Source organism: Rhizobium lentis, from assembly GCF_014200175.1.
Taxonomy (GTDB): Bacteria; Pseudomonadota; Alphaproteobacteria; order Rhizobiales; family Rhizobiaceae; genus Rhizobium; species Rhizobium mulingense.
On sequence record NZ_JACHBD010000010.1, the window covers coordinates 1 to 115,343 of the forward strand.

Annotated in this window: 101 protein-coding genes, 1 tRNA gene and 1 pseudogene; 63 read left to right on the forward strand and 40 right to left on the reverse strand. The window is 59.3% G+C overall.

All coding sequences use genetic code 11. The features are described 5' to 3' along the window. Positions 1-341: 341 nt before the first annotated feature. Both GGI60_RS21965 and GGI60_RS21970 read left to right on the forward strand, forming a co-directional pair. Entirely contained in the window at positions 342-779 is a 438-nt protein-coding gene (locus GGI60_RS21965; protein ID WP_183918571.1) for a DUF4174 domain-containing protein, read from the forward strand. A 35-nt stretch (positions 780-814) separates the two neighbouring features. Then, entirely contained in the window at positions 815-982 is a 168-nt protein-coding gene (locus tag GGI60_RS21970; protein ID WP_183918572.1) for a hypothetical protein, read from the forward strand. Here the strand turns inward: GGI60_RS21970 and GGI60_RS21975 are convergent. Both GGI60_RS21975 and GGI60_RS21980 read right to left on the reverse strand, forming a co-directional pair. Further along, on the reverse strand, positions 979-1,860 hold the full coding sequence (locus GGI60_RS21975) for a LysR family transcriptional regulator (protein ID WP_183918573.1): 882 nt from the start codon (positions 1,858-1,860) through the stop codon (positions 979-981). The two genes, GGI60_RS21970 and GGI60_RS21975, sit on opposite strands and share 4 nt — an antisense overlap. Then, positions 1,857-2,171 carry a putative quinol monooxygenase gene (locus GGI60_RS21980; RefSeq protein WP_183918574.1) on the reverse strand — a complete coding sequence of 105 codons (315 nt, stop codon included), beginning with the start codon at positions 2,169-2,171 and terminating at the stop codon, positions 1,857-1,859. Before GGI60_RS21980 ends, GGI60_RS21975 begins: the two co-directional genes overlap by 4 nt. A gap of 173 nt (positions 2,172-2,344) precedes the next feature. On the opposite strand from GGI60_RS21980, the gene GGI60_RS21985 reads away from it, so the two are divergent. The 8 genes from GGI60_RS21985 to GGI60_RS22020 all read left to right on the forward strand — a co-directional run bounded on the left by GGI60_RS21985 (position 2,345) and on the right by GGI60_RS22020 (position 11,012). Then, entirely contained in the window at positions 2,345-3,841 is a 1,497-nt protein-coding gene (locus tag GGI60_RS21985) for a CoA-acylating methylmalonate-semialdehyde dehydrogenase (protein ID WP_183918575.1), read from the forward strand. A 230-nt stretch (positions 3,842-4,071) separates the two neighbouring features. After that, positions 4,072-4,554 carry an iron-responsive transcriptional regulator RirA gene (gene rirA / locus GGI60_RS21990; RefSeq protein ID WP_010060089.1) on the forward strand — a complete coding sequence of 161 codons (483 nt, stop codon included), beginning with the start codon at positions 4,072-4,074 and terminating at the stop codon, positions 4,552-4,554. A gap of 337 nt (positions 4,555-4,891) precedes the next feature. Beyond that, on the forward strand, positions 4,892-6,487 hold the full coding sequence (locus tag GGI60_RS21995; protein ID WP_183918576.1) for an ABC transporter substrate-binding protein: 1,596 nt from the start codon (positions 4,892-4,894) through the stop codon (positions 6,485-6,487). Positions 6,488-6,574: 87 nt separating this feature from the next. Next, entirely contained in the window at positions 6,575-7,579 is a 1,005-nt protein-coding gene (locus GGI60_RS22000; RefSeq protein ID WP_038686996.1) for an ABC transporter permease subunit, read from the forward strand. A 9-nt stretch (positions 7,580-7,588) separates the two neighbouring features. Further along, on the forward strand, positions 7,589-8,479 hold the full coding sequence (locus tag GGI60_RS22005) for an ABC transporter permease subunit (RefSeq protein WP_183918577.1): 891 nt from the start codon (positions 7,589-7,591) through the stop codon (positions 8,477-8,479). Further along, the gene (locus tag GGI60_RS22010) at positions 8,479-9,495 is read left to right on the forward strand and encodes an ABC transporter ATP-binding protein (RefSeq protein ID WP_038687001.1); all 1,017 of its coding nucleotides are present in this window, start codon (positions 8,479-8,481) and stop codon (positions 9,493-9,495) included. The genes GGI60_RS22005 and GGI60_RS22010 overlap by 1 nt, the downstream gene beginning before the upstream one ends. Next, positions 9,492-10,445, forward strand: coding sequence for a peptide ABC transporter ATP-binding protein (locus GGI60_RS22015; RefSeq protein ID WP_183739612.1), 954 nt, complete (start codon positions 9,492-9,494; stop codon positions 10,443-10,445). The genes GGI60_RS22010 and GGI60_RS22015 overlap by 4 nt, the downstream gene beginning before the upstream one ends. Before the next feature lie 27 nt (positions 10,446-10,472). Next, complete coding sequence (locus GGI60_RS22020; protein WP_183918578.1) at positions 10,473-11,012, forward strand: gluconokinase; 540 nt, start codon at positions 10,473-10,475, stop codon at positions 11,010-11,012. Here GGI60_RS22020 and GGI60_RS22025 read toward each other — a convergent pair. From GGI60_RS22025 to GGI60_RS22035, 3 genes are all read right to left on the reverse strand, one after another. After that, entirely contained in the window at positions 11,002-12,249 is a 1,248-nt protein-coding gene (locus GGI60_RS22025; RefSeq protein WP_183918579.1) for an FAD-binding oxidoreductase, read from the reverse strand. The two genes, GGI60_RS22020 and GGI60_RS22025, sit on opposite strands and share 11 nt — an antisense overlap. 71 nt (positions 12,250-12,320) lie before the next feature. Then, on the reverse strand, positions 12,321-12,824 hold the full coding sequence (locus GGI60_RS22030) for an isoprenylcysteine carboxyl methyltransferase family protein (protein ID WP_183918580.1): 504 nt from the start codon (positions 12,822-12,824) through the stop codon (positions 12,321-12,323). Continuing rightward, on the reverse strand, positions 12,821-13,873 hold the full coding sequence (locus GGI60_RS22035) for a 3-oxoacyl-[acyl-carrier-protein] synthase III C-terminal domain-containing protein (RefSeq protein WP_183918581.1): 1,053 nt from the start codon (positions 13,871-13,873) through the stop codon (positions 12,821-12,823). Before GGI60_RS22035 ends, GGI60_RS22030 begins: the two co-directional genes overlap by 4 nt. A gap of 168 nt (positions 13,874-14,041) precedes the next feature. On the opposite strand from GGI60_RS22035, the gene GGI60_RS22040 reads away from it, so the two are divergent. The 19 genes from GGI60_RS22040 to GGI60_RS22130 all read left to right on the forward strand — a co-directional run bounded on the left by GGI60_RS22040 (position 14,042) and on the right by GGI60_RS22130 (position 32,512). Next, positions 14,042-14,578, forward strand: a complete 537-nt coding sequence (locus tag GGI60_RS22040; RefSeq protein WP_183918582.1) for a tetratricopeptide repeat protein — start codon at positions 14,042-14,044, stop codon at positions 14,576-14,578. 44 nt (positions 14,579-14,622) lie between these two features. Continuing rightward, entirely contained in the window at positions 14,623-15,228 is a 606-nt protein-coding gene (locus GGI60_RS22045; protein WP_183918583.1) for an RNA polymerase sigma factor, read from the forward strand. Continuing rightward, positions 15,225-16,025: an anti-sigma factor gene (locus GGI60_RS22050; RefSeq protein ID WP_183918584.1), complete on the forward strand. Its 801-nt coding sequence runs from the start codon at positions 15,225-15,227 to the stop codon at positions 16,023-16,025. Before GGI60_RS22045 ends, GGI60_RS22050 begins: the two co-directional genes overlap by 4 nt. Positions 16,026-16,127: 102 nt before the next feature. Beyond that, entirely contained in the window at positions 16,128-16,865 is a 738-nt protein-coding gene (locus GGI60_RS22055; RefSeq protein ID WP_163877417.1) for a class I SAM-dependent methyltransferase, read from the forward strand. A gap of 37 nt (positions 16,866-16,902) precedes the next feature. Continuing rightward, a complete protein-coding gene (locus tag GGI60_RS22060) occupies positions 16,903-18,039 on the forward strand; it encodes an acyltransferase family protein (protein ID WP_183918585.1) in 1,137 nt (378 codons plus the stop codon). A gap of 743 nt (positions 18,040-18,782) precedes the next feature. Next, a complete protein-coding gene (locus GGI60_RS22065) occupies positions 18,783-19,847 on the forward strand; it encodes a Gfo/Idh/MocA family protein (RefSeq protein WP_183739584.1) in 1,065 nt (354 codons plus the stop codon). Beyond that, complete coding sequence (locus GGI60_RS22070; protein ID WP_183739581.1) at positions 19,844-20,329, forward strand: acyltransferase; 486 nt, start codon at positions 19,844-19,846, stop codon at positions 20,327-20,329. The genes GGI60_RS22065 and GGI60_RS22070 overlap by 4 nt, the downstream gene beginning before the upstream one ends. Positions 20,330-20,436: 107 nt before the next feature. Continuing rightward, positions 20,437-21,540, forward strand: a complete 1,104-nt coding sequence (locus GGI60_RS22075) for a DegT/DnrJ/EryC1/StrS aminotransferase family protein (protein WP_183739578.1) — start codon at positions 20,437-20,439, stop codon at positions 21,538-21,540. Then, entirely contained in the window at positions 21,537-23,132 is a 1,596-nt protein-coding gene (locus tag GGI60_RS22080) for a lipopolysaccharide biosynthesis protein (protein WP_183918586.1), read from the forward strand. The genes GGI60_RS22075 and GGI60_RS22080 overlap by 4 nt, the downstream gene beginning before the upstream one ends. Next, a complete protein-coding gene (gene hisH / locus GGI60_RS22085; protein WP_183739572.1) occupies positions 23,133-23,744 on the forward strand; it encodes an imidazole glycerol phosphate synthase subunit HisH in 612 nt (203 codons plus the stop codon). Next, a complete protein-coding gene (locus tag GGI60_RS22090; protein WP_225882572.1) occupies positions 23,744-24,499 on the forward strand; it encodes a HisA/HisF-related TIM barrel protein in 756 nt (251 codons plus the stop codon). Before hisH ends, GGI60_RS22090 begins: the two co-directional genes overlap by 1 nt. Next, entirely contained in the window at positions 24,492-25,652 is a 1,161-nt protein-coding gene (locus GGI60_RS22095; protein WP_183918587.1) for an N-acetyl sugar amidotransferase, read from the forward strand. Before GGI60_RS22090 ends, GGI60_RS22095 begins: the two co-directional genes overlap by 8 nt. Beyond that, positions 25,642-27,000: an oligosaccharide repeat unit polymerase gene (locus tag GGI60_RS22100; protein WP_183739563.1), complete on the forward strand. Its 1,359-nt coding sequence runs from the start codon at positions 25,642-25,644 to the stop codon at positions 26,998-27,000. The genes GGI60_RS22095 and GGI60_RS22100 overlap by 11 nt, the downstream gene beginning before the upstream one ends. Before the next feature lie 15 nt (positions 27,001-27,015). Beyond that, positions 27,016-28,107: a glycosyltransferase gene (locus tag GGI60_RS22105; protein ID WP_183739560.1), complete on the forward strand. Its 1,092-nt coding sequence runs from the start codon at positions 27,016-27,018 to the stop codon at positions 28,105-28,107. After that, on the forward strand, positions 28,104-28,697 hold the full coding sequence (locus GGI60_RS22110) for a DapH/DapD/GlmU-related protein (protein WP_183918588.1): 594 nt from the start codon (positions 28,104-28,106) through the stop codon (positions 28,695-28,697). The genes GGI60_RS22105 and GGI60_RS22110 overlap by 4 nt, the downstream gene beginning before the upstream one ends. Beyond that, entirely contained in the window at positions 28,694-29,548 is an 855-nt protein-coding gene (locus GGI60_RS22115; RefSeq protein WP_183739554.1) for a class I SAM-dependent methyltransferase, read from the forward strand. Before GGI60_RS22110 ends, GGI60_RS22115 begins: the two co-directional genes overlap by 4 nt. Before the next feature lie 9 nt (positions 29,549-29,557). After that, positions 29,558-30,508: an NAD-dependent epimerase/dehydratase family protein gene (locus GGI60_RS22120; protein WP_183739551.1), complete on the forward strand. Its 951-nt coding sequence runs from the start codon at positions 29,558-29,560 to the stop codon at positions 30,506-30,508. Then, positions 30,505-31,674 carry a glycosyltransferase gene (locus GGI60_RS22125; RefSeq protein WP_183918589.1) on the forward strand — a complete coding sequence of 390 codons (1,170 nt, stop codon included), beginning with the start codon at positions 30,505-30,507 and terminating at the stop codon, positions 31,672-31,674. The genes GGI60_RS22120 and GGI60_RS22125 overlap by 4 nt, the downstream gene beginning before the upstream one ends. Before the next feature lie 58 nt (positions 31,675-31,732). Beyond that, a complete protein-coding gene (locus GGI60_RS22130; protein WP_183739545.1) occupies positions 31,733-32,512 on the forward strand; it encodes a glycosyltransferase family 2 protein in 780 nt (259 codons plus the stop codon). A gap of 1 nt (position 32,513) precedes the next feature. Here the strand turns inward: GGI60_RS22130 and GGI60_RS22135 are convergent, their stop codons facing one another. Together GGI60_RS22135 and GGI60_RS22140 are read right to left on the reverse strand one after the other, a co-directional pair. Further along, positions 32,514-33,341, reverse strand: a complete 828-nt coding sequence (locus GGI60_RS22135; RefSeq protein ID WP_163877372.1) for a Wzz/FepE/Etk N-terminal domain-containing protein — start codon at positions 33,339-33,341, stop codon at positions 32,514-32,516. 377 nt (positions 33,342-33,718) lie between these two features. Further along, a complete protein-coding gene (locus tag GGI60_RS22140) occupies positions 33,719-35,713 on the reverse strand; it encodes a nucleoside-diphosphate sugar epimerase/dehydratase (protein ID WP_183918590.1) in 1,995 nt (664 codons plus the stop codon). A 332-nt stretch (positions 35,714-36,045) separates the two neighbouring features. Between GGI60_RS22140 and gmd the strand changes: the two genes are divergently transcribed. Beyond that, complete coding sequence (gene gmd, locus GGI60_RS22145) at positions 36,046-37,107, forward strand: GDP-mannose 4,6-dehydratase (RefSeq protein ID WP_183918591.1); 1,062 nt, start codon at positions 36,046-36,048, stop codon at positions 37,105-37,107. Further along, positions 37,108-38,061: a GDP-L-fucose synthase gene (locus GGI60_RS22150; RefSeq protein WP_312862815.1), complete on the forward strand. Its 954-nt coding sequence runs from the start codon at positions 37,108-37,110 to the stop codon at positions 38,059-38,061. 515 nt (positions 38,062-38,576) lie between these two features. On the opposite strand, the gene GGI60_RS22155 is transcribed toward GGI60_RS22150, so the two are convergent. From GGI60_RS22155 to GGI60_RS22185, 7 genes are all read right to left on the reverse strand, one after another. Next, positions 38,577-39,461: a LysR family transcriptional regulator gene (locus GGI60_RS22155; protein WP_246720462.1), complete on the reverse strand. Its 885-nt coding sequence runs from the start codon at positions 39,459-39,461 to the stop codon at positions 38,577-38,579. 6 nt (positions 39,462-39,467) lie between these two features. After that, on the reverse strand, positions 39,468-40,337 hold the full coding sequence (locus GGI60_RS22160; protein WP_183918592.1) for an alpha/beta fold hydrolase: 870 nt from the start codon (positions 40,335-40,337) through the stop codon (positions 39,468-39,470). Further along, positions 40,334-40,735: a hypothetical protein gene (locus GGI60_RS22165; RefSeq protein WP_246720463.1), complete on the reverse strand. Its 402-nt coding sequence runs from the start codon at positions 40,733-40,735 to the stop codon at positions 40,334-40,336. The genes GGI60_RS22160 and GGI60_RS22165 overlap by 4 nt, the downstream gene beginning before the upstream one ends. Beyond that, entirely contained in the window at positions 40,732-41,919 is a 1,188-nt protein-coding gene (locus GGI60_RS22170; protein ID WP_183918593.1) for a muconate/chloromuconate family cycloisomerase, read from the reverse strand. Before GGI60_RS22170 ends, GGI60_RS22165 begins: the two co-directional genes overlap by 4 nt. 73 nt (positions 41,920-41,992) lie before the next feature. Then, positions 41,993-42,862, reverse strand: a complete 870-nt coding sequence (locus tag GGI60_RS22175) for a dioxygenase (RefSeq protein WP_183918594.1) — start codon at positions 42,860-42,862, stop codon at positions 41,993-41,995. Positions 42,863-42,898: 36 nt separating this feature from the next. After that, complete coding sequence (locus GGI60_RS22180) at positions 42,899-43,423, reverse strand: flavin reductase family protein (RefSeq protein ID WP_183918595.1); 525 nt, start codon at positions 43,421-43,423, stop codon at positions 42,899-42,901. Next, a complete protein-coding gene (locus tag GGI60_RS22185) occupies positions 43,410-44,015 on the reverse strand; it encodes an FAD synthetase (protein ID WP_183918596.1) in 606 nt (201 codons plus the stop codon). Before GGI60_RS22185 ends, GGI60_RS22180 begins: the two co-directional genes overlap by 14 nt. A 228-nt stretch (positions 44,016-44,243) precedes the next feature. Here GGI60_RS22185 and GGI60_RS22190 point away from each other — a divergent pair, with 228 nt between their 5' ends. After that, a complete protein-coding gene (locus GGI60_RS22190) occupies positions 44,244-45,821 on the forward strand; it encodes a 4-hydroxyphenylacetate 3-hydroxylase N-terminal domain-containing protein (protein WP_183918597.1) in 1,578 nt (525 codons plus the stop codon). 842 nt (positions 45,822-46,663) lie between these two features. Here GGI60_RS22190 and GGI60_RS22195 read toward each other — a convergent pair. The 4 genes from GGI60_RS22195 to GGI60_RS22210 form a co-directional block, all read right to left on the reverse strand. Continuing rightward, on the reverse strand, positions 46,664-47,428 hold the full coding sequence (locus GGI60_RS22195; protein WP_183918598.1) for a DUF3800 domain-containing protein: 765 nt from the start codon (positions 47,426-47,428) through the stop codon (positions 46,664-46,666). Then, positions 47,425-48,819: a nucleotidyl transferase AbiEii/AbiGii toxin family protein gene (locus GGI60_RS22200; protein WP_183918599.1), complete on the reverse strand. Its 1,395-nt coding sequence runs from the start codon at positions 48,817-48,819 to the stop codon at positions 47,425-47,427. Before GGI60_RS22200 ends, GGI60_RS22195 begins: the two co-directional genes overlap by 4 nt. A gap of 483 nt (positions 48,820-49,302) precedes the next feature. Beyond that, positions 49,303-50,832 (reverse strand): zinc finger domain-containing protein, encoded by a 1,530-nt coding sequence (locus GGI60_RS22205; RefSeq protein ID WP_183918600.1) that lies wholly within the window; start codon positions 50,830-50,832, stop codon positions 49,303-49,305. A gap of 458 nt (positions 50,833-51,290) precedes the next feature. Then, a complete protein-coding gene (locus GGI60_RS22210) occupies positions 51,291-53,903 on the reverse strand; it encodes an AAA family ATPase (RefSeq protein WP_183918601.1) in 2,613 nt (870 codons plus the stop codon). A 765-nt stretch (positions 53,904-54,668) separates the two neighbouring features. On the opposite strand from GGI60_RS22210, the gene GGI60_RS22215 reads away from it, so the two are divergent. From GGI60_RS22215 to GGI60_RS22230, 4 genes are read left to right on the forward strand one after another with little or no spacing between them, the layout of a single operon-like run. After that, positions 54,669-56,120 (forward strand): methyl-accepting chemotaxis protein, encoded by a 1,452-nt coding sequence (locus tag GGI60_RS22215; RefSeq protein ID WP_183918602.1) that lies wholly within the window; start codon positions 54,669-54,671, stop codon positions 56,118-56,120. Beyond that, positions 56,117-57,070, forward strand: coding sequence for an OmpA family protein (locus GGI60_RS22220; RefSeq protein WP_183918603.1), 954 nt, complete (start codon positions 56,117-56,119; stop codon positions 57,068-57,070). Before GGI60_RS22215 ends, GGI60_RS22220 begins: the two co-directional genes overlap by 4 nt. Next, on the forward strand, positions 57,067-58,392 hold the full coding sequence (locus GGI60_RS22225) for an EH signature domain-containing protein (protein ID WP_183918604.1): 1,326 nt from the start codon (positions 57,067-57,069) through the stop codon (positions 58,390-58,392). The genes GGI60_RS22220 and GGI60_RS22225 overlap by 4 nt, the downstream gene beginning before the upstream one ends. Next, entirely contained in the window at positions 58,389-61,598 is a 3,210-nt protein-coding gene (locus tag GGI60_RS22230) for a DEAD/DEAH box helicase (protein ID WP_183918605.1), read from the forward strand. Before GGI60_RS22225 ends, GGI60_RS22230 begins: the two co-directional genes overlap by 4 nt. Positions 61,599-61,831: 233 nt before the next feature. Here GGI60_RS22230 and GGI60_RS22235 read toward each other — a convergent pair whose 3' ends face one another. From GGI60_RS22235 to GGI60_RS22255, 5 genes are all read right to left on the reverse strand, one after another. After that, complete coding sequence (locus tag GGI60_RS22235) at positions 61,832-63,037, reverse strand: GIY-YIG nuclease family protein (RefSeq protein ID WP_183918606.1); 1,206 nt, start codon at positions 63,035-63,037, stop codon at positions 61,832-61,834. Further along, on the reverse strand, positions 63,037-65,163 hold the full coding sequence (locus tag GGI60_RS22240) for a DEAD/DEAH box helicase (protein ID WP_183918607.1): 2,127 nt from the start codon (positions 65,161-65,163) through the stop codon (positions 63,037-63,039). Before GGI60_RS22240 ends, GGI60_RS22235 begins: the two co-directional genes overlap by 1 nt. Beyond that, positions 65,164-67,857: a DNA methyltransferase gene (locus tag GGI60_RS22245; protein ID WP_183918608.1), complete on the reverse strand. Its 2,694-nt coding sequence runs from the start codon at positions 67,855-67,857 to the stop codon at positions 65,164-65,166. A 39-nt stretch (positions 67,858-67,896) separates the two neighbouring features. Beyond that, the gene (locus GGI60_RS22250) at positions 67,897-68,883 is read right to left on the reverse strand and encodes a restriction endonuclease (protein ID WP_183918609.1); all 987 of its coding nucleotides are present in this window, start codon (positions 68,881-68,883) and stop codon (positions 67,897-67,899) included. A 114-nt stretch (positions 68,884-68,997) separates the two neighbouring features. Further along, positions 68,998-69,189, reverse strand: coding sequence for a hypothetical protein (locus GGI60_RS22255; protein WP_210314532.1), 192 nt, complete (start codon positions 69,187-69,189; stop codon positions 68,998-69,000). Positions 69,190-69,498: 309 nt separating this feature from the next. Between GGI60_RS22255 and GGI60_RS22260 the strand changes: the two genes are divergently transcribed. The 8 genes from GGI60_RS22260 (at position 69,499) to GGI60_RS22295 (ending at position 79,492) form a co-directional block, all read left to right on the forward strand. Beyond that, positions 69,499-70,677 (forward strand): hypothetical protein, encoded by a 1,179-nt coding sequence (locus GGI60_RS22260; protein WP_183918610.1) that lies wholly within the window; start codon positions 69,499-69,501, stop codon positions 70,675-70,677. A gap of 295 nt (positions 70,678-70,972) precedes the next feature. Further along, the gene (locus tag GGI60_RS22265) at positions 70,973-72,133 is read left to right on the forward strand and encodes a hypothetical protein (protein ID WP_409527277.1); all 1,161 of its coding nucleotides are present in this window, start codon (positions 70,973-70,975) and stop codon (positions 72,131-72,133) included. 126 nt (positions 72,134-72,259) lie between these two features. After that, on the forward strand, positions 72,260-72,598 hold the full coding sequence (locus GGI60_RS22270) for a hypothetical protein (protein WP_183918611.1): 339 nt from the start codon (positions 72,260-72,262) through the stop codon (positions 72,596-72,598). Further along, a complete protein-coding gene (locus GGI60_RS22275; protein WP_281414472.1) occupies positions 72,595-74,463 on the forward strand; it encodes an AAA family ATPase in 1,869 nt (622 codons plus the stop codon). Before GGI60_RS22270 ends, GGI60_RS22275 begins: the two co-directional genes overlap by 4 nt. Then, positions 74,460-75,275: an ATP-dependent Zn protease gene (locus GGI60_RS22280; protein ID WP_183918612.1), complete on the forward strand. Its 816-nt coding sequence runs from the start codon at positions 74,460-74,462 to the stop codon at positions 75,273-75,275. The genes GGI60_RS22275 and GGI60_RS22280 overlap by 4 nt, the downstream gene beginning before the upstream one ends. A 27-nt stretch (positions 75,276-75,302) precedes the next feature. Then, a complete protein-coding gene (locus GGI60_RS22285; RefSeq protein WP_183918613.1) occupies positions 75,303-76,229 on the forward strand; it encodes a DUF429 domain-containing protein in 927 nt (308 codons plus the stop codon). A gap of 400 nt (positions 76,230-76,629) precedes the next feature. Beyond that, complete coding sequence (locus GGI60_RS22290) at positions 76,630-76,941, forward strand: hypothetical protein (RefSeq protein WP_183918614.1); 312 nt, start codon at positions 76,630-76,632, stop codon at positions 76,939-76,941. Between the two features lie 220 nt (positions 76,942-77,161). Then, complete coding sequence (locus tag GGI60_RS22295) at positions 77,162-79,492, forward strand: hypothetical protein (RefSeq protein WP_183918615.1); 2,331 nt, start codon at positions 77,162-77,164, stop codon at positions 79,490-79,492. Between the two features lie 21 nt (positions 79,493-79,513). On the opposite strand, the gene GGI60_RS22300 is transcribed toward GGI60_RS22295, so the two are convergent. Together GGI60_RS22300 and GGI60_RS22305 are read right to left on the reverse strand one after the other, a co-directional pair. Further along, entirely contained in the window at positions 79,514-81,631 is a 2,118-nt protein-coding gene (locus GGI60_RS22300) for an integrase (RefSeq protein WP_312862816.1), read from the reverse strand. Positions 81,632-81,763: 132 nt separating this feature from the next. After that, positions 81,764-81,837 (reverse strand) — tRNA-Gln (locus tag GGI60_RS22305). Positions 81,838-82,081: 244 nt separating this feature from the next. On the opposite strand from GGI60_RS22305, the gene GGI60_RS22310 reads away from it, so the two are divergent. Genes GGI60_RS22310 through GGI60_RS22320 form a run of 3 tightly spaced genes read left to right on the forward strand, consistent with a single transcriptional unit; the run spans position 82,082 to position 84,779 of the window. Further along, positions 82,082-83,632 (forward strand): Ppx/GppA phosphatase family protein, encoded by a 1,551-nt coding sequence (locus GGI60_RS22310; protein ID WP_183918616.1) that lies wholly within the window; start codon positions 82,082-82,084, stop codon positions 83,630-83,632. 10 nt (positions 83,633-83,642) lie between these two features. Next, a complete protein-coding gene (locus GGI60_RS22315; RefSeq protein ID WP_183918617.1) occupies positions 83,643-84,362 on the forward strand; it encodes an RlmE family RNA methyltransferase in 720 nt (239 codons plus the stop codon). 33 nt (positions 84,363-84,395) lie between these two features. After that, a complete protein-coding gene (locus GGI60_RS22320; RefSeq protein WP_010048065.1) occupies positions 84,396-84,779 on the forward strand; it encodes a VOC family protein in 384 nt (127 codons plus the stop codon). 5 nt (positions 84,780-84,784) lie between these two features. Here the strand turns inward: GGI60_RS22320 and GGI60_RS22325 are convergent, their stop codons facing one another. Next, positions 84,785-86,209, reverse strand: coding sequence for an MFS transporter (locus GGI60_RS22325; RefSeq protein WP_183918619.1), 1,425 nt, complete (start codon positions 86,207-86,209; stop codon positions 84,785-84,787). 239 nt (positions 86,210-86,448) lie between these two features. Here GGI60_RS22325 and GGI60_RS22330 point away from each other — a divergent pair, with 239 nt between their 5' ends. The 5 genes from GGI60_RS22330 to GGI60_RS22350 all read left to right on the forward strand — a co-directional run bounded on the left by GGI60_RS22330 (position 86,449) and on the right by GGI60_RS22350 (position 91,150). After that, the gene (locus GGI60_RS22330; RefSeq protein ID WP_183918620.1) at positions 86,449-87,441 is read left to right on the forward strand and encodes an MBL fold metallo-hydrolase; all 993 of its coding nucleotides are present in this window, start codon (positions 86,449-86,451) and stop codon (positions 87,439-87,441) included. A gap of 210 nt (positions 87,442-87,651) precedes the next feature. Further along, positions 87,652-89,136 carry an IMP dehydrogenase gene (guaB, locus tag GGI60_RS22335; protein ID WP_096768730.1) on the forward strand — a complete coding sequence of 495 codons (1,485 nt, stop codon included), beginning with the start codon at positions 87,652-87,654 and terminating at the stop codon, positions 89,134-89,136. Between the two features lie 2 nt (positions 89,137-89,138). After that, positions 89,139-89,693 carry a hypothetical protein gene (locus GGI60_RS22340; RefSeq protein WP_183918621.1) on the forward strand — a complete coding sequence of 185 codons (555 nt, stop codon included), beginning with the start codon at positions 89,139-89,141 and terminating at the stop codon, positions 89,691-89,693. Between the two features lie 86 nt (positions 89,694-89,779). Continuing rightward, positions 89,780-90,196 (forward strand): MAPEG family protein, encoded by a 417-nt coding sequence (locus GGI60_RS22345; protein ID WP_183918622.1) that lies wholly within the window; start codon positions 89,780-89,782, stop codon positions 90,194-90,196. Positions 90,197-90,508: 312 nt separating this feature from the next. Continuing rightward, positions 90,509-91,150, forward strand: coding sequence for a TetR family transcriptional regulator (locus GGI60_RS22350; protein ID WP_183918623.1), 642 nt, complete (start codon positions 90,509-90,511; stop codon positions 91,148-91,150). Positions 91,151-91,156: 6 nt separating this feature from the next. On the opposite strand, the gene GGI60_RS22355 is transcribed toward GGI60_RS22350, so the two are convergent. Then, positions 91,157-92,113, reverse strand: a complete 957-nt coding sequence (locus GGI60_RS22355; RefSeq protein ID WP_210314533.1) for a LysR substrate-binding domain-containing protein — start codon at positions 92,111-92,113, stop codon at positions 91,157-91,159. A gap of 202 nt (positions 92,114-92,315) precedes the next feature. Here GGI60_RS22355 and GGI60_RS22360 point away from each other — a divergent pair, with 202 nt between their 5' ends. Beyond that, on the forward strand, positions 92,316-92,615 hold the full coding sequence (locus GGI60_RS22360) for a DUF1127 domain-containing protein (RefSeq protein WP_183918625.1): 300 nt from the start codon (positions 92,316-92,318) through the stop codon (positions 92,613-92,615). Between the two features lie 88 nt (positions 92,616-92,703). Here GGI60_RS22360 and GGI60_RS22365 read toward each other — a convergent pair whose 3' ends face one another. The 6 genes from GGI60_RS22365 to GGI60_RS22390 form a co-directional block, all read right to left on the reverse strand. Further along, positions 92,704-93,594, reverse strand: a complete 891-nt coding sequence (locus GGI60_RS22365; protein WP_183918626.1) for a DUF937 domain-containing protein — start codon at positions 93,592-93,594, stop codon at positions 92,704-92,706. A 150-nt stretch (positions 93,595-93,744) separates the two neighbouring features. Then, positions 93,745-95,118 (reverse strand): glutamate--cysteine ligase, encoded by a 1,374-nt coding sequence (locus tag GGI60_RS22370; RefSeq protein WP_183918627.1) that lies wholly within the window; start codon positions 95,116-95,118, stop codon positions 93,745-93,747. Between the two features lie 147 nt (positions 95,119-95,265). After that, positions 95,266-96,003, reverse strand: coding sequence for a 16S rRNA (uracil(1498)-N(3))-methyltransferase (locus GGI60_RS22375; RefSeq protein ID WP_183918628.1), 738 nt, complete (start codon positions 96,001-96,003; stop codon positions 95,266-95,268). A gap of 19 nt (positions 96,004-96,022) precedes the next feature. Continuing rightward, the gene (locus tag GGI60_RS22380) at positions 96,023-97,522 is read right to left on the reverse strand and encodes an inorganic phosphate transporter (RefSeq protein ID WP_183918629.1); all 1,500 of its coding nucleotides are present in this window, start codon (positions 97,520-97,522) and stop codon (positions 96,023-96,025) included. Between the two features lie 62 nt (positions 97,523-97,584). Next, entirely contained in the window at positions 97,585-98,094 is a 510-nt protein-coding gene (locus tag GGI60_RS22385) for an NUDIX hydrolase (protein WP_183918630.1), read from the reverse strand. A 353-nt stretch (positions 98,095-98,447) separates the two neighbouring features. After that, positions 98,448-99,347: a LysR family transcriptional regulator gene (locus GGI60_RS22390; RefSeq protein ID WP_183918631.1), complete on the reverse strand. Its 900-nt coding sequence runs from the start codon at positions 99,345-99,347 to the stop codon at positions 98,448-98,450. Between the two features lie 149 nt (positions 99,348-99,496). On the opposite strand from GGI60_RS22390, the gene GGI60_RS22395 reads away from it, so the two are divergent. From GGI60_RS22395 to GGI60_RS22410, 4 genes are all read left to right on the forward strand, one after another. After that, positions 99,497-100,936: an FAD-linked oxidase C-terminal domain-containing protein gene (locus GGI60_RS22395; RefSeq protein ID WP_183918632.1), complete on the forward strand. Its 1,440-nt coding sequence runs from the start codon at positions 99,497-99,499 to the stop codon at positions 100,934-100,936. Next, positions 100,933-102,138, forward strand: coding sequence for an FAD-binding protein (locus GGI60_RS22400; RefSeq protein WP_183918633.1), 1,206 nt, complete (start codon positions 100,933-100,935; stop codon positions 102,136-102,138). Before GGI60_RS22395 ends, GGI60_RS22400 begins: the two co-directional genes overlap by 4 nt. Before the next feature lie 133 nt (positions 102,139-102,271). Next, on the forward strand, positions 102,272-103,579 hold the full coding sequence (gene glcF / locus GGI60_RS22405; RefSeq protein ID WP_183918634.1) for a glycolate oxidase subunit GlcF: 1,308 nt from the start codon (positions 102,272-102,274) through the stop codon (positions 103,577-103,579). Positions 103,580-103,625: 46 nt separating this feature from the next. After that, on the forward strand, positions 103,626-104,066 hold the full coding sequence (locus GGI60_RS22410) for a hypothetical protein (RefSeq protein ID WP_183918635.1): 441 nt from the start codon (positions 103,626-103,628) through the stop codon (positions 104,064-104,066). A gap of 122 nt (positions 104,067-104,188) precedes the next feature. Here the strand turns inward: GGI60_RS22410 and GGI60_RS22415 are convergent, their stop codons facing one another. From GGI60_RS22415 to GGI60_RS22425, 3 genes and pseudogenes are all read right to left on the reverse strand, one after another. Beyond that, positions 104,189-104,863, reverse strand: coding sequence for an outer membrane protein (locus GGI60_RS22415; protein WP_183918636.1), 675 nt, complete (start codon positions 104,861-104,863; stop codon positions 104,189-104,191). Between the two features lie 122 nt (positions 104,864-104,985). Then, positions 104,986-105,671 (reverse strand): annotated as a pseudogene (locus tag GGI60_RS22420) (L,D-transpeptidase). 135 nt (positions 105,672-105,806) lie between these two features. Further along, entirely contained in the window at positions 105,807-106,553 is a 747-nt protein-coding gene (locus GGI60_RS22425) for a L,D-transpeptidase (RefSeq protein ID WP_183918637.1), read from the reverse strand. Positions 106,554-106,781: 228 nt separating this feature from the next. Here GGI60_RS22425 and GGI60_RS22430 point away from each other — a divergent pair, with 228 nt between their 5' ends. Both GGI60_RS22430 and GGI60_RS22435 read left to right on the forward strand, forming a co-directional pair. Continuing rightward, positions 106,782-107,411: a DNA-3-methyladenine glycosylase I gene (locus tag GGI60_RS22430; protein ID WP_183918638.1), complete on the forward strand. Its 630-nt coding sequence runs from the start codon at positions 106,782-106,784 to the stop codon at positions 107,409-107,411. After that, positions 107,408-107,914 (forward strand): hypothetical protein, encoded by a 507-nt coding sequence (locus GGI60_RS22435; RefSeq protein ID WP_183918639.1) that lies wholly within the window; start codon positions 107,408-107,410, stop codon positions 107,912-107,914. Before GGI60_RS22430 ends, GGI60_RS22435 begins: the two co-directional genes overlap by 4 nt. A gap of 28 nt (positions 107,915-107,942) precedes the next feature. Here the strand turns inward: GGI60_RS22435 and GGI60_RS22440 are convergent, their stop codons facing one another. Further along, complete coding sequence (locus GGI60_RS22440; RefSeq protein WP_183918640.1) at positions 107,943-108,647, reverse strand: HAD family hydrolase; 705 nt, start codon at positions 108,645-108,647, stop codon at positions 107,943-107,945. A 236-nt stretch (positions 108,648-108,883) separates the two neighbouring features. Between GGI60_RS22440 and GGI60_RS22445 the strand changes: the two genes are divergently transcribed. Further along, on the forward strand, positions 108,884-109,933 hold the full coding sequence (locus GGI60_RS22445; protein WP_183918641.1) for an aldo/keto reductase: 1,050 nt from the start codon (positions 108,884-108,886) through the stop codon (positions 109,931-109,933). 62 nt (positions 109,934-109,995) lie between these two features. Here GGI60_RS22445 and GGI60_RS22450 read toward each other — a convergent pair whose 3' ends face one another. The 3 genes from GGI60_RS22450 to GGI60_RS22460 form a co-directional block, all read right to left on the reverse strand. Next, positions 109,996-110,355: a DUF305 domain-containing protein gene (locus GGI60_RS22450; protein WP_183918642.1), complete on the reverse strand. Its 360-nt coding sequence runs from the start codon at positions 110,353-110,355 to the stop codon at positions 109,996-109,998. A 75-nt stretch (positions 110,356-110,430) separates the two neighbouring features. Then, a complete protein-coding gene (locus GGI60_RS22455; RefSeq protein ID WP_183918643.1) occupies positions 110,431-110,802 on the reverse strand; it encodes a hypothetical protein in 372 nt (123 codons plus the stop codon). Positions 110,803-110,859: 57 nt separating this feature from the next. After that, the gene (locus tag GGI60_RS22460; RefSeq protein WP_312862817.1) at positions 110,860-111,624 is read right to left on the reverse strand and encodes a hypothetical protein; all 765 of its coding nucleotides are present in this window, start codon (positions 111,622-111,624) and stop codon (positions 110,860-110,862) included. 128 nt (positions 111,625-111,752) lie between these two features. Between GGI60_RS22460 and hisS the strand changes: the two genes are divergently transcribed. The 3 genes from hisS to hisG all read left to right on the forward strand — a co-directional run bounded on the left by hisS (position 111,753) and on the right by hisG (position 115,264). Continuing rightward, positions 111,753-113,276 carry a histidine--tRNA ligase gene (gene hisS, locus GGI60_RS22465; protein WP_183918645.1) on the forward strand — a complete coding sequence of 508 codons (1,524 nt, stop codon included), beginning with the start codon at positions 111,753-111,755 and terminating at the stop codon, positions 113,274-113,276. Between the two features lie 174 nt (positions 113,277-113,450). Next, positions 113,451-114,572 carry an ATP phosphoribosyltransferase regulatory subunit gene (locus GGI60_RS22470; RefSeq protein ID WP_183918646.1) on the forward strand — a complete coding sequence of 374 codons (1,122 nt, stop codon included), beginning with the start codon at positions 113,451-113,453 and terminating at the stop codon, positions 114,570-114,572. Beyond that, the gene (hisG, locus tag GGI60_RS22475) at positions 114,569-115,264 is read left to right on the forward strand and encodes an ATP phosphoribosyltransferase (RefSeq protein ID WP_183918647.1); all 696 of its coding nucleotides are present in this window, start codon (positions 114,569-114,571) and stop codon (positions 115,262-115,264) included. The genes GGI60_RS22470 and hisG overlap by 4 nt, the downstream gene beginning before the upstream one ends. Positions 115,265-115,343 lie beyond the last annotated feature (79 nt).

A 115,343-nucleotide genomic window follows, 5' to 3' on the forward strand; every position in this document is an offset into this window, starting at 1 on the left:
CTGCGCTTCCGAAAACTTCGAGGCCTTCATCGAATTCTCCTCTTCTTCCCATCGGGGATCATAAGTGGAAAATTCCATTTCCAAATGGCATAAATTATTGGGGGCACGTCAAGCAGAAGATCATCTCGGAATGGCGCTAGCGTGTCGTCAATTTAAAACGTCTTAAGGCAAACAAAAGGCGCCCATCTAAAAGTCCAGCTTCCAGCCACTTATGAAGCCCGACGCGGTTCACACCCCACTCGACCTACCATCTTCCCACCACCGAAGTGAAACCGGTCCCTATCATTTCGATGGAACCCATGCCGTCGTGCGCCGTTCTCCAGGTTAACGGGAGAATATGCATGTCGAAAACCCTTCTCTACGGCGCGATCAAAATCGATGAGACCAACAGCGCCTATGCGCCAGTCGAAAGCCTGGCCGCCTTCCAGTGGAAGAACCGTGTCTTCATTCTTTTCGCCGACAAGGACAATGCCCGCGCGGCGCGCCAGGAAAACCAGCTGCTTTCTGATCGCGCGGCGCTCGATGAGCGCGATATAGTGATACTGAAGGTGTCGGCCGGCAAGGTCCGGCCGCTTTTCGGCGCTGCCGATGGCCTCGACGGCGAAGCAATCTGTCACGATCTCGATGGGCCGGAGGCGGGCGAATTCGCAGCCTTCCTTCTCGGCAAGGATGGAACCGTCAAATTGAAAGTCAGCGAGCCGATCACCAGCGGCGAGCTCTTCGCCATTATCGACAGCATGCCGATGCGCGCTGCCGAGACGCTGAAGCCGGACAAATAGCCCGACGAACATCGTAAACATGAAGGGAGGCGGTCATGTCCGTGCCCAACGAACCCATTCCCGATCAGCCGCCGATGCCGGCACCCGGCTGGAAGCCGGTGCCGCCGATCACCGAACCGGAGCCGGACCGGCTTCCGGATGAAGCGCCTGCTCCCAATCCGGACGAGAATGACGAGCCGGCCAAACACGCTTCCGGGAGTTAAAGGAAGATCTGCCGTTCGGCGCTGACGAGTTCCTGCAGGAAGTCGACGACACTGCGGACGCGCACGAGGTCGCGCGCCGTTTCGTGATAGGTGGTCCAATAGGCGCGGCGGATCGAAACCTCAGGCAGGATGCGCTGAAGTTCCGGATATTGCCGGGCGATATAATCGTGCAGGATTCCGATGCCGGCGCCTGATCGCACCGCCTCCGTCTGGCCGATCGCCGTCGAGATTTCGAAACCGGCGTCCCAGCTGCGCATCACCTCGCCGGAGAAATTCAGCGAGGCGGTGAAGAGGAGGTCTTCGACATAGCCGATGCGCGGATGGGCCTTCAGCGTCTCGACGTGGCCGGGCCTGCCGTGGCGGGCGAGATAGTCGCGCGAGGCATAGAGGCCGAGGGTATAATCCGTGAGCTTGGAGGAGACGAGGCGGCCCTGTTCGGGACGCTCCAGTGTGATTGCGATATCCGCCTCGCGCTGCGACAGCGAGAAGGAGCGCGGCACCGGCACCAGCTGGATTTTCAACGCCGGATGGCGCTCGATCAGCCTGCCCATGCGCGGTGCCAGAAAGGAGACACCGAACCCGTCGGGCGCGCCGACGCGCACCGTGCCGGCGATTGCCGTATCGGTGTGGCCGAGATTGGCCTGCACCGCCAGCATTTCGGTTTCCATGCGCTCGGCGGCGTGCAGGAAGACTCCGCCTTCGGCCGTCAGCTCGCAGCCATTCGTGCGGCGGATGAAAAGCCGCGTCTTCAACGCCTCTTCGAGCGACGTCAGCCGCCGTGAAAGCGTGGCGTGATTGAGCCCCAATCGCTTCGAAGCGGCCAGGATCTGCCCGGTGCGGGCGACGGCAAGGAAAATGCGGACATCGTCCCAGTTCATGGCTTGGCACGCATGAGAATCGGATCGACATCGATGAGCGTCAGCGATGTCACCATGCCCGCCGTTTCCCGTTTATATTTGAGGAAATGCAGTGTCCGCAGATGGGCCTCATAGGCTTCCTTGTCGGCGTAGACCTCGAGGATACGGATCAGGTTTGGATACTTCCGGAGGGAAACGGCGCTGAGCGAGAGAACGCCGTCTTCGAGAGCAAGCGACGCCTCGATTTCTTCTGTAAGCAGAGCGCGGTAGGCTTCCAGTTTGGCCGGATCGATCTCCAGCTCCGCCATTCTGACGATAGGTTCCCGGCTCATCGGCTCGACCTCTCCTTGGGTTTGACTTGTTCAGATGGGGTGCCAAGTTTGGAAATATCAGCACCCGATGCAACAATAGAGCTATAATATGCGCACAACGGTTGCTTATATCAGCGCATTGATTTGTGCAAATTGAAGTGCGATTGTAGGCCATCCAAACAGGAGGAACATCCATGCGTGAGATTGGACATTTCATCGGCGGCCAGCAGGTCGCCGGCACCAGCGGCCGTGTCAGCAACGTCTACAATCCGGCAACCGGCGAAGTGCAGGCGACCGTCGCGCTCGCAAGCGTCGAGGAATTGCGCGCGGCCGTCGAAAACGCCAAGGCTGCGCAGCCGAAATGGGCTGCCACCAACCCGCAGCGCCGCGCCCGCGTCTTCTTCAAATTCGTCGAACTCCTGAACAAGCACATGGACGAGCTTGCTGAAATGCTCTCCAAGGAGCACGGCAAGACGATCGAGGACGCCAAGGGCGACGTCATCCGCGGCCTCGAAGTCTGCGAATTCGTCTGCGGCATTCCGCATCTCGCCAAGGGCGAATTCACCGAAGGTGCCGGTCCGGCGATCGACATGTATTCGATCCGCCAACCGGTCGGCATCGGCGCCGGCATCACCCCCTTTAACTTCCCCGGCATGATCCCGATGTGGATGTTCGCACCCGCGATCGCCTGCGGCAACGCCTTCATCCTGAAGCCGTCCGAGCGTGATCCCTCCTTGCCGATCCGTCTTGCCGAACTGATGATCGAGGCTGGACTGCCGGCCGGCATCCTCAACGTCGTCAACGGCGACAAGGGCGCGGTCGATGCGATCCTCACCGATCCCGATATCGGCGCCGTTTCCTTCGTCGGCTCGACGCCGATCGCCCGCTACGTTTACGGCACGGCGGCAATGAACGGCAAGCGCGCCCAGTGCTTTGGCGGTGCCAAGAACCACATGATCATCATGCCGGACGCCGATATGGATCAGGCCGTCAACGCGCTGATGGGCGCGGGCTACGGTTCGGCCGGCGAGCGCTGCATGGCGATCTCGGTTGCCGTCCCGGTCGGCGAGGAAACCGCCAACCGCCTCGTCGAGAAGCTGACGCCGAAGATCGAATCGCTGCGCATCGGCCCCTACACCGACGACAAGGCCGACATGGGCCCGCTCGTCACCAAGGACGCCTATAACCGCGTCCGCGGCCTGATCGACCGCGGCGTCGAGGAAGGCGCCAAGCTCGTCGTCGATGGCCGCAATTTCAAGCTCCAGGGCTATGAAGACGGCTATTTCGTCGGCGGTTGCCTGTTCGATCACGTCACCCCCGAGATGGATATCTACAAGACTGAGATCTTCGGACCGGTTCTCTCCGTCGTTCGCGCCCAGAATTACGAAGAAGCCCTGTCGTTGCCGATGAAGCACGAATACGGCAACGGCGTCGCCATCTACACCCGTGACGGCGATGCCGCCCGCGATTTCGCCTCGCGAGTCAATATCGGCATGATCGGCATCAACGTTCCGATCCCGGTTCCGCTCGCCTACCACTCCTTCGGCGGCTGGAAGGCATCGAGCTTCGGCGACCTCAACCAGCACGGCACCGACTCGATCAAGTTCTGGACCAAGACCAAGACCGTCACCGCCCGCTGGCCCTCCGGCATCAAGAGCGGCGCCGAGTTCGTCATGCCGACGATGAAGTGATCTGACGATAGATCGATCTGCAATTCGGGGGCCTTTCGGCCCCCGTTTTATTAAAGTCTAGGAATCACGTCGCTGCCGCTCTGCTGGGCTGTAATCCCCAGCCGCAGCAGGCGGAATAGACGTCGCGGCAAATGGCCTCATAAGCTGAATGCGAATTTCATATTTTGGAATTGTTCAAAACTACCAAACCGCCTATATAGGTCTGAACAGGCACGAGTCAGGAGAATGGCATGCGGTTGACGAAGCAGACCAACTATGCGGTTCGCATGTTGATGTATTGTGCTGCCAACGACGGGCAGCTGAGCCGCATCCCGGAAATCGCCAAGGCTTACGGCGTTTCCGAGCTCTTTCTTTTCAAGATCCTCCAGCCGCTGAACAAGGCGGGACTGGTCGAGACGGTGCGCGGTCGCAATGGCGGCGTGCGGCTCGGCAAGCCGGCGGCCGACATCACCCTCTTCGACGTGGTGCGGGTCACGGAAGACAGTTTCGCCATGGCCGAATGCTTCGAGGATGACGGCATGGTCGAGTGCCCACTGGTCGACAGCTGCGGCCTGAATTCGGCGCTGCGCAAGGCGCTCAACGCGTTCTTTGCCGTGCTTTCGGACTACACCATCGACGATCTCGTCAAGGCCCGTCCGCAGATCAATTTCCTTCTTGGACTGACCGGAGAGCAGGGGTACCGCAAGCCCGCGATCGTCGTCCCGGCCGCCTGAATTCACAGCAGAACAGACTTGTAAAACCGCGGTTGCCCCGGCAGCCGCGGTTTTTGTTTGCGGCACTTTCACCAGGCTCGCGGATGCGGGAAATGGTCATAATGCGCAGCTAAGGAGGTGCAATATCCAAAATGCGACGAAATTCTGCCGGTTTTTATCCGAATATTTCGAAATGAGGCCGATTTTTGACCTAAAATTTCTAAAATTGTCCATCTGGAAAAATTTTCTCCGTAGCCCGTTGCTTTCAGTAGATAAATGTCGTTCCATCGACCGTCGATCGGGATGCCTAATCTGCGGTCTCCAGACATCAAAAAAGAACAACCGGGAAACAAATATTATGAAAAAGATCTCTGTCATGCTGGCAGCGACGGCCCTGATTTCGGTCATGGCGACGTCGGCCTGGTCCAAGACCCTTGTTTATTGCTCTGAGGGTTCGCCGGAAGGCTTCGACCCGAGCCTCTATACGGCAGGCACGACCTTCGACGCCTCGTCGCGCACGGTCTACAGCCGCCTCGTCGAATTCAAGCATGGCGGCACCGAGATCGAACCCGGTCTGGCCGACAGCTGGAGCGTTTCTGACGACGGCAAGGAATACACCTTCAAACTTCATCCCGGCGTCAAGTTCCAGACCACCGACTTCTTCACGCCGACGCGCGATTTCAACGCCGACGACGTCGTGTTCTCCTTCGAGCGCCAGCTGAAATCCGACAATCCCTGGAACAAATATGTCGAGGGCGGCTCCTACGAATATGCCGCCGGCATGGGCTTCCCCGAGCTGATCAAGTCGGTCGAGAAGGTCGATGACCTTACCGTCAAGTTCACGCTCAACCACCCGGAAGCGCCGTTCCTGGCCGACCTCGCGATGGATTTCGCTTCCATCATGTCCAAGGAATATGCCGACAAGCTTGCCGCCGACGGCAAGATGGCGCAGCTCAACCAGCAGCCGCTCGGTACCGGCCCCTACACCTTTGTCGCCTACCAGCCAGATGCCGTCATCCGTTACAAAGCGAACGAAACCTACTTCAAGGGCAAGGAAAAGATCGATGATCTGGTGTTCGCCATCACCTCCGACGCTGCGGTGCGCGCGCAGAAGCTGAAGGCCGGTGAGTGCCACCTGATCCCCTATCCGAATGCTGCCGACGTTCCCGAACTGAAGAAGGATGAGAACCTGACGGTTCTCGAGCAGCCCGGCCTGAACGTCAGCTACCTCGCCTACAACACGCAGATGGCGCCGTTCGACAAGCCCGAAGTCCGCCGTGCGCTCAACATGGCGATCAATAAGCAGGCGATCGTCGATGCCGTCTTCCAGGGTGCGGCGACCGTTGCCAAGAACCCGATCCCGCCGACAATGTGGTCCTATAACGACGCCGTTCAGGACGAGAAATACGACCCGGATGCCGCAAAGAAGGCGCTCGCCGATGCTGGCGTCAAGGACCTCAGCATGAAGGTCTGGGCGATGCCGGTTTCGCGTCCATACATGCTGAACGCACGCCGCGCCGCCGAGCTGATCCAGGCCGATTTCGCCAAGATCGGCGTCAAGGTCGAGATCGTCACCCATGAATGGGCCGAATATCTGAAGCTCTCCTCCGACGTGAAGCGTGACGGTGCCGTCATCCTCGGCTGGACCGGCGACAACGGCGATCCTGACAACTTCATGGATACGCTGCTCGGCTGCGATGCCGTCGGCGGCAACAACCGCGCCCAGTGGTGCAACAAGGAATATGACGACCTGATGACCAAGGCCAAGCTGACCGCCGATGTGGGCGAGCGCACCAAGGCCTACGAGCAGGCGCAGCTGATCTTCAAGAAGGAAGCCCCCTGGGCGACCCTCGACCATTCGCTCGTATTCGTTCCGATGAGCAAGAAGGTCTCGGGCTTCAAGATGGACCCGCTCGGCATTCATCGTTTCGATGGCGTCGACGTATCCGAATAACAAGAATAATGTAAGAATGCCCGGCAGAGCTGGGCGCAGCCGGCGGTCAGGGTCCTCCTGACCGCCGGAAACTATTGGACATCTGCCATGTTGCGTTTTTTCATCGGCCGCCTTGCGGTGCTGATCCCGACATTCCTCGGCGTTTCCCTGATTGCCTTCTCTTTCATCCGCCTGCTGCCCGGAGATCCCGTCATGCTGCTCTCGGGTGAACGCGTCATGGCGCCGGAGCGGCACGCCCAGATCATGCACGATCTCGGCTTCGACCGGCCCATGTATATGCAGTATTTCGATTATCTCGGAAAAGTGCTGCAGGGCGATCTCGGCACCTCGATCGTCACCAAGCGGCCCGTTCTCGGCGAATTCCTGACATTGTTTCCGGCAACGCTGGAACTGTCTTTCTGCGCCATCATCCTTGCCGTCTGTCTTGGGGTGCCCGCCGGCGTCTTTGCGGCCGTCAAGCGAGGCACGTGGTTCGATCAGAGCGTGATGGGTGTCGCCCTCGTCGGTTATTCCATGCCGATTTTCTGGTGGGGTCTGCTGCTCATCATCTTCTTCTCCGGCTATCTCGGCTGGACGCCGGTTTCCGGCCGGATCTCGCTGATGTATTTCTTCAAGCCGGTGACCGGCTTCATGCTGATCGACAGCCTGCTGTCAGGTCAGAAAGGGGCCTTTGCCTCGGCCGTCAGCTATCTCATCCTGCCGACCATCGTGCTGGCGACCATCCCGCTCGCCGTCATCGCCCGCCAGACGCGCTCGGCTATGCTCGAGGTCCTCGGCGAGGATTATGTCCGCACCGCACGCTCGAAAGGTTTGAAGCCGCTGCGCGTCGTCGGCGTGCATGCACTGCGCAATGCAATGATCCCCGTCATCACCACGATCGGCCTGCAGATCGGTGTCCTTCTTGCCGGCGCCATCCTCACCGAGACGATCTTCTCCTGGCCGGGCATCGGCAAATGGATGGTCGATTCGGTATTCAAGCGCGATTACGCGGTGGTGCAGGGCGGCCTTCTCCTGATCGCCGGCGTCATCATGCTGGTCAACCTGATTGTTGACGTCCTCTACGGCTTCATCAATCCGCGCATTCGTCACTAGGAGCGGTCCATGAGCACGGTCACCGTTAAAACCGGCCAGCCATCCGCTCTTGCGGAATTCTGGCACTATTTCTCCCGCAACAAGGGCGCCGTCATCGGCCTCTTTGTTTTTGTCGTCATTCTCGTCGTTGCGATCTTCGCACCGGTCTTTGCGCCACATGCGCCAAACGAGCAGAACCGCGAGGTGCTGCTCGCCGTGCCTTCCTGGATGGAGGGAGGCCACGCCTCCTTTCCGCTCGGAACGGATGCCGTCGGCCGCGATATCCTCTCGCGGCTGATCTACGGCGCGCGGTTCTCACTCTTCATCGGCGTCGTGGTCGTCACACTTTCGGTCATATGTGGTGTCCTGATCGGCCTCGTCGCCGGCTATTTCCGCGGCCGGATCGATACCGTCATCATGCGCCTGATGGACATCATCCTGGCCTTCCCGTCGCTGCTGCTCGCGCTCGTGCTGGTGGCGGTCCTCGGTCCTGGCCTGACCAACGCGATGATCGCGATTTCGCTGGTCAACCAGCCGCATTTCGTGCGGCTGACCCGCGCCTCTGTCATTTCGGAGCGTGAGAAGGAATATGTGATCGCCTCACGGGTCGCCGGTGCAGGCACCCTGCGGCTGATGTTCAAGACCATCCTGCCGAACTGTCTGGGGCCGTTGATCGTCCAGGCGACGCTCGCCTTCTCGGCGGCAATCCTCGATGCCGCCGCCCTCGGCTTTCTCGGCATGGGTGCCCAGCCGCCGACGCCCGAATGGGGCACGATGCTTGCTGAATCCCGTGAGTTCATCTCGCGCGCCTGGTGGGTCGTGACATTTCCGGGTCTTGCCATCCTCATCACCGTTCTTGCCATCAACCTGATGGGCGACGGCCTGCGCGATGCACTTGATCCCAAGCTGAAGAGGTCGTGATGCCGCTCCTCGAAATCGAAAATCTTACTGTCGAATTCCAGACGTCCTCCGGTCTTTTCCGCGCCGTCGATGGCGTATCGCTTGCCTGCGACAAGGGCGAGATCCTGTCGATCGTCGGTGAATCCGGCTCCGGCAAATCCGTTGCCATGCTGGCCCTGATGGGGCTTTTGCCCTGGACTGCCAAGATCACCGCCGACCGCATGCAGTTCGACGGCCAGGATCTGCGCGGCATCTCCGCCCGCCAGCGTCGAAGGATCGTCGGCAAGGACATGGCGATGATCTTCCAGGAGCCGATGTCGAGCCTCAATCCGTGTTTCACCGTCGGCTTCCAGCTCGGCGAGACCCTGCGCTTCCACATGGGCCTCAACCGGAAAGAGCGCCGCGAACGCTCGATCGAGCTCTTGAACCTCGTCGGAATTCCGGCGCCGGAAGACCGGCTCTCGAACTTCCCGCATCAGATGTCGGGTGGGATGAGCCAGCGCGTCATGATCGCCATGGCGCTCGCCTGCAATCCGAAGCTCCTGATCGCCGACGAGCCGACGACTGCGCTCGACGTGACGATCCAGGCGCAAATTCTCGATCTGCTTGTGCGCCTGCAGAAGGAGCACGGCATGGCGCTGGTGCTGATCACCCACGACATGGGTGTCGTTGCCGAAACCGCCGAGCGCGTGCAGGTGCAATATGCCGGCCAGAAGGTCGAGGAGCAGCCGGTGAGGGCGCTGTTTCGCGATCCGCACCACCCCTATACGGCAGCCCTGCTCGCCGCCCTTCCGGAACGCGCCAAAGTCGGCCAGCGTCTCCCCTCGATCGCCGGCGTCGTGCCCGGCCAGCATGGCCGCCCGACAGGCTGTCTGTTCGCGCCACGTTGCGGCTACGCCACGGTCGAATGCGATCGCGGCGTCGTACGCCAGGGGCCGGAGCTCGGGCTGGCTTTATGCAATTATCCATTGAAGGACGGCAAGCCGCTAGGGCATCCCGGCGTGATGCGCGTCGAAACTGCAGGAGACCTGGTATGACGGGCGCTGTTCTCGAGGGCAGGGATCTCGCCCGCTTCTACACCGTCAACCGCGGTCTCTTCAAAGCCGACGCCACCGTCAAGGCGTTGAACGGCGTCAGCTTCAGCCTTCATTCCGGCAAGACCCTTGCCGTCGTCGGCGAATCCGGTTGCGGCAAGTCGACGCTTGCCCGTCTGGTCACGATGATCGAGGATCCGACGGCCGGCGAATTGCTGATCGACGGCAAGCCGGCGCGAGTCGGCGACCGCAGCCTGCGCAGCCAGGTGCAGATCGTCTTCCAGAATCCCTACGGCTCGCTCAACCCGCGCCAGAAGGTGGGTGCAATTCTGGAAGAGCCGCTGAAGATCAATACCGATCTCGATGCCGGTGCCCGCCGCCGCAAGGTGGAGGAGATGATGGCCCGCGTCGGGCTGCGCCCGGAACATCATGGCCGCTACCCCCATATGTTCTCCGGCGGCCAGCGGCAGCGCATCGCCATTGCCCGCGCCCTGATGCTGCGGCCGAAGGTGCTGGTGCTCGATGAACCGGTTTCGGCGCTGGATCTGTCGATCCAGGCGCAGGTGCTGAACTTGCTTATGGATCTGCAGAAGGAGATGGGTCTTGCCTATCTCTTCATCTCGCATGGCCTCTCGGTCGTCCATCACATCGCCGACGAGGTGATGGTGATGTATCTCGGTCGCCCGATCGAAACCGGTCCTGCAGCCGAGGTCTTCGCCCGCCCGCGCCATCCCTATACGGCCGCCTTGCTGTCGGCGACCCCCATCGCCGATCCCGAGCGCGCCAAGAACCGCATCCGCCTGCAGGGCGAACTTCCATCGCCGCTGAAGCCGCCGTCCGGCTGTCACTTCAACCCGCGCTGCTGGAAGGCGCAGGACTATTGTCGCCAGGTTTCTCCCGAATTACGGGGAGAAGGCGCACAGCAATATGCCTGTCATTTCCCGCTCGACTGAGCGGGAGGCCGCCGTTTGAGAGGAAACATGCAGGACGACCCGATCAACAAACCTCATGCGATCATCGTCATGGGGGTCAGCGGCTGCGGCAAGTCCTCGGTTGGCGAAAAACTCGCCGAGGCCTTGCACCTGGCCTTCGTCGAAGGTGATGCGCTTCATCCCGCTTCCAATGTCGAGAAGATGTCGAAGGGCATTCCGCTGACCGATGAGGATCGGATGCCATGGCTCGACCTGATCGGCAAACGCATGCATGCCTCGCTGGAAAAAGGAGAAGGCATCATCGTCTCCTGTTCGGCGCTGAAGCGCATCTATCGTGAGAGGCTGAGGGCTGCTGCCGGCGGCAATCTGTTCTTCATCTACCTCGAAGGATCCAAGGCGCTGCTGACGAAGCGAATGGGTGAGCGCAAAGGACACTTCATGCCAGTCTCGCTGCTCGAAAGTCAGCTTGCGACACTCGAGGTGCCGACGGGCGAACAAGGCGTTGTCACCGTCGACATCGACGACACGGTCGACGGCATTGCGGCGACGGCCCTGCGGGGTCTCTCCACCCTCGGTGTTATGGTTTGAAGCGCTGCGGCGAGTAAGCCGAGATATCGATGAGCGGCGTTTCGCCGGTGATAAGTTCCGCGAGTACGCGGCCGGTCACCGGCCCGAGCGTCAGCCCGTGATGGGCGTGGCCGAAGGCGAACCACAGGCCCTGATGGCGAGGAGCCTTGCCGATGACAGGCAACATGTCTGATGTGCAGGGGCGCGCGCCCATCCACGGTTCGGGATCGAGCCTTTCTCCAAGCGGGAAGATCGTACGCGCCACGGCTTCCGCCCGGTCGAGCTGCACCGGCGTCTTCGGCGCGTCGAGCCTTGCAAACTCCGCCCCCGTCGTCAGGCGAATCCCGCGGTTCATCGGCGCCAGCAAATAACCGCGCTCGGCATCGAGGATCCAGTTGTTGAGCATGGCATTGCCCTTGGCGGCATAATGCATGTGATAGCCGCGCTTGATCCCGAGGGGAAAGGAATAACCGAGCCGGCGCGTCGCGACAGCTGCCCAAGGACCGAGCGCGAGGACCGCATCCTCCGCTTCGAGTGCGCCCTCGCTGGTCATGATCTTCCAGCCGGCGCCGAACTGGCCGAGCGAGGCGGCGTCGCCTGTGACGAAGCGGCCGCCGAGGCTTTCGAAATAGCGGCGATAGGCCAATGTCAGCGCATGCGGGTCGAGCACTGACCAGGGATCACGCCAACGGATACCGCCGGCGAAACGGACGGTCATATCGGGTTCCATGCGGGCGATGTCGGCCGGCGTCAGGCTGTCATAGGTCAAGCCGAATTCGGTCTGCCAAAGTGCGGCCTCTGCAAGGGCCTCGTCGCGCGCCGCTTCCGTCCGGAAAATCTTCATCCAGCCGTCCTTGCGGATTAGCGCCTGCGCCTGCGAGGCCTCGATCAGGTCCTTGTGCTCGGCAACCGAGTTTTCGATCAGCGGCGCATAAGCCCGGGTGATGACCGCGTGGCGCCGCGCATTCGAATTCCACCAGTAACGGGCGAGAAAGGCGAGCTGGCTCGGCAGCGCACTGAGATGATAATGGGCATCGATTTCGTTGTTGAGCGCATAACGCAGCAGCAGCCCGAATTGCTGGGGGAAGCCGTAAGGTGCCACCCCTTCGCGCTGGATCAGGCCAGCATTGCCGAAGGAGGTTTCGCTGCCCGGATCCTTGCGGTCGATCAGCGTCACCTGCCGGCCGCGTCGCTGCAGATGGATGGCAGTGGACACCCCGACGATGCCGGCGCCGAGCACGATTGCGTTTTTTGTCATTCCCCTGCATTCCGCTTGATTATCCGGTAAAATGCCCGGGCCGAACCCGGGGCGCAAACGAAAAATCGTGTTCATTTCAAAATCATTGCGCTTTCCAATGCGGCATTTTCGGCCTTTATCCGCACATGCAGGATGGCGGCATTGAAAAGCGAAAAGACGACCGCAAAGACCGGCAGGCCAAAGGCGAGAGGAAGGGTCGCGATCTCGCCGGCGACGATCGCATAGTTCGGATGCCGGAGAAAGCGGTAGGGGCCGGAGCGGATGAGTGGTGCCCCTGGCAGAATGATGATGCGAGTCGTCCAGCGGTCCTTCAGCGTCGCCAGCACCCAGAACCGCAGCGCCTGTAGCCCCATGAATATCGCCAACCAGAAGGGCTCGATCGGTCTGCCGGGCGCCAGCAGCCAGAGGCCGATGATCCAGACCGCGTGCAGCGCCACCATCAGTGGATAGTGTTCGGGCGCGACCTCTCTGGCACCCCTGGTACGAAGGGCGGCGGTGTTGCGCCGGGCAAGCACGAGCTCTCCCAGCCGCTGCAGCGTCACGAATGTCAGAAGTACGATCGACGGCCACATCATGCGGTCCTCCGAAGCGTCACGCAGCTCGCCGAGAAGCCCGGGCCCATTGCGATCATCGCCGAGCGCTCCGGCAACCCGGCGCGGATCGCCCGCTCCAGCACGAAGAGAACGGTCGGCGAAGACATGTTGCCGTATTCGGCAAGCACGGCTCGTTCGTGATCGAGTGTGCCGGATGTCAGTGAAAGCGCGCTCTCCATTGCGGCCAGCACCTTTGTGCCGCCGGGATGGCAGATGAAGCGGTCGATGTCTGCCAGTTCCAGACCGTTTCGCGCCAGAATGGCCGTCACCGCCGGGGCGAGCTCCCGTTCGGCGAAGGGCGGCAGCGATTGGGCCAGCACGATGCCGAAGCCGCCGTCGTCGATCTTCCATCCCATGATATCGAGCGTGTCGGGAAACAGGTGCTCGCCGGTCGATTCCACTTCCGCTAGGCCGCCTTCGCTCGCGCGGAGCACGCAGGCGGCCGCGCCGTCGCCGAACAGCGCCGTCGCGATGATGTTCGGCCGCGTCAGTTCGTCGAGCCGGAAGGCGAGCGTGCAAAGCTCGATCGAGACGAAAAGCACGACGGCGCCCGGCCGGCTGCGGGCTAGCCGTGCCGCGATCGCAAAACCCGAGACGCCGGCAGCGCAGCCAAGCCCGAAGACCGGCACACGCTCGATATCGGCTCTGAAACCCATCCTGCGGCTAAGCTGCGCATCGAGGCTCGGCGTCGTAAAGCCGGTGGAAGAAACGGTGACGACACAGTCGACATCGCCGGCCTCAAGCCCGGCCCGGCGAAGTGCCGAGGTGGCCGCCTCGACGAAAAGTCCGCCCGCCACCTCCGCATAGGCCAGCATCCGGTCCTGCCAGCCATGCGGCTCGTCGAACCAGGCAAGCGGCTGTGCCGCATGACGCTTGTAGATACCGGCGGTGTCGAAGACGCGGGCAAGATGATGGAAATCCTCGAAACGGCCGGCAAACAGCCGAGCCGAGACTTCGGCCGCCTGGTTTTGCAAGATGACATGTTCGGGCGTGGCGGTGGCGAGGCTGACGAGTCTCACGGTATCGGTCACGGAATTCTCCTTGTCTTCCCGGCACAACGCTGAGAACACCCGGTCCCGATGATTTATTCGGCGTCGATGGCTTCACGAAGCAGTGATGAAAAAAATGGAGGGGCCGGCGAATAAGACCCTGTGCAGCGGTGTTCACTCCTCGCAACGTCACTCTCGAGGAGTTCTCCCATGACGATCACGACAGTCCGCATCGCTTCCATCCTTCTCGGCGGCTGCCTTGCCGCTTCCCTCTTCTCCGGCCCCGTCTTTGCTGTCGGCAATGACAACCGCACGATGCCGACCTGCAAGAAGGGTGAGATCTACGACCAGAAGACCAAGAAATGCGTCAAGCAGCAGAGCGCCAATGTCTCGGACGAGAACCGTACCGACTATGCCTATTCGCTGGCCAAGGCCGGCCGCTATGAAGAGGCGCTTGCCATGCTCGATACTGTCAAGGACCAGAGCAGCGCAGAGGTGCTGAACTATCGCGGTTACGCCACCCGCAAACTCGGCCGCACCGACGAAGGCATCTCCTATTACCTGCAGTCGGTGAAGAAGGATCCGCAATACGCCAAGGTCCGCGAATATCTCGGCGAAGCCTATGTCATCAAGGGCCGGCTCGATCTCGCAAAAGAGCAGTTGAACACGATCAAGACGATCTGCGGCACGGCTTGCGAGGAATATCAGGATCTGAACGCGGCGATCCTCGACCCGTCGAAGATCTGAGCTTAGGTCACTGGCGGGAAATGGAGCCGGGAAAGGATATCCGAATGTCGGTCGCGGACGCTACATTTCCTGCCTATAGTCGCGCGAGAATGGAATCGCCGGTTTATCAGGCGGTTCCAAGGGATGCAGGATCGGCGGAGGCTGCCATCGCGAGCGAAGCGGATATCAGGAGCGGTCTGACGGAAAACCTGGCCAAGCTCTGGCGTTATGGTCTCGTCCTCTCGCACCAGCGTGATGTCGCCGACGACCTCGTACAGGCGACCTGCCTTCGCGCGCTCGAGCGCGCCGCTCAGTTCGTCCCCGGCACCCGTCTCGACCGCTGGCTGTTTTCGATTCTGCATTCGATCTGGCTGAACGAGATCCGCTCACGCCGGGTGCGCCAGGGCCAGGGTTTCGTCGATGCCGGCGAGGCGCTGACTTTCGACGGCGCGCACGACACTGAAACACATGTGATGGCGGGGCAGGTGCTGAAGCAGGTAAATGCGTTGCCCGAGGCGCAGCGCACGGCGGTTTTCCTCGCCTATGTGGAAGGACTTTCCTATCGAGAGGTTGCAGGGATATTGGATATCCCGATCGGAACCGTGATGAGCCGGCTGGCGGCCGCCCGCGCCAGGCTCTCCGGCGCCAGACCTGAAGGGGAACGGCCATGAGCACCAAACACACCATTCCCTCCGACGAGGATCTCACAGCCTTCATCGATGGCGAGCTGACAGCGCAAGAGACAGCCCGCATCGAGGCCATCGTCCAGGAAGATGAGAGCGTCGCCGAACGGCTGAATTTCCTGGCGCGCGCCAGCCTGCCGTTCGAGCAGGCTTTCGCCCCGCTCCTCTCCGAAGCCCCGCGGGAGAAACTGGAGGCGATGCTCGCCGCCATTCCTGCGCATGAGAACGCAAGATCTATCGCGGAGCCCGCGCCCACGCGCCGTCGCTTCCTCGGCGCTCTCGCCGCTTCGCTTGTCGCCGGCATCGCCATCGACCGCGCCGTTATCGGCATCGGCAGGGGTTTTTCGGCAAAGGACGAAAACAGCGAATGGCGCGCCGCGGTCGCCGACTATATTTCGCTCTATACCGCCGAAACGCTCGCCGGCCCCGTCCCCGGCAGGCAGGACCAGGCCGACCAGCTCGCCAGTCTCGACGAGAAGCTCGGTCTCTCACTCTCCCCGGAAGCCGTCTCGCTCCCGGGGGTCGATTTCAAACGCGCCCTGCTGCTGCAATATGACGGTAAGGCGCTCGCCCAGATCGCCTATCTCGACCCCGAGACCGGCCCGATGGCGCTCTGCATCGTGAAATCTGACGCAGGGCCGAAGGCGCCAGACCTTGAAAACCGCAATGGTATGAATGTCGTCTACTGGTCGAATGCGACGCATGCCTTCATGCTGATCGGACATGCTGCGGCGGACAGGATGACGGGGATTGCGGAAGGGGTGAGGGGGAGGGTAGCTGTCTGAGGCCCCCACAAACCAAGTAGTACTTTGTGCAGCGTTCTCCAACACGGTTGCGCACCTGTTTCGAGTATGCAAGCTTAACTCTATCTTATGCAGGGGACAAAGATGCGCACAGATGCCGGCCTGATGAATATGTATGACGACTATTATTCTGATGGGGTAGTAGCCGAGAAGCGGGCCATCGCTGCTCGTCAGTCAGTGGCTCATATACGGACCGTTGCTGGAAACCAAAAATTTGATTCGGTCATCGATATCGGCGCGGGAGAAGGAGCGGTGTTGGCCGAGCTCCATGCTTCCGGCTTTGCGAAAGATTTTTCAGCAGTCGAGATTTCTCCCTCCGGGGTTAGTGCTATAAAGGCCCGTTCGATCCCCGCTGTCCGTTCTGTCGATCAATTCGACGGATACAAAGTTCCTCATCCTGACCAGGCTTTCGATTTAGCCCTCGCCGTTCATGTTCTTGAACATGTCGAGCACGAGCGAATGTTTCTCCACGAGGCCAAACGTGTCAGCCGGAAACTTTATATAGAAGTGCCGCTCGAACTGACCAGCAACCTCGACAGGTCAATCCGCATGTCTGGTCCCTATGGGCATATTAACTTCTACACGCCCGGCTCTTTCGAGAACTTATTGAAAACCTCGGGTTTAAACATCGAGAAGATGATGATCTTCGCTCATGATATAGAGTATGAGCAATATCTTTCCGGACGGGCAAAGGGTTGGCTCAAATACCAGATCCGCCAGAACCTGCTTCGCTTTGCCCCCAAGGTGGCCGTTAGAAATATGGTGTATATGGCTGGTGCACTCTGCTCGTCTCGCCCAGGCTCTGCAATCGGTATCAACTGACAGGGCGGGCACTCGCAATGCGCAGGCAAATGTTCTGATGCTGCAGATCAATCAGACCTATAACGTCTCAACAGCGCCGCGTCTTGTGGAACTGGACGGGCTGAGGGGCGTTGCAGTCGGCATGGTGCTGATATGGCATTTCGTCGGCGCACCATTGACGTCACGGGATAATTTTTTATTCAAGGCTATACATGATGTGACCATCCTAGGACGCACCGGCGTCGACCTGTTTTTTGTCCTGTCCGGTTTTCTTATCATCGGTATCATTCTCGATCGGCAACAACCCGCATTTCGTTTTTTGAGGCATTTCTATCTGCGGCGTGTACTCCGCATTGTGCCATCTTATCTAGCGTTGGTCTTTTTATTCTGGAGCGCCGTATATGCAGGCGCTAGTAACGCCGTGTTCAACGCTGATACTCCGCTTTGGCGCCATTTGACGTTCACCCAGAACATCTGGATGGCGACCCATGAGCAATGGGGTCCAGGCGGCATATCTGTAACTTGGTCCGTCGCAATCGAAGAGCAGTTTTACCTCGTTTTCCCTTTTGTCATCCTGTTTCTTCCAAAGCGAATGTTGCTGCCAATGCTAGCGCTCGTGGCCGGCGCGTCGATCATTTACCGGTCAGTCGGTTATTTCGGGTACGGCAGTGTCTTTACGATGTATGTGCACACCTTTAGCCGCCTTGATGGACTTGCAGAGGGCGGGGTTGTCGCCATTCTGTGGCGGGATGATCGCTTTAGAGAGTGGCTCCGTCGGAATTTGTCTGGGTGGACCAAAGCGGTTGGGATCCTTGCCTTCGGATTCATACCCCTCGTCGTGGGAATGTCAAACAACGTCGCATCGACTACAGCAGCATGGGGGCATACTTATCTCGCACTTCTGTATAGCGCACTGCTCATTTACATTCTTGGCTCTCTGGGAAGCGAGAACCTTAAATATCTAAGGAATGAAAAACTACAGAAGTTGGGTCGGATCTCTTATACGCTCTATCTTGTTCATCCACTGATGTTGTCGGCAATTTATATCGGAGGCCGCCAGCCGGAAGCGCTGCATAGCTTCGGCGCCGTTCCTCTGTCTGCTTTGGCGCTTGTGTTGTCCTTATGGTGGTCTTACGTCAGCTTTCGTTTCTTTGAAAAACCGCTGACGGACTGGGGCAGGAAATGGACCTATTGAAGACCTAACCTCGGCCCTTGGCCATAGATGAACCATTGGCTAGAGCCGGGATGGCAGCAAAGGGCAGGAACCGCGGATTGCAACGGGGAGCGGTATCAGCTTCACGCAAAAGGGCGGTTTGCAAAAGACATTCCCGGAAAGCTCGGGTTCGCCGGTTTCCTCTGAGAGATCAAGATTGACTTTTACAACAGGAACACCCAATGAGACATCCACCTGCCGAGAGTCCGATATGGCAATGGTACGGTCATCGATAACAAAGTCTGGTGCTTTCCTGATGCCACGGGCTCGCGAGCAAATTATGGGTCTTCCAAATACGTTAATGCCTCGGCATAGCCGTATGGCTGGCTTGGCCATCGTACGGCAGCTGATGGCAGACCGACATCTGCCTTGTCAGATTTTTACTGGCGGACTCAAACAGCTTAATTTGATCGAGCAGTTGAATGTTCGCCAGCTCTTAGAGAGAGCGCGCCCTTACAGGGCTTATCTCGCGAAAGTCTGCGGCGTAGATGCAGGCATTATGCAGTCAGTTGGTTTAATCTACCAAAGCTTGGTTGAATTGAATGTTGCCTTACGCGCCGCGGTTCGAAAACTTCTCCTGATCGGATCCAGTTTATATAGCCGAAGGGGAAAATTGGTACTGCGTGATCTAGGGTACGCGCAGCGACATGCTATGCCCAGACAGCATGTCTCGATGTCAACGTAAGTCGAATGAGAGCGCTTACGATCGTATGGGGAAAGAGATCTTGATAAAATTCGCTATCGTCGGATGCGGGCGCATTGCCAAAAGGCATTCCGAACTCTTGGGTCTGTCACAGATAAAAGGTGCGACGCTCGTTGCAGTTTGTGATGTTGTGGAAGAAAAAGCAAAGGAATTTGGAGAGCGGTTCGACGTTCCTTACTATCAGTCAATCGACGAAATGCTTCAGAGCACGGAGGTGGATGTCGTATCGATATTGACGCCAAGCGGTATGCATGCAGAACACGTCATTACGGCGGCGAAATATAAACGACATATCGTCGTCGAAAAGCCAATGGCCCTGACTCTGACCGATGCTGAAGCGATGATCAAGGCTTGTGACGAGAATAATATTCGATTGTTCGTCGTCAAGCAAAACCGTTTCAACGTCCCGGTCGTGAAGGCGCGCGAAGCTCTTGATGCGGGACGCTTCGGTAAGCTCGTGCTCGGCACGGTTAGGGTCCGATGGTGCCGCGATCAGAGTTACTATGATCAGGATAGCTGGCGCGGTACCTGGCAATATGACGGCGGCGTCCTTGCCAATCAGGCAAGTCATCATATCGACATGTTGACTTGGTTCATGGGTGATGTCGAAAGTGTTCACGCGCGAGCAGCGACAGCGTTGGTGGATATCGAGGCGGAAGACACTGCCGTCGCCACACTGAAGTTCTGCAACGGTGCACTCGGCATTATAGAAGCTACCGCAGCAACTCGACCCAAGGACATTGAAGGATCGATTTCGATACTTGGTGCTGGGGGCTCTGTTGAGATTGCAGGCTTTGCGGTGAACAAGATCCGCACCTGGCAGTTCGGCGACAATGACTTAGGCGATGAGCATGTTATGGAGAAATACTCGGTTAATCCTCCAAACGTTTATGGTTTTGGTCATCAGGCTTATTACGAACACGTCGTCGATTGCCTAGTGAATGATACAAAAGCTCTCGTGGATGGTCATGAGGGCCGCCAGAGTCTTGAATTGATCTCGGCGCTTTATGAATCAATCGCTTCGAATAAAGAAGTGAAACTTCCTTTGGAATTGAAACACTCAAAACTGGGACGGTCTTCCCAATGAGCGACGGCTTTCCCACGCTTTGGAAGGCGCAGGTCAGGGACGTCGTTTGTGGCGCTCGCGTAAAAATAGTTGAGCCAGCCAATGTTTATGAATGCGAACTTGCCGATGATTGCTTTGTTGGCCCATTCGTGGAAATCCAGAAGGGCGTGAAGATAGGGCCGCGCACAAAAATTCAGTCACATAGTTTCATATGCGAACTTGTCGAGATTGGGGAGGATTGTTTCATTGGGCATGGGGTAGTTTTTGTGAACGATCTTTTTTCGGGAGGTGGGCCTGCACGGGGAAATCGCGCGCTCTGGAAGGAAACTCGAATCGGTAATCGGGTTTCGATTGGCTCAAACGCCACGGTCCTTCCAGTTCAGATATGCGACGACGTTGTCATCGGCGCAGGCGCCGTTGTAACCCGGGATATCACCATTTCCGGCATCTATGCCGGCAATCCCGCCCGGCCTATACCTCGTACGGCAAGCAACGAAGAGTAGTTTGTTCGGAAATGTCGTCGTTGGTAGATAACCCGGCGCCTTTGGCTTTGTGAGTTGGCGGCGCTGCCACACGCGGAAATCATGAAAATTTACCAAAAGCAGGTTTAATGAAAGTTCCCTTCGCTGATCTTCATCTCCAATACCTCTCGCTGAAGGAGGAGATCGATGCTGCAATAGCTTCGGTTATTCGATCCTCCGCGTTTATCAGGGGGCCATTCGTTCAGACGTTCGAGGACGAATTTTCCGCCGCTGTTGGCGCCCCTTATTGCATCTCGTGTGCGAATGGCACGGACTCACTTTTCATAGCGATGCGTGCGTTAGGCGTCAGGCCTGGGGATGAAGTTATTACGACCGCTCATTCGTGGATTTCAACCACAGAGACCATCTCGCAAGCCGGTGGCAATGTTGTCTTCTGCGATACTGATGCTTTGACACACACCATCGATCCTGTCCAAATCGAAGCGAAGATCACGGCTCGAACGGTTGGCATCATCCCGGTTCATCTCTATGGCCAACCGGCCGATATGACTGCGATCATGGCGATAGCACGGAAGCACGGTCTCTGGGTCATAGAAGACTGTGCTCAATCCCATCTGGCCGAAATTGATGGGCAAATCGTCGGGAGCTTTGGGGATGTCGCTTCTTATTCTTTCTATCCGGGAAAGAACCTTGGCGCGATGGGCGACGCGGGCGCCATTACCTGCAAGGACAAATCACTGGCCGATCGGATGGCAATGTTTGCGCGGCATGGCGGGCTTTCAAAAGGCGACCACCAAATCGAAGGAATAAATAGTCGCCTCGACGGACTACAAGCCGCGATTCTCTCAGTAAAGCTGCCGCGTTTGCGCGAGTGGACTGCAAAACGGCAGGCACTGGCGAGACGTTATATGAGCGCCCTCAAGGATATTGATTGGGTAGAACTGCCCGAAACCGCAGCAGGACGAAGTCATGTCTATCACCTTTTTGTGATCAAGCACGAGCGTCGCGATGCCCTGGCTGCACACCTAAAACATGCCGGCATCCAAACCGTGGTCAACTATCCAATATCGCTGCCATTCCTGCCGGCTTACGAACGCCTTGGCCATCGGCCGGAAGATTTCCCCAACGCGTTTGGGAATCAATCCAAGATTCTTTCAATTCCGATTTTCCCTGAAATGACAGAAGCTCAACTCCTGTACGTCGCAGATACGATCAGGGGATTCGCCGAGTGAGTGATGAACGCCCGGAGAGCCATGGAAGGCGCAGCAATCTTCTTGGAAACTCAGGCTGGAATTTTGCGGGTTTCCTTTTTACGCTGGTTGCTAACCTTGCCACGGTGCCGTTCGTCGTGCGCTGGATTGGACTGCAGGCGCTGGGAAGCGCAGGCATAGTGATCGCTATCGCAGCTCCCGTGACGCTGATCGGTACCGTGCTCGGGCAGGCCGTTGTCAGGGAAATTTCCGCGCGGATTGGACGTGGCGAGGAGCATGCCGCCGCCCGTATCGCTATCGTCGGAATGAAAATCTGCCTAATCGCTTCGGCGGTGGCGTGGCTAGGGATCGTGCTTGCCGGGCCCTGGGTCATGACCGGCATCGCCGGTGCGTCTCTTCCATCACAGAATCTCACCGTCTCCTTCCTCATTGTCGCAACCGGCACAATGGCGCAGCAGTTCTCGTTTGTCCTGCAAGGTATTTGCGTGGGAAAGCAAAGTTTTCGATTGGTGGCCAAAGCATCAGCGTGGAGTTCATTCGCAACCATCATCATGACCTTGGGATGCACATGGTCCTTTCCAGTGCTGAATGGCTATTTGCTCGGGTTTTCTGGAAGTCTTGTATTGTCGACTGCAGGATGGATATGGGTTACATCCTCGGAATTCCGTGAAAGCGGCCGATTGATCTCATCGTCTCCCGACGAACTGAAATCATTGCTTCATTTTGGAAAATGGCAAAGCCTCTCTCAGCTTGCGGGAATCTTTGGCAACCAGATGGACCGCTACGTTCTGGCTTCGCTCGCGCCGTCTGCCGTTGTCGGCCAATATAACGTGTGCAATCGCGTCCAGGAGGCCGCTTACATTGCGGTCATACGTATCTGTGAAGTCCTGTTTCCTCGATTTGGCAACATGTCGAACAGCCGTGAAGAGGAGCGGCATGATTTCTTTATGCTCGCCTCATGGGGCAATTCGGCTTTCGGAGCCATCGTACTCTCGCCAATCGCGGTTCTCTCCAGGCCGCTGTTGACGGTTTGGGTCGGGGAAGAAACCGCTGCAGGCGGCACGCATCTGCTCCAGATACTCATTCTCGGCGGCATCGTCGGGTGCGGTTCGAATGTATTCCAGTATTACGCCATGGGAATGGGCAGAAACGCACCGGCTGCATATACTTCGCTTGCGTATTCGGTGATGACGGTTGTTTTTTCTTTCGTTTCCATTTGGTGTTTCGGTCCATACGCTGCTGGAGCAGGCTTGCTTGCTGCCAGCCTTGTAAGAGTACCTCTCGCGCTTTTGGTGACTCGCAACTGCTTCTTTCGCGCTTTCAGCGCGGAGCAAATGTTCGCCTGTACAGTTGCTCCTATCTTGGTTGGCATCTGCGTAGTTGTCGGATCTTTAGGCCTGAATTTCACCTGGATCAATGGCTGGCTATCCCTCGCTTTCGCGTATGTCTGTTCTGTCTGCGTTGTCTCCGCTGCGATCGCAGCCGTGGCGATGACGACGAAAACCGGGAGCATTATCTTGTCCCGTATCTATGGGTCCGTTAGAACGGCTTTGTCCGAGAGACGCCTAATTGGATGGAATAACCATCTTGTGAAACGCAAGAGAGGGTTTTGAGTGATCACTGTGGTAGACTACGGCGTCGGGAATATCGGCGCAATTACCAATATGGCGGAGTATCTGGGGATCGATGCTCGGCCAAGCGGTGATCCCAAGGAGATCGAAAGTGCCGCGAAGCTCATTCTTCCAGGGGTCGGTGCGTTTGACAAAGCAATGGCCACGTTGAGAAACAGAAAATTGGTCGATCCGCTGAATCACGCGGTGCGCGAACGGAGGGTTCCTGTTCTCGGCATATGTCTTGGTATGCAGCTGTTGGCGCGATGCAGCGAGGAAGGCTCGGAAACTGGCCTTGGCTGGATAAATGCGGATGTGAAGCGCATCAGGCTGCCGGCAACATCGTCCCTTAAGGTTCCTCATATCGGCTGGCTTGAGATAAGGCCGCGCCGAGAAAGCGCTCTGTTCGACAGGTCCAACCGGCGGGAGCGCTTTTATTTCGACCACAGCTATTTTGTCGATTGCGATGATCCGAATGACGTTACCGCCGTCATCGACTACGGCGAGGAGCTATGTTGCGCAGTGAGTTCGAACAATGTCAGCGGCGTGCAATTTCATCCTGAAAAAAGCCACCGCTTCGGAATGCGGGTTCTTGAAGCATTCGGAAAGCTTTGATGAGAAAAAGGCTTATACCCGTCCTGCTGGTCGATCAGAAACGTCGGCTGGTGAAAACGATAGAGTTTGGTGAGCGCACCTACGTCGGCGATCCCTTCAATGTTGTTCGCCTGTTCAACGAAAAGGAAGTCGACGAGATCTGCATTCTCGATATCGACGCCACACGTACGGGGCGAGGTCCTGACCTCGGCTTCGTTCGCGAACTCGCAACCGAATGTTTCATGCCTTTGGCATATGGCGGCGGCATCACCGAGCTTAAGCAGTGCGAGGAACTTAACCGTTCCGGCGTCGAGAAGTTTGTACTCGGTCAAGGCGCGCGCAATTCGCAACTGGTGGGAGCGATCGCTGCCGATATGGGCAGCCAGGCTGTGGTCGCCTGTGTCGACGTTAACGGTCGCGGCGCGGCGGCGAGCTGCTACGCTTCAAGCGATGCGAGGCAAGAGCCGATAGAATTCTGCCTGAGGCTGCAGGATGCCGGCGTTGGCGAAATAATTCTTCAGTCGAAAACTCTCGACGGCACGCGCAACGGATATGATCTTGAGTTGATCCAGTCGATTACCCGGAAGCTGAGCATTCCGGTCGTTGCCTTGGGTGGCGCCGGAAACGTCGCCCACCTGATGGAAGGCCTTCATGCCGGCGCTTCCGCCGCGGCTTCGGGGAGCGCCTTCACCTTTATCGGTCGGCTAAGGGCAGTCCTTATAAGCTACCCTGCACCAGAAATTTTGGAGGAGGCGGAGCAAGGTGCTCATGGATAACGCGTCGCGAGTTTGCTCATTTTGCGTCATGGACAACTCCAACCCGTCGATCGTGTTTGACGCAAACGGCCAATGTAACTGCTGTCGAGATGCGCTGAATCGCAAGCCGCACGAGTGGTGGACCGGCCCCGAAGGCGACATACGAATGCGGCGATTGATCGCCACATTGAAGGAAGAAGGCGCAGATAAGCCGTACGACGCCATGGTCGGGCTTAGCGGTGGAATTGACAGCGCGTTTCTTGCGCATCTAGCTGCGCGAAAGCATGGTCTTCGTCTTCTGGCGGTCCATGTCGACGGCGGTTGGAATTCCGAGCCCGCCGTCCACAATATTGAAATTCTTGTCCGAAAACTCGATCTCGACCTTCACACGTATGTAATCGAGTGGCAGGAGATGCGCGATCTGCAGATTGCGTTTATGAAGGCTTCTGTCCTCAATCAGGACATCCCGCAAGATCATGCATTCTTTTCCACCCTCTATAGGACAGCAGCTAAATTCGGCATTCGTCACTTCCTCAGCGGCGTAAACTTCGCGTCAGAATCGGTGATACCCCGCGGCTTTGGCTATCCGTCGATTGACGGAACGCATGCGAGCGCGATTCAAGAACGCTTCGGCTCCTTGAAGCTCACGACCTATCCCTTCATGAGCCCTCTTGAGTATATTTGGCTTACCCGCGTCCGACGGCAACTCACCATTCACCGTCCGCTCAACTACATCGACTACAATAAAGAAGAGGCGCGCACTGAGCTTCAGCGCGAATATGGGTGGCGAGACTACGGCGGCAAACACAGTGAATCTCGATTCACAAAATTCTATCAGGATATCTATCTTCCGAAAAAATTTAACTTTGACAAAAGACGGCTTCATCTTTCAAGTTTGATTGTGGCCGGACAAATGACACGGGAGGAGGCGCTGCGCGAAATTTCAACGCCCATCATCTCCGTTCAGGATGCCCGCAGGGAAACAAAGTTCGTGGCCAAAAAGCTGGGATTGAAGCCGGAAGAGCTCCAATCGTATATCGAGGCACCGCCAGTACCGCACAGTAACTTTCCGAACGGCATGTGGCTTCATAAAGCGCTTTTGCGCCTGCGTAAGGTGACTCGAATTTTGCTGCCGTCACGCAGCGCAACCGTAGAGGCAGCTGATGTCGACTAGCCTCGTCTTCGCAATGGCTGTCACACTGTCGGTGGGCTTCTACGTTTGGAAGGTGGGTATCAATCTGACGCTTTCGTCAGTATTTTTAGGCCTCATGCTCATGCTTCATGGCCCTATGTATCTATATTACACTCGAGTATGGGGTCCTCAGACCAAGTTCTTCGAGACAATCATGTCTGCTGCCCCCTATAATGATGCTATAGGCGCGCTGGATCTCTCACTTGCCATTTCAATTATCTGCATTACTTTCGGTATAGGGTTGGCGGATTTCGCGTCTGGCATTAGTCATCAGCAGATCCAGGCTGCCCTGCATTCCTGGCGTACTCGGCCTGTCCGCATATCTAAAGGCGTCGGTCAACGCGTCGAGGTTATTTCAATAATCGGACTCCTTATCATTTTGGCGGTTGTTGTGTTAGAAAACAACATACCCAAAATAATCGTCTACTTTATTTCGGATGCAAGTGAGGTCGCGAAAATTGCGATGCGACGAGAGTCGGGTGGAAGCCGCTTTTATCTTTTCAATCTCCTGGTCTCCAATGTACTTCCGTTCTGTGCCTTTTGCTGCTTTATAGTAATAAGACAGCGGTCAATGAAATTGAGAGCGATCGCGATTGCTTGGGCTTTTATAATCGCCGTTGTGGTGGCCAAGGCCTCAACTCTGAGCAAGGCACCACTGGCGATATTTATACTGCAGTTGCTAGTCGTTGAACATCTTAGAAAATCTTTAGATTTGCCGTTAGGGATGGCGATCAGGTTTATTCTGTTTGGCGTACTTCTGTTCGGAGCGATGGTACTTATTGCCATTCGTGAATTACATGGTGTCGGCGACGCACTCGAATTTCTCTTTTACCGGATATTCATGATCCCGAATGAGAGCTTGCTCGAGTATTATACTGCAATTCCTAGCGTTATCCCGTACAGCTGGGGCAGTAAGTCCAGTTGGCTGATCAGCTTTCTAGCGGGAGAACCCAATGAGCCAACTTATCTACTGGTCGGCGCCGTCCATAGGGGTGTGGAAGGTTCCACATCGACAGCATTGTTCATCGCGGATGCTTGGGCCGACTTCTCTTGGATTGGCGTTCTTCTGTTTTCACTCTTTGCCGGCTTCTTTATTCGTTTGCTAGATATCGAACTTTTCGTAAAGCGAGGAAAGACCGTCGCAACAATTGCGGGGCTGGCTCTCGGCCACTATGGAATATTCGTGATGCTTTCAACCGCTCTTCAAACTGCGATGATGACAGGTGGTTTAATTTTGATTATTCCACTAGTAGTGGCGCTGTCTAGTTCGCTGAAGTGGGTGCCAGATAACAACAATGGCGGGCGAGAACAGCTTGTCACGACCGGATAGATATAGAAGTCCTAGATGCGCGTTTTTCAGAATTCCGGGGTATATCCGGCTTACCTGCAGCGGCTCAACATGCTCGCAGGCGGTGCGAGAAGTTTTTCAGATCGATTGGCGCTTTTTCTGGATGATCGCTATGGGGCTTGTCACATATTAAAACCGGCGATGGATAGGTCGCCAGAGTTCTTCTTTACGAATGGCGATGACGAGATACTCCAAAGATACTGGGCGATAGAAAACGGCTTGCCCGCTTCCTCCGACATGGAGAAAATTTTGTTGAGCCAGATCGAGCATCATCGCACTGAGATATTCTATAATTTGGATCCAATGCGATACGGAAACGAATTTGTCCGCAAGCTTCCCGGCAGCGTGCGGAAGTCAATCATGTGGCGAGCGGCACCTTCGAGCAACGCCGACTTTGGCGCTTACGATTTGATAGTCTGCAACTTTCCTCTCATACTGGAAGGTTATAGGAAGCTTGGCTGGCGGGCTGAATATTTTACGCCGGCCCATGATCCTGCAATGGATAGCTACGCCGAAAACCGAAATCGACCAATCGATGTGCTTTTCGTCGGAGGATATAGTCGTCACCACCGTCGCCGTGCAGAGATACTGGAAGCGGTATCTGCCATTAGAAGAGATTTCGAAGTTCACTACCATCTTGACCGGTCACGACTGACTAGGCTTGCGGAAAGCCCAATTGGGTGGCTTTTGCCTCTCGGGAAGCACAGACGTCCAACGAATATTCGTGCAGTATCCCGTGCCCCACTCTTCGGGCGCGAGCTTTATGAAGCGATTTCAAAGTCGAAAATCGTTCTAAACGGCGCTGTCGATATGGCGGGCACGGATAGGGGAAATATGCGATGCTGGGAATCGTTGGGATGTGGTGCATTAATGGTGTCGGACGCCGGCGTTTATCCCGAGGGGATGGTCGACAATGTCAGCGTCGTTACTTATGAAGATGCTGAGTCCGCACAGCTGAAAATCGTAAAACTGCTTAGGGAACCGGAGCGTCTTCAGGCGTTGGCTAAGGAAGGAACTCGAACTGTACGGACGTCATACAGCAAGCATGCTCAATGGCTTAATTTCCAACAGCTGGCTGGTAACGCATGACGTTAAGCCCGGCCACAATCGCAAACACGGCGGCGGGATGGTTAATTCGCAGGCGCAGTAAATTTGTCGTTGGGAGCAGTAGCACTGTCCGGTGGCTAGCATTGCGATCCATTCGTCGAGGCACCGTGGAGATTGGCGAGAGATGTATCATCAATTGCAACATTAGCTTTGACCACCCCGATGGCCGCATCACCATTGGCGATCGCTGCTACATAGGCGCCAGTCATTTGGTTTGCCATTCCGCGATTGCGATTGGAAACGACGTCATCATCTCATGGGGAGTGACAATTGTGGATCACGATTCACATTCTCTCGACTGGGAGCTGCGCAAGAACGATGTGACAGATTGGAGCTTGGGGAACAAGGATTGGACGGGGGTATCCATCAGGCCGGTGGTTATTCGAAACCAGGTGTGGATTGGTTTCGGCGCGAGTATTCTGAAGGGGGTGACAGTCGGTGACGGGGCGGTTATTGGAGCCAATGCAGTTGTCACGCGCGATGTCCCGCCTTACGCAGTCGTCGCCGGTAACCCTGCTCGCATAATTCGGATTCTCACCCCGACACCAAGAGAGGCAGAAGCTCAACCATGACAGCAACAAAGTTGGATACATGGGAAGAAGCCGTCCAGTGGCTTCGGCAACAGCCTGATCAGCAGAAGCTGGTATTTGATGCGTATTACGACGATCCAATTCTGGAGGCCGCGGAGCGCTATTGGCGGAGCGGTGAGTGGTCTGCCATTCGTGAATTTCTCCCGCAGGCACCAGGAACCGCTGTAGATATTGGCGCCGGCCGCGGGATAGCCAGCTATGCTTTGGCTAAGGAAGGTTTCGAAGTAACGGCACTCGAACCCGACGCGAGCGACCTCGTAGGTGCTGGTGCAATTCGAGAGCTCTCCAATGAAGCTCGTCTTTCAATTTCGATCGCCGAAGAATTTTCCGAGAAGCTCCCGTTCCCTGAGCATGCCTTCGATGTGGTTTTTGCCAGAGCCGTTCTGCACCACACCTCGGATCTGTCGGCCGCATGTCGTGAATTCTATCGAGTGCTCAAACCGGGTGGGCGCTTCATCGCAGTACGCGAACATGTCATATCGAGCGAACGCGATTTGCCGACCTTTCTCGATCGCCATCCCCTACACAAGCTCTATGGAGGGGAAAACGCCTTTCTCCTGAATGACTACCGGAACTCGATTGTTTCTGCCGGTTTTAAGATGGACAGGCTACTTACACCTTTTGAGAGCGAGATCAACTTCGCGCCCTACACTCCCGAGGAGTTGAAGGCGGAAATTGGAGCGCGGATTGCCGTGCGATTGCCGCTTATTGCAAAAGCAACTCAGGTGCTTTTGAATATTCGCGCTGTATGGGCAATCTTCTCGCGCGCCGCAGCGAACTTTGATCATCGGCCTGGTCGGCTATATTCCTTTGTCGCTACGCGGCCCCTATAAAGAAAAAGAATGGCTCGTATACTAATAACAGGCGCTCACGGATTTATCGGAAGACATCTGGCAAAGTCGCTCGCACTTGCCGGAAACGTGGTGATTGGCCTCGGGCATGGGAATTGGCCACCGCTTCATGCTCAGCGTTGGGGGCTGGTTTATTGGCTAAATGGCGAGATCGACATCCCCAACCTTCGCTCAATTCAAAAGCAGTTCGGAACGGTCGACATCGTATACCATCTCGCGGGCGGCTCTTCAGTGGGAGCAGCAATCGCAAATCCCCGCGAAGATTTCCACCGTACGGTCAGCTCCACAGTTGAACTGCTAGAATGGCTGCGCCAGGAGGCCTCAAAAAGTATACTGGTGGCGGTTTCTAGTGCTGCTGTTTACGGGGCAGGCCATATAGGCCAGATAGCGGAGACGGCGAGACCGAACCCCTTCTCCCCCTACGGTCATCACAAGCATATAATGGAATCTTTGTGCATCTCCTATTCCGAGAGCTATCAGTTGAAAGTGGTGATTGGTCGCTTGTTTTCGGTCTATGGGGAGGGATTACGCAAGCAGCTGCTTTGGGATGTTTGCTCGCAGCTCGAGGTCCATCCTGACCAGATCCTTCTCGGTGGTAGTGGCAACGAGCTTCGAGACTGGACGGCGGTGACCGACGTCGTGCGCGCGCTGTCGTTTATCCACACGGAAGCCAACCTCCCACCAAAGGTCATCAATATCGGCACTGGCCGCGGCACCAATGTTCGTACGATCGTTGAAGGCGTTGGCCAAGCATGGGCGGCCGATACCAACTTGAGTCCTGAAATTGAATTCTCAGGCAAAGCAAGAGCTGGCGATCCCCAGAGTCTGATCGCACAATCGGATCAGCTCGCAGCTCTAGGATTTGAGTGGCAAAAGGATTTGATGGAAGGCCTAGCCGATTACGTCCGCTGGTTTCGCTCCGAATCTGGGGCGAGATCATGATCCGCATTGCCTTCACGATGATCGGTGGGAAAAGCTGGACAGGCGGTTATAACTATCTGTTGAATCTCGTTACGCTGCTGTCCAATGATCAGGGTAGGGCTGTTGCGCCCGTGATGTTCTTCGGCACCGACGTCAATGAGGATGATGTAACCCCTTTTGTCGCACTTAACAGCGTCCAGGTGGTCCGTAGTCCGCTCTTTAACAGATCTAGGTGTCTTAAATCTCTGCTTACCAGCATTGTCACAAGCGCCGACTGGGGTGTGCGTAACTTATTTAGAGTTCATCAGATTGACGTAACATTTGAAGTGGCACAATTTTTTGGCTTCAATCTAGGCGTCCCCGCTATTGCCTGGATTCCGGATTTTCAGCACCGCTTCCTTCCCCATCTCTTCAGCCGGGTCGGTTACTGGAAACGCGATATAGGGTTTAGAATTCAGATTCTAGGAAAACGCGAAATAATGCTGAGCAGCGAGGATTCGCGGATTGCTTGTGAACATTTCTATCCGTCCTCCCGAGGGCGCACACATGTCGCTAGATTCGCAGTGCAGCCCAAGGGAGTGATTGCTCCTTCGGCTGCCCGTGCTCTCGCTGACAAATATGAACTGCCTGAGCGATACATCTTCCTTCCTAATCAGTTCTGGCAACATAAGAACCATCTGCTTGTCGTAGAAGCATTGAAGATTCTGCATCGCCGCGGTCAAGAGGTTACGATAGTAGCATCTGGTAGCCAGTGTGATCCGCGCGATCCCTCTTATTTTCCGCGGGTGAGGGCTGCCATCGACAGTTCCGGTCTTTCCTCGAACTTCATACTTCTCGGCCTTATTCCGTATCGCGATCTCGCCCCGCTTGCAGTCGCCAGTATGGCCTTGCTGAATCCATCTCTCTTCGAAGGATGGAGCACGACAGTCGAAGAAGCTCTATCTTGGGGCGTGCCACTGATTTTGTCTGATTTGGACGTCAACCGTGAACAGGCGGGTGAAGCGGCGGTCTATTTCGATCGCTATGACGCGCACGCGTTGGCCGACGCACTCGCTTCGGCAACCCCGTCTTCGCCGGATGTCGTGTTCGAACGGGCAGCGAAGGCACAGGCCGTCGCTAACGAACGGGTAAACCGTTTTATCGCCGATTTCCATTCACTCGTTCAGCGAGCCGCCAAGCGCCGGTAACAGACTTTAGAGGAAGGCCGGCAGACTGACCTCCTATCCACCAGCGACGAAATCAATAATGCGCAACCCAAAAATTTCAATCATCACCGTTGTATTTAATAGTGAAGCCACGATCGTTGACACGATAGAGTCTGTTCGCGCCCAAAACTATCCAAACATGGAATATATAGTTGTTGACGGACTCTCAAAGGATCGCACGCTGGACCGGATCCACGAACACGGCGATGTTATCACGCGGCTGGTTTCCGAAAAGGACTTTGGTATCTATGATGCCATGAACAAAGGAATACGTCTTGCGACCGGTGAAGTTATAGGCTTCATCAATGGGGACGACTTCTACATGCCAGGTGTTCTGGCAAAGGTTGCAGAGGCGTTTTTGGATCCGGGCTTGGACGCGTGCTACGGCGATCTTTGCTATGTTCGGCAAAATGATATCTCTTCGGTAGTGCGCCACTGGCGCTCTTCGCCTTTTGTGCCGGGAGCTTTCGAAGAGGGCTGGTGCCCGCCTCATCCAACCTTCTTTGTTCGGCGGGAGGTCTACGAGCGCCATGGTCTATTTGACCTCGATTACAGGATTGCTGCTGATGTCGAATTAATGATGCGGTTTCTAGAGCGCCACCATATCAACTCAAATTATTTGCCCGGAGTAATGGTAACGATGCGCTTGGGCGGCACCACAAATCGCAGTTGGCAAAATATCTTGCAGCAGAACAGAGAAGTCCTTCATGCGCTCAAAATTCATGGCTTGAGAGCCAACCCAGTACGCTTCTTCTCGAAGAAGCTTGTATCGCGTGGAATACAGGTATTCCGCGCGGTTTGGTTCAAAGTGCGGGGATGAGTTAGCTCTTCGGCCGTCTGCGGCGATTTCGTTGGATGACATACGCGTCTTTTAGGAGATTTACCAGAACGCCGGTAACAAAACCGATAAAGAGACCCGCACTCAGAATAGTTATCTTTGTGGGAGAGGCTGGATTTGGCGGAGCATAAATTGGAGAAAGCAGCGTAGCAGACTTGCCTAATTCGAGTTTAGCCGTGAGATCGGCAATATCCTTACGCAAGGCGATCGCGTCGTCCCGAGTGGCGAGGTATATTGCTTGCTGCCATTCGGAACCCTGCGCCTGCTTGAGAAGATTAGAATTTTCGGCGAGCTGGCTCTGAAGGGAGCTGATTTTAGATTTCAGACGTTCCAAACCGTCGGATGCGACTGACGTCTGCTGTTCTTGAACCCCCCGCACGATCGCAGCTACACATTGCTGCGCCAATTCGGGGGTAGGCGCAGTAAATGAAATTTCAACGACGTCACTCGGAACCGACGGTGCCTTCACGCGCACATTGTGCGCTATCTGTTCGGATGTTGCCACGCCGCCACCGGAGCATGTGGAGACGGTCTGCTGATCGAAAGCGGATGGAGACTGGAGACGAAAAGTAACATGCTCGCGAGGCTCTACAAGAGCGACAGCATTGGGGTCTAACTGCGTGGGATTAGACGCGGTTGCAAGCACCAGTTGGGCTGAAGCTTGATAAAAGGGTTGGCTACGCCACAGAAAAATGCCTGCTATCAGAACTCCAACGGAACAGCACACAACAATGCTGGCAACGCCTCTTCTCAAAAGCGATACAATCGAAAAAAGATTAATTTCCTCGTCAAATAACCTTTGTTCCATCATCTCAGCTTTCCACCATAGCGCCAAACTAGCAAAGAAATCTAACAAAAGCAGCAGGCTGATGACGCTTCAATCCTATCGCACCTTCGATGTCAATCATCAAAAGGCCCGCATACACGCTTATCCCGATAACGTGGGTGACGGTCATGTGGTGCTTTGGCTTAGGTTCCTGGCGCTTTCGTCGGGGCCTTGAAAAAGGGGGGCCCGCTGGTATCTAGCGGTTGTGCTCGCTATTTGGTCGTAGGCAGCCACATCATAAATGGAGCTCATAAGTTTCACCAGAGCGGTCCTCGTCAGAGTCGTTGCCGGTCTCGTGGGCCGCGGCAGCCATTTTTGTCACTCACAGCGTGGCTGAACCCGAACCCGCCGCCGCTCATGTCTCAGGCGGCGGTATTGGCCTCGGCGCCGGTGAGAGCCAGATCCGAGACCTCACCCGTTGACGAATAGCCGGAAACAAGCTCCGCCAATGTCGCACGTGCAGCGATCATATCGTTCCGGTCCAATGCCGCGTTGAGCGCGTTGAGCCTTCGCGACAGCTCGGGCCAGGATAGGAAATCCTCGCGCGCCTTCATAATCCGAGGATGTTCGGTTGTTTCAGGATTATCCCCGATCAAAAGTTCTTCATAAAGCTTCTCGCCGGGCCGAAGACCGGTAACGGACAGCTCGATATCGCCTTCGGGATTGTTTTCGTCGCGGACGGCTAGCCCGGAAAGCTCCACCATCTTGCGGGCGAGATCGGCGATGCGAACTGGCTCTCCCATGTCGAGCAGGAAAACATCTCCGCCCTCGGCCATCGCGCCGGCCTGTATGACGAGTTGGGAAGCCTCGGATATGGTCATGAAATAGCGGGTTATATCAGGATGTGTCAGCGTTACGGGGCCGCCTTCCTTGATCTGCTGCCGGAAAAGCGGCACGACGGATCCGGAGGAGCCGAGCACGTTTCCGAAACGGACTATGGAGAAATTCGTCCGCATTCTGTGGGTAGTCGATTCCGCTGCGAGCGCCTGCAGGACCATCTCGGCCAACCTCTTGCTGGCGCCCATCACATTTGTCGGACGCACGGCCTTGTCGGTACTGATCAGCACGAAATTCGAGACGCCGCATTTATGCGCCGTGCGTGCCGCGACCAGCGTACCCATCACATTGTTCTTGATGCCTTCCACGGCATTGTGTTCGACAAGGGGAACATGTTTGTAAGCGGCTGCATGATAGAGCGTCTGAGGTCGCCAGCTCTGCATGACATGTTCCATGCGATCCTGATCGCGGACAGAGCAGAGGATTGGGACGATCTGCAGATTTTCATATCTGTACAGTTCGGCCAGCTTCCGCAATTCGGCGTCAATACTGTAAAGCGCAAACTCGTTCTGATCGATGAGGATGAGGCTGGAAGGCCCGGTGCGCAAAATCTGACGACATAATTCGCCGCCGATTGAGCCGCCGGCACCGGTGACCATCACCACCTTGTTGCGCATCGACTTGTCGAGTAGCTCCTGGCGCGGCGCGACCGCTTCCCTGCCCAGCAGATCTTCGATTTCGAGCTCTCGGATGTCGGAGACGGCGATGCGTCCCTGAGCCAGGGCAGTGAGATCCGGCAACGTGCGAACATTGACCCTGGCTTTACGGACGTGCTCCAGGATTTCGTTGCGGCGCTGCCGCGTTGCGGAGGGAAGAGCAAGAAGCACGTTGTGGACGCCGAGAGATTCGGCAAGCACCGGAAGATCCGAGGGGTCGTAGATCGGCAAGCCGCCCATGACGCCGCCCTTAAGACGCGGATCATCATCCAGGTAACCGACGACATTGAGTTCGGCGCTGTTCCTCAGGGCGCCGGCGAGTTGCCGCCCGGCCTTGCCTGCCCCATAGATCAGCACCTTGGCGAGCATATTCTTGTGAAGGATGCGCTGGTAGGCATCCCCCAGCCAATAGCGGATACTCAACCTCGACAGCCCGATCGCAATTAACAGAAGGAAGGGCTGGAGGATGCCGACGGTTCTCGGAACACCCGGGACGCTGAGTGCTGTAAATATCGTCATGAAGGCAACGCCGTAGATCGCAATCGCCTTCAGAACAGTAATGAAAGCAGCCATATTGGCATAACGGAAGATCGCCCGATACATGCCCATGACGATGAAGATGGGAAGGGCCATGCACAGTGAAACGAAAACCGGCAGCCACTGCACACCGGTCAGCACCGTCCATTCGTTCAGGCGGAAGCAATAGGCCAGCCAGATCGTCAGAACACAAAAGCTGGAATCCACCAGCAAGGCCAGAGCGCGTTTGGCAACCCGCGGCATCGCCAGCAGAGGGGCGACGAGCGCTTGCATCGGCATTAAGAACCATCCTGAGCGAGGCGTCTCAGTGGGAGTATTTTCAGGCATTGCTAACCAGCGTCTCGCAGATCAATAGACAACCACCTTCTTGTCGCTTTCTGCAACGAGCGCAACTGAAATAATCGGAAATCAAGGTCTCCCGCGCCGCTTATCTATCAGAAGTAGGCTATACAATGGCCATCTGCCCGTCCGCCCATTACCTTGCCGCCGGTACGGCAGGTGATTTTTCACGCTTCAGTCCCACTGCGCCTGACCCGCGTCAACCACAGAGCTCCATCATGCTCATGTCGGTGGATTGGGCTCAGTCATATGGGGGTTGCGCTCGTTCGGTCGTTTCCATAAACACATCCTGAAGATTGTATTGAGAGACGACGTAGAAAATGACGAAAACCGCGCTTATCACTGGGGTGACTGGTCAGGATGGTGCCTATTTGGCCGAATTGCTTCTGAGCAAAGGCTATACGGTGCATGGTATCAAGCGGCGATCTTCGTCTTTTAACACCGGCCGTATCGAGCATATCTACCAGGATCCGCATGAAGCCCATCCGCGCTTCATGCTGCATTATGGCGATATGATCGACTCGACCAATCTTCTTCGGATCGTGCAGCAGACGCAGCCGGATGAAATCTACAATCTCGCCGCACAAAGCCATGTCGGCGTCAGCTTCGAAACGCCTGAATATACGGCAGACGCCGACGGCATTGGGACGCTGAGGCTGCTTGAGGCGATCCGTATCCTCAGTCTTGAGAAGAAGACGCGATTCTACCAGGCGTCGACATCGGAGCTATACGGCCTCGTGCAGCAAGTGCCGCAGAACGAGAATACGCCCTTTTACCCGCGCTCTCCCTATGCCGCAGCCAAGCTCTATGCCTATTGGATCGTGGTGAATTATCGCGAGGCTTACGGCATGCATGCGTCGAACGGCATTCTGTTCAACCATGAAAGCCCGCTTCGCGGCGAAACCTTCGTTACCCGCAAGATCACAATGGCGGTGGCTGCCATCCATCTCGGTCTTCAGGAGAAGCTTTTCCTCGGCAATCTCGACGCCAAGCGCGACTGGGGCCACGCGCGCGAATATGTCGAAGGCATGTGGCTGATGCTGCAGCAGAACAAGCCCGAGGACTACGTATTGGCGACGGGCGAGACGACCAGCGTGCGCCAGTTCGTCCAGTGGGCCTTCGCCGATGTCGGCATCACCCTAGATTGGAAGGGATCCGGCGTTGACGAGAAGGGCTATGACGCCGCCTCGGGTCGATGCCTTGTCGAAATCGATCCCCGGTATTTTCGTCCGACCGAAGTCGATCTTTTGCTTGGCGATCCGAGCAAGGCGCGTCAAAATCTGGGTTGGCACCACAAGACGCCGGTTCGCGAACTGGCCGCCGAAATGGTGCGCGAGGATATCAAGCACTGGAAGGCTCAAAACTTCAGGAAAGAGAGCTGAGTGTCCGACTTGTCCAACAAGAAAATCTGGGTGGCCGGCCATCGGGGCATGGTGGGCAGCGCACTTGTGCGCCGGCTTCACTCAGAAAATTGCACCGTCATGACGGCAACGCGTCAGGAGCTTGATCTCAAGCGGCAGGACGAGGTCGAAAGATTCGTCCAGGCAAACAGACCGGATGCAGTCATCCTTGCCGCCGCGAAAGTTGGCGGCATTCTTGCAAACGATACCTTTCCGGCCGATTTTCTTTACGATAACCTGATCATCGAGGCCAATATCTTCGAAGCCGCCCATCGCAGCGGTGTCGAAAGGCTTCTGTTCCTGGGCTCAAGTTGCATTTACCCCAAATTTGCGCCGCAGCCGATTTCTGAAGATGCGCTTCTGACCGGCCCGCTCGAGCCGACCAACGAATGGTATGCGATCGCCAAGATCGCCGGCATCAAGCTGGCCGAAGCCTACCGCAAGCAGCACGGCCGCGACTATATTTCGGCCATGCCCACCAATCTTTATGGCCCGGGCGACAATTTCGATCTGCAATCCAGTCACGTTCTGCCGGCGCTGATCCGGAAAATCCACCTCGCAAAGACGACCGGAGCTTCCGAAATTATCATCTGGGGAACCGGAACGCCCCGGCGTGAATTTCTTCACGTCGACGATTGTGCGGATGCGCTCGTTTTCCTGTTGAAGAATTATTCGGGCGCTGAGCACGTCAATGTCGGATCGGGGGAGGATATCGAAATCATCGAGCTCGCGCGCCTGGTTTGCCGCGTTGTCGGTTATGAAGGAACAATCGCCCACGACCTCTCCAAGCCGGACGGTACCCCGCGCAAGCTGATGAGCAACGACAAGCTGAAGAACATGGGCTGGAAGCCGCGCATCTCGCTAGAGGAGGGGGTTCGCGCCGTATATGAATGGTTTCTGCAGGTCGAAGGCAACGGCGCCGCTGTGCGACAATAGCGGTCGAGGGGTTTAAAATCTCGTCGAGAATGGATGCCGTCGCCGATCCGTCGGCCCGGCAAGGTCAGCGTGCCGTCAGCACGGCGCGTGGCGCTGGTCTGATGTCTCTCCCTGAACAGAGCGGTTGATTCGAAGCGCACGATTACGGCCGGAATCGCGGCAACCGTTCGCTGCTTTGGCAAGCAGCAGGTCAGACAATCGCACCGGCGCCTGTCGTCTCATCAATGAGGAAGATTTGGCTGGGGAACCTGGATTCTCACATGATTTCAAAGGCTTATCTAAATTCCCTTTGAATTCCCTCTGTTTTTCCGTCGCGAGCGACCCTGGATGTCACCTTTGTGCCCTGGCTCTGGGCGTCAGTCAATATGTAGGTTGAGCGGCAATTATTTCCGCTTCTGGAACCCGAAGCGGGCCTTCGCCGGCTGGTCACCCTCCAGCAGCTTTGGGTGGTGAGCGGAAGTTCACTCGAGGGCGATGGACGTCTGCAGAGCACTGGAACACCAGCAGTCTGGAAACTACATGCGGGCCACTTTCCGCGCTAGCGCCAGAAACCCGAACAGGTGGGGCGATCGGTTGTCGCGCCGGTAGTTCAGCGAGAGCTTGGTGCCTGGGTTGAATCCCTCAAAACTCCGGTAGACGACCCCGGTTCGCTCGTTTAGGGCGACCGACTGCGGCACGATGCAAACACCCACGCCGACCGAGACAAGACTGATTGCGGTCAGGAAGTCTTGAGCCATCACCTGTGAGGCAGGGATGAAGCCGTTTCGCTTGCAGACGTCGAGAACGTAGTCCGCATAGCTCGGCCTCGGCCGTCGCGGGAAAAGCACGAACGTCGTATCTCGCAGCTCCCCGAGTTTCAATGGATCTGGAACATTGGCGTATCTGTCTGGCAGCGCAAGGACCAGGGACTCCTCGATCAGCGTCTCGGATTTCAGCTCCGGATCCTCGATCGCGGGACGCGCGACAGCAATATCGATCTCCCGTTGGATCAGTGCGCGCTGCAGCTCGGCGTTGTTCATGGCAGAGAGAGCCAGCTCGATATCCGGATGGGCGAGTCGAAATGCCTTGATGATGTTGGGGAGGACGCCGAACGTCGCAGTGCCGACGAAGGCGATCCGGAGACGCCCTGCAACCCCCTCGCCGATGCGCCTCACCTCGCGCTCCGTCTGGTCGACGCGCTCGAGTATTTCTCTTGCCCGTTCCTGAAGCAGCTCGCCGGCTTGGGTGAGCCTTATCTGGCTGCGGCTGCGGTCAAACAGGATCGCGCCTATCTGCTTTTCGAACTGAGCGATCTGGCGACTGAGCGGAGGCTGGGCAATGCCTAGCCGCGCGGATGCCCGGCCGAAATGCAGCTCTTCCGCCACCGCCAGAAAATAACTCAGCCGTTTGAAGTCCATCATCGTCCGTCAGGCATGAGCCAGCTCCGCCTGGGAGTGCCTCATAAGCTCCAGCGCCTCCTGAAAACAGGGTCGGAAGGCGGAAGGGTTCTCGCTCATCGGAAAATGTCCAAGATCCTTCATGATGGCAAGGGTGGCGCCGTCAATCGCTTCCGCCGTACGGCGGGCGTCCTCGGGTGTGCAGGTCAGGTCGTATTCTCCGCACATGATATGCACCGGCGTTTTTCTCGTGTCGATCATTCCCAGCCTGCCGGTGAGGCTGTCATCCTTCGTGTAGAAACTGAGATCGCCGCGGAACACACCCGGCCCCGATTGCATGAACATCCACTGGGTGTTCCAGCGTTCGACAGACGGCGCCTGGGGAGCAATATTGGCCGACACGAGGGCGGCGCCCATCTCTCCGCCGTGGGCGTCGGGACGATGGAACCAGTCGATATCATACCAAGCGGGCTGGAAATCGGACGCCTCGATGGCGATGAACCCGGCAAAGCGATCGGGATGCAGCGCCGCCAGTTGCAGAGCGATCCGGCCTCCCATGGAGCACCCCGCGAGGAGTGGCTTCTCCAGCCCCAGCGCATTGCAAAACGAGAGCACTGTTTCAATGTAGGTCCCGGTGGTCAGCAGGTATTCCGCCGTCTCGAAGCCTTCCGGCGGCAGGGACTTGCCGTGCCAGGGCAGGTCGAATGCCAGGAAGCGGTGCGAACTGGTGAACGCCTCGTCGTTGAGAATGAACCGCCATTGGCGGGTATCGGCTCCGGCGGTATGCAGGCAGACAACCGGGCGGCCCTGGCCGGCTTCCTCGAAGTAAACCCGCAATGGTGTGCCATCGACGGTCAGGCGGACATACCGGCCGGTGATCGGTTCGATCGACGATGTCATGGGCGTTCCTCCCGTCGACCCAGTGCCATGAATTCCTTGAAATAGCGCAGGTTCTTCACGAGAGTCAGAATGTCTCCGTCGATGCGGCCGTGCCCATATTTCACGAGGCCGAAGATGTCATGGTACCCAGGCTCTGGCAGCGGGTGCCAGAATTTGTCCAGCGCCTCACCTTTGACCCTGAGCGCGAAGCGCCACGGCAGTTTCTTGCTCGGACCTTCCTTGATCTCAACCACGCGGCCCTTCTCGAAGGTGAGGTAGAATTCATCCCGGTCTATTTCGAGCAGCACGGTCTCATTGAACAGGCGCCCGAGGCGCAGGAGATGAGGGGTGGCGTTGAGCCTCCCCGCCATGTCTTCGAGTTTGAACCGATGGAGTGCGTAAGGCATTTCCGGTGTCATTGGCTTCCTGCCTTGCGCGCCATGAAGCGCACCTTGTCTTCGTCGAGGGTCATGCCGAGGCCAGGACCAGTCGGCACATGGATCTCGAACTCCTCGAAGACCAGCGGCGCCGCGACCAGATCGTCCACGAGAATACGGGGACCGAAGTGCTCGCTTCCCCATTCGAGCTTGGGGAGCGTCGAAAACACGGCCATGTGCGCTGCTGCGCCGATGCTGCTTTCCAGCAGGCATCCGCCGTAAAGCTCGATGCCGAATGCCTGCGCGATGCCGGCCGCTCGCTTGAGCTCAAGGAGCCCGCCGCTTTTGACCAGCTTGAGGGAATAAACGCTTCCGCAGGCCTGCGAGGCGACGCTCGCCAGTTCCGTGTTGGTGAAGGCCGCCTCGTCGATGAGAAGCGGGATGCGGGTCCGCGACGCGACACGCGCCATGGCGTCACGTTGGGACGCCGGAACCGGTTGCTCGATCAGCGCCACGCCGAGTTCCTCGAGCGCGGGAAAGAGCCTGAGGCATAGTGCTTCCGTCCACGCTTGATTGACGTCGACGATAAGCCGCACGTCGTCGCCCAGGCCGGCGCGCAAGTGTTGCAGGCGCCTGACGTCGGCATCCGGCGTGTTGAATCCGAGTTTGATCTTGAAGTCCTTGTGCTGACGCAGACGTAGCTTCTCGCGTGCCTCCTCGAGTTCCTGTCCGGAATCGCCGGAGGCAAGCGCCCAGATCACGCCGATTCTGTCGCGGACCTGCCCGCCGAGCAACGCACTGGCGGGTAGGTCGAGCGTGCGGCCGACGGCATCAAAAAGTGCCGACTCAACCGCCGCCTTGGCAGCGAAATTGCGCGTGGCCGCCTTTGACATACGCACGGCATTGGCCTCGAACATCATCGCATTCTGATCTGCGAGGGCGGGGGCGAGATATTTCTCGATGACCGCCTGTATTGACTCCACACTCTCCTCGGCCCAACGCGGCCCACCGAGCGTAGAGGCCTCGCCGATGCCCGTGACACCGTTCACAAGCATAACCCGCACGAGAACAAATCCCTGGTGGGCGATCTCCGTGTTCGAAAGCTTGTGCCGGCGAATGGTGGGAGCCTCGAGGATGGTCGCTACGATGGACCGAATCCGCATGTCCCGCATACCGGCCGCGGATTGGTCAGGAGTTGGGGATGGTTCAGCGATGGCGGGGGGCATATTCCTATTGCCTTTCGAGCTGATCCGCAGAGACGCCGCTCGGCGGATCGATGCTGGAATGCTGCTGCGGTGATTACTCGGCGGCGACAGACATGGTGCCGGTAGCCGGCTTGAGCTTGAAATCGAATTCCATGACGAGATCCGTATCCGCGCCAGCTCCGGCCGTGCCCATCTTGCCAATGAGGCTTTCCTTAACGGCGAAGACGGCGTCGTTGTCGAGATACTCGGTATCCGCGTCATAGATCTGCGACACAAGGCCTTGATAGCCATCTTTCTTGAGCATGAAGTGGATATGGCCAGGACGCCACGGGTGGTGGCCCATATAGTTCAGCAGTTCGCCGGCTGCGCCGTCGTAGGGGATCGGATAGGGAACCGGCCGAATTCCGACGAATTCGTATTCGCCTTTTTCGTCGGTCAGGAAGCGGCCGCGAAGATTGTAATCGGGCTGATTCGGATCCTGCTGTTCATAGAGGCCGTTCGGGGCGTCCTCCCAAACGTCGACCGTCACGCCCTCAACGGGACGTCCGGCCGTATCGCGGACGGTTCCGCGGACACGTACGGTCTCAGAGCCTTCGAAGCTCTTCTGAACAATCGAGGCGCCCTTCGGCAAAACCGGCGGGTTGTCGCGATAGAACGGCCCGAGGACAGTAGATTCGCTCTCACCATCGGTCACGGCGTGGTCGAGCATGTCGACCAGAACTTCGACACCCAGGATATCGGAAAGCAGAATGAACTCGTTGCGAGCGTCATCAGAGATATGTCCGGCACGGACGAGGAATTGACAGGCTTCAATCAGCTCCGCGTGGGTGATCTTCGCCTCGATACAGAAGGCGTGGATGTGGCGGATCAGGCTTTCAAGAATCTCACGGTTGCGGGCCGGGATATCCGAAGACAGCGCGGCGATTACGACATCCGAGATGTTTTGCTGGGTTACGTTTCGCATTTTCTCCTCCTCAAACGTGTAAGTATGCGGTTCATCTCACCACATAAGCTCGGTCTCGACCTGCAGCAGGCAAGCCGCAGTAGTTCGCGTATTTTCCATGGCGCCGAATTTGCCTTTGAAGAAAAGCAGCGGTTCATCGCCGTCGCTTCTCGCGAGCGCCTGAACCCGACCGACGAAAATCGTGTGATCGCCGGCGAGGATTTCGTCGTGGACGATGGCCGAGAACGTGGCAATCGCGCCGCGGATCACTGGAAGGCCATCGAGAGTGTCGAACAGGTCGTGCAGGTCAGCGTTCGGCTTGCCTGCGAAATGCCACGCCACGGCGCCCATGCCGGAAGCAAGAACGCTGACGGCGAAGCGGCCCGATTTCTGGATCTTCTCCAGCATTCGCGCCTTCTCGGCAACTGAAATGGCAATCAGTGGCGGATCGAGAGAAATCGACATGAACGCGTTCGCGGTCATGCCGTGATCGTGGCCGTCGCAGTGGGTCGTGATGATGTTCACACCGCTCGCGAAGACACCACAGGCGTCGCGAAACGTGCGGGGATCAAGCAGTCGCATGGTGCCCTCCATTGCCATTGGATACTCGAAACGGCGGAAGCTCCGACCATCCTTCCAGTCGGTCCGCCTCGAGGAAGCGTCCTGCGGCCCTAAGGGCTCGAATCCGAGTGCTCGATACAACCTCGCCAGACTCGCAGCATATGGCCGGAAGGATGCGAGTATCGAAGTGGCTGGCTAGCAATGCCGGGTTTCCCTTCTTGCAGGAACCGAAGCGGAAATCCGAGCCGAGCCAAATGACCCGCGGCGAAAGCCGACCGATTTCGCGAATGAAATCATTTGCTGTGCGGGCCCGATAGGACGCGTCGAAACGGGCGACGACGATGTGATCGGGGCCGAGGGCGCTTATCCGCTCGATTTTCTCATCGATCGAAGTGAGGGGGCGGGCACCGCACAGCAGAGCCTTGGGAGGCGGATCGAATGTGTAGACGACAGAGGGAACGCCGAGACTTTGCGCATTTAGCACAGCCGACCGGATCAACGCCTGATGGCCGCCATGAACCCCGTCGAAGGCTCCGATCGTCAGGGCCGATCCGCAAAGCGTCAATTCTGCCTCATCTTGAATCTGCACATGAATGCGGGGGTGATGATCCATGGTCTCCTCCCATGTTCCCAGCCGTGGCGCCTTCTCCAGCGCCATCGATGAGTAAATCTAGCGCCGGACGGCATGCTCTGCGATGCCTGAAGCGGTATCGCATGATACCTATCAATCGCTCCCTTTAAGCGCATAGTTCTCTCCCTCGGAAAGGGAAGGAGTGCCCTTTCGGATCAAAGCGCCGCACCGGCACGCAGCCCACCCGGCCAAAATGGAGGAGTGAACGACATGCACAATCTGGCTATCGCGTCCGAGGAGAACGCAAACTCGACCGACGCCTACACTGGTTCGGAGTTCCTGGAGAGCATTCAGGACGGCCGCGAGATCTACATCTATGGTGAGCGCGTCAAGAACGTCACCGAGCATCCGGCATTTCGGAATTCCGCGCGCATGGTGGCGCGCTGGTACGATCGCTTCCATGAAAAGAAGAAGGAAATCGGCGTGCTGACCGACACGGGGTCGGGCAAGTTGACGCATCCCTTCTTTCTCGGCTCCAAAACGAGCGAAGACCTCATCAAGTCACGAGACGCTATTGCCGAGCTGCAGAAGGTCTCCTACGGCTGGATGGGCCGGTCCCCGGACTACAAGGCCTCGTTCCTCGGAACGCTGGGTGCGAATTCCGACTTCTACGGCGAATACGCCCAGAATGCGCGTGCCTGGTACGCCCGTACGCAGGAACGGCTCGACTACTGGAATCACGCTATCGTCAATCCGCCGATCGACCGTGACCGCCCGATCGAGGAGGTTCGCGACGTCTTCATGCATGTGGAGAAGGAAACGGACAAGGGGCTCATCGTTTCGGGAGCCAAGGTTGTCGCGACCGGCTCGGCCCTCACGCACTACAATTTCATCGCCCACTACGGCATCCCGATCAAGGACAAGTCCTTCGCGCTGATCTTTACCGCGCCGATGGACTCGCCAGGCATCAAGCTCATTGCCCGCTCGTCATACGAGTTCAACGCGGCCGCGACCGGATCGCCGTTTGACTACCCGCTTTCGAGCCGTCTGGACGAGAACGACTCCATCCTCGTCTTCGACAAGGTCCTGGTGCCCTGGGAGAACATCTTCATCTATGGAGATGTCGACAAGATCAACCAGTTCTTCCCGGCATCGGGCTTCGTCCCGCGCTTCACGCTGCATGGCCTTACGCGTCTGTCGGTGAAGCTCGACTTTATCGCAGGCCTCTTCTCTATGGCTGTCGAAGCAACGGGTTCGAAGGATTTTCGCGGCGTGCAGGCCGGCGTCGGCGAGGTCATCGCGTGGCGCAACACATTTCATGCACTGGGTGATGCGATGGTGAAGTCGCCCGTTCCGTGGCAGGGAACCGAAGGCTACAACCTGCCGAACCTCAATGCCGGTCTTGCCTATCGCGTGCTGGCCCCGATGGCATATCCGCGCATCAAGGAGTTGATCGAGCGTCACGTCGCGAGCGGCCTGATCTATCTGCCGTCTAGTGCTGCGGATTTCGAGAGTGAGGCTATTCGTCCATACCTCGACCGCTTCGTCCGTGGCTCGAACGGCTATGCCGCGCTGGACCGGGTCAAGCTCCTGAAGCTTCTATGGGATGCCATCGGCACGGAGTTCGGCGGTCGCCACGAGCTCTACGAGCGCAACTACGCCGGCAACTATGAAAACCTTAGGATCGAGACGTTAGGAGCGGCGACCGTCACCGGCGATCTCGCGTCCATGCAGTCCTTGGTGAAGGCCTGCATGAGCGAGTACGACCTCTCCGGATGGACGGGTTCTGATCTGATAAACCCGGATGACATCAGCCTCGTCGGCCGAGGTTCCGTCCAAGCAGCTTAGTGGTTCCACTGTGGTTCGGCTTCGCCTGACCATAGCTCCAGAAGCCTCCAACCCTTTAGATCAGGGTTGGAGGCATTTCTTTGCCTCCGTGCTGTTTTCCACACATGCCGCTGTTAGGGCTGGTATGGGCCCAATTCAGACGTTCATTGCCTCGTTGCAGATGACAGCGTAGGTCGAAACGAGCCAGCGCTGACTGGGCTGCAGACGACAGCTCTTGTGCTCAAAGCGGAAGAATTCGCCCCTGACAAATGGGTCCCCAGCCGTCTTTCTACACACAGCTCCAGCATCCTCGGAATCTGGAGGAGGTCACATGGTTTTTACGCGAAATTGCGCTAAGTGACTGTAAAGACGTCCCTTTTTCTGGGTGGGAAATAGCAGCCATTACGCAGAGGAAACAGGTCCAAAATAACCTGCCCGGGGACCTTGGATTCTCACATGATTTCAATGGCTTAGTTGAAAGACCTTGAATTCCCTCTGTTTTCCCATCGCGAGCGACCGTGGATGCCACCTTTGTGCCCTGGCTTTGGGCATCAGTCAACCGGCAGGTTGAGCGGTAATTATTACCGCTGTCGGACCTCACGTTTTGCAGTGACGCCGCCCTAAGGCGCGCGGCAGCTTTGCGCCCTCTTTCGAGACATTCAGACCGTCCCGTGGATATCCTGAAAGTCGCCGTTCAACTTTGATGCAATCGGGCGTGGCTAGTCAGATTGCCCGTCCTGCTGAGGCTTGGCGATCGACAATGCCGCGATCGGCAGTTTCCGGCCTCCGCCAGATCTTACCTAACTGTCTAAGCGCGGCAATTGTGGATCGCACGAAACCAATCTGATCCACGGTGACATTCGCTAATGAATGCAACCGATCCACACCGTCCCAAGTCGCCTTTCGACTGCGGCCTTTAAGTCCTCGGAGCAGCGGTCAGACACTACTAGGCCGAACGGGTTCATCAACGGTTCCGGCAATCCATACTCATCGACTTGACCTACAGGCGTCCTACCTGAGAGCGCGTGACGGATGCTCGCCCAAAGGGTCCATGCCAGTTCAATCTCGCCCTCCTGTCCGTCGTAAACGGTGCTCGCCGGCACGGTCTTTGAGATGACACCCAGCTCGTCAAGAAGCATCGTCGCAACCAGATGCGCGGCACAATCTGCCAGTTGGATACCCGCGACCAATCTTGAATCGCAACCGTAGGTGACAACCGCACCGGGAGGCATTTCAGCATTTGTTCGCTTCATTCCTTCGTCCAGATAGATTGCCGCGATGTGAGTTTCCTGGGGAAGGTCGACGCTGGACAAGAGCGTGGCGAGATGCGCCGCGAGTATCGCTCGCTCCGCGATAGGGCAAACGGCCAATGCGATCTTGCAGTGACGCAGGATGAGTTGAAGGCGCTGTCGCAATTCCTGTGCTGCCGGGTTGTCACGCATTGCCATGCTGCTTTTGAACTCGTCGCGAGAAGGATCGAAGCCGCAAGCCAACAGGCTTTGAACGACTTGTTCCTGAACGTCGCCTTCGGAACACACCGCAGCCACAACGATGAAGTGTCCACGATCATGGATGCTTTCATCCACGAAGACATGCATGCCGGCAGGGGTTCTGTGTACCTGGCTCAAAATACGCGGTATCCAATGCGACCGCCGCAGCGATAGCCGTCTGGCGACTTGTGTTCATTTAGCGTGAGAGACTGGGTCTTTCGCGTGAATACCTTCTGGCAGTAAGGACATTGGACTTTGTGGGTTTGCTCAAAACCGCTCCAGCCTCGCAGCGCCTCAACCCTCGGAATCGATCTCGTAGTCGTTCTTGTGGCGCCGCGAGCGCCGTCGCTGAAGGGCTTGCCAAAATAGGCTTTACGCGCCTCCTCGCCGGCCTTTGACAGTTCAATTTCAAATTGGGGCTCGAAAGTCTCGGCGAGAACCGACAGCGCTTCAACATCAGTGTTCACAAAAGTCTTGATGCTGGGGCCGCGCGTCCTGTCCCAGGCATAGAAGTATTCCCGCGCCGGCTTCCCTTGCGCCTTCTTGTAGGAAAGAGAGTACGGCTCGATCACCCGCTCGACGCCATGGTAGCGGATCTTCATAAGCTTCCTGGTCGCGCCGGCCTCCATGATGAGGTTGCGGTGTTCAGGACCGTAGTAAAGCTGCTCTCCCCACCCGCCGGTACCAATCCCACCAAATAGCTGCTCGATGGCATCCTTGAACCCTTCCGTCGCGTGGCTGAAATCGAAGCGCGTCGCTTTCGGACATTTTATGTACTTGTCCCAAACGCCGCCGAAGAACGTCATGGGTATGCCAAGCAATATGCTTTTAGCCGCGGCTGGGCTGGCACTGAAAATGGTCTTGTCCAGGAACGTACGCAGGACCAATCCGCGGTCCAGATCGATAGAACGGTCGATGAATGTCGAGTAGACCAGATCAAATAGGTCGTGGGAGTGACGGCGTTGGATGAGGCACTTTAGTTTGCTGGCAATCACCTCCTCCAGTGCCATACAGGTAATGTCGGCCGAACAAGCTTCTGCGTCAGAGTATGGATGGATAAGCTTCCGGCTGGTAGCAGGCAGATGAAGGCGATCGAAGTCGGTCACATCGACTTTAACACTAATGGTCAGATCGTCTTGAGCGCCAAAGAAGTCAGTGAAGTAGACCCGTCCTTTGTAAGAGTGGCGCGTGCTGTCCACCATCGGACCGCGCTCAAAGGTGTTCCGATCAACCACAAACTCCACGCCGCATGCGGCCTGTGCACTGAGACAAGCGTTGTTGATTTCAATGGCGGTGAGCTCGGCATCTACTGCGTCACCTACGGAGAAGTCCAAGTCAGTAGAGAAACGGGTATCGGGATAGTATGCTTTGCGCAGGCAGTTGCCGCCTTTGAACACCAGGCGGGCACGCAGGTAATCATTTTCGTAAATTGATTTTAGCAGCCATCCAAAAACGTAATCGCGTTCGACATTTGGATGATGGATGTCGAACTCGATCGCCTTGGCCTTTATTTCGTTCGGGCTGATCATTCGACGAACATACTTATGTTTAGATACGCCTGTCGAGTAGTAGACCGCAACTTCCACCAAAAGAGTATCGAGCGTCCTTGACCCTGTTTTGCGTAAGCGGTCGGCCTATCGTTCTGCTTCGCGCCCCCATTTCGGACGTTCAGACGGCCTTCGAAATTTCCTCGTAGCTCCCGTTTGGCGTACGCGTCCTGAATGTCTAGCTCGGGGTGGGAAGCCCACTGACGCCATTTTAGCTGACTAAGAGGGGTCAGACATTTCGCTATCCGCGCGGCGCTGGCCACCGAAATAGTCAGGGACACCTAGTAAATTTCTCTTTCGGCTTGGCCCTTCTCATGGTCTGTCGGCTGCCGGCGCAATGTCATTTCCTGTGATGCCGACGAGAATGACCGTGAGCGACGCTCAGGCGCTGACCTCGCGCGGTCTCAGGGCGCAGGTGCCATCAGGCTCGATACCGTGCATAGGCAAGCGTTTCGATGCCCGATACTAGAGTTCGTCGGCTACGAATCTGGGAACTTCGCTTTCGCCTCCGCACGTCCTGCAGAACTCGGGCTCGTGGCCCCGGCAGATAGGGCACTTGACCATCTTGTAGTCGCGCGAATCTACTTGATCGGCCTGGGCCTGGTCTAGCTCACCCTCACCGCCGCACGCCCGGCAAGGACGGTCGTGCCATTCGCCAGACCCGGTACAGATCGGACATGCGACTCGTCGGTAATCCCTTACGTCCACCCGTTCAGTGAACCGGCGCTCCATCTGCCGGTCCCCTCGGCACTCGGGACATTCCTCGCCACGGAAAGTTCCCGTGCCTTCGCAAAGCGGGCAGTCGACCAGCGCGTAGTCGCGTACGTCGATCCGGTCCCGCTGTCGTCGCTCCACCTGACCCTCGCCCGCGCAGGGGTGGCAGGGCTCACCGCGCAGGTTGCCAGTGCCTTCGCAAACTGGGCAGTCCACTTCGGCCCAGTCTCCCACATCGACCTGGTCCGCGTAGCGGCGCTCCATCATTCTCTCGCCACTGCAGGCCGGGCATTGGTCGCCCTCGAATGTGCCGCTCCCGTCGCAGAGTGGGCAGGGGACCGACGCGTACCGCTCGAGGTCAACGGCTTGGGCCTCGGACTCGGTCAATTCCGCCTCGCCTCCGCAGGCCGGGCAGTCCTCGTGGTTATAGTGGCCTTTTCCCTTGCACAGCGGGCAGTTTACGTAGCCTGCTCGGCGGGCATATTCCGCCTTCACCGCCACTGCCAGGTTCAGGGTAGTGCCAATATGTTTGGCAGTGGTCTTACTTTTTGCCAGCGCTACGAACTGCGGCTTCATCGCTTCGAACGCCGCATAGTCCGGGTCCGCCTTGGAGGTAGGCGCCATCTTCGACACTTGGCCCAGGGCGCCCTTTGCCAGTTTCGCGACAGCGGCCACTTCTTCGGGTGTGGAAGCGGCCGTCAGTTGCGCATTCAGACTTTCGCACGCCTTGAGCACGGTGAAGAGGCTGCCCGTTATCTCTGCTTGCAATTCCCAAAGCGCGCGGCGGTAGTATGTCATCGCCTGCTTGAAGGCGCCAACGAATTTGGCGCTCTCCGGCTTGGGTCCGTAGCTGTTCTTGTCGAACTTCGTGTGGTGATTGGCGCAAAGCCATATCAAGTTCTCAGGGTGGTTATTCTTGGACTTGGAAACTGGAGTGATATGTGCGGCCTCGCAAGAGTCCGCGTTGACGTGGCATATCGCGCATACCCCACCAGCCTCTTCCCTGATCTCCTGCTTAATGCCCTCCGGCACCGGCGGGCGCGCGCCGGCCTTCGAAGGCCAAGGTAGCTTCAACCAATCGTTGAAGCCGTCGAGCTCAGCCCGCCTAATGTAGAGACGCCCATCCGCCTTGCGGGCTTTGAGCTTGCGGTCGGAATCTGGCTTGGGGGCATAGCTCACGAACCAGCGAAGCAGCTTGGGCGACAAGCCCACGTGGGACGCGGCTTGAAACTCGTTAAGCTCGTCAGCCTCTTTCGTACTCAAGGGCTTCGCAGCTTTCATGGCAATACCGCACTAAGGCAAACTACGACCACCTGTGCCTCCCCGAAAGTGAACCAAAGCCAGCACCACTTAGGAATCGCCCGCAAGGGACCGGCTCAACCGCAGCGTTGTATATGGAGTGCCAGCGATTACAAGAGGAGCGGCGACTGAACAGCAGTCCGGCTCGCGTCCGGAGAAATGCAAATCCGCGACTTTTCCAAGTCTATCCGTGCCAAGTGAGTGTCGGCGCTCCGCCGAACACCCTGAGCGACACCACCAGCTTGAGGCAATATCGAAGAGCGTCAATGACCGAAGCGAGCGCACGCCACTAATGCTGCTTTCAGGACTGTCGAGCTTGTTTCTGAATGGCCGATATGGGTCGTAAGCCGCGATCGGCAGATAGGCATTGAACTGCAGCTATTTCGGATCACGTTCTGGAAACGGATTCCGTCGGCGACCTTTTGAGGGCCTCAGAATGACTATGCTACTGCATTCTGCCGAATTCGAAGAGCGTCTGCCCAGTCCTTTAGGGCCTTAATATCGTCCGAGATCTCCGATGGCGGCGGTGGCTCCTCATTACGAACGCGCGACGGATCATGCGCCTCGATGATGTCGCTGCATTTCTTGAACGCTGCTCGGAACGCTTCCGTATCCGTCTCCAAGAGCGCGGTGACCTTCTTCAAATGCTTGGTATCAATGTAGTCCCGGTGCCGCATCAGCACACCCGCGAAAACGATCTCCTCGAGCGCGCGCTCCCACGTGGCCCGCAGAAAACCGTAAAGTCTGACGGCGGAGCTGCGGTAGCCGTCCTCGTCGTTGGCATCATAAAGAGTCTTGGCAGCCCGTTGGTCTTTCTCGAGCCGGTCCAAGCGCGCCTTGACGCCAGCATGATCCCACGGCAATCCATCGCCCACGATACCGGTACCTTCCGGGCCGCGTGAAAGGTTTGCAAGCTTGGCGGGAATGCCTTGGCCGCGGGCGCTGTCATTCAGGTCGTTCACGAACACCAGGTCGTGGGTGAAAACAATGATTTGACGTTCCTTCGCCTCCTCCACGAGCCTTTGCGCGACCTTCTTGCGCCAGCGGTGGTCGAGCGATGTCACAGGGTCGTCGAAGATGAGTGCGGACTTGTGTGTGGCTGTCGCGAGCTCGGTCAGGAAAGCCGCCAGTGCTACGCAGGTTTGCTCGCCTTCGCTCAGCACCAGATGCACCTTGGTCTTGGGATTTGCGAACAGACGGATTTGGTAGTTTGGCGAGCCGTACTGGCCGCCGGAACGCACCACTTCAACACGCACCTTTTCCGCCGCAAGCCTGATGATCTCTCTCTGGAAGCGATCACGCATCCGGGGAGTGATGATATCATCGGCAAGTTCGTTGCCAAGTTTCGTGATAGTTGTCGTCGCGGTCTGCCCCAGGCACTTGGCAATACGCTCGAGCTTTGCCAGCCGCTCGACCTCTTTCGTGGCGACCTCGTGAAGGGCCGTAGCTGCAGCTCGGTCTTCGAGCTCGTCATGCTCGGCCTGCAGGATCTGGCGGCCTACGACATTGGCTGCCGCCTCCAACTGGCCGGCATAGGTACGGGTGTCACTTTCAAGTGCCAGCAGCTCTGTTTCCGGGATTACCGACATCGGCGACAGTGTCATGACAACGCTGTGCTCGATATCTCGCAGACACTGTAGTCTACGCAGATCGGCGGTGGCCATAAAGCGCAGCACGTCGGCGGCCACATCAGCGTGCTGGATGGCAATCCGCCTCCGTATGTCCGCGACTAGCCGAATATCCGGTTTACGCATCCGGAACTCTTTGAGCGTATTCGTGTAGACCTTCTCGGCCGCGTCAGCCTGCTTTTCCGTATCATCGCGGATGAAACCCTCGAAGCCGCCCAGCCGCGCACCGGCCTCGGCGCTGAGCGGCTGATGGCACAATACGCAGTGTTCACCTTCCGCCGCCGGGAACTGCCGTTCAACATGCTTCGAATAGTGCCGCGCCGCCTCCCATAGCTCCCGCCATACTTCCGCGCCGACGCCGGGGAAGGTGGCGTCCTTGAAGGCGTTTTCCGCGGCGATCGTCGCGGCAAACCGTTTGGTTCTGGCATCGTCTGCAAGCGATTTCAGCGTGTTGAGAGCGTCGTCGGAATAGTATTCCTCAACCTTCTTGAGATAGCGCAGGATCCTCGCGATACCATCGGCGAACTGGTGCTGCTCGGCGGCCGCCTCAACCGGATTTTTGGCGAGGTCTTCGGTGAGTTGCTGGAGCCGTGCCCGTTCGGCATCGGTCATGACTGCGAGGGTCGCCAGCGGCTCCAGCTTCGTATTGTGCTTGAGATTGGACATGATACGCCCGACCGCTGTGGTCGCCCGCCAAGTAGGCTTCTCGAACACGGGATCGCGGAGCGCCTTGAACTGGGTCTCTTCGGCCTGCAGCAACACCTTGATTTGCGTGCAGACTGCCGCGAGGTCGTCGGGAATGTCGAGCCCGAACGGCCGGAAGGCAACCTCTGTCTTGTCCTGGATGTGGACTGCGCCGCATTCGCGGTCGAACACGCTGACGGCAGAAAGCACCGGATCAGGATTCGCGTTGTCCTCCCATGGCAGCACAGGCTGCTGCACGCCGTCTTGCCAGATTGTAAAACTGGCCGTGGCCTTGCCGCCGGTCGTTAAGGAAAATGCGTCGGGCATGATTTCACCGGCCTTGCGTGCCCTGCAGGCGCGCTTCAACACTCGCCCATATCCCGATTTGCCGGCTCCGTTGGGTCCGTAAACAACTGTCAGGCCCTGTTGTTCGAACGCAAGGGTCTGCCTCGGAGCCAATTGGTTCACGCCGACGACATCGCCAAGGGAGACCAAAGCGATGGTCGCGCCGTTACCGGGGTTCGCAGGCAAATGTACCGCTTCCAGCGCCGCGGCCGTCAGTGAGATATCGGGCGCGCCGTGCTCTTTCTTACAGAGGTCCAAAACTTCGTTGATGGCCGCAGCATCAAGTGTACCACCCGTTACAATACGCCGCAGTGCATCTCGCTGCCACAGTGGACGCCCTTGCGACCAATCCAGTATCGTTTGAAGCACAGTTTTCGGCGGGCCAGCTTGGTGCATGATCAAAGCTTTACTTGGAGGTGTTTTGCGACAATGGCAGCAGCCCGCAACCTATACTAGCGCACGAAACATGCAATCGATGGGGTGTCGGAACTCGTAGTTATCAACAAAACGCAGGCCCGACGCCGGCGGTGTGTTGATTTTCCCCCTTCATGTTTCACTCCGGGACACACCCCGAACGGTGCCCCGCTTACCGCAATGCCGAATGCCGATTGATGTCTGCTATTGCCATCAATTGGTTCAAAGCAGACAGGCTGCCTCCGGCTCCAACGCTGTCGTTGGTCAGGGCGAGTCTGAGGTACTCGAACAGGGTCCCGCGAAAACCCTTCACGTGACTGTAGGAGAATCGACCTTTTATCATGGGGAGTGACAACCATCGGAGAGAGGGAATGGGTCCAAAAATAGCTTGCCCAGGGGCCCTGCATGATCTCAGTGGCTTGACGAAATCGCCTTATCCATATTTTTCCACCGCTAGCGACCGTAGATGCCACCGTTGTGTCCTAGCTTGGGCATCAGCCAACAGGACGGCAGTGGCGGAAATAATTTCCGCATTTGAACCTCATTAGTGCGAGGGTCCACAGATAGCACGCCAGGCGACGCGGTCGATCCGGAAAAGGCGTGATGGTGGCAGAGTTTGCGAGCATCGACCAAATAGATGTAAATTCAATATTCCCGCCGGTTTGATCACGTTGCAATCATCCATAGAATCGTTATCGGTATGATACGCCAGGGTTTCTTTCTAGTTTGGCGGGAATGTGGGGGCGGATGTTTGAGACGTTGCTTCAATCGGGTATTGCAACGCGCGATCTGGTCCTTGAACTGGCATCTCTCCTAAAGGAGCCGCCCGCGCCAGGGTTGTTCAGCCTTTTTCTTGTCTTGCTTCTTCTTGTGCTGGTTCTGGCGTTTTTCGCGACCGTGCGGAGCCGCGCGAAGGCGCTCAGGTCGGCCATCAATCTCGTCAAAAAGACAAATGGCGCCAGCCGCTTGCAGGAGGGCTTCGAAGATATTCAGAACCGCCTTGCAAAGCAAAATGGACGCGCCGCACGTCATCTAGCAGACACCTGGAAGGAGTTTCGCGAGACAACGATAGAGCCGCGACCGGGAACCGCTCTTGGTGTGCGGAATTCGATCAGGCCGTCGGTTTTCTTCAATCTTGAGGATATGGGCTTCAGCGTATCCGGCTGGAGGTTCGTGCCGGGCTTTCTCGTGTCGATCGGGCTTGCCGCGACGTTTCTCGGTCTGATTGCCGCGCTCCAGCAGACCGGTGAGAGCCTCAAGGGCGGTGATCAGGCTCAGGTCCGCGAAGCACTTACGCAGTTGCTCTCAGTTGCCTCCGCAAAATTCATCATGTCGCTGACGGGGCTTTTGTGCTCGATCGTTTTCACCGCCTTCTTACGCGTGGGTGGCCAGCGACTGGAAAGCACCATGCGAAAGCTTACGCATGAGATCGAAATCCGCATGAATTTTATCAGTCTCGAAGATCTGGCAGAGCGCCAGCTTGAAGCAATCGTCGAGCAGCGCGATCACATGCAGAAACTCAACCATGATCTCATCGCTGCAATCTCTAAGCCGCTTGAGAATGCACTGGCCGCCAGCAACACCCATGTGGGGACGATGGTCGATGACATCTCTCGCTCGCTTTCCACGGGGCTTGCGGCGGCGATGGAAAAGGCGGGCGATCGGCTGGAAAACGCATCCGACACGCTCAATGGCCTTGCTACAAAAATCAGCGAAGCCGCGGAGCAGTTCACGGTGGCCGCCGAGCGGACGGCGGTCGGCCTTGACGGCGCCGCACGCAGGCTGGAACTCGTGACTGATAACCTTTCCCGCGCCGGAAGCGGCCTTGCTGATGCGACCGAGCCGATGGTCGAAGCCATCACCGGAACAGCCACGACGGCCAAGCAAATTGCTGAAGCGAGCGTCGAGATGGTTCAATCGGCACGAAAAGCTCTGGACTCAGAGCGCGGTGTGGTCGTCGCTGCTGCGGAATCCATTCGTGAGCAGATCAAGAGTTTCGAAGCCCGCGCTGCATCCTATGACGGGCAACTGGAAAAGGCTTTCAAGACCTTTTCGACGGAAATAGGCAGGTCGGTTTCGGAAGTCGAAAATCACGCGAATGCGGTTCATCAGCAGTATGCCGACGCTCTGGGCACTCTGCAGGCGGTTATCGAAAACGCGAAAGCCTTCAGGCCCGAAAGCGAGAGGCCGGCGGAATGAGAGGGGCGGGCGGCACGCGCCCTCAGGAAGAAGAGGAAGAGTCCGTCTTCATCTCGATGGCCGACATGACGATCAGCTTCCTCTTCGTCATCATGATCCTGCTGGCGTTTTTTGCGAGCCAGTTCACGGATCCCGACACGGTGCCGCATTCGCAGTATGACGAACTTCTCAAGCAGAAGGATGACATCCTTAGGCAAAAGAACGACATGGAAAAAGAACTGCACCAGGTACAGGCGATCGTCGGAGCAGCCGATCTTCAGGTTTCCGATGAGGTGCAGGCCATGAAGGACGAGCTCGAGGATCTGCGGCGGAAACTCGCTGTGCCCGGCGCCCCCAACCAGATGGAAGTGTACAACAACAGGGTTTGGGAAACCCGCAGAGCTTTGTTGACGAGCCTTAAGAAACAAATCGACGACGAGATCAAGGGCGTCAATGTCAGCATCAGCGCGAACTTCGAGTCGCTGCAGTTTTCGGGCGACGGTCTGTTCGAAACGAATGTCGATGTCCCGACTGCGGCCGGATCGCTCCGTGTCAGCAAGATCGCGGAAATCCTCGATCGCAACCTCGGATGTTACTCGCTCGGCCCGCGCAAGAGATTCAGCCCGGACTGCAATCCGGGATATGCGGTGATCGATTCCCTGCAGGTGGAAGGCCATACCGATGACCGTGGCGCCGATATTCTGAATATGAGGCTCAGCGCAAACCGCGCGTCGTCGGTCTATTCGCTGATGACGTCGCAGCGAGCCGATCTCGTCAAATTCTATAATAGAAACGCGCAGCCTGTCCTTTCGGTGGCAGGCTTCGGCAAGGGGCGGCCCATTCAATCCAATGCGACCGATACCGGAAAGGATGCCAATCGCCGGATCGATCTCCGGTTCATCATGGCCGTGCCTGCGAAAGAGACCGATATTTCGGCGATCAAAAATGCTCTGAGCGAGGTGCCCCGATGAGTCTCATCGAAACAATTCGGGCATGCCGCATGGTGAGGCGTCAGGAGCTTACAGCTCCCATAGAACTGACGCAGGCAGTGACAAACGTGAAGAGGGCGTTTCCGGATGTCGTCAACGCGACGCCTGTGTCGGTCGGCGAGGCCATTCAGCGGCTCGACATCGCCTTGCGGAACTGGGACTGGGTGGGCGTTACCGTCGGCAACATCTCGCTTGCCGCCCGAGCCTTTCTGGAGGGGGACAAGATCCCGCATGCCGTCAGCGATTTCCTGAAGAGGGAGCTTGAGTCGACAACCACCTCCATTCTTCTCGACGCGGTCGCCGAGGCGTATTTTTCCGGCTGGACCAGACACGGTGAGAGAACCCGCTGGCTGGCGTCGATCCTGCAGGCAAGGGCGTACCATCTGTCCTTCCGCTGGAGGCGGTTGTTTGTCGCCGTTCCAGAACTGCTGGATATTGACGAGGCCCCCATACGGCTCGCCGAGAAGATGCTCATTCAGGCCGATCCGTTCCAGTGGCTGCTCGATGCAGGACTTGCCGCTCCTCATGCCGGGCAGCTTTCGACGGAAGCTTACCTGGCCTGGCTTAAGCTGCTGCCTCCCGTCGTGACGAACCAGCATGTCGAGCGGATCTTCGGCTGGATAAGGCCGCGGGGTCACAAGCCCGTTTCCGACGACCTCGCGGCGAGGGCCGTGGAGAAACTTCTGGAGCCTTGGCGTACCGATATGCCCGCTCCAGAATTTCGCACATTTCTGACTGACCGGATTATCGAGGCCTTCGGCGATCCGCGTTACGAAAGTAAAGCCGAAGCAAAAGCGTTCTGGCCTCTTGTAGCCGTGGATCGCCGCACGATTCTGCTCAGATGGCTTGCGGGGCAGAGCATAGATGCTTTGCTCGACATAATCACGAAAGCCACCGGGAACCACATGTGGCCTCCGCGGCACCATTTTTGGAAGGGCTTGTATGATCGAGGGCTGGTCACCGAGGCTTGGATCGCCCTGTCTACGCCCGCGATGGATATTGCAGGAAACATATTCAGCGAAGGCGGAGGTAAGATCGGTCAGGCGGCCGCGCTACAAACCGCCACCGGCAACAAGAAGGAAACCTGCCTGCTGATTATGAAGGTGGGTCGCTACACGGTCGTGGAGGGATCTCACGATTACCGGGTTCACCTCTTTTTGAACAGCGATCGCCGCGCGCCCGCTCTGTATCAAAACGAATATAATGCAGAAAAGATCATGCTGCCTCAGAACGATAGGATGGCCCGTATTCATGATATCCATGGCGGCTGGCAGAGCTGGGTCGAGGAGCGGGTTCTTCGATGAAGTTCGATTTTCGATTTGACCCGGACGCAGCGTTTCTCACGATCCAACCGGAGAAAAAGGGCTGGCTCTCCGGGTTCAGGAAGCAGGTCCGGCCGGATCTTTCGAAGCTTCCGCGGGAGGAAATGGATACGGCGCTTGCATTGTCGCGCCTGAGGCAGCTTGACCCGGCCAATGCCCTCCACTCGGTCGAGTCCGATATGGTCGTCATTCGCCATCCGCTTGTCGCGCGACTTGACGTTCGGGCGGCCACATCTCTGGGCCTGCCCCCTTTGCTCCACAACGTCACCTTTCGGGCCCGGCTCGTCGGGACCGTGGGCAGTTCCGATTTTCGGATCGAATGGTGGTGGGAACGCGCGGGAAGGCGCGTTGTTTTGCCGTTGACGGGCGCTTTTCTGGGGCCGCCTTCGAATGTCGTGCGGATCCCGGAGCCAATCTATCTGGCGATCGCCGAAGCGGAGAAGCTCGGCAAGAGCGGTACGCTGACTGATCACTGGCTGGCGCTTGGCAGGTTCCGGCGGCTTTTCGACGGTGACAGCGGAGAGGACCGCGCATCGCTCGAAGGTTTTTTGCGCGATGTCTCTGTCGTCACCTGTGGGTCTGTCGGCATCGGGTTCGACCCGGAGGATGATACAAAATTTTTTCCGCTCCCGTTTGCCGATCATCAGAGGTCGGCGGATGGAGCGGTTGCGACCACATCCGCCTTGCTCCACGGCCGCGAACTGGATGAATTCAAGACGGCAGCCTTGCGGCGCGGCGCGCAGCCAGCCTTTCGCGTGGCGAACGGAAAATTTCTGATCGTCGATCGTTCCGCCGTGCCGGTGATCGATACGATCGCGGCATATGCCGGCAAGGACGTAGAAGGCAGGCGCGCCTTCATCGCGGATGCGGGCCGGATTGTCGCCGAAGCGATCGAGATGGATCTCAAGCGGGAAGGGCGGCTGACAGCCCTGATGAGCCCGCAGGCGCGCACCGAAAGGATCGAGGAAGAGATCGCCCGCGCCTGGATCGAAACGGAAGAATGGGTTTCACGCGTCGTCGGGGTCGGAAAATGGCAGGTCACCGCAATCGACACCATTCAGGGATCGGGCACCCGGTGGCTGCAGGAAGGGATCGACACCGAGCTTGGTGAAAGACTGGCTGCTATTCCGGACGAAGAACTGGCGGATGTGATCGAAAGGTTACGCCATGCTCTTCAGATCGGCCTCTTGTCGATCGAGCATGATGTGGGCGAAATCCCCGCGACGGCGGAAGTCATCGAGGCGCTGAGCAGGCGTCTTGCCGATATTCTCAGGCGTCAGCAACCGGAAGAGGCGGGGACATCGCTTGATGCCTATCTGCCGATTACCCACGACAATTTCTGGGAAGTCGATTTCAAAGCTGCTGTCCGTAGCAGAACGGGCGACTTCGATAATACCACGCCGACACTGGTCAGGTCCGCACTGCAAAACCACCAGCTGGCTTCGCTGAATTGGCAAGTGCGTGCCTGGCAGGCGGGTATTCCGGGCATTCTCAACGCTGATGAACAGGGGCTCGGCAAAACGCTGCAGACGCTTTCTTTCATCACCTGGCTCAGGGAGGGAATGACAGACGGCAGCATTCCGAAAAAACCTTTTCTGATCGTGGCCCCAACATCCCTGCTGCTGAACTGGGAGGCCGAGATCGAGCGGCATCTCGAACGGGGATGCCTGGGCAAGCCTGTCCGTCTGTATGGAGAATATCTCGGCGCCTACAAGAAGCCGGGCGGCGGGCAGGACCTGCGTGAAGGCGAGGCGCGGCTCGATATCGAGGCGATTGCCAATGTCGAAGGCGGATGCGCGGTTGTCATCACGACATATCAGACGCTTGCCAATTATGCGATCAGCCTGATGGACCTGGACTGCTCTCTTGTCGTGTTCGACGAGATTCAATTCCTGAAGAACCCCGTGACGATGAGAGCCAAGGCTTCGAAAGCGGTCCGCGCCGATTTCCGGATCGGATTGACGGGAACGCCGATCGAAAATGCCACAAAGGATCTCTGGGCTCTGATCGACCAGTTGTTTCCGGGCGCGCTCGGAGCACTCGCGCAGTTCCGCAGGGTGTTCGATACGCCGACGGAAGCGAGCATGGGAGCCCTCCATTCCGCACTGTTCAAAGGCCAGAACGATTATCCGCCGCTGGCGTTGCGCCGGCTGAAAACCGATGCCGCTCCGCATCTCCCGACAAAAGTCCGCATCCTGCACCCGCGCGAAATGCCTAGGGCGCAGATGCTGCGTTACGACGAGGTGCGTGCCAAGGGAGGCGGCATATTGGCTCTGCTGCAGCACATGCGGCGGGTGTCGTTGCATCCCGGCCTGCTCGAAGGCGAGACGACGAAAGAATTTAATCTGTCTTCGGCCAGGGTCAGTGCCGCCGTCGATATCCTCAGACATATCCAATCGAAAAACGAGCGCGCTCTGGTCTTCGTCGAAAATCGCGATGTGCAGACTTGGTTTGCCGAGGTTGTGCGGATCGAATTTGGCCTGGAGCGGGTGATGATCATCAATGGCGACACGACCATCGATGCCCGCAAGGACATCACCGACCGGTTTCAGCAACACCTTGTCGACGATCGCGGCTTCGACGTCCTGATCCTTGGTCCGCGCGCCGCGGGAACAGGCCTGACGTTGACGGCAGCAAACCACGTGATCCATCTCAGCAGATGGTGGAATCCTGCGGTTGAAGAACAATGCAACGACCGCACCCATCGTATTGGCCAGACAAAGCCTGTCACAATCCATATACCGCTCGCCGTTCATCCGGGCCTTGGCCGAGGTTCGTTTGACTGCCTGTTGCAGAGCTTGATGAAAAGAAAACGTTCTCTTGCTGATCGTATTCTCTGGCCGGGAGATGTCACGGAGGGCGAAACGAAGATGCTTTACGACGCGGTTTTGGCGGCGGAGACATCATCCGATTCAAAGTCCATAAACGTCGATGAGGTTCTTGAAGGTCGCAGCGATCTCCAATTTGAAAAACTTTCGGACAATTCCATTCGATTAAAGCCGGCCAGAGGCGGTGCCTCCATCATCGTTTCCTCAGATGTCACTGTGCCAATGCCGACGTCGGGCGAAAATGGAGACGCGGCCGTCATTACGCTCAGCGAGGAATCACGGGTTCCGTCTGGCCTGATCGTGCCGCACTCAAAATTGAAAACAGCGACCCTTTGGCCAGAGTACATCTTGCCGGAATGAAGTCTGGCCTGGAAGAGGAATGCCGAAGACTCCGTATTCTAACATCGTCATCTCTCGTCCGCTTGCGTGCTTGAAGATGGGTCTATGTGCTCCAGGGGCCGCTGTCGAAGCTTTAGGACAAGTTGAGTAGCGAGGCATACTCTCTGCTTTCAGAGCCGCAGTTGGCGTTCCTGGGAGCTCTTGCCAATAGCGCCGAGCGCGCCGGCATAGGAAATAATTTCCGCGCCCGAAGCCTACGATCTCCTGACGATCTTCTGCGTTTCACGGTCATATCGGTACTGATGTAGCTGCCCGTCCTTGATGAGCTGGGCTGCCTGGGCAACATGGTCTGGCAGCACATAGAACCACTCGCGCGGTCGTATCCTCTTGCCGAACCGGTCAATGATGAAAAGCTCGCCGGGCCTTGCTGCGTCAAAGAACCGGTGGAGCAGGTTCTCGACCTTTGAACGTGAAAGGTTCTGCAGTTCGTAGGTGGCGACAATCTCGACAGGCGCCAGAAGGAAGGTTGGATCGTTCCGCGCATCGGCCACGCGACGCCGGACGTCTTGTGAGGTTACGCCGATCTTGTAGAGGATGTCGCGCTGCGGTTTGATCGCCGGATCTTCGGAAAGGCTGCGCGCCACGTAGATCGTGCCGGACAATGAAACTTTATCGGTTTCCCAGTCGGGATCGAGCGGGCCTAGGCCCAGGCGCTGAACGACGCGAGCCGTCTTATCGTCGTTGAGGGACTTGCGGAACGACGACATCAGCGGGTCGCTTTCGGTGCCGTTCGAAAAGATCACCCGCAGGCGGTGGTCGCGCGCGCCACCGCGCTGCGTACTTTCACTCTTTTCCGCAATGTACGCGAGAAGGCCGTTGCGAATGAAAAAGTCGCCTTCCATCGGCTCGATAATAGCCCATTTTTCGATGAGCGTGGCTTCCCGTGCGCCGCTATCGAGAGCCTGTTGCATGGTTTCGAACAGGCCTGCGAACTGATCGAAATCCTTGCAGGGTATGAAATCCGCCCGGTGGTCGGGCACCTGACGTTCCGCAGCCGGCGTCACATGTTTGAGCTGAACCAGCTCCGGCTGAACATCCAGACCATCATCGTTAAAGATGTCATCGAGCGAGTCCGGGATGTCGTCGTCTTCAACCTCATCGCGCCAGGAAACCTCGGCGACTTCCTCTTTCCTTGCCAGAAGTCCAAGCTTGTCTGCTTGCCGAAGCTCGTCGCTCGGAGATTTAGCAATGTTTTCCCAGATCGTACCAAGCCGCATCTCTTCATGATTGGATGCGTTGGCGTCCGGCAAACGTCCGTGCTGCTCGAAAAAGCGCGTCACATCATTCAGAATTGATACGCTATTGTTGCCTGAAGATGACGCCCTCGGCTTCAGCTTCACAGCAAGAAGGCCGAATTCGTCTGCCTCTGCAAAGATCTCTTCCAGCGTCGGGCGGGGCATCAGCTTGCCGTCTCTCGCATCATCTGGGCCTTGCGGTTCTTGAGCCAGGCCAGCGCTTCTGCCATGCGCTTTTCCAGCGCATCTTCCGCATGAACATTCGGCTCGCGCCCCTCCTGCGCCCGGAACCGCTTGATCCGGGGCCACAGCGTCCGCGCTTCCTCTTCCGTCATCTGCACACGCATGGCCACCATGGCCGACTGTACCTGAGACAAAAGCGGGGCATCGAAGCTGCGCGAGGCCACCTCGAAGCACTCCTGAAAGGCGTTGACGCTGTCGATGAGGTCAATATCCAGCTCGCGAACATTGATGAAGCGGCGCACCATGGCCAGCAGCGTGTTGGGTGCCGCCCGCATATCGTCGTCTGCGTCGTTGCCATCCGCCTGCCCGGCGTCGCCGTTCGTCCGGGGCGCTTCACCGCCTTCCTGATCGGCACCGATGAACGGAGCGCCCGCTTCCTGAAATCCACGTTCGGATTCCTGGCGTGCCAGCGTCAGCAGGTTCATGCGCGCGGCAAGGTTCTGGCGGATGGCTTCGGTTTCGTCATCGTTGAGGTTCTCGTAGCGATGCTCGATGATGTCCGTCAGCAGCATCTGCGTTGCCACTTCCGGGGCCGTGTCTGGCGAAACGATGCGGGCATCGACAGCCTGACAGGCGGTCGCCATCAGATCGGCCATATCGTTTTCGCAGATGTCGCGCGCCCGGTCGGTCGGCGGCTCCATCAGGCCCTTGATGCCGATGGTAATGGTGCCCTGGCCGTCATCGGTGATCGGTTCGCGAATATCGCCATCTTCCCGGCGGTAGAATTTGAAATTGGGCGCAAGAACCTGTTCCATCAACAAGGAGCCGGAAATGGCCTTCAGCATGTCGTTGACGGCATCCTTGACCGCAGCCGTTTCCACGCCTGGTTCCGCGACCAGATTGGTGAAGATGGCTTTCGGCTTGCCGGGCGCATCGCGCGTTGCGCGGCCAATAATCTGCACGATTTCGGTGAGAGATGCCCGGTAGCCGATGGTCAGGGCGTGTTCGCACCACACCCAGTCAAAACCCTCTTTTGCCATGCCAAGCGCGATGATAATGTCCACCTTGGCGCGGTCAGCCTCATCGTCGCGCTTGCCATTTGGTCCCTTGATCTCGCGGGAAAGAGCGGCCTTCACCCCCTCGCGCTCCGGGCCATCGTGAACGAGATCGGCCACTTTTAACACCCGGCCATCTGTCGTGCGCATCAGATCGAAGCCGGTTACGTCTTCCACGCCGATGTGCTCGCCGATGAGATCGAGAATGCGGCCCACCTCGTCGTTCTTCTCGCCAAAGGCTTCTGCCGAGCCGCGATGGGGAATGTGGATGATCGTCTTGAGCATCGTGTCCAGCACATCCGGCAGGCCATTGATATACTGGCCACGGTAGAAGCTGTAGTTGACGCCAAGCGCCTTCAGATATTCATACCCTTCAAGCTGCTCGTAATAGGAATAGGTGATCGTTTTGAAGCGCGCCTCGTCCTCCGGGCGCAGCACGGGCACGGCATCGCCCCGGAAGTAGGAGCCGGTCATGGCCATCACATGGCACTGGCCGCGCGCAACAATCTGCCGTAGAATTTCGCCGAGGCGGTTGTTATCCGCTGCCGAAACATGGTGAAACTCATCAATGGCAAGAAACACATTGTCGAAAGCCTCGATCCCATGCGCCCGCTCCACTGCCTCAAAGCCGAAGCGGAAGGTGGCATGGGTGCAGACCAAAACGCGGGCGTCAGACTGCATGAAATCGGAAAAGGCCTTCACCTTCTGCGCGGTCGAGCCATCCTCGGTGCCGGAAAGGCAGAGGTTCCAGCGGTCCTCCACCTGCCAATCGGCATCGAAGCCGTAGCTTTTCAGATCGGTCGAGCGGAAGGAGCCGCCAATCGAGGTTTCCGGCACGCAGACTATGGTTTTGGCCAATCCCTGATGGTTCAGCTTGTCCAGCGCCACGAACATCAGCGCCCGGCTCTTGCCCGCCGCAGGCGGGGCTTTCAGCAAAATGAACTGCCCACTGCGGGCAGCATAGGCGCGGGCCTGCATGGGCCGCTGGCCAAGCGCATTGGTGGCCTTGGATTGCCCGGTGCCATTGTAGCGCACATTGACCATCTCAACCATTTACTTCGCCCCCTGCTTTACCCGCGCCGCATAAAGCTTGAACAGCTTTTCCAGCCGCTCCGTGTCGTTGCGGAAGGCGCGGCCAATATACATGCTCTCCAGCAACTCATCATTCTCCCGGTGCACGGCCCGCAGATCATCCGGCATCTTGTCCGGGTCGTAGAGGTCGGCAATGGTTTTGGGGTAATGCTGATAGCGCGTTTTCAGGATGCGCCGTGCGGAGGCGGAAAGCTGATCCAATTGTTCTGCGGTGAATTTGGGCACAGGGAAGGTGTTCCAGCCCAGCGTGTTGGAATATCGGAAGTCGGATTTGAGCTTGCCGCACACGGTGGCGATCCAGACGAGATGCAGGCGCGAGGCGATCAGGGCGATGCACCAATCGGGGGCGTCGTAGAGAACCTGATTCAGGTTCGAAGAAATGACGTCGGCTCCAACGCGGTCAACCGGGAGGTAGGGGCGGCGTTCTGAAGTGACGCTGGGGACAAGGATGGCGTGGGCAAACGTTTCCGGGCTTCTGCGCTCTACGAAGCGATGGGGCCGATTGGCGAAATCAGACGTCGATTTGTTGGTACTCTTGAGCCGGTTCTCAGCGACCATTTCGATCCGCTGCTTGATGGGTGGTATCGATAGTGCCAAGTCCAGTGACGTTGGGTCTGCTCGCTCATCGATCCAAAGGCAGTACCTGTCGAGACCGTTCACAACCTCCTCCGAGCCGAGAAATTTTCGAATTATAGTTCTAGTCTCAGGATAAGCATCAGTAAGCGACTCCATCTCGATCTGGTTCAAGATCAAATGTCCGCCGTCCCTGGGCATCTCTCCGAAAGTCATTTCCGGCAGGCCATTTATGGGCTTGGATGATGCGGAAACGGTCACGGTCGGTCCATCGACGAGATAGCTATTGATGTTTCCTGCCCGAACCTCAATGTCTTCATCAATCAAGCGTTTCGCCTTGGAACTGGTATTACGGATTCCGACGACGACGCAAATGACGGCTGCATTCGCAGCAGCGTTGTTCCGCCATTTGAATGATCGGTGAGCAAAGCCAATTTCGACGTCGAATTTGAATATCTCTGGCCACAGGCTGGACGCTGAGGCTCCCTGACATATCGAATTTGTAGCGACCAATGCCGCCTCAGCATTGCGATCTCGTATGTATTGCGCAGCTAGAAAATACCACGCGGCGACCAAGTCGAACGCTCGATAGGCCTTTACCCGACCGCTGAATACGAGGTCCATGCCTTCCTTTTGCTCTTCCTCTTGTTGCGCTTTGCCGAGGAAAGGCGGATTTCCAGCAATATAGACCTCCTCACCCTCCGCGGGTGGCGGACAAACTTCATCCCAGTTTACTCGGAGCGCATTCTCACGTCTGATCTGACCGCCATCCCGCAACGGCAACAGCGGAGGCATTCGCCCGAACACATCGGCAAAGCGGGCATTGGCCTGATACTCGGCAATGAACAGTGCGAGCTTCGCCGTTTCTGCCGCAAAGTCCGTCAACTCGATGCCGTAGAACTGGTTGAGGCTGACGGAGGAGAACATGGCGAAATGTTCGTTGCCCTCCAGCTCTCCCAGCCGCTTCAAAATGCGGATTTCGCGCTCGCGCATCTGCCGATAGGCAACGACAAGAAAATTGCCGGAGCCGCAGGCGGGATCGAACACTCGGATTTTTGACAGGCGGTGAAGCTGGGCTTTCAGGGCCGCCGGCTTGTCCCAGGCCTTGTCCAGCGACTCATCCAGATCATCCAGAAACAGCGGCCCTAGCACCTTCATGATGTTGGGCACCGAGGTATAATGCATGCCCAGTTCGGCGCGGGCCTTGGGATCGGCAATCGACTGGATCATCGAGCCGAAAATATCCGGGTTGATCAGCTTCCAATCCAGCTCTGCGGCATCGCGCAGATAGCGGAAGGAAATGGGGTCAAACGCCGGGGCCTCGATGGCATCGATAAACAGCCCGCCATTGACGTATTCGAACGTGTCTGTCCATGCAGGTAGCCCCTCCCGCTGGCCTTTGGGCAGGTTCATGGCTGTGAATGCCTGCACCAGCACCTCGCGCGCATGTTCGCCCTTGTTGCCGCCATAGGAAAAGACGGCGAAGGAGAACTGATCCTCCTTGAACACGCCGACATCCTCGGAAAACAGGCAGAAGATCAGCCGCGTCATGAAGAGGTTCATGGCATGGCGGCGCTCCGGCACCGCCCAATCCGGGTTTGCTTTCAAAAGCGCATCGTAAAGTTTTGCCAGTTTGCCGGTGGCCTTGATGTCTACCGGGTTTTCCTCTGCCGCCCGATAGCGCTCCTTGCCTGCGGCTGGCAGGAAGAAGGAGAAATGCGTGCCAAGCTCCACAAAGGAGCAGTGCAGTGTATCACCGGACTTTCGATGCTCGGCGGCAATCATCTCGCCATCCGTGGCGATCAGGATTGCAGGCTTCGCTTTTGCCGTGCGCTTGGAGGCGCGAAGCGCATCCAGCATTTCAGCCGCCATGCCCGGCAGGACCGGGACATAATGAAACTTGCCGTTCAGCAGAACGCCGCCCGCAATGTCCGACTTATTGGTGCTGCCTGCCCTCAGCTTGGCAACGGTTGCCTGCGCATTGTCCGTCGCCTGCGCAAAGGCATAACCAAACTCGGCGGGATCAAACTTCGCCTTGGCAATAGCATCCAGAGCGTCGGCAATTTCGGTGGGGTTCATCATGGAAGGTCAGGCTTCTTGTTATCGTTGCGGGCGGTCCTGTCAGGACCAGGCCGGAATGAATATACGTTTCAGGGGAATGAGCTGCTGGGTTTCGAGATCGAGCTTATCGTACTGCTCAAGCAGGCTCTTCACCAGATCATCGAGATCCATAAGGGCAGTCGGGATACGGGCGCGTTCGGCCTCATAGCGAGCCTCACGGGTAAAGCCGCCAGTGCTGACGTAAAGCCCCTTGTCGAGGTCATGACGCCCGGCGATGAAGTTGCGCAGATCCGGCGCGCCCATGGAGCCTTTGCGATGCTTGACCTCCACAACGATGCGGGGCGCCTCGAAGCCGAAACCATCGGGTGAGGCGACGATGTCCTTGCCTTGATCGGGGCCGGCGTCCGAAATGCGGGTCTTGTAGCCGAGGGAACGGAGCAGACCCGCAACGAGATCCTGCATCTCCGACCAGCTCAAGGCGTTTAGCTTGTCCTTGATGAACTCATGAGCGCGGCTGGCCATGGATTCGAAAAGGTCTTCTTCGGCAGCCTCACCCACGGCGACCGAACTTTCGGGCGGTGCTGCGATGTTGCCGGACAAAGCTTTCTTCAGTTCCGACGCCACTTCGTTCGACAGCCGAAAAAGGGTCGAGATGGAGCCGAGGCTGTTGCGGCTTTCGACGGAAAGAAGGTCGCGGCTGACTTCGCCATCCCATCGCACGGACCGGACCTGTGTGTCTTCCGGGTCTATCGAGGTATCGTGGCGATAGGCGCTGGCTATCTCCCCTACAAGATAGACCCGGCGCGACGGATCGTAGGTGACGACCATATCGCCGATGTTCATCTCATTGACGAATCGGTGGAGCTGGCCGGCTGCCATCGCTTGGCTCTGCGGCTTGGCGCCAGCATATGCCTTCGCAAGCGCCTCGCTGATGGTTTTGCGGGTTTTTGCTTGTGAAAGATCAGCCAGCGCGGGCCAGCCGATGGCAACGACAGACTTTTCCTTGAACGCATCAAACAAGCGACCGTTGCGCTCGGCGCGAACCATCCACGATTTACTCATATGCATCCCCCTGTCGCAGGGATACATTCATCACTCGTCGCAAAATTGCAATATTGATCAAGCCGCTACGCTGTGGCGACTCCTTCATAAGGCCGGAAATTATTTCCGCTTAGACGGATCCTCGATGATATCGGTGATCCTGGCCGTCGCGAAATATGCCTTATAAAAAACGATCCAGTCTCCCCGCGCGGTCTTGACCTGACGCAGATAGGTGCGCGGAAAATGATAGCGTTGCTCAGGAAGGTCGTCGTAGGTCGGGTCGACTTTCGTCGTCAGGACCGCTTTTGACATCGTTGCACCTCTATCAATTGTCCTGGTGTTACCAGGTCGGCAGGTCTTCGAAAACATGCACGGGCACGCTAGATGGCGCGCGCTAGGGTTGCGTTTTGTTACTTGAGCTGAGTCACAGTAAAAATTTCTCAAATTTTCCGGAATGTACGCTAATTAAGTAGTAATTAGCGTATAATTCAGGTATATCTAAGTAAATATAAGATACGCAACTTTTGAGACGTCTTGATTTACTTTTAAACTCAGCGGATAATTTATATATCAATTGCGCAAATGCAGTTGATGCTTTTGCAACATGCAAGGATCTTTGACATGACGAAGAAAACGAACGAAGCGGCATCCGGCCGCTTTGACTACGACGCGCTCAACATCGGTGCGCAGAGCAAGAGAGCGTTGGAAGCGACAGCCTCCAACATCCAGGCTTTGGGACGCCGCTCCACGGAGCAGGCGTTCGAGCTGGGCGACCTGCTGGAGCAGGCGTCCGCACTCGTCGAGCCGGGTACTTTCGAGAAATGGGTCTCGCAGCGATGCGACATCTCCTCGAAAACTGCCCGCAACTACAGGGCTGTTGCTCGCAATCTCGCCTCGTACCGAACACGTGCGGTCGAAATTGCCATCAGCCCGACAGTCCTTTTTCATCTGGCGTCCGCGCCGGAGGAAAAGATCGAAGCTGCCTTGGCTCACGCCGAGGAGCATGAAGGCATCCGAGTGAGCGAAGTGAAAGCTCTGCTAGCGGACGGCGCCGAACCAGCGTCCGAAGAGGTCACAAGCACTGAGCTTGCTGACATCGGGGGTCTCTCCGGACTGAGGGCGCTGATTGATCTCAAGACGAAGAGTGGTGTTGCCGCTTTCGTTGAAAGTGCGTCAGCGCTTGCCAAGACTGTGGAAGACACTTTGCAGAGCAAGCCCCAGGGAAAGCGGCTGCAGAAGACAGCACTGGTTCCAGTGTTGGAGCCTTTGGCTCGAGCGGCGAAACGTAGCCTCGGCAATGTTCTGCTGCTGGATGCGCCCGGCGACGTCGACGTCCGCAAGCTTTCCGAGGACGAACTCCCCGCCGACAGCCGCTGGTACAAGGTCTTCTCGACATTGGACAAGCTCGGCAAGCGAGAAGCGTGGCCTGAGGCCAAGGAGCTCGAAATGTGGCTCAGCCAGAGCGTGTTGTCGTTGCTTGAGTGGGCAACGTCCCGCACCAAGCAGCCCGAATGGCCGCTGGTGGCCCAGACTGGCCCGAATTCAGCGGAAGTCGCGATGCGGAATGGGTTGGAGGCGCTTGGTGGCGTCGTGCGGGTTGACGCGCCAAGCCTGGACCCGTCCGAGGACGAGGATGAAGTGCTCGAGGACTACGTGCCGCCGGCGATGTTCACCCGGAGTGGTGGAACACCTGAGACCGTCGGTTCCAACGTCCTTTCCTTCGGTTCGACCGAAGGGCTATCTGGACTAAGGAAGCCGAAGGCGCTCACGCGCAAACCCGCCGAGACGACGGCGGACTGAACATAAGAAAGGGGCTCTCGGGCCCCTTTCTTGATTCTCACTGTGCTTTGGCGCCGTGCTCGGCACGGCTCACCGGTCTACTGCTGCTTTACCATCGCTCGGAACCGAATTGGGGCGTGAGCCCGCCGTTAACCCTGTTCAGGATCTGTTCTCTTTCCTGGGTGATGCGGCTCTTGAGATCCGCCGCGGGTCCTGCGACATAACATGGGCTTCACTGAAGCTAAGCGGCCCAGGGCAGCGCGCCAACGCTACCAAGGGCCTGACCCTCAAGCCTTCTGATGAAAGGAATCGGGCTTTGACCAATCTACACGCATCATCCCCCGGCGGGAAAGCTCTGCGCGCCGCGACTTCGGCATCCTCGACCATGTCTTTTGCTGCCGGCTCGACGTCGCGCCGGCAGTTCGGTGAGCGCTTCGCTGTTCAGGCTGAACCCCCGGTGCTGCGGCGCCATGCGCATCTCGTGCGCTACCCCGACGTCGAGGCAGACTTCGACGTGCTGATCGAGAAGGCCATCACTGCGATCGCCGACGGCGAGCCGGTCGAGGACGAGATTCTCGGGCACTATGTCAACGTCGCCTCGCTGGTCAGGGCGGTTTCCTTCCGAGAGGGCAAGCTGCTGGAGCAGGCCGTCGAGCGACTGGCGAAGGTTAACCCCGACTTGGTCGTGTTGATGCAGTCGATCAAACTGCCACTGGTGAAGGCCGCGATCGAGACGGTGGCCGGCAATGACTGGCGCCAGCTCGAGGGCGTGCGGCTTGACTGCGAGGCGCCGGCAAAGGGCAGCTATACGCCCGACCTGATCATCGTGAACCGCGCCAAGCGCGCCGCCTTTGTGCTGGATTTGAAACGGTCGCTCGCTTCCTATGGCGACACCAGCCGGCTTGAGGAGCTGAAGCTCAAGATGCTGGCATCGGCCATGGTGCTGCCTGACTGGCTCTACAAGACCCAGAAGAGGCTGATGGTCGAGACGGTGGGCGTTGCAATTATTGATGGCGCCAGCCGCCCGAGCGATCATGCTGCGGGCGTCTGGGCGCTGGCGGAAATCGACGATCTTCTCGAGATCGACGGGGCGGCGACCTGCATGGCGGAACTGCGCCTGCGGTTTGGGCGCCGCGTGCAGCAGCTTCTTGAGGTCGAGGCGCGCCGGGCGCTGAGGCTCCCCGAGATGCCAACGGTGACGGCGACCTCTCTGCTCGCCGATGCTGACTCCACGACGTCGCTCCATCAACGCCGCTTCGGGACGCTGCGGGCAATCCCCCGTGCCATGGTCTGCGTGGATGCGACGAACGACACCGGAGATCACGGGCCCGGATGCCGTTGCGGCTCCTGTGAAGATCCGAGCTTCGACGATGACGATGATGGCCACGATGATCCGGAAGCGCTGACGGATGACACTGTCTCCTGGCCGCCGGAGCATATCCGCATCGGCTTTGCCCGGCGTCTGCTCGACGCCTGACGCGAGTCCGCCTTTGCTTGAAGGAGGCTATGGCTGCGGCGCGTGACGCCGCGGCGGCCTCTTGCCGTTCCCATCATCCTTGAGAAGACGCCGTCCGCTGAAGCCGGAACGGCCAGGAGATCCTGTATGTCCGCAGACATCATGTCCACCCAAGCACCATTGACGTCACCTCGCCTCAAGCGGGGCAAGTCCACTCAGACTCCTGTGGCTTCGCGTCCGCAGGACGACCCGGCTCTGATCGTCGGCCTCGCGCTTGCGTCCGCCCGGCAGAGGCCGGGGGACACACGCGCCATCTCCTCAGTTCTGCTCGACCGGCTGCGCCACTTGGCACGTTCCGGCGAGCCAACCTGCCGCTTGGTTCTCGACTATCTCAACAGGATGGCCGGCGCCAATCATCGGACGGCCGCTCATCAGAACGTGCCGGCGGCAATTGTTTCCGCTCAACCTGCACTGGAGGATCGATGATGGATCGCCTGTCTTCCTTCCTGCTCCGGCGCTTGGCGCATGTCGAACGCCGGGCCGTCCGGCGTCTTGCAGTCCGCAACGGTCTGCTGACGATGAGCACGGCCATCGTCAACGGTTATGTCGTCGGCCGTTACGCTCCGGCCTTCGATCCCTCCCATCTCACTGGCGACCTGAAGCAGGACCGGCAGTGGATGCGGGATCATCTTACGGCATTCCTGATTGAGGGGCCGCAGGACGGTCACGGTCGACCCGTTCTCGTTCCGGCCGTGCCGGTGTGGCCGGCGCATCTCGTGCGGCGTTCGGCGAACGAGACGGATACCAACCTGGCCGCAATTGCCTACGCGGTACGTGTCGTTGCCGAGACCGGCTATGCTCCGAGCGTTAAGTCCATGGCTACCCTGCTGCTGCTTGCCGCGGCAATGGAACAATCCGGCGTCACACTGCGCGATCTGGTCGCGGTCCTGCGCCAGCCCGCACCCGTCTTCTCCGTGGCGGTCCTCGCCGACGGTTTTGAGCGGGCCCTGCCGCAGCTTATCGAAGACACGGAGGTCGCCCCGTTCGGGCCTTACAATGGCGTGGCGGCAGATTTCGCCTTCACCGACGATCTCTGGAGGTGGGTAGACAGCGAGACCCGGCGCATCTTCCTGCAGGTCCCGGCTGACGAGACCAACCGTCCGAGCCGTGCGGGGTTGCGCGGGCAATTGCTGCGAGCCTTAGCGGATGGCACGCCCGTACTTGCCGTGTCGGAGACACATAATGGCGTTCCGGAACAGGTCGATCTGACGTGCGACGTCAGCCTGACGGGCGACGGGATTGATCGTCTGCTCGTCGCCGATCTGCTGGAAGCCATCTATGGCAGCGAGGCGGTCATGCGCCACGATAGTTCCATCGCGAGGATCGATGCGGAGGCGCTGACGCTCGACGATCTCGCCATCGCAATCCGGTCGGGCCGCCCAATCCTGTCGAGCATCGAGGCGCTCGTCGGATTGGCTGCGCTGAATCGCGAAGACAAACGGGATCAGAAAGACGAAGACAAGACGGGCTCTTCGCGTCGGCTGGTCACGCAAAGCCCGAGTGAGCGAAGAGAGCAGACGTCGCGGAATGCCGGCAATACCGACGATCGAGCATCATCGACGTCGACCTCCTCGTCCAAGAGCAAAGGGAGATCAAAAAGCAAGCCAACCGGCGCCGAGGTGATCCAGCCGGAGCCTATCGATGATGTATCGAGGCCGGCTGCGCCGCCCGTGCTGCGCGTTGAGACGCTGACAGGCTACGGTGCAGCAAAAGACTGGGCGCTCGGCCTGAAAGTCGATCTGGCGGATTATCTCGGCGGTGAACTGCCGTGGTCACAGATGAGCACCAAGCTTCTTCTGTCCGGACCTCCCGGGACCGGCAAGACCACCTTCGCACGCGCCCTCTGTAATACGCTGCAGGTGCCACTTGTCGTGACGTCCGTCTCGACCTGGCTGCAGGGCGAGTACTTGCATGATGTGCTGGACCGCATGGCTAACACCTTTGCGGAAGCCCGGCGTCACGCGCCGTGCATCCTGTTCATCGACGAGGTCGACGGCATCGGCCAGCGTGCCTCGGCGTCGCGACCCTACGCTGACTATTGGAATGCCTGCGTCAACAAACTCCTCGAGCTGCTTGATGGCGCCATCAAGACCGACGGAGTCATCGTCGTCGGCGCCACGAACAGGCCGGGCGAAATCGACGAGGCAATCCGCCGCTCCGGACGACTGGAAACACACATTGAGATCCCGCGGCCCGACATTCCGACCCTCGCTGGCATTCTCGCCCATCACCTCGGTGCTGACCTCGATGCCATCACGGCGCCGGATGGTGAGGTGGGAGCTCAGCCATGAACGGCAATATGAAGATCAATAGCTCCTCGGACGAGATCGAGATCATCCTGGACGATGGCGACAAGCACGAGATCGAACGGCTGGACGTAACCAAACAGGACGGTTCGGTATCAGAGCCGTTGCGGCGCCTGGCAACGCGCGCCATGGGCCTGACCGGCGCCGATATCGAACGGATCGTCCGCGAAGCGCGATTGAAAGCTCGCCGCGAAAAGCGCCGTCTCAGCTACGCCGACATCGAAGCCGGCATCCGCGGACATCGTCCGCCGGTTCCATACGATGTTCGTTGGCGCTTTGCCATCCATGAGTCCGGCCATGCGGTCGTTCATCACGCTCTGCGTCTCGGTTCGATCAAGGGGCTGACGATTGACACCAAGGATGGCGCCCACAATGCGCTGACCTTTGCGACGAACGCTCCGGACACCGAAGATTGGTACGCGCGGTTGCTGGCAATGCTGATGGCGGGTCGCGCGGCGGAACTCATCGTGCTCAAGACCGTGTCGGCGGGCTCCGGCGGTGCCGACCAGAGCGATCTGGCACGCGCGACCCGCATTGGGCTCGATATGGAGCAGGCGCTCGGTTTTGGTGGCCGCCATCCGCTGCTCTATCTTGAATACAAGGATCCGACTGCGATCCTCAGCCGCGACGCCGGTCTCGCAGAGCGCGTGCATCGGCGGCTGGAGTTCGCGCAGGCAAGGGCAACGGACGTAATCCTCGAGAACCGGCAGGCCTTCGAACGGCTGGTTCGCGAACTCTTCGATGCGCAGGCGCTTGATGGCGCGGCGGTCATGGACATCCTAGATGCCGCCTCGTAGATCGTGAACGAGGGATTGGAGGACGGGATGTCTGTAAGGGTCATCGCACATTGCGACTGGAGTGTCGAAGGCAAGAAGCGGTGGATGTGCGTGGCGGTTCGGCAGGACGAGACATGGGTCTTGTCGGCGCCGGAGCCTGTCGGCGACACGCAGAACCTTATACATCGACTGCGGCGACGGTCGGGAGCAGACGCCGCAGTGCTGATGGGTTTCGACTTCCCGATCGGTCTTCCTGCCGCCTACGGCAGAACTCTAGGGACACCTGACTTCCCTTCTTTTTTGCGGTCATTCGGGGACACACGCTTTGCGCGTTGGTTCGACGTCGCGAAGCATCACAGCGAAATCTCCATCGACCGACCGTTTTATCCGATGCGGCCTGGGGGCACGCAGCGTCAGCACCTTTTCGACGCTTTGGGGCTGACGGCCAAGGATCTTCTGCGCCGCTGCGAACGGGCGACGCCGGATCGCGGCGACGCCTGCATGTTGTTCTGGACGCTCGGGGGCAATCAGGTGGGCAAGGCCGCCTTGGCCGGCTGGCGTGAGATTATCCTGCCGAACATGGAGAAGCTATCGCTATGGCCGTTCGACGGGCCGCTCCATGGACTGATGGTACCGGGCGCCACCGTAGTCGCCGAGACGTACCCTGGCGACGTTTATGGCCAGCTTGGTGTTCCCCGACGTCCGGTATGGAGTAAGCGACAGCAACACGGACGCCGGTCCGTGGCAAGTCATTTGGTGCGGTGGCTGGAGAACAGGCCACACGTCGACGGGAGCGGGCTACAAAGTCTGATCAACGATGGTTTCGGAAACGGCAAGGATGGTGAGGACCGGTTCGACGCGACGGTCGGCCTGCTCGGCATGATCGACGTCGTCGATGGCCGACGGGGCGAAGGCGTACCGGAAGCTGATGATGTCAAAACCTGGGAAGGCTGGATCCTCGGTCAGCAGGCTTAAGTCACCCACACGCTGATCAACGGCGAGACGATTTAATGCAGGTTGCTCGCAATTCGAAACAAATTGCGCTCATTCGATTCGAACCTCCGGGCGGACGATTCGAACGTCTACGGCAGCGTTTCCAAACTCTGGGCGAACGTTTCGTTTTTCCAGATTTCCGATTCACGTCCTATCGGAAGGGCCGGATGCCGTGCGTCCGGCGCCGCGAATATAGCCGTGGGACTGCCGGCAACCCGTCTCGACGTGCCCGCAATCTGAAACAAATTGCGCTCATTCGATTCGAAACTCCAGAATTCCGATTCAAAACACAATGATTCCGTTTCGGCGACAAACGCCTTGCGCCGTGCCGCCGGTCCTCTGACCATGGGAGTGCCATCAACGAGAACGATAGGAGGACAACATGGCACGTCAGACCCTGGAGGAGCGAAACGCCAGGCAGCGGGAACGCCAGCAGCGGCTTCGGGACGGGCATCGGGCCGAGCGGCGCCCGGATCGAGACGACGTCGCGAGGACAATGCTGTTCTGGGCGATCACCGGCTACTTGAAGGAAGATCGGCCCGACCGCATCGACCAGCTAGCCGACGCCGTGACGGCCCTGCTGGTCGACCAAGGATTTGACGAGCGGGCAGCCTACGAAGTCTTCGATGATCTTGTCGATCGCTATGCCCGCGATGACCGTCCCTTCCGAAGTAAGCCTCACCTGCGGGGCTAACGATTTCAGGCCATCTGCTCTGCCGGATCACCGAATCTTTGCAAACGGCGTTCTCATTCGGGGACTTCGTCCCCCCGTTACTTCGTTAAACGCCGTTTGCAACTGAATCGCATTTATGACGCTTTCCGCCTCCGGAAATCTTTGGTTACCGAAGGTTAACTCCATTCCCATAGCTCGCTTGCCCCGCTTCTGCGGGGGACGACCAACAACAGCTACGTGAATGGAAATGAGCCAATTTTCTGCCAAAGCTTTTCAACGCAAGATCGATGCCTTCTGCCAACTGCGACTGACGCCGCTTTTCGAGGACGACGAACTTCCCCGGCTGAAGTGGTATATGCACACGCTCATTCAGGTGCGAAAATCGGCGCCAAGAACTAGCGGCAAGACGGACTGGGACGTTGTCGCGGCAGCCTGCGGCGTGGACGCCAAGCTCCTCGCGAACAATGCACGCCAGATCGATCCGGCCTTCGACGCAATTGCTCGGTGGATCCGAGACGCTCGCCCTTCAGCCACCGCCGCGACCTCCGAAGTCCAGCGAACACAGACGACGCCGAGGACGAAGGCGGCGCCTGCTGTGCCCCGGCCTGCCTCGCGGATGACAAAGCATCCGACTGCGGCGCGGTCGGCTCCCGCAGCGAGCACACGCGCAAATCTCGAACTTCCAGGAGCCCTGTTCGAAGTCTGGGAGGATCCGGCGGACTTTTCGGAAGCTTTGCAGCTTCATCTTCGGCGCCATGGCGAAACTTACTGGACACTCTATCGCGGCATCATTGGTCCGGATGACACCACGGACAAGAACACGCTTTTAAGCTGGATCGAAGGTCGGAGGATTCCGCGCACCACCGAGAGCTTTGAGATCTTGTCGCGGATCGAGCGGCGGTACCGGCTCCCGGCCGGTTATTTCAAAGCCAAGCTTCCACACCCCTCACGATCGGCGTCAGGGTTTGAACTGTCCGGCATAGAGCCTGCCGAGCGGCGTCGCATCGCCTGGCATTTGCCTGAGGATTTCAACACGCTGTCCTTCCAAAAGAGGGCAGAGATCGTCGACTGGGTGCGGAGGGTCATCATCAGCGGCACGACCGACTACAGGAAATATCAGGCGGTCGCCGCCAAGCAACGCTACGCCATCCGTTTCCCCGGCGTCTCCTATGGTGGTCGAGCGCCACGCGATGGAAAGATCGTCGTGCCTGCGAACTACGAAGCGACATGGGTCGAGGATCCCGACCTGTTGTCAGGCGTCATCGAGGCTCCCCCGGCACTCGCGATGGAGATGGCAGACCTGGTGCGCTTCAAGACGTCGGCTCTGACGTCGGTCGGTTTTCAGCGGAACGGGGTATGGGGCGAGGAAACCGCCTCGCAGAAGATTGAGCATCTCGGGCTGATGTTCGGTGCCCTTGCAGCAGCGAGAGATGGAGAGGTGAAGGGCTACGGGGTGCCGGTCCGACAGTTGACGTTCGGGCTCCTCATTTTCCCCGGCGTCTGGGATTGGTATCTGCAGTGGCGGGAGACTCGCCGCGGCTTTTTTACCGCGTGGGAAGTCGACATGTTGCGGATCGCCTTGGCGATCACCAAGGAGGGGACCGGATGGCTTCGACAGCATCCGGAGCTTCTGGCGCGCGTTCAACCGATTGCCGGCCTCGTCTCGCAAAACGAGATCGACTATGCGAATGCGGACTGGCACGGTGCCTGCGACGACTTCCACAAGCACGCTGCCCACCGCGTCAAAGAAATCCAGCGGATCGCTCGCGTCCATCGCGATCCGTTCGAGTCGATCATGCCGGTCCTCGAGGCGGCGAGCCCCGTTGGAGAGTATCGCAAGATCACCGAGGAGATCATTCGCCTGATGCCGGATGAGCATCGTTATCCTCGGCCGGCTGCCGAAGCGGTGCGATCATTTCTGATGTTGAGGTTGGGATTGCATCTTGGGCTTCGCCAGAAGAACCTCAGGCAACTGATGCTCAATCCTAAAGGCTCGATGCCGCGCTCGGAACGCGCGCTGGAAAAGATGAAGCGCGGCGAAATCCGGTGGAGTGATCGGGAAGGCGGCTGGGAGGTCTTCATTCCTGCGGTCGCCTTCAAGAACGCACACTCGTCCTTCTTTGGCGACAAGCCGTTTCGGCTCGTGCTTCCGGACCTCCTGGATCTCTACAAGTACATCGACGCCTATGTCGACCGGCACCGCTCGGTGCTGTTACGGTCGGCCGCGGATCCCGGCACGTTCTTCGTCAAGACTGTCAAGACGACGAGTACTGATGCGGCTTACGATACGACCAGCTTCTACGAGGCATGGCGTCTCACCATCCAGCGCTACGGGATCTACAACCCCTATACCGGACGAGGCGCAATCAAGGGGCTTTTGCCGCACGGTCCGCACAATGTCCGCGACGTGCTGGCGACCCACATCCTGAAGCAGACCGGCTCCTACGAGCAGGCGAGCTATGCGATCCAGGACACCGCTGACATGGTGGCCAAGCACTACGGGCGCTTCTTGCCCCAGGACAAGGCCGCACTGGCCGCGCGCATCCTCAACCAGGTCTGGGAAGCCGCCTAATGCAGACGGAGACGTCGGAAATTATTTCCGGCGTCTCGCTTCATTCTTTGCCTCGCGCGCCCATGGTGGCGGCAGCCGTTGTTCGATCCATGGCAGCAGTTTGGTCGGCTTAGGTTCGATGCCGGCGGTGATGATCGGATACTTGCTGAGAGCATCGCGCATCAACGGCAGACCAGCGGGGTTGGTGTAGCGAAGGCTGGTCTCGCCCCCCTGGCTCAGCCGTCCCGAAATGTCGTCGATGACCAAGGGTGGGACGCCTGCCTGAAGGAGGGTATCTGCCATGCCGTGGCGTAGCGCGTGGAAAGCGCGATCCCACATCTTCTCTCCGAGGGACTGCTTCATGATCGGGAGGAAGACGTCGTAGAAGCGGTCGCCCGGATCGTTCAAGGTCTTGTCGGAGAAGAGGTCAGGGAACACGGCCTCGTACCCCAGGTTCTGGAGCGCAGCGCAATAGTCCATGAAGCCCAAGCGAACCAGCTCTTCCGGAAGTGGCAACAGCCGCTCTGATTGCTCGGTCTTCAGCCGCCGGAATTTGTTTGTCCGCAGGATCAGCACGAGGCCGCCATCATCTTCAGCGATGTCGTCCAATGCAAGACCAGCGAATTCGCGCCGCCGGGCTCCGAGGTAGGAGAACATGATCGGCAAGAAGTAAGCCGCGTCATGAAAGACATGCGGTCCCGGCTTTTTACGGCCTCGATCGTGGTTCAGCGAGCCCGTATAGATCGGGCTTGAGAAAATCGGTTTGATTTCGTCGGGCGTCGGCTTGTGCTGTTGCCTGCGAATGCTGCCAAGCTTCGGCTTTTTCGGCCTCAAGCCTTCGAAGGTCCAATCCTCGACGTCAAACCCGTGGCCGCGAACATGTTTCAGGAAATGGTTCACATTCCCGATATGCTTTCGAATGGTAGCGGCGCTTAAGCCCACGGCGGCATCCTCGCCCTTCGTTTCGGCCTGCTCGCGCAGTCTCTCGCCCTCAGCTCGAAGCTCAGATGCCGACATCGCCCTCATTCTGGCGCTCTGTCCCCAACGGAGGGGGATCTCGTTGAAGTGCTTACGAAGCTTGCCGATATGGTACTGGGTAATCTGGCCGGTGTGTTCAACACCGTGTTCTTCGAGTACGCCCTTGAACATGCGAACCGCTGCGCGTGCGTCACGTGCGGTACTGTCGTCCCAGGCATCCTTCATGTTCTTGACGAGCTGCTCGCACTCAGCTTCGAAATCCACGAGATGAATGACGGGCCGCGTCCTTTCCTCAACCGGCTCATTGATGGCGGCCGCCCGCGGCGAGGGAGTGAGATCGAGCATCGTAACCGGCGGCACTTCGAGCGCAGAGGGCTCGACAACATCATCAGCGGGAACTGCGATCTCCAATAATGGCGGCGTCGTTTTCAAGGGTGCGACGACCTCCATAAACGCAGGCTGTGGTGTCGAAGCCGAACCGCCCGTGAGTTCGCTCAGGTCACGATCAGCGAGGGGATGACGTTCCGCGACGTCGAAGAGAGCTTCCGCCCGCCCACTGAAATAGGCCTTCATGGCCTTTTCCTCGTTGACCGGGTTTGGACTGATTTCGAAGAGGTGCATCAATCTTCGAATGCCTGCCTTGAAGCCGCGCGTGTTGGCCTCGTGAAGCAGTTCGAAATAATTGGAGCCGATCGCGAAGATATGGGAGGCGGGAACCCCGTTTTGCCTGAGGTAGGCTAAGCCGCGGCAATCGTCCTTAAGCGTCAGGTGATGGGTGATGCCGAACATGCCGAGCAGTCGATAGGCCCATCCATTTTCGACATCCATTTCCAGCTCTGTGATGTCTGCGGGACGGCCATAGCGCCGCGCCACGATCGAGACATCTTCCAGATGCATGAGCATCATGTCTCGTTCGTGTTCGCAAAGCTTTTGGAGCTGCGCCTTGGACATGGGTTCCTTCTGCTTCAACTTCAGTTCGGCGACCAGCATGTTGAGCTTGCGGCCGATCGCCTGCGCTTTCTTATGATCAGAACAGTGAAGGCTCAGTGAAAGCCGGCTGCCTGGTCGGCACTGCCCGAAGGCGCTTGGGATGCGCGAACGCCAATAGAAGATATTGCCGCGGCGGGTGAGATTCTCGACGTCGTGGCGGACTGCCATGAGGAGTTTGCCCTTGCCTGCCACCTGTGATGTTGCCGCTTACTTCGCGTGGGCATCACCTGTGGGCACCAGTTCTGGGCATCAGGTCGCCAATGATGCCAAAACGATATCCGGCACGACTGGAAAATCAAGGATTTAGAGGGTTTTAGGGAGAATTGGCTGGGGAACCTGGATTCGAACCAAGATCGACGGAGTCAGAGTCCGCTGTTCTACCATTGAACTATTCCCCAGCAGGCGAACCGGTAGGCGGTTCGGCTGGTGTGCGGCGCTTATAAACAAAAGCCCGCCGATTGCAAATACCTGTTTTGAAAAAAATCGGCCTTCTCAGCCAGGGCTGAAACTATTCCGCAAATCCCTCTGCCAAAAAAGAATTTGGTGATTTTGGCGGGCGCTGATATTCTTGCGGCAACGCAAAAATCGAATGAGCGCCTGCTGCATACCTCAGGGAGTTGCGCGGCGCGGTGGAAAAGCAACGTGGAAGACCCCGAAGGCGGCGTTAAGCCGCAATTTGACGGGGCGTCGGCGGCAGGGCGCAAGGACGGCAAGAAGTCCAGGCGTCGCAAGGGCAAGCGCGGCGGGCAAACCCGCAGCGCCGCTCATCCCGCTTCGCATGAGCTCTCCGGCAATGCCGGGCAGCCAGCGCGCCCAATGGAAGATGCCGCCGGACATCCGGCCCGCAAGCGAAAGCGGCGCCGTCGCGGCGGCCATGGCGCTTCGCAGGAGGGCTCGCTTCAACCCCAGCCGATGGAACAAACGGGCGTCGCAGCCAATGCCGCCCGGGACGGCGGTGATTCGCCGTCGAGCCGGCGCAACCGCCGCAAGCATCGCGGCAAGCGCGGCCTGCAGGGCCGGCCGCTGACATCGGCAAAGCCTTCCCATATCCAGCCGCAGGAAAACCGTGCTGAGGAGACGGCGCGCGCCGCCCTCCCGCGCGAGATGCAGAACGGCGCCGGCCGCAAGGGCCGCCCGGAGAACCACGCGCACCCGGGGGATCGCCTGGCGCCCGAGCATGCCTGGCCGGAAGAGCTCTATGCCGCTCTCGATCTCGGCACCAACAATTGCCGTCTGCTCATTGCTCAGCCGACCCGTCCGGGCCAGTTCCGCGTCGTCGACGCCTTTTCCCGCATCGTCCGCCTCGGCGAAGGCCTTGCGGCGAGCGGCCGTCTGTCCGACGAGGCGATGGAAAGGGCAATCGAGGCGCTGAGGGTCTGCGCCTCCAAGCTCAGGAACCGGGAGATCCGCCGCATGCGGCTGATTGCCACCGAAGCCTGCCGCCAGGCGGTCAATGGCGAGGAATTCCTCGGTCGTGTCGTTGCCGAAACCGGCCTCGAGCTCGAAATCATCGATCGGGAGACCGAGGCGCGGCTTGCCGTCTCCGGATGCTCTTCGCTCGTCGGGCGCGAGACACGCTCCGTCGTGCTCTTCGATATCGGCGGCGGTTCGTCGGAGATCGCCGTCATCCGCATCGGCGACAATCGCTTCAGCCGGCTTGCCAATCACATCACCCATTGGACGTCGCTGCCGGTCGGCGTCGTAACGCTGTCGGAGCGTCACGGCGGACGTGATGTCACGCCGGAGCTATTCGAAGGCATGGTGCGCGAGGTCGAAGGCATGCTCGGGCGCTTCGATTGCCCCGAGATCGAAATCGCCCAGACCGGCGATTTCCACCTGATCGGTACGTCCGGCACGGTGACGACGCTTGCCGGCGTGCATCTCGACCTGCCGCGCTATGACCGGCGCAAGGTGGATGGCATCTGGCTGTCGGATGATGAGGTCTCCGCCATGCAGGCAAAGCTTCTCTCCTGGGATTTCGACAGCCGTGCCGCCAATCCCTGCATCGGGCCGGACCGGGCCGATCTGGTTCTCGCAGGCTGCGCCATTCTCGAGGCGATCCGCCGCCGCTGGCCGAGCCCGCGCATGCGCGTTGCCGATCGCGGCTTGAGGGAAGGCCTGCTCACCGACATGATGGCCGATGACGGCGTGTGGCGGCGCAATCGCAACCGCCGCGGCCAGCGCGTGAAATGAGGGGAAGGGCATGACCAAGGCACCGATCGCGGGAAATCGCACCGGCCGCAAGCTCGGCCAGCGCGTCAAGAACAAGAAGATGAAGGCCTCGTCTCGCCAGTGGCTGCAGCGCCACATCAACGATCCCTATGTCCAGCGCGCCCAGCTCGAAGGCTATCGCGCCCGCGCCGCCTTCAAGCTGCTCGAGATCGACGAAAAATACCACATCCTGCGCGGCGCCAAGCGGATCATCGATCTGGGTGCGGCTCCCGGCAGCTGGTCGCAGATCGCCGCCAAGGTCACCGGTTCGACCGATGAGGATGTCCGTGTGGCCGCGATCGATTTCCTCGAAATGACCCAGCTTCCCGGCGTCAAGATCCTGCAGCTCGATTTCCTTGATCCGAGCGCGCCGGAAAAGCTGATGGAGGCCGTCGGCGGCACGCCCGATCTCGTCATCTCCGATATGGCGGCGCCGACCACCGGCCATCACCGCACCGACCACCTGCGCACCATGCATCTGTGCGAAGTGGCGGCCCACTTTGCCATCGAGGTGCTGGGCGAGGGCGGACATTTCCTCACCAAGACCTTCCAGGGCGGCACCGAGCGTGATCTGCTCGCCATGTTGAAGCAGAATTTCCGGCAGGTCGTCCACGTCAAGCCGAACTCGTCGCGCGCCGAATCGGTCGAGATGTTCCTGCTCGCCAAGGGCTTCAAAGGCCGCAAGGCGGAAGCTGAGGAAGAGCAGGCTTGATCTCGGGCAGATCCCGGCAGATGATGACGCCCCATGCTTCTTTACGTCACGCTCGGAACCAACGACCTCGATCGCGCAGCGCATTTTTATGATGCCGTTCTGCCGGTACTCGGCTATCGCCGCCAGCATTATTCGCAGGAGGAGATCGGCTATTCCGCCGAAAGCGATACGCGCTGCCGTTTCTGGGTGGTGACCCCCTTCAATCGCCGCCGGGCGACATCAGGCAATGGCGCCATGGTCGCGTTCTCAGCCCAAACGCGGGCGGCCGTCGATGCCTTCCATGCGGCGGCTATCGCGGCGGGCGCCGCCGATGAAGGCGGGCCGGGTCTGCGCTCCTACCATGCCCATTTTTATGCCGCCTATGTTCGCGATCTCGACGGCAACAAGCTCTCTGCCGTCTGCGAGAGCCCTGAATAGAAAGCTTATTTCACGGCCTGCTGCTCGGCCTCGATCGTCGATGCGGCTACGCGCCTCGAGCGGTGGCCGGATACGAGCGCGCCGGCGTTGCGGTCCATCCTGATGAAGGGAATGGTCGCAATCACCGTCAGTCCGGCGATGATGTAGAAGGCAAGGTGGAAATCGGCCACCTGCAGCGCCTCGCCCCTGATATATATCGAGCTTTCCAGGATCGCGGCCGCGACCGCGACGCCGAGCGCCAGGCTGATCTGCTGCATCACCGAGCTCATCGAGGTCGCCTGGCTCGCCTGCGCATCGTCGATATCGGCAAAGGCCAGCGCATTGACGCCGGTGAACATGAAGGAGCGGGAGAAGCCGCCGAGCAGCAGCACGCCGATGATGACGAGATGCGGCGTTGCTGGTGTAAACAGGCCGGTAATGACGGTCACGACAGTCGTCACCATGGCGGCGCCGAGCAGCGTCGTGCGGAAGCCTATGGCTGCGAAGACGCGCTTTGCCATGAACTTGGTGGTGATCGCGCCGATCGCGCCGGCAAAGGTGATAAGGCCGGATTGGAACGGCGTCAGACCGAAGCCGAGCTGCAGCATCAGCGGTGTCAGGAACGGCATGGCGCCGACGCAGATGCGAAACAGGTTGCCCCCCGTGGTCGAAACCCGGAATGTCGGGTTCTTGAACAGGCCGAGGTTCAGGATTGGCGCCGGGTGGCGCTTCGCATGGCTGATATAGAGGAAGCCGCACAGGACGCCGATGCCGGTGGCGGCGACGCCGATGATCGGCGGCAGGGCCGGCAGACTGACCACCGACAGGCCGAAGACGACGCCCGCGGCCGAAAGCGAGGTCAGCACGAAACCGGTGAAATCGAGCTTCGGCGGGGCTGTCGCCTTCACCTCCGGCAGGAAGATCGTCGCGAGCCAAATGCCGATGATGCCGACCGGCACGTTGATCAGGAAGATCCAGTGCCAGCTGAAATAGGTGGTGATGAAGCCGCCGAGCGGCGGGCCGGTGAGCGGGCCGACAAGCGCCGGGATGGTGAGCAGTGCCATGGCCGAGACCAGATCGCTTCGCTGTGTCGTGCGCACCAGCACGAGACGGCCGACCGGCGTCATCATCGCGCCGCCCATGCCCTGCAGGAAGCGGGCAAAGACGAATTCGACGAGGTTGGAGGAGATGGCGCAGAAGATCGAGCCGATGACGAAGACCGATATGGCGAGGCGAAAGATTTTCTTGGCGCCGAACCTGTCGGCCATCCAGCCGCTGACCGGAATGAACACCGCAAGCGCCACCATGTAGGAGGTCAGCGCCAGTTTCAGCGTGATCGGCCCGACATGGAGGTCTAGGGCGATCGCCGGCAGCGCCGTCGAGATCACGGTGGAGTCCATCTGTTCCATGAAGAGAGCGACGGCGAGGATCAGCGGGACGATGCGGTTCATAGGCGGGAGCCTTGATGGGCGCGGATAGAGCTGGAAGGCCCGTGCTGTTTAATCCGAGTTCCGGAAGCTGCCAATGCTCAAATCCGGTTCGATGCGTTCTTTGCTTCACGTCTGCGTGAGACGGCTTGTCGGACAAGGTTCGCTATCAAGATTGACATATGTTTAGGCTGCCGGGCCAGAAACCCGGCAGGTGTCATCGGCCGAGCAGCGACAAAGCACGCATCATGGGGGATGGATATATGGCGATTTCAACGCGAATGACACGACGCACGCTTTTTGCCGCAAGCCTCGGCCTGCTGGCGGCGCCGGCAATTTTGAGAGACCAGGCCGAAGCGGCCGCCACTGGAGCAAGCAGACGTATGGATATAGCGCCTTTACCTGAAATCAATCAGTTCAAGCTCGGTTCCTATAAGTTCACCGTCGTCAGGGACGGTATCAATATCTCCGAAAAACCTTATGAGACCTACGGCACCAATCAGGATCCCGAAACCGTCCAGGCGTTGCTGACCGCCAACTTCCTGCCGGCCGACAAGCTCCTGAACGGCTATGCGCCTGTTCTCATCGACACCGGTTCCGACCTCATTCTCGTAGACACCGGCTTTGGCGCGGGCGGCCGCGCCCGCGGGCTCGGAAAGCTCGCCGAGGGCCTGAAAGTGGCGGGATATTCGCCCGAGGACGTGACCCTGGTGGTTCTGACCCATCTGCACGGCGATCACATCGGCGGGCTGATGGAAGAAGGCGCGCCCGCCTTCAAGAATGCCCGCTATGTCATCGGTGAGGCCGAATATGATTTCTGGTCGAACACCGCGCGCGAGGGCACACCGGCCGAGGGCGGCCACAAGGCCGTGCTCACCAATGTGACGCCGCTCATCGAAAAAGCCACCTTCATCAGGGATGGCGCCAGCGTCGCGCCTGGCATGACCGCGATGCTGGCTGCCGGTCACAGCCCGGGGCACATGGTGTTCCACGTCGAATCCGAGGGCAAACGCCTGGTACTGACCGGCGATACGGCCAATCACTACATCCTGTCGCTGCTGCGGCCGGATTGGGAGGTGCGCTTCGATATGGACAAGGCGCAGGCGGCCGCCGCCCGCCGCAAGGTTTTCGACATGATCGCGGCCGACAAGATCGCCTTCCTCGGCTATCACATGCCGTTCCCGGCGGTCGGTTTCGCCGAAAGGCAGGACGGCGGCTACCGCTTCGTGCCGAAGACCTATCAGTTCGATATCTGATCGCCAAGCGGTTGCGTTTTTCCCGGAATTGCTCTTCGTGCATGGCACCCATGACGAGCCCGGCGGGCACGCCGGGTTTTTTGCTATTTCCTTCCTGTCATAGACGTGTTACCAGCCCTCGCCAACTTCCAAGCAACTCATGCACACCGCCGGGGCGGACGATTCGTTTCCGGGCAGGATTGCATTCTTATTAAATGAAGGAATTTGGCCATGGCTCGCATCATTGAAACGGCAACCGGCGCGGACGCGCTTACCTTCGACGACGTGCTGCTGCAGCCCGGCCATTCCGAGGTTATGCCCGGCCAGACGAACATCGCGACCCGCATCGCCCGCGACTTCGATCTCAACATCCCGATCCTCTCTTCGGCCATGGATACCGTCACCGAAAGCCGGCTGGCGATCGCCATGGCCCAGGCCGGCGGCCTCGGCGTCATTCACCGCAACCTGACGCCGGTCGAGCAGGCCGAAGAGGTCCGCCAGGTGAAGAAGTTCGAAAGCGGCATGGTCGTCAATCCCGTCACCATCGGTCCGGACGCGAAGCTTGCCGAAGCGCTCGGCCTGATGAAGTCGCACGGCATCTCCGGCATCCCGGTCGTCGAGAAGTCCGGCCGTCTGGTCGGCATCCTGACCAACCGTGATGTTCGCTTCGCCTCCGATCCGGAGCAGAAGATCCACGAGCTGATGACCAAGGACAATCTGGTCACCGTCAAGGAGAACGTCGATCAGCAGGAAGCCAAGCGCCTGCTTCACTCGCATCGCATCGAAAAGCTGCTGGTCGTCGATACCGAAGGCCGCTGCGTCGGCCTCATCACCGTCAAGGATATCGAGAAGTCGCAGCTGAACCCGAACGCCTCCAAGGATGCCCAAGGCAGGCTTCGCGCCGCCGCCGCCATCAGCGTCGGCGATGACGGTTTCGAGCGGGCCGAGCGGCTGATCGAGGCCGGCGTCGACCTCTTGGTCGTCGATACCGCCCATGGCCATTCGCAGCGCGTGCTGGATGCCGTCACCCGGGTCAAGAAGCTCTCCAATTCGGTGCGCATCATGGCCGGCAACGTCGCCACCTATGACGGCACCAGAGCGCTGATCGATGCGGGCGCCGATGCCGTCAAGGTCGGTATCGGCCCGGGCTCGATCTGCACCACGCGTATCGTCGCCGGCGTCGGCGTTCCGCAGCTCGCCGCCATCATGTCGGCCGTTCAGGCCGCCCAGGATCAGGATGTGCCCGTCATCGCCGATGGCGGCATCAAATTTTCCGGCGACCTGGCCAAGGCGATCGCCGCCGGCGCTTCCGCCGTCATGATCGGCTCGCTGCTCGCCGGCACCGATGAGAGCCCGGGCGAGGTCTATCTCTACCAGGGCCGCTCCTTCAAGGCCTATCGCGGCATGGGCTCCGTCGGCGCCATGGCCCGCGGCTCGGCCGACCGTTATTTCCAGGCGGAAGTGCGCGACACGCTGAAGCTCGTGCCTGAGGGCATCGAGGGCCAGGTTCCCTATAAGGGACCGGTCTCGGCCGTCGTCCACCAGCTCGCCGGCGGTTTGAAGGCGGCCATGGGCTATGTCGGCGGCAAGGATCTGAAGGACTTCCAGGAGCGGGCCACCTTCGTGCGCATCTCCGGCGCCGGTCTTCGCGAAAGCCATGCGCATGACGTGACGATCACCCGGGAAAGCCCGAACTATCCGGGCGCCGGTCTCTGATCATGAAGGCGGGCAGCGGGATTCCGCTCTGGATCATCGCGCTGCTCGCCGCTCTCTGCCTGGCCGTGCTCGCCTGGACAACCCTCGGCTTCGTCGTTCCGTTCAAGCATGAAACCGACCAGGCGGTGCTCGACACCTATTTCGCCGGTTACGACGAGTCCGCCGTCTTTCATATGCAGACGCTGCTCGATGACAACGAGACGGCGGCAAGGCTGCTCAGCGCCATGTATTTCGGGCCGGAGCTGATCTTTCCGGCATTGCTGACGGCGCTTTTGTTCCTCTCATTCCTCAAGCTCGGTCCTGTCGGCGCCTGGTTCGGACGATCGATGCATCCGCTCGTCGGCCGCACCGTCTACCTGCTGCCGTTCCTCTACGGCATCGCCGACTACGGCGAGAATATCTCAAGTCTGATCGCCTTCGGCGATGGAGGGTCCGCGAGTCTGGCGGCGCATCTGCTGCCGTGGATGACACGGCTGAAATTCGCAAGCCTCGCCATTTGCTTCATCCTCCTCGCCCGGCTTGCCATCGTCCGCTGGCTGTCGCCACGCCGAGATTGAGACGCGTTCTCAGCCGCTGGTATCCTGCTCCCCTTTCGTCTACTCCTGGCAACGAGTGCGGAACGGAAAGGACTTGAGGGAGCAATATGACCGGCTATCAAATCTTCTGGCCACTGCTTGCCCATGTGGCCCTGGTCTATGGTCTTTATGCGCTTCTTGGACAGCGGCGCGCGAAAATGGTCCGCGCCGGCAGGATCGCGAAATCGGATTATCGCGAAAATCGTGACGAGCCGGCCGAAAGCCTCGCTGTCAAGAACTGCCTCGCCAACCAGTTCGAACTGCCTGTGCTGTTCTATGCCTGCTGTATTCTTCTCTATGTCACCGAGGCCGACAATCTAGCGGCCGTCGGCCTCGCCTGGCTCTTCGTCGCCCTGCGCTACGCTCATGCCGCCGTGCATGTCAGCAGCAATGATTTGCGCTACCGCAGCCCGCTCTTCGCCGCCGGTTACCTCACGCTCGCCGCCATGTGGGTCTGGCTCGCCACGTGGATGGTAATGGGATAACGCGTCGCCCAGCAGCATGGGGTTAAGGCGAGGCTGTCTGTGAAGCTCTAAAACTTCTGGACGGCCATTCCCTCGCAACGAAGGGTAGCGCCAGCAGCCTATTCCCGTCGAAGAGAATTTCGCAACTATTTCAAGGATTCTCTCGCCCGACGCAACCGGTGGGAACAGGTGAACTCCCGATTTTGATACGGGTTTGCAGGTCGTTAAAATGCGAGCCTTTCCGTTTACGCCTCATGAAGACCTGCATGTCATATCCGCTCGACGCGCTGGTGGCAGAGAGCCTCGGCTGCGAACAATAAAAACGGGAACGACATGGGCGCGGAAAGCATGGATCGCATCGGCTTGCGAAGGAAGCCGAAGCAGGAGCGCAGCATTCAGAGGCTGGATCTTATTCTCGCCGCCGCTGCCAAGATCATCGCCGAGAAGGGCGTCAGCGCCATGCGGATGACCGAGCTCGCGATCGCTGCCAAAGTGCCGATCGGCTCGGTTTACCAATATTTCCCGGAGAAAGCGGCGATCGTCAAAGCCCTGTTCGATCAGCACGCTTCGGCGGTCCAGACGAAGACGGCGGCGATGTTCTCCGACGTGCAGTCGCTCGACCAGGCGCTCGATCTCGTCTGCGATATCATCGATTGGTATTACGATTCCTACCATGACGATCCCGTCTATCTCGGCGTCTGGATGGGGACGGAGACCGATCAGGATCTGCTGCGGCTGAATATAGAGCATAGCGGCCGTGTCGCCGGCATTTTTCATGACGCCGTGCGCAGGCTGGCTCCCGATCTTTGCGACGAGGAAATGTTCGCCCGCACTTACCTTTTCAGCCATCTGATCGGCGCCGTCATCCGGCTTGCCGCCATCAGCGAAGAGACTATAGCGCGGCGCATGCTCGGTGAGTGGAAACGCGTCATCCGCGCCTCCCTTTTTACCGAGGCCGCGCCGCGCGCCGTCTGAGAGCCTCTACCAGCCAGGCACCATATTGGCGGACTTCAGCCGCGGATAAAGGCGCGCCTGCGCGGATTTGACGTCCGCATCCAAACCGTCGTCAATGACAGCAGGCGTGATGTTGTCGAGGCAGGCCGTGATATGCGCGGTGATCGCGTTCATCAGCGAGATCGAAACGCCCGGCCGCTTCATGATGCCGATTTGCACCGGCGGCAGCGCCGGAAAGCCGTCTGCCTGGCTCAGCACCTTCATGCCCGTCCGCAGCGCCGATTCCGGCATCACCGAGACGGCCATGCCGGCAAGCACGGCCGCGGCGACGACGGTGCAGGACCAGCTGGTGAACAGGATCTGGTGCTCGCGTCCCACGGCATCGAGCGCCGAGCAGGCGAGCTGGCGCCACTGGCAGTCGCGGCGGCCGACGGCAAGCGGCACTGGCGCGTCGTCGCGGATCGGATGGTTGGCCGAGCCGACCCAGCAGAGCGGTTCGGTTCGCACCACGTCGGACATGCGCTCGCGCGGATTGTGGGTGACGAGCGCGATATCGAGCTCGCCTTTGTGCATGCGCTCGGCAAGATCCACCGAAGGCTCGCAGACAATATAGAGCTCAACATTCGGGTGCGTCTTGGCGAAGCGGCCGATGATCTCAGGCATATAGCGGTCGGCGTAGTCGTCGGGCGTACCGATGCGCAGCGTTCCCTCCAGCCTGTTGTCGTCGAAGGCGGCGATCGCCTCATTGTTGAGGCGGATGATGCGCCGGGCGTAATTGAGCAGCTTCTCGCCCTCGACCGTCAGCCGGTTGCCGCGGCCGTCCTTGATGAAGAGCTGCTTGCCGATGCGCTCCTCGAGGCGGCGCATCTGCATGGAGACGGCCGATTGAGTCTTGTAGACCTTGTCGGCCGCCTTGGTGAAGCTGCCGGAATCGACGATGGCGATGAAAGTCTGCAATTGGTCGAGATCAAGAGGCGCGGACATGGTATCACCCATAAAGATAGCTGATGATAATCATTAGAAACATTCGTTGGACTGATCAATAGGTCTTTGGCATCTTCGGGGTGCAAATCAAGCAAAGTGAAGGGCAGACACCCTGCCTGCCCAAGCAGAATTCAGCCTTATCCCCTCTCGCACGACCTCGCGGAGGGGGTGGGTTGTTGCGTGCCCGAGAAAGGAGAGTTCGATGCACACGACAGACCGAACACTAGAACTCGACTGCAGCAAGCTGACCCCGACGCTTTTCCAGCGTCTGGTGGCAGGCCTCGCTCCGCTGGTCTCCATCTTTCGCGGGTTTCGCAATCGAATGGAGGTCAACGGGCTGCGTGATCTGAACGACAGTCAGCTGAGGGATATCGGCCTCACCAGGGCCGACCTGACTTCTGCCTTCCTGGCCTCGACCTTTTTCGAGGATCCGTCGGAACATCTGACGCGCTCGGCGCGCAATCGCTGGCGCCTGCAGCTTTTCCGCCCTCACGAGGAGTAGGAGTGTCGAGTTTCCCCGCAGGGTGATAGCCAATAGCCCTGCCGCTTGACCCGGTGATCGGCTTTTCCCAAGCCATCGCCGGGTTTTTTTATGCCTTGGTTTCGGGGGGCTTCGGCCGGTAGGTTTCGAAAATCGCTTCCAGGTTTCTCTGGTAGCTCTTCTGCACCTCAAGCCCGCTGTCGAACATGGCGTTCAGCATGTCGCTATAGCTCTCGGCATTGTTCGCCTCTTCCTTCGGCGCCTCCGCCGTCTTGGCCGCCGGTTGTTTGCCCGGTTGTTTGGCCGGCGGTTGTTTGGCTGGCTGCTGCTGGCCGAGCCCGGTCATCATTTCCTGAAAGGCCTTGGCGAAGGGATTGTCGAGGAAGGGGTTCGGCTGAGGCGCCGGTTCTTGTTTCGGCATCGAGAACATCAGCTGCATCGCCTGCGTGAAGGGATTGTCGAAGATGCTGGGTTCCGGGGCCGCCTTCGGCTTCGGCGCAAAGCCGGTGCTCTCGAGCCATTTCTGAATGGTCTCGCCCATTGCCGTGTTGACGAACGGGTTAACCGGCGAGGCCATTTGGCCGGTTGTCTGCTTGAAGAGCCCGCCCATCAGCGTATCGGCCAAAACGGGCAGCATCTGCTTGTAGATATCCTGGCCGATCCCGGTCAGCTGCGCCGCCTGGGCGGCGACCGCCCGCGAAACCTCTTTGGAGCCGAAGAGCTGGGCGAGGATATTGTTGCCGTCCGAAATGCCCTCCGGCGTGAAGGCCCGGCTCATATCCTCGAAATAGCGCGCGTAATTGCCGGAGGCGACGGCCTGCATCAGCCCGACGAAATCGTAAGGGTTGCTGGTGCTGCGCTTGAGGCCGGCGGAGAAGGCCGGCATCAGCGCCGCCATCGCCTTGGTCGCCTGTTCCTGCGCCAGGTTGAACTGCCGCGCGATCGCTTCCATCGCCGCACCGTTCTGCGCCTGCATCATCATGTCGAAGAGTGGCAGCATGGAGGTCCCTTTCCCCGAGTCGTGACGCGTGTGTAACGCCACTATATCTGGAAAAGGTAATGTGCAAACGGCTTTTTGCCATAAGAACTTAAAGCCGTTCCGGCAAACGCGCGCGGCGCCCTTCCGAACCCGGCAAAATCCCGGGCAGGCTCAGTACTGATAGTCCTCGAAGACCGGTTCGACGGAGCCGTTCCAGCGGCCGTGATAGAGCGACAGCAGATCCTCGGCGAGCGTCGCCTTCTTGGCGAGCACCTCGTCGAGCGGCGCCAGGAAGATGCTTTCGTCCTGGCCTTCGCGGTTGAGCTTTCCGCGCGTCTTGAGGCCGGTCCTCGATATGGCGACCACCTCGCGGGCCACGTCAATCAATGCATGCCCGCGAAACTCAGCCTTCAGCCCTTCGGCGGGGACGGCGTCGCGCAGGGCAGCGACTTCGGCAAAGCTCCAATTCCTGGTGAGCTCGTCGGCAGCCTGGAGGGCCGCATCATCATAGAGCAAGCCGACCCAGAAGGCCGGCAATGCACAGATGCGCCGCCACGGGCCGCCGTCGGCGCCGCGCATTTCGAGGAAACGCTTCAGCCGCACGTCGGGGAAGAGCGTCGAAAGATGGTTTGTCCAGTCGCCCATCGTCGGCGCCGGATCGGCGACCTCGCCCTTCAGCGCGCCGTTCATGAACTGGCGGAAGGTGACATGGGTGCAATCGTGATAACGGCCGTCGCGGACGATGAAATACATCGGCACGTCGAGCGCCCATTCGGCGTAGTCGCGGAAACCGAAATCGTCGCGGAAGGTGAAATCGAGCAGGCCCGAGCGCCGGTTGTCGACGTCGCGCCAGATATCACCGCGCCAGGAGAGCAGTCCGTTCGGCTTGCCCTCGGTGAAGGGCGAGGATGCAAAGAGCGCGGTCGCCAAGGATTGCAGCTTCATCGAAACGCGCATCTTCTGGCGCATGTCGGCTTCCGAGGAGAAGTCGAGATTCACCTGGATCGTGCAGGTGCGGTACATCATGTCGAGACCCTTGCTGCCGACTTTCGGCATGTAGCGGGTCATGATCTCGTAGCGCGATTTCGGCATTTGCGGCGTTTGCGCATAGGTCCATTTCGGGCTGCCGCCGATGCCGAGGAAGCGGATGCCCATCGGTTCGGCGATTTCGCGCAGCGTCGCCAGGTGCTGGTTCGATTCCCTGCAGGTTTCGTGAAGCGTCTCCAGCGGCGCGCCGGAGAGTTCGAACTGACCGCCGGGCTCGATCGAGATGGCGCCCATGCCGCTGTGTTCGGCCAGGCCGATAATGTTGCCGCCGTCCATGATCGGCTCCCAGCCGCTCTTTTCCTGCAGGCCGGTGAGCAGGGCCGAAATGCTGGCATCGCCGAAATAGGGAACCGGGCTGTTGTCTGCGCGGAAGAAGGCGAATTTCTCGTGTTCGGTGCCGATCCGGAAGCGCTCCCGCGGCTTGTTGCCCGCGGCGATGTAATCGGTCAGATCCTGGACCGATGAGAGCGGTGTCTGGTCGGTGGTGTCGCGGGCCATGCGGGGTACCTGTATTCGAAAAGGCGCCCAGGGGGCCGGGCAGTTGGAAGGCTGATTAGGACCCAAGCCACGTCTGTTGCAAGTGAAATTCTTTCAACGACGCATCAAAAAAATAGCAGCGATTTCCGTGTCCACCCGTTTCCGGGGTCAGTTCCAGTCGCCGATCGCCGCCTGGACCACGGCGAGCGCCGCAACCGCCGCCGTATCGGCCCGCAGGATGCGCGGTCCGAGCGGAATGGCGGTGACGAAATCGAGACTTCGAAGCCGCGCGCGTTCCTCTTCCGAAAAGCCGCCTTCCGGTCCGACAAGCAGCGCGAGATGCTTTTCCCGGATCGCCGACAGCACCGGCAGCGGGTTCTGCCCGGCCTCGCCCTCGTCGCAATAGATGATGCGGCGCTCCTTCGGCCAGCGGTCGAGCAGGTCGGAGAGCTTCACGGGTTCGGCCACCTCGGGAATGCCGAGAACGCCGCATTGCTCGGCCGCCTGGACGACATTGGCGCGCAGTTTGTCGAGATTGGTGATCTTGCCCTGGACGTGCTGGGTCATGACCGGCTGTAGCAGGCCGGCGCCCATCTCCACCGCCTTCTGCACAAGATAATCCATGCGGCCGACCTTGAGCGGCGCAAAGAGATAATGCAGATCGCAGGGGGAGGGCTGTAGCCGCGTCTCTTCGATTGCCGTCAGCAGGATGCGTTTGCGCGTGGGGAAGGTGAGGCTGGCTTTCCACTCGCCGTCACGGCCGTTGAAGAGCAGAATCTCTGCATCAGTCTCCATCCTCAGCACATTGGCGAGATAGTTGAACTGCTCTGCGCTCGCCTCCACGACGGCGCCGGCAGAAAGCGGCGCGTCGACGAAAAGCCGTTGCATGCGAAAATTGGCGCGCATTCGAAATATACTCGTGGGTTCAGACGAAGAGCGCGAACATAGCCCAATAAATCACGGCCGCAAGCGCTGCCGAGACTGGCACTGTAACGATCCAGGCGGCGACGATCGTCATGAAATGCGAGCGGCGCACGAGATAACGCCGGCGCTGCTCATGGATGTTCGGCTCCTCCGGCTCGTCGATATCGAAGCTCTCGGCCTTGCGCCTGATATAGGTGATGCGGCGCTTTGAATGGCGCGTATACCATTCGCGGAAGAAGCCGACGCCGAAGACGGCGCCGACGGCGATATGCGTGGTGCTGACCGGCAGGCCGAGCCAGGAGGCGACGATGACGGTGAACGCGGTCGACAATGCGACGCAATAAGCCCGCATCGGATTGAGCTTGGTGATCTCCTCGCCGACCAAGCGAATGAGGCGTGGCCCGAACAGCAGCAGGCCGACGGAGATGCCGAAGGCCCCGATCAGCATCACCCAGAGCGGCGGATGCCCGACGCCGTCGACGCCGCCGATGCCGACCGAATGGACGATTGCCGAAAGCGGCCCGACGGCGTTCGAAACGTCGTTTGCGCCATGCGCGAAGGAAAGCAGCGCCGCCGAGCCGATCAATGGCAGCCGGAACAGCACCCGCAGCGAGCTGTTGCGGTTTTCGAGATCCCGCGCCTGGGCGAGAACGAGCGGCCGGGCGGCAAGCCAGCTGACCAGTCCGATGCCGATGCCGATCAGGAAGACGGTGAAAGGCGGAAACCGGCCGGGCGGCGACAGCTGCAGCACCATATAGGCCATGAAGCCGCCGGCCATCACCGCGACCAGCACCGGCACCCAGCGTCGTGCCGCGGCGATCTTGTCGTCACGATAGATGATAAGGGTTTTGACGAGATAAAGCATGCCGGCGGCAATCAATCCGCCAATCAGCGGTGAGGTGACCCAGCTCGAGGTAATTTCCAGCATCACCCGCCAGTTAACCGGTTCCACTCCGACCGCCGAGATGCCCGCTCCGATGACCGCCCCGACAATTGCATGGGTCGTGGAAACCGGCGCATTCATCCAGGTTGCGAGGTTGATCCAGAGGGCCGCCGCCATTAGCGCTGCCATCATGATCCAGCCGAGCATCGCCTGCGGCACCTGGACCGTATCGACGATATTCGAGGAAATCGTCTTGACGACCTCGCCGCCGGCGATCGTAGCGCCGAGAACCTCGAAGATTGCGGCGATGGCGAGTGCCTGGGCCATTGTCATGGCGCGCGCGCCGACGGCTGCGCCCACATTGTTGGTCACGTCATTGGCGCCGATATTCATTGCCATGTAGCTGGCAAGGGCTGCCGCCGCAACGACGAGCGTGGCTCCCGGCCGATCGAACACATAGACCCCGGCAAAGAGCATGGTCAGGCCGAGGAAAATCAGCCCCAACCCGGGCGCCACCAGCCGTCGGACCACATGCTTGGCCACATCCTCGACATGAGTGATCTTGTCGAGGTCCTTGTCGAGCGTGCGTTTCGTGAGGACGGCGGGGCGTGGCGGCATTCTTTTTCCCAAGGATGAATCTGCTTCTACGCTGCCTTTCTAGCAGTGCAAGATGGCAGGATTCATTCCGCCGGAATTTGCTTTGCCGCATTGGCCGAAAGCCTGTCGGTCAGCTTTCGCTTGAAGGCGAGGAATAGGTGGCGCAGCTCCGGTTCGCGCACGCGTCCGGCTGCTTCGTCGAATGAAACCCATTCGATGGTGCGTTCACCCTTTTCCTTGAAATTTTTCGCCATGTCGGTGACTTCAAGCGGATAGACCTGCACCTTGCATGATACTCGCACCCCATCCCGGAGCATCTTGGGATAGGTGTAGGCGCCGAGCGTTTCCGTCTCGACCGGACCCTTGACGCCAGCTTCTTCCAAGGCCTCCTGTGCGGCGACTTCGTGCGCACATTTACCGTTTATCGGCCAGCCCTTGGGAATGACCCAGCGGCCGGTATCGCGGCTCGTCATCAGGAGCACCTCGAGCTTATCACCGTTCCTCACCCGATAGCAGAGCGCACCATATTGTTGTCGCGGCGGGCGCCGGAACATCAGTTGCACATCGGATGCCAGTCGGGCGAGAAGGGTCAATTGTCGAGTCACCTTTATCGTTGATGTTAGGAATCGCTGATATACCTTGTATCACGGAAAGCTTGCGCAAGCCAAAATTCGCGGCGCGATCCGAATGCGTTTTATTTCTCCCTGTTTCATAGGGAAGCCGAGCTGGGGCAGGCTCGAAAAAACCGTCACGTCCTGTCTCGAATGCGTCGCTTTGCACAGGTGTACAATATGATCCCGCTGTGCCCCCAAATCAATGGCCGGGCCGTTTGTTCCACCGGGATTTCAGGATTGGAATAACCATGCCTCGCTTGACGCCGGTGACATGGCCGACATCGTCCCAATGTGCATCCGCCCGTCTCGATCCTTCGCGTTGAAGTGAGGTGCTATGATCGTTCCCAATAGGGAACCGGCCCATACAGTTCGGTGAGATAATCGATGAACAGCCGAACCTTTGCCGGCAGAAACTGCCGGCTGGGATAGACGGCCGACAGCGCGACATTGTGCGAACCTTCATAGGCGGGCAGCACCTGCACGAGCCGGCCGGCCCTCAGTTCATCGCCGATATCCCAGGTCGAGCGCAGCGCGATCCCGAGGCCGGCAATCACCGCTTCGCGGATCACCTCGCTGGAATTGGTGATCAGCATGCCGTCCGGCCGCAGGCTGAGGGGGCCATCCGGCCCATTCAGTCGCCAGGTGTCGCCATTGTGTGCCGGCAGGCAGCGATGGTTTTTCAAATCGTCGATAGTCCGCGGCTCGCCATGCGCCGAGAGATAATCCGGCGAGGCGCAGAGCAGCCGGCGCACCGACGCCAGCCGCCGGGCGACGAGGCTGGAATCGGTGAGTTCCGCGATACGGATCGCCAGATCGAAGCCGCCGCCGACGATGTCGCTGAATTCGTCGGCCAGCACCAGGTTGATCGCAAGGTCCGGATGGGCGTGCATGAACGCTTTCAGATGCGGCGCGATATGCATGCGGCCAAAGGAGGTCGGCGCCGAAATCTTCAGCGTCCCGTGCATCTGCGCCGAGCGGCCGGAAATGTAAAATTCGGCCTCCTCCAGTCCGGCGAGGATGCCGAGAACGCGGTCGTAGAAGCCCTGGCCGGCCTCCGTCAGTGAAATCTGCCGCGTCGTGCGCTGTAAAAGCCGCGTGCCGAGCCGGTCCTCCAGCCGCTTGATTCGTTTGGAGACGACGGCAGGGGAGAAGCCGAGCATGCGCCCGGCGAGCGACATGCTTCCCGTCGAGACGACCTTGGCAAAGATTTCGAGATCACCCAGATTGGTCATAAGCTCTTGTGACCTTTTCCCCTTTTGGCATAAGTGCTTAGCATTTGCGCCCCTATTGGGAAAGTGCTAAGCCGGGCGGCAGGGAGGATCTGGCACCCGTTCGCCGTCGTCTTCCCGTCGTCATCTTCCGGGAGGCCAGGGAGAAGGCCATGTCCGACGCCATTCCGTTTCTTGCGCCCCGAGCCGATGTCCTGGCCCGGCGCTCTCAGATCGTCGCCGATCTCACCGATCTGCTGCCCCCAGAATGCCTGGTCCACGAGGCGCGCGAACTGGTGCCCTTCGAGACCGACGCCTTCGTTTCCTATCGCCGCCTGCCGCTCGCCGTCGCCCTGCCGCGCACCACGGCCGAGGTTTCGGCCGTCATGCGTTATTGCCACCGCTATGGGGTTCCCGTCGTTCCGCGCGGCGCCGGCACCTCGCTTTCGGGGGGCGCCATTCCGCAGGAGGATGCCGTCGTGCTCGGCCTGTCGAAGATGAACCGCATCCTCGAGATCGATCTGCCGAACCGCGTCGCCGTGGTGCAGGCGGGCGTGACCAATCTCAATATTTCAGACTCCGTCGCAGCCGACGGGTTTTTCTACGCCCCTGATCCGAGCTCGCAGCTTGCCTGCACCATCGGCGGCAATATCGGCATGAATTCCGGCGGCGCCCACTGTCTGAAATACGGGGTCACCACCAACAATCTGCTCGGCGTCAGGATGGTGCTGGTCGACGGCACGGTGATCGAGCTCGGCGGCAAGGCGCTGGATGCGGCAGGTTACGACCTGCTCGGCCTCGTCTGCGGCCATGAAGGTCAGCTCGGCATCGTCACCGAGGCGACGGTGCGACTGATCGCCAAGCCGGAAGGCGCCCGCCCGGTGCTCTTCGGCTTCGAGAGCTCGGAAGCGGCCGGCGCATGCGTCGCCGATGTCATTGCCGCCGGCATCATTCCCGTTGCGATCGAATTCATGGATAGGCCGGCGATTGAGATCTGCGAGGCCTTCGCCCATGCCGGCTATCCCCTGGATGTCGGCGCGCTGCTGATCGTTGAGGTCGAGGGATCGGAGGCGGAGATGGACGCCATGCTGAAAGACGTGGTCGACATCGCTCGCCGCCACGGCGTTAGGACCGTGCGCGAAAGTCAGTCGGCCACTGAAGCGGCGCTGATCTGGAAAGGTCGCAAATCCGCTTTCGGCGCCACCGGCCGCATCGCCGATTATATCTGCATGGACGGCACCGTACCGCTCAGCCAGCTGTCGTACGTCTTGAAGAAGACTGCGGAGATCGTCGAACATTACGGCTTGCGTGTCGCCAACGTCTTCCATGCCGGCGACGGCAACATGCATCCGCTGATCCTCTTCAACGCCAATGATCCGCAGGATGCCGCCCGCGCCGAAGCCGCTGGCAACGATATCCTCAAGCTCTGCGTCGATGCCGGCGGCTGCCTCACCGGCGAGCATGGTGTCGGCATCGAAAAGCGTGACCTGATGCGGCATCAATATTCGGAGGCCGATCTCGCCCAACAGATGGCGGTGCGCGCCGCCTTCGACCCCGGCTGGCTGCTCAACCCGTCGAAGGTCTTTCCGCTCGAAGGACGCCCCGCCGCATGATCGATCTGATGCCGACGAGCGAGGAGCAGGCGGCGGCGATCGTCCGCGCACATCGGGAGATGAACCGGCTACTCGCGATCTGCGGCGGCGATACGAGATCTGGTTTCGGCAATGCCGTCGCAGCCGAAGACCGGCTGCGATCGACCAGGCTTTCCGGCATCCTCGCCTACAATCCCGGCGAGATGGTCATGACAGCCCGTTCGGGTACGCCGCTTGCCGAGGTCGAGGCGGCGCTGTCCGAAAATGGCCAGATGCTCGCCTTCGAGCCGATGGATCATCGCCCCATTATGGCCAGGTCGGGCGAGCCGACCATCGGCGGCGTCTTTGCCGCCAATGTCTCTGGCCCGCGCCGCCTCATTGCGGGCGCTGCCCGCGACAGTTTGCTCGGCGTGCGCTTCGTCAACGGCAGCGGCGAGATCATCAAGGCCGGCGGTCGGGTGATGAAAAATGTCACCGGCCTTGATCTCGTCAAGCTGATCGCCGGTTCGCATGGCACGCTGGGTTTTCTGACGGAAGTCACCTTCCGCGTGCCGCCGCGCCCGAAGACGGAACGGACGGTGGTTCTATCAGGCCTCAACGATGCCGAAGCGGCCAGTGCCATGGCGGCGGCGATGGCGCTGCCGGTCGAAGTCTCGGGTGCGGCCCATCTGCCTTTGACGGTGACGTGGAAATTCCTCGCCGGCAAGCTGCCGGAGGGCGAAGCGACGGTTCTGCGCATTGAAGGTTTAGCCGGATCGGTCGATGCGCGCATCGAAAAGCTCGTAGCGGCGATGTCGGCTCTTGCAACAGTGACGCGGCTGGATGAGGGGGAAAGCCGTAGGCTCTGGCGCGAAATCCGCGACGTGTTGCCCTATGCCGATGGAACCGCGCGGCCCGTCTGGCGCGTCTCGGTCGCTCCCGGCACCGGACATCAGCTGGTCGCAGCGCTGCGTCTTGAGGCCGGTGTCGACGCATTTTACGACTGGCAAGGCGGCCTCGTCTGGATGCGCATGGAGGCGGACCCGGAGGCCGAACTGGTCCGCCGCTTCATCAAGTTGCTGGGCGGCGGCCATGCCACACTGATCCGCGCCTCCGCTGCGGCGAGGGCGGCAACCGCCGCCTTTCATCCGGAGTCCGAGGCGGTGGCAATGCTGTCGCGGCGGGTGAAGGAGAAGTTCGATCCGGCGGGGATTTTCAATCCGGGGAAGATGGGTGAGAGGTAATATGGCTTTGCGCGCGGATCACCCCCCTCTCTCCTGCAGGACCCGGGGTGGAGACCTGTGGCTCGACCCCGGGTCCGGCAGGACAGAAGGGGGTGCTCCAGGCACAGCGGCCCCGAAGCGGAGGCCCAGCTAGATGCAAACCAACTTCACCCCCACCCAGCTTCTCGACCCCGATGTCGCCGAATCGGAAAAAATCCTGCGCAAATGCGTCCATTGCGGCTTCTGTACCGCCACCTGTCCCACCTATGTGACCCTCGGCAACGAGCTCGACAGTCCGCGCGGCCGTATCTATCTGATCAAGGACATGCTGGAAAACGGCCGGCCCGCCGATGCCGAGGTCGTGACCCATATCGACCGCTGTCTCTCCTGCCTTGCCTGCGTCACCACCTGTCCCTCGGGTGTCGACTATATGCATCTGGTCGATCACGCCCGCGCTCATATCGAAAAGACCTACAAGCGCCCGTTGATGAACCGGCTGACGCGTGGCCTCTTGGCGGCCGTGCTGCCCTATCCTGGCCGTTTCCGCCTGGCCCTCCATCTCGCCCGCCTTGGCCGCCCCTTCGCCGGCCTGATGCGCGGTACACTCAAACCCATTGCCGCAATGCTGGCGCTGGCGCCGCGGCGCCTGCCCGCCGCGTCGGACTTTGCAAGGCCCGGCAGCTACCCGCCCGAGGCGGAGCGGCGCGGCCGGGTGGCGATCCTGACCGGTTGCGCCCAGCCGGTGCTTGATCCCGGCATCAACGCGGCGGCGATCCGGCTCCTGACGCGGCTCGGTATCGAGGTCGTGGCGCCGGAAGGCGAGGTTTGCTGCGGCTCGCTGGTTCACCACATGGGCCGCGCCGAACAGGCGCTTCAAAGCGCCCGGGCCAATGTCGATGTCTGGACGCGGGAAATCGAGACGCAGGGGCTCGATGCGATCATCATCACCGCATCGGGCTGCGGCACGACGATCAAGGATTACGGCCATATGCTGCGTCTCGACACCGCCTATGCGGCAAAGGCGGCCAGGGTCTCGGCGCTGGCCAAGGACATTACCGAATATCTGGCGACCCTCGAACTACCAGCCCATATGCCGAGGGGCATTACGGTCGCCTATCATTCCGCCTGTTCGATGCAGCACGGCCAGCGGATCACCCTTACGCCGAAATCATTGCTGAAAGCGGCAGGCTTTACGGTGCGCGATCCGGCCGAAGGTCATCTCTGCTGCGGCTCGGCCGGCACTTACAACATCATGCAGCCGGAGATCTCGGCGACGCTGAAGGCACGCAAGGTCAGGAATATCGAAGCGACCAAGGCCGATATCATCGCCACCGGCAATATCGGCTGCATCACCCAGATCGCCACCGGCACCGCGATCCCGATCCTGCATACGGTCGAGCTTCTCGATTGGGCCTATGGCGGCGCTATGCCGGAAAAATTAACAGGTTTGCCATTAGGCTGAAGAGAATGCAGCCGGCCCATTCGGGCCGCTCTCGGGAGGTCGGGCGATGTGGCGGGGAATGATTATACTTGCGGGACTGCTCGCGGCGGCGGGCGCGGCCCATGCCGACAGCCGCTTATTCTGTTCCGCCGATGATGCGCAAGCGCGTTTTACGCTCGAAAGCGGTTTCGCAAGCGATGCCGGCCACAGGCTCAACCATTTCCGCGGCGCGCTTATTGTCAAGGATCCCGCGCAAGCGCCGGTCTTCGCAAAACGCGTGTTCGAATCGCAGCATCTGAGCAACCACTGGGCGCGCGATGGCGAGCTGCTCCTGGAAGTCTTCGACGGTGGCGGTGACGATACCGAAGGGGCAACGCTCGATCTGGTGGTGGTCGCCGGCCAGCGCGGCAAGCCGGCAGCGAATTTCAGCGGCACCTATTCCCTGACGATCGAGGGCGGCAGCAAACCTTATGCCGCCGAGGGCAAGGTCAGCTGTGGCACGAAATAGAGCAATTTCAGGAAAAGTGTGAGCGGTTTTCCGTCCAAAATTGCGCCCAAACAAAAAGTTAGAGCGGTCCTGCTTTCATGAAAAGCAGGACCGCTCTAACGCCGCAGCCGAAATTCAGTTCATTACCAGTGGAACGAGACGCCGACATTGACGGCATTGGTGAAGATGTTGGTCTTCAGGTCCACGCCGCTGTCGATCGGAACGTCGACGCGCGAATAGGTGCCCTTGTATTCGACGAAGGTCGACCAGCGGTCGGTCACCTTGAAATCGACGCCGGCCTGCGCCTGTAGCGTCACGCCGCCGAATTCATAGGCCCAAGTTTTACCCTCGGGGCGAATCACTTCGACATGCGGAATGTTCACGCCGATACCGGCGCCGACATAGGGCGTCCAGCGACGGCTCGGATCCTGGAAGCGATAAAGCCCGTTTACCGTCAGCAGGTTCAGGCCGTCGGTGAATTCGAAATGCGACCAGCCGGCCTTGGCGAGCGTGTCGTCGTCGGCATAGACCTTGTCATGGGTATAATCGAGCGAGATACCCCAGTTCGGCTTGTTGAAATTCTCAAGCCACCAGGTGACGCGGCCGCCGTAATAGGGCGGCGCGCCGAAGGATTTGCCCTCCCAGCCGGCGGTGAAATGCGTGCCGTCGGAAAGATCAACGCCGCTGTGCGGCGCGGTCTGATAACCGCCGTAAATGGAGAATTCCAGATCTTCCGCCGAGGCGGAAGCTGCCGAACAGAATGTGAAAAACGCGATGCCCGCAAGCAGGGAGGCGGAAGAACGCAGCGCATATGTCATTGAATAGCCCCGATATTGCAAATATGTCGACTCCTAGGCACGTCTGCCAGCTTTCCGCCGCAAAGTCCAAGAGAAATAAAAGGCGCCTCTAAAAAGCGCCTTCGTTTTTTGAGAAGTGTTGCTCAGCCGCCGAACATGGTGCGCAGCACGTCAATGCCCCTGTCCTCGAACGCGACCTTACCCTGCTTGTTGCCGGGGCCGATGACGATCACCTTGGTGCCGACGGGCGCGCGATCGTAAAGATGCATCACGTCTTCGTTCATCATGCGGATGCAGCCGGAAGACATGTTGAGGCCGATCGTCCAGGGCTGGTTGGTGCCGTGGATGCGGAAAATGGTGTCGCGGCCGCCCTGATAGAGATACATGGCGCGGGCGCCGAGCGGATTGTCCTCGCCGCCTTCCTGGAAAGCGGGAATGATGTGACCTTTGGCGGCTTCACGGCGGCGCATTCGGCCGGCGGCGTCCATGCCGGCCATTCGGCCTTGCGGCCGATCTTGACGATGCCGGACCAGCCGAAGCCGTCGCGGCCGACGCCGATGCCGTAGCGGGTGGCGCGGTTGTTGCCTTCGACGAGATAGAGATATTTGTTGTTGGTATCGATGATGACGGTGCCGGCCGCTTCCGTCGTCACCAGACGGACTTTCTTGCGCTTGAACTGCGGCTTCACATATTTCGGCATCTGCGCCACGCGCACGATCTGAGCCGGGCGCTGCGTGTTGTCGGAGCCGGCCGGCGCTGCAAAGACGGACGTGGACATCAAGGACAGAACAAGTCCGGCCGCGGCCAGACCTGGCATCAATTTGATCATGATCGATTCCCCTCAAGCAAATTTGCCCGAAGCTACATGAACTTCTGCCCGATTCAAGATCGACTTGGCCGGATAAAGCAATTTCGGCAAAGGAAGCCGCCTGTTCTTGCGGCTTCCAAGATCTTGTATGTGCCGTTACATAACGATCACGCGGGTTCCGACGCTGACGCGGTCATAGAGGTCGACGACGTCTTCGTTGCGCAGCCGGATGCAGCCGGAGGAAACGGCGCTGCCGATCGACCAGGGCGCGTTGGTGCCGTGGATGCGGTAGAGCGTCGAGCCGAGATACATGGCGCGGGCGCCGAGCGGATTTTCCGGGCCGCCATCCATGCGCGCCGGCAGATAATGGCCCTTGGCGGCCTCCCGGCTGATCATCTCGGAGGGCGGCGTCCAGTCCGGCCATTCCTGCTTGCGGGTGATCTTGTGGGCGCCGGCCCATTCGAAGCCGGGCTTGCCGACGCCGACGCCATAGCGCCGCGCCTTGCCGCCTTCCAACACCAGGTAGAGAAAGCGGTTGTTGGTATCGATGACGATCGTGCCGGGCTTTTCCTGGGTGTCGTAGTCGACCATCTGCGGCAGGAACTGCGGCTCAATCGGATGGCGGATCGCCGGAATATCAGGATTGATCATTGAGACGGTCTGCGGTGCCGGCCGCGGCGCCTGGCGGATGACGCGGCGCTGGAAAAGGCCGCGCTGCTGCGGCTGGACGACCGGCCGCTGGTAGACCACAGGGCGAACCTTGCCGCCGAGCTGGTTGATCCATGGCGCCGTCAGATCGGGGCTGAGCACGACAGGCGGGCGGGTGGCATAACGGTCGTCGGCAAGGGCGGCCATGGAGAAGGCGCCGAAGAGGGCTGCGGCAAGAACAAGCTGTTTCATCATCGGACGAACTCTCTACAAATGGCCGAAAATGGTTTGGCGGGACTGGTCCGCCCGCCAAGACGCTGCCACCTGATCCGCCAGCGAATGGTAAAGATCGATTTCTGAAAAGCCGAGCGATCGGATAAACTTTTCGTCAGGGTTACCGTTCGGTTTGGAAAGACGGTTTGCAAATGGTAAAGCCGGAATCATGACCGGAAAACGAAACGGACCCCGGCAGAATGAAGGATCATGAGCGCGACTGGCATCATCATCGGCGAGGACGGCAGGAGCCGCTGCCACTGGCACGCCAATCTGCCCGATTATCTCAAATATCATGACGAGGAATGGGGCCGCCCTGTTACCAACGACATCCGCCTCTTCGAAAAGATCTGTCTCGAAGGCTTCCAGTCCGGTCTGTCCTGGCTGACCATCCTGCGCAAGAGGGAGAATTTCCGCGCCGCCTTTGCCGGCTTCGATTTCGACAAGGTCGCTCTCTTCGGCGAAGCGGATGTCGATCGCTGCCTTGCCGATGCCGGCATCATCCGCCATCGCGGCAAGATCGTGTCAACCATCAACAATGCCAGGCGCGCCATTGCGCTGCGGGACGAATTCGGCTCGCTCGCTCATTATTTCTGGGGTTACGAACCCGGCCATAACGAGCGGCCGGCGGTGGTCGATCGCGACCATATCGTCGCCAATCCGACGACGCCGACCTCGGTGGTCATATCGAAGGATCTGAAGAAGCGCGGCTGGACCTTTGTCGGGCCGACCACAGTTTATGCTTTCATGCAGGCGATGGGCCTCGTCAACGATCATCTGGAGGGCTGCTTTTGCCGGCCCGATGTGGAGGCGATGCGCGCCGTCCTGGTTCGACCATGAAAGATCTGTCCGTGAAAACATCGATTGCTGCCCTTGTCCTGTTCTTCCTGCCGATCTCGGCCCTGGCGCAGACGCCGCAGCTCGATCCCGGCGAGAAACTGGAGAAGCTGCAATTCCCCGCCGTCACCATGCAACTGAAGGGCTGGACGAAATTCGGCAACAGCCATGTCTACACGCTGCCGGTGCGCGCCGGCCAGCACGTCAAGATCAGCTTTGCCACCAAGAGCAAGTTCACCTTCCTGGCGATTTTCGATCTGTCGAAGCCCGATGACGAAGCTTTCTTCGGCACTGACGAGGACGGCATGAATTTTCAGACGACGGCGAAGGAAAACACCACCTGGCTGCTGCGTCCCTATTATTCCAAGGTCTCGCCGCGCCGCGGCCTGGGCGCGCCTTTCAGCATCCTGATCGAGCCTTTGGCTGCCGCTCCGCCGCAGCCGAATCCGCCGGCCGAGCCGGAGCAGCCGTCGCTGTTTCCGAAGGCGCCGCCCAAGCCGCAATAGGGTAGGCCGGCATCGATCGGGCGGCCGCTTATGCCAGCCGGTCGATCAGCTCGCGCAATTCGCCGAGATGGCCGATCTTGCGGAAACGCGGCGCTTCCGTCGGTTCATCCACATGTTCCAATACCCAGGTGAGTTCGTGCGGCACGAAGACGCCGTAGCTGCCGGCGGCGATCGCCGGCACGATATCCGATTTCAGTGAATTACCGACCATCATCGCCCGCTCCGGTCCGTCACCGACCTTGGCGAAGATGCGGCGATAGGTGACGGCGGTCTTGTCGGAAACGATCTCGACCGCGTCGAAGAAGTCGCCGAGGCCGGATTGGGCAAGCTTGCGCTCCTGGTCGAAAAGATCCCCCTTGGTGATCATGACGAGCAGATATTTGCCGGCAAGCGCTTCCAGCGTGTCGCGCGCATGCGGCATGGTCTCGACCGGATGGGAAAGCAGGTCGCGGCCGGTATCGAGGATCTTGGCGATGACGCTGGCCGGCACCTTGCCTTCGGTAATCTCGATCGCCGTCTCGATCATCGACAGCGTGAAGCCCTTGATGCCGAAGCCGTAGTGGCGAAGGTTGCGTTTTTCCGCTTCCAGCAACCGTTCGGAAATCTTCGGTCCTTCGGCAAAATCGGCAAGAAGCTTGGTAAAATGCGCTTCCGTCAGTCGGTAATATTGTTCGTTCTGCCAAAGCGTATCGTCGGCATCGAAGCCGATCGTCGTCAGCGCTCGCGTCGTCACATGCGCACCTCTTGAACTATGGCCGGCAATCTATCGGCCGCCTGTGTCGAGACAAGGGCGTCAACTCGGGTGCGGCAAGAGGTGGCGTTGAAAAGCGCCACCGTCGCACTACATCGAATTGGCCTCACCCTGCAGCCAGCCACGGCTGTGCCTGTCGCGCGCAGGCCAATAATCAAAAAATGAAGTTCTGAAGTTCGCAAGCCCTCTTGCGGCAGACACAAAGGATTTTTTCGACCATGCGTTACAATCAACTCGGAAATACGGGACTTTTCGTCTCGGAAATTTGCCTGGGCACGATGACCTTCGGCGAAGCCAAGGAAGGCAGCATGTGGGGCGCCATCGCCGATGTCGACCAGAATGCCGCCGACCGTATCGTCGAGCGCTCGCTTGCATCAGGCGTCAATTTCATCGACACGGCCGACGTCTATTCATCCGGCGAATCCGAAAGGCTGCTCGGCCAGGCGCTGAAGAACCTCGACGTGCCCCGCAAGGACGTCGTCATCGCCACCAAGGTCTACGGCGTCATGGGCGACAAGCCGAACGACCGCGGCGCCTCGCGCGGCCACATCATGGATTCCGTCGAGGCAAGCCTCAAGCGGCTGCAGACGGACCACATCGATCTCTACCAGATCCATGCGACCGATACAGTGACGCCGATCGAGGAGACGCTGCGTGCCCTCGACGATCTCGTTTCCCGCGGCCTTGTCCGCTATATCGGCGTCTCCAACTGGCAGGCCTGGCGTATTTCCAAGGCGCTCGGTCTCTCCGAACGGCGTGGCTTCGCCCGCTTCGAAACGGTGCAAGCCTATTACTCCATCGCCGGCCGCGATCTCGAGCGCGACATCGTGCCAATGATGCAAGAGGAAAAGCTCGGCCTGATGGTCTGGTCGCCGCTCGCCGGCGGCCTGCTCTCCGGCAAATATGGTCCGGGTGCCGCCGGCAATGGCGAGGGTCGCCGCGCCAGTTTCGATTTCCCGCCGGTCGACAGGGACAGGGCCTGGGCCTGCGTCGCCGCTATGCGCGAGATCGCCGAAAAGCATGGCGTCAGCGTCGCCACCGTCGCGCTCGCCTATATTCTCGCCAAGCCTTTCGTCACTACTGTCATCATCGGCGCCAAGCGGGTCGATCAGCTCGACCAGAACCTTGCCGCCGTCAGGCTGAAGCTCGATGCCGACGATATGAACAGGCTCGACGAGGTGAGCGCGCTGGCCCCCGAATATCCGGGCTGGATGCTTGCACGCCAGGCCGCCGGCCGCCGCCCGGCCGATTTCGAGCCGAAGGACTGATTCGCCACTCTAAAGTCTGGGGAACGCCTGCCTGTCAGGCGTTCCCCTTTGGCAATGACTGATTACTTGCCGTGGGCCTTGAGCCAGGCGTTCATCTTCGCGATCTCGGCTTCCTGTGCCTTGATGACCGCTTCGGCAAGCTTGCGGATTTCGGGATCCTTGCCGTATTGGAGCTCGATCTTGGCCATGTCGATCGCACCCTGATGGTGCGGGATCATGCCGCGGACGAAATCGACGTCGGCATCGCCGCTATACTCGATCATCATATCCTTGTGCATCTTGTCGTTCGCCTCGCTGAAGGCGTGGCTGGCCGCGTCGTGGCTGCCCATTGGTTTGCTCATATCCATGGGCTTGTCTTCGGCAAAAGCGGGGGCGGCAAAGGCGGCAAGCATTGCGGTGAGCGTGATGAGTTTCAAAGACATGCGAGTTCCTTCCTCTGTCTGACAATAAAGTTTCCGGGCAGCCGAAGCCGCCCATTCTGCATGGAAAACGGGATGTCAGACCGGTCGGGGAGGGGGTGCCTGTGGAGCAGGCCTGTTATCATCGAGGGCGCGGGCAAGCGGCGGCGCGGGATAGCCGAAATCGGCTTTTCCGCCGGCCACGGCCATCACTGCCGGCGGGAGCAGAAGACAGGCGGCGCAAAGCGGCATATGCGCGGAGTTTCCGCTCGCGCAGGGATCTTTCGAGGGAGCGGTGGCCTTGACCGCTTCGTTCGGCATGTGCACGCTAGCCATTTCATGGTGCATGCTGCCGCTGTCGATGGCAGTCGGCGCATTCATCGACGCGCATGTCGGACAGCCCGCCCATGCGGACATGGCGCTGTAGACCAGCCAGCCGAGGAACATCGTGACGAGGGCGAGCATGCGCATGGCGTCTCATATAGGTGAATGCCGGCTGCAAGCCAAGGACTGCCGGTCACAACCTGATCACCAGCTGGCAATGACCTTGTGTTCGATCCGGTAATCCTTGCTCTCCTCGCCGAGCGGAGCGACCGGCCATGTCCAGACCGCTTTCGCCGGCGGCAGGGCGACGCCGTGCAGCAGGTCTGCCTCCTCATGTGTTTTGCCGTTGCGGTCAATGACGGCATAGGCGACGTCGGTCACAAGGCAATACTGACAGGAAAGTCCCCAAAGCCCAACGAGATGCGCCGCGATCAGCCTCTCGACCGTGTCTTCAGGCATTCGACCGGTCGCCTCGGCCTCATGGCGCCGCTTCACGCCGCGGCCGATCTGGGACAAGAGATTGGCGGAAACCACGAAATCGAGATAGGGCACGTCACGCAGGAAGCCGAGCGGTTCGGGCTCCTGACCGGCGGCGAGATCGTCATAGCCGGAGAGATCACGCTCGATCGGCCGGACGTTGCGATAGCCCTTTGCCGCAAGCCACAGCCGCACCGAGGCGAGATGAACGAGATCGATGAGCACGACCGTGTCGAAATCGCGCGCCAGTTCCTCGATCGGCACATCCCGCAACAGGCCGGAGCCGAGCACGACGGCGGTCCGCTTCTGCCTGAGGCCGGCCACCGCTGCACGGATTGCGTTGCGGCTCTTCTCCTCGTGGTCGGCCCAATCCCCGGCGCAACGTCCGGCCCGTGACCAGAGATCGACGGAATGGCGGATGAATTTTCTACAGGTCTTGCCGGTCAGCGGCAACGTCGCGGCATAGAGGAGCGCCTCGGTGATCATGAGCAATCCGTAATCTGAACAAGGCTTCATCGTTCAATCGATTCTGCCAGTGCCATCAAGGCCCTTCGCCCTTGCCGCTCCCCGCCCAATCCGCTAGGACACCGCCACTGTCACAGTCAGCGGAATTCCCGGAAATGAACGACAAGCAGAAGAAACCGCAAAAGCTCAAGGCCCGCCTGCCGCGCGGCTTCGTCGACCGTTCGGCCGTCGATATCCGCGCCGTCAACGAGATGACGGCAAAGATCCGGGAAGTCTATGAGCATTACGGTTTCGACCCAGTGGAAACGCCGCTGTTCGAATATACCGATGCGCTCGGCAAGTTCCTGCCCGACAGCGACCGGCCGAACGAGGGCGTCTTCTCGCTGCAGGATGACGACGAGCAGTGGATGTCGCTGCGTTACGACCTGACGGCGCCGCTTGCCCGCCATGTCGCCGAGAATTTCAACGAGATTCAGCTTCCCTACCGCACCTATCGCGCCGGTTACGTCTTCCGCAACGAGAAGCCGGGCCCCGGCCGTTTCCGTCAGTTCATGCAGTTCGATGCCGATACGGTCGGGGCGCCCGGCGTTCAGGCCGATGCCGAAATGTGCATGATGATGGCCGATACGCTCGAAGCGCTCGGTATCAAGCGCGGCGACTTCGTTATCCGCGTCAACAACCGCAAGGTCCTCGACGGCGTGCTCGAAGCGATCGGCCTCGGCGGCGACGACAAGGCCGGCCAGCGGCTTAACGTGCTGCGCGCCATCGACAAGCTCGACAAGTTCGGCCCTGAGGGCGTGGCCCTGCTGCTCGGCCCCGGCCGCAAGGATGAATCCGGCGACTTCACCAAGGGCGCCGGCCTCGACCAGGGGCAAATCGACAAGGTGCTGTTCTTCGTCGGCATCAAGGATTACGCCGAAAGCGCCAGCCGCCTCGCCGAACTCGTCGCGGGGACGTCGAAAGGCGCCGAAGGCGTCGAGGAACTGAATTTCATCGGTGCGCTCGTCACGAGCGCTGGCTACGGCTCCGACCGCATCAAGATCGATCCGTCGGTCGTGCGCGGCCTCGAATATTATACCGGTCCGGTCTATGAGGCGGAGCTTCTTTTCGACGTCACCAACGAAAAGGGCGAGAAGGTCGTCTTCGGTTCGGTCGGCGGCGGCGGCCGTTATGATGGCCTGGTCTCGCGCTTCATGGGCCAGCCGGTGCCGGCGACGGGCTTTTCGATTGGCGTTTCCAGGTTGATGACGGCCCTGAAGAACCTCGGCAAGCTCGGCGCCAGCGAAGTGATCGAGCCGGTGCTGGTGACCGTCATGGACGGCGATGTCGAGGCCATGGGCCGCTATCAGAAGATGACGCAGGAACTGCGTGCCGCTGGCATCCGTGCCGAGATGTTCCAGGGCAACTGGAAGAAATTCGGCAACCAGCTGAAATATGCCGATCGCCGCGGGTGCCCCGTCGCCATCATCCAGGGCGGCGACGAACGCGCAACCGGCGTCGTGCAGATCAAGGATCTGATCGAGGGCAAACGGCTGTCCGGCGAGATCGAGGACAATGCCAGCTGGCGCGAAGCCCGCGTGGCGCAGGAGACGGTGCCGGAAGCCGATCTCGTCGCCAAGGTGAAGGAAATCCTTGCCGCGCAGGCGGAGGATCGGAAGAGGGCGGGCAATGCGCAGTAGACCCCTCCCCAACCCCTCCCCACAAGAGGGAGGGGCTTTCCGCCGCTTTGTTCTACCCAAAGCACCGTTTGCTGGCACGCCAGCGTTTCTCATTTCACAGGGTGAGTGCTCCGAGTTAGCCCCTCCCCCTTGTGGGGAGGGGTTGGGGCGGGGACTTCTCCCGGGAGCAACACGATGCCCCTGATCAACCTCCCCGAATTCTCCAGCGACCTGATCGCCGAATTTGTTGCCCGCAATGCCGAGCGCATCGATACGCCCGTCATTCAGCCGGCCGAGCCCTTCCTCGATATTGCCGGCGAGGATCTGCGCCGGCGTATCTTCATGACCGAGAGCGAGACCGGCGCCAGCCTTTGCCTGCGTCCGGAATTCACCATTCCCGTCTGTCTGCGCCACATCGAGACGGCGACCGGCACGCCGAAGCGTTACGCCTATCTCGGCGAGGTCTTCCGCCAGCGCCGCGATGGCGCCAATGAATTCTATCAGGCCGGCATCGAGGATCTCGGCGATATCAACATACCGGGCGCCGATGCGCGCGCCATCGGCGACGCCACCGGCATTCTTGCCCGCCTGCTGCCGGGCCGGCGCTTAGCCGTGACGCTCGGCGACCAAGCGGTGTTCGAGGCGGTCGTTCAGGCGCTCGGCCTGCCGCTCGGCTGGCAGAAGCGGTTGATCCACGCCTTCGGCAATATGACGCAGCTCGAAGCGCTGCTGGCCGGTCTCGTCAGCCCGCAATTCGTCACCGGACTCGACGACGACATCGCCAGGCTTATCGCTGCCGGCGACGAGCCGGCGCTGGTCGCCCATATCGAGCACGAGATGCAGGCGACCGGCTATTCGACCAATGCCAGCCGCTCGCCGCTGGAGATCGCCCGGCGGCTCAAGGAAAAGCTCATCCTGTCCGAGACGCGTCTCGACGATGCGGCCTTCCATGTGCTGGAAGAGTTCCTGTCGCTGCACGTGCCGCTCGTCAATGCGTCCGCAGCGCTTGCCGGCTTTGCCGACGCTGCCGGGCTGAAGCTCGGCAACGCGCTCTCACGCTTTAACGGCCGCGTTGCCGCCCTTGCCGATGCCGGCGTCGATCTGTCCTGCCTTGATTATCGCGCTGCTTTCGGGCGCCCTCTCGATTATTACACCGGCCTCGTCTTCGAGGTGACGGCGGAAGGCTCGAGCGCGGTTCTGGCAGGCGGCGGCCGCTTCGATAAACTGCTGACCTTTCTTGGCGCAACCGACCGCATACCGGCGGTCGGCTTCTCCTTCTGGCTCGACCGCATCGAAACCGAAAGGGCAGCCGCATGACCATCACCATCGCGCTTCCTTCCAAGGGCCGGATGAAGGACGACGCTTCGGCGATCTTCGAACGGGCCGGCATGACGATTACGGCGGTCGGCAACGACCGCTCCTATCGTGGCCGCATCGAAGGCTGGGACGATGTTGAGGTCGCCTTCCTCTCGGCGTCGGAAATCTCCCGTGAACTCGGCAACGGCACCGTCGATTTCGGCGTCACCGGCGAGGATCTGATGCGGGAAGGTTTTGCCGAGGTCGACAAGCGTGTCGAATTCTGCGCCCGTCTCGCCTTCGGCCATGCCGATGTCGTCGTCGCGGTGCCCGAGATCTGGCTCGATGTCGACACTATGGCCGATCTCGGCGATGTCGCCGCCGATTTCCGCGCCCGCCACGGCCGGCGCTTGGCCATCGCCACCAAGTACTGGCGCCTGACCCAGCAGTTCTTTTCGAGCCAGCACGGCATCCAGCTTTATCGCATCGTCGAGAGCCTCGGCGCCACCGAGGGCGCGCCGGCCTCCGGCTCGGCCGATATCATCGTCGATATCACCTCCACCGGCTCGACGCTGCGCGCCAACCATCTGAAGGTGCTTCAGGACGGCGTCATCCTCCATTCACAGGCCTGCCTTGTGCGCGCCCGCAAGGAAAGCCATGCCGACGAACCCGTCGTGCAGGCGATTATCGAAGCGGTGCGCGCCGCTCTTTGATTGCAATGGTCAAGACACAAGAAAACCCGCCGTCGATTCAATGACGGCGGGTTCTGCATGTCTGGGAGGATTTGCTGGA

Bases quoted from the DNA above. Each gene is read 5' to 3' on its own strand.
- GGI60_RS22070 (WP_183739581.1), top strand. From the start codon at position 19,844: ATGAGCGACGGCTTTCCCACGCTTTGGAAGGCGCAGGTCAGGGACGTC.
- GGI60_RS22315 (WP_183918617.1), top strand. From the start codon at position 83,643: ATGACCAAGGCACCGATCGCGGGAAATCGCACCGGCCGCAAGCTCGGC.
- GGI60_RS22185 (WP_183918596.1), bottom strand. From the start codon at position 44,015: ATGGATCATCACCCCCGCATTCATGTGCAGATTCAAGATGAGGCAGAA.
- GGI60_RS22135 (WP_163877372.1), bottom strand. From the start codon at position 33,341: ATGATGGAACAAAGGTTATTTGACGAGGAAATTAATCTTTTTTCGATT.
- hisS (WP_183918645.1), top strand. From the start codon at position 111,753: ATGAACGACAAGCAGAAGAAACCGCAAAAGCTCAAGGCCCGCCTGCCG.
- GGI60_RS22200 (WP_183918599.1), bottom strand. From the start codon at position 48,819: ATGATCAGCCCGAACGAAATAAAGGCCAAGGCGATCGAGTTCGACATC.
- GGI60_RS22105 (WP_183739560.1), top strand. From the start codon at position 27,016: ATGCGCGTTTTTCAGAATTCCGGGGTATATCCGGCTTACCTGCAGCGG.
- GGI60_RS22375 (WP_183918628.1), bottom strand. From the start codon at position 96,003: ATGCGCGCCAATTTTCGCATGCAACGGCTTTTCGTCGACGCGCCGCTT.
- GGI60_RS22455 (WP_183918643.1), bottom strand. From the start codon at position 110,802: ATGCGCATGCTCGCCCTCGTCACGATGTTCCTCGGCTGGCTGGTCTAC.
- GGI60_RS22125 (WP_183918589.1), top strand. From the start codon at position 30,505: ATGATCCGCATTGCCTTCACGATGATCGGTGGGAAAAGCTGGACAGGC.
- GGI60_RS22365 (WP_183918626.1), bottom strand. From the start codon at position 93,594: ATGCTGCCACTCTTCGACATGATGATGCAGGCGCAGAACGGTGCGGCG.
- GGI60_RS22450 (WP_183918642.1), bottom strand. From the start codon at position 110,355: ATGTCTTTGAAACTCATCACGCTCACCGCAATGCTTGCCGCCTTTGCC.
- GGI60_RS22400 (WP_183918633.1), top strand. From the start codon at position 100,933: ATGATCGATCTGATGCCGACGAGCGAGGAGCAGGCGGCGGCGATCGTC.
- GGI60_RS22285 (WP_183918613.1), top strand. From the start codon at position 75,303: ATGTCTGTAAGGGTCATCGCACATTGCGACTGGAGTGTCGAAGGCAAG.
- GGI60_RS22040 (WP_183918582.1), top strand. From the start codon at position 14,042: ATGACGATCACGACAGTCCGCATCGCTTCCATCCTTCTCGGCGGCTGC.
- GGI60_RS22395 (WP_183918632.1), top strand. From the start codon at position 99,497: ATGTCCGACGCCATTCCGTTTCTTGCGCCCCGAGCCGATGTCCTGGCC.
- GGI60_RS22015 (WP_183739612.1), top strand. From the start codon at position 9,492: ATGACGGGCGCTGTTCTCGAGGGCAGGGATCTCGCCCGCTTCTACACC.
- GGI60_RS22170 (WP_183918593.1), bottom strand. From the start codon at position 41,919: ATGCCCCCCGCCATCGCTGAACCATCCCCAACTCCTGACCAATCCGCG.
- GGI60_RS22430 (WP_183918638.1), top strand. From the start codon at position 106,782: ATGAGCGCGACTGGCATCATCATCGGCGAGGACGGCAGGAGCCGCTGC.
- GGI60_RS22360 (WP_183918625.1), top strand. From the start codon at position 92,316: ATGCACACGACAGACCGAACACTAGAACTCGACTGCAGCAAGCTGACC.
- GGI60_RS21995 (WP_183918576.1), top strand. From the start codon at position 4,892: ATGAAAAAGATCTCTGTCATGCTGGCAGCGACGGCCCTGATTTCGGTC.
- GGI60_RS22345 (WP_183918622.1), top strand. From the start codon at position 89,780: ATGACCGGCTATCAAATCTTCTGGCCACTGCTTGCCCATGTGGCCCTG.
- GGI60_RS22220 (WP_183918603.1), top strand. From the start codon at position 56,117: ATGAGAGGGGCGGGCGGCACGCGCCCTCAGGAAGAAGAGGAAGAGTCC.
- GGI60_RS22180 (WP_183918595.1), bottom strand. From the start codon at position 43,423: ATGCGACTGCTTGATCCCCGCACGTTTCGCGACGCCTGTGGTGTCTTC.
- rirA (WP_010060089.1), top strand. From the start codon at position 4,072: ATGCGGTTGACGAAGCAGACCAACTATGCGGTTCGCATGTTGATGTAT.
- GGI60_RS22350 (WP_183918623.1), top strand. From the start codon at position 90,509: ATGGGCGCGGAAAGCATGGATCGCATCGGCTTGCGAAGGAAGCCGAAG.
- GGI60_RS22210 (WP_183918601.1), bottom strand. From the start codon at position 53,903: ATGCACCAAGCTGGCCCGCCGAAAACTGTGCTTCAAACGATACTGGAT.
- GGI60_RS21965 (WP_183918571.1), top strand. From the start codon at position 342: ATGTCGAAAACCCTTCTCTACGGCGCGATCAAAATCGATGAGACCAAC.
- GGI60_RS22230 (WP_183918605.1), top strand. From the start codon at position 58,389: ATGAAGTTCGATTTTCGATTTGACCCGGACGCAGCGTTTCTCACGATC.
- GGI60_RS22055 (WP_163877417.1), top strand. From the start codon at position 16,128: ATGCGCACAGATGCCGGCCTGATGAATATGTATGACGACTATTATTCT.
- GGI60_RS22445 (WP_183918641.1), top strand. From the start codon at position 108,884: ATGCGTTACAATCAACTCGGAAATACGGGACTTTTCGTCTCGGAAATT.
- GGI60_RS22045 (WP_183918583.1), top strand. From the start codon at position 14,623: ATGTCGGTCGCGGACGCTACATTTCCTGCCTATAGTCGCGCGAGAATG.
- GGI60_RS22095 (WP_183918587.1), top strand. From the start codon at position 24,492: ATGGATAACGCGTCGCGAGTTTGCTCATTTTGCGTCATGGACAACTCC.
- GGI60_RS22410 (WP_183918635.1), top strand. From the start codon at position 103,626: ATGTGGCGGGGAATGATTATACTTGCGGGACTGCTCGCGGCGGCGGGC.
- guaB (WP_096768730.1), top strand. From the start codon at position 87,652: ATGGCTCGCATCATTGAAACGGCAACCGGCGCGGACGCGCTTACCTTC.
- GGI60_RS21970 (WP_183918572.1), top strand. From the start codon at position 815: ATGTCCGTGCCCAACGAACCCATTCCCGATCAGCCGCCGATGCCGGCA.
- GGI60_RS22050 (WP_183918584.1), top strand. From the start codon at position 15,225: ATGAGCACCAAACACACCATTCCCTCCGACGAGGATCTCACAGCCTTC.
- GGI60_RS22330 (WP_183918620.1), top strand. From the start codon at position 86,449: ATGGCGATTTCAACGCGAATGACACGACGCACGCTTTTTGCCGCAAGC.
- GGI60_RS22215 (WP_183918602.1), top strand. From the start codon at position 54,669: ATGTTTGAGACGTTGCTTCAATCGGGTATTGCAACGCGCGATCTGGTC.
- GGI60_RS21980 (WP_183918574.1), bottom strand. From the start codon at position 2,171: ATGAGCCGGGAACCTATCGTCAGAATGGCGGAGCTGGAGATCGATCCG.
- GGI60_RS22425 (WP_183918637.1), bottom strand. From the start codon at position 106,553: ATGATGAAACAGCTTGTTCTTGCCGCAGCCCTCTTCGGCGCCTTCTCC.
- GGI60_RS21985 (WP_183918575.1), top strand. From the start codon at position 2,345: ATGCGTGAGATTGGACATTTCATCGGCGGCCAGCAGGTCGCCGGCACC.
- GGI60_RS22295 (WP_183918615.1), top strand. From the start codon at position 77,162: ATGGAAATGAGCCAATTTTCTGCCAAAGCTTTTCAACGCAAGATCGAT.
- GGI60_RS22320 (WP_010048065.1), top strand. From the start codon at position 84,396: ATGCTTCTTTACGTCACGCTCGGAACCAACGACCTCGATCGCGCAGCG.
- GGI60_RS22255 (WP_210314532.1), bottom strand. From the start codon at position 69,189: ATGTCAAAAGCGGTCCTGACGACGAAAGTCGACCCGACCTACGACGAC.
- GGI60_RS22090 (WP_225882572.1), top strand. From the start codon at position 23,744: ATGAGAAAAAGGCTTATACCCGTCCTGCTGGTCGATCAGAAACGTCGG.
- GGI60_RS22115 (WP_183739554.1), top strand. From the start codon at position 28,694: ATGACAGCAACAAAGTTGGATACATGGGAAGAAGCCGTCCAGTGGCTT.
- GGI60_RS22120 (WP_183739551.1), top strand. From the start codon at position 29,558: ATGGCTCGTATACTAATAACAGGCGCTCACGGATTTATCGGAAGACAT.
- GGI60_RS22160 (WP_183918592.1), bottom strand. From the start codon at position 40,337: ATGACATCGTCGATCGAACCGATCACCGGCCGGTATGTCCGCCTGACC.
- GGI60_RS22155 (WP_246720462.1), bottom strand. From the start codon at position 39,461: ATGATGGACTTCAAACGGCTGAGTTATTTTCTGGCGGTGGCGGAAGAG.
- GGI60_RS22390 (WP_183918631.1), bottom strand. From the start codon at position 99,347: ATGACCAATCTGGGTGATCTCGAAATCTTTGCCAAGGTCGTCTCGACG.
- GGI60_RS22290 (WP_183918614.1), top strand. From the start codon at position 76,630: ATGGCACGTCAGACCCTGGAGGAGCGAAACGCCAGGCAGCGGGAACGC.
- GGI60_RS22140 (WP_183918590.1), bottom strand. From the start codon at position 35,713: ATGCCTGAAAATACTCCCACTGAGACGCCTCGCTCAGGATGGTTCTTA.
- GGI60_RS22100 (WP_183739563.1), top strand. From the start codon at position 25,642: ATGTCGACTAGCCTCGTCTTCGCAATGGCTGTCACACTGTCGGTGGGC.
- GGI60_RS22175 (WP_183918594.1), bottom strand. From the start codon at position 42,862: ATGCGAAACGTAACCCAGCAAAACATCTCGGATGTCGTAATCGCCGCG.
- GGI60_RS22190 (WP_183918597.1), top strand. From the start codon at position 44,244: ATGCACAATCTGGCTATCGCGTCCGAGGAGAACGCAAACTCGACCGAC.
- hisG (WP_183918647.1), top strand. From the start codon at position 114,569: ATGACCATCACCATCGCGCTTCCTTCCAAGGGCCGGATGAAGGACGAC.
- GGI60_RS22240 (WP_183918607.1), bottom strand. From the start codon at position 65,163: ATGGTTGAGATGGTCAATGTGCGCTACAATGGCACCGGGCAATCCAAG.
- GGI60_RS22270 (WP_183918611.1), top strand. From the start codon at position 72,260: ATGTCCGCAGACATCATGTCCACCCAAGCACCATTGACGTCACCTCGC.
- GGI60_RS22010 (WP_038687001.1), top strand. From the start codon at position 8,479: ATGCCGCTCCTCGAAATCGAAAATCTTACTGTCGAATTCCAGACGTCC.
- GGI60_RS22280 (WP_183918612.1), top strand. From the start codon at position 74,460: ATGAACGGCAATATGAAGATCAATAGCTCCTCGGACGAGATCGAGATC.
- GGI60_RS22060 (WP_183918585.1), top strand. From the start codon at position 16,903: ATGCTGCAGATCAATCAGACCTATAACGTCTCAACAGCGCCGCGTCTT.
- GGI60_RS22470 (WP_183918646.1), top strand. From the start codon at position 113,451: ATGCCCCTGATCAACCTCCCCGAATTCTCCAGCGACCTGATCGCCGAA.
- GGI60_RS22355 (WP_210314533.1), bottom strand. From the start codon at position 92,113: ATGTCCGCGCCTCTTGATCTCGACCAATTGCAGACTTTCATCGCCATC.
- gmd (WP_183918591.1), top strand. From the start codon at position 36,046: ATGACGAAAACCGCGCTTATCACTGGGGTGACTGGTCAGGATGGTGCC.
- GGI60_RS22025 (WP_183918579.1), bottom strand. From the start codon at position 12,249: ATGACAAAAAACGCAATCGTGCTCGGCGCCGGCATCGTCGGGGTGTCC.
- GGI60_RS22205 (WP_183918600.1), bottom strand. From the start codon at position 50,832: ATGAAAGCTGCGAAGCCCTTGAGTACGAAAGAGGCTGACGAGCTTAAC.
- GGI60_RS22110 (WP_183918588.1), top strand. From the start codon at position 28,104: ATGACGTTAAGCCCGGCCACAATCGCAAACACGGCGGCGGGATGGTTA.
- GGI60_RS22435 (WP_183918639.1), top strand. From the start codon at position 107,408: ATGAAAGATCTGTCCGTGAAAACATCGATTGCTGCCCTTGTCCTGTTC.
- GGI60_RS22325 (WP_183918619.1), bottom strand. From the start codon at position 86,209: ATGAACCGCATCGTCCCGCTGATCCTCGCCGTCGCTCTCTTCATGGAA.
- GGI60_RS22225 (WP_183918604.1), top strand. From the start codon at position 57,067: ATGAGTCTCATCGAAACAATTCGGGCATGCCGCATGGTGAGGCGTCAG.
- GGI60_RS22260 (WP_183918610.1), top strand. From the start codon at position 69,499: ATGACGAAGAAAACGAACGAAGCGGCATCCGGCCGCTTTGACTACGAC.
- glcF (WP_183918634.1), top strand. From the start codon at position 102,272: ATGCAAACCAACTTCACCCCCACCCAGCTTCTCGACCCCGATGTCGCC.
- GGI60_RS22340 (WP_183918621.1), top strand. From the start codon at position 89,139: ATGAAGGCGGGCAGCGGGATTCCGCTCTGGATCATCGCGCTGCTCGCC.
- GGI60_RS22005 (WP_183918577.1), top strand. From the start codon at position 7,589: ATGAGCACGGTCACCGTTAAAACCGGCCAGCCATCCGCTCTTGCGGAA.
- GGI60_RS22075 (WP_183739578.1), top strand. From the start codon at position 20,437: ATGAAAGTTCCCTTCGCTGATCTTCATCTCCAATACCTCTCGCTGAAG.
- GGI60_RS22130 (WP_183739545.1), top strand. From the start codon at position 31,733: ATGCGCAACCCAAAAATTTCAATCATCACCGTTGTATTTAATAGTGAA.
- GGI60_RS22030 (WP_183918580.1), bottom strand. From the start codon at position 12,824: ATGATGTGGCCGTCGATCGTACTTCTGACATTCGTGACGCTGCAGCGG.
- GGI60_RS22020 (WP_183918578.1), top strand. From the start codon at position 10,473: ATGCAGGACGACCCGATCAACAAACCTCATGCGATCATCGTCATGGGG.
- GGI60_RS22165 (WP_246720463.1), bottom strand. From the start codon at position 40,735: ATGACACCGGAAATGCCTTACGCACTCCATCGGTTCAAACTCGAAGAC.
- GGI60_RS22250 (WP_183918609.1), bottom strand. From the start codon at position 68,883: ATGGTTCGCGCCGAGCGCAACGGTCGCTTGTTTGATGCGTTCAAGGAA.
- GGI60_RS22245 (WP_183918608.1), bottom strand. From the start codon at position 67,857: ATGATGAACCCCACCGAAATTGCCGACGCTCTGGATGCTATTGCCAAG.
- GGI60_RS22370 (WP_183918627.1), bottom strand. From the start codon at position 95,118: ATGGCCCGCGACACCACCGACCAGACACCGCTCTCATCGGTCCAGGAT.
- GGI60_RS22380 (WP_183918629.1), bottom strand. From the start codon at position 97,522: ATGCCGCCACGCCCCGCCGTCCTCACGAAACGCACGCTCGACAAGGAC.
- GGI60_RS22000 (WP_038686996.1), top strand. From the start codon at position 6,575: ATGTTGCGTTTTTTCATCGGCCGCCTTGCGGTGCTGATCCCGACATTC.
- GGI60_RS22235 (WP_183918606.1), bottom strand. From the start codon at position 63,037: ATGCCCCGCCCGACGCTGGAAGAGATCTTTGCAGAGGCAGACGAATTC.
- GGI60_RS22415 (WP_183918636.1), bottom strand. From the start codon at position 104,863: ATGACATATGCGCTGCGTTCTTCCGCCTCCCTGCTTGCGGGCATCGCG.
- GGI60_RS22275 (WP_281414472.1), top strand. From the start codon at position 72,595: ATGATGGATCGCCTGTCTTCCTTCCTGCTCCGGCGCTTGGCGCATGTC.
- GGI60_RS21975 (WP_183918573.1), bottom strand. From the start codon at position 1,860: ATGAACTGGGACGATGTCCGCATTTTCCTTGCCGTCGCCCGCACCGGG.